The 113,120-nt window shown below is 65.1% G+C and carries 101 protein-coding genes and 1 tRNA gene (1 of these 102 running past the window's edge); 42 read left to right on the forward strand and 60 right to left on the reverse strand.

Annotation, left to right across the window (positions count from 1 at the left end; all coding sequences use genetic code 11):
- Positions 1–544 (forward strand): class I SAM-dependent methyltransferase (locus tag EPK82_RS15135; RefSeq protein WP_134677084.1); only part of this gene is annotated, 544 nt, incomplete at its 5' end.
- Positions 545–557: 13 nt separating this feature from the next.
- On the opposite strand, the gene EPK82_RS15140 is transcribed toward EPK82_RS15135, so the two are convergent.
- Entirely contained in the window at positions 558–1,199 is a 642-nt protein-coding gene (locus EPK82_RS15140) for a TetR/AcrR family transcriptional regulator (RefSeq protein ID WP_037049334.1), read from the reverse strand.
- Between the two features lie 224 nt (positions 1,200–1,423).
- Between EPK82_RS15140 and EPK82_RS15145 the strand changes: the two genes are divergently transcribed.
- Complete coding sequence (locus EPK82_RS15145; RefSeq protein WP_037049332.1) at positions 1,424–2,527, forward strand: efflux RND transporter periplasmic adaptor subunit; 1,104 nt, start codon at positions 1,424–1,426, stop codon at positions 2,525–2,527.
- Between the two features lie 5 nt (positions 2,528–2,532).
- Complete coding sequence (locus EPK82_RS15150; protein ID WP_037049328.1) at positions 2,533–5,607, forward strand: efflux RND transporter permease subunit; 3,075 nt, start codon at positions 2,533–2,535, stop codon at positions 5,605–5,607.
- 104 nt (positions 5,608–5,711) lie between these two features.
- Here the strand turns inward: EPK82_RS15150 and bfr are convergent, their stop codons facing one another.
- The 3 genes from bfr to EPK82_RS15165 form a co-directional block, all read right to left on the reverse strand.
- Positions 5,712–6,182, reverse strand: coding sequence for a bacterioferritin (bfr, locus tag EPK82_RS15155; RefSeq protein WP_037049325.1), 471 nt, complete (start codon positions 6,180–6,182; stop codon positions 5,712–5,714).
- Positions 6,183–6,451: 269 nt separating this feature from the next.
- The gene (gene glpD, locus EPK82_RS15160) at positions 6,452–7,981 is read right to left on the reverse strand and encodes a glycerol-3-phosphate dehydrogenase (RefSeq protein WP_134677085.1); all 1,530 of its coding nucleotides are present in this window, start codon (positions 7,979–7,981) and stop codon (positions 6,452–6,454) included.
- A gap of 164 nt (positions 7,982–8,145) precedes the next feature.
- Entirely contained in the window at positions 8,146–8,904 is a 759-nt protein-coding gene (locus EPK82_RS15165) for a DeoR family transcriptional regulator (RefSeq protein ID WP_037049320.1), read from the reverse strand.
- A 99-nt stretch (positions 8,905–9,003) separates the two neighbouring features.
- Between EPK82_RS15165 and ybaK the strand changes: the two genes are divergently transcribed.
- The 3 genes from ybaK to EPK82_RS15180 all read left to right on the forward strand — a co-directional run bounded on the left by ybaK (position 9,004) and on the right by EPK82_RS15180 (position 12,003).
- Positions 9,004–9,474, forward strand: coding sequence for a Cys-tRNA(Pro) deacylase (gene ybaK / locus EPK82_RS15170; protein WP_134677086.1), 471 nt, complete (start codon positions 9,004–9,006; stop codon positions 9,472–9,474).
- Between the two features lie 65 nt (positions 9,475–9,539).
- Positions 9,540–11,027, forward strand: coding sequence for a glycerol kinase GlpK (glpK, locus tag EPK82_RS15175; protein WP_134677087.1), 1,488 nt, complete (start codon positions 9,540–9,542; stop codon positions 11,025–11,027).
- Between the two features lie 169 nt (positions 11,028–11,196).
- Entirely contained in the window at positions 11,197–12,003 is an 807-nt protein-coding gene (locus EPK82_RS15180; protein WP_134677088.1) for a PhzF family phenazine biosynthesis protein, read from the forward strand.
- Position 12,004: 1 nt separating this feature from the next.
- Here EPK82_RS15180 and EPK82_RS15185 read toward each other — a convergent pair whose 3' ends face one another.
- On the reverse strand, positions 12,005–13,111 hold the full coding sequence (locus EPK82_RS15185; protein ID WP_037049312.1) for an ABC transporter ATP-binding protein: 1,107 nt from the start codon (positions 13,109–13,111) through the stop codon (positions 12,005–12,007).
- On the reverse strand, positions 13,108–14,028 hold the full coding sequence (gene argF / locus EPK82_RS15190; protein WP_037049310.1) for an ornithine carbamoyltransferase: 921 nt from the start codon (positions 14,026–14,028) through the stop codon (positions 13,108–13,110). Before argF ends, EPK82_RS15185 begins: the two co-directional genes overlap by 4 nt.
- 336 nt (positions 14,029–14,364) lie before the next feature.
- Here argF and EPK82_RS15195 point away from each other — a divergent pair, with 336 nt between their 5' ends.
- The 3 genes from EPK82_RS15195 to grxD all read left to right on the forward strand — a co-directional run bounded on the left by EPK82_RS15195 (position 14,365) and on the right by grxD (position 17,523).
- Complete coding sequence (locus tag EPK82_RS15195) at positions 14,365–14,796, forward strand: hypothetical protein (RefSeq protein ID WP_037049308.1); 432 nt, start codon at positions 14,365–14,367, stop codon at positions 14,794–14,796.
- Between the two features lie 143 nt (positions 14,797–14,939).
- Positions 14,940–17,045, forward strand: coding sequence for a molybdopterin oxidoreductase family protein (locus EPK82_RS15200; protein ID WP_134677089.1), 2,106 nt, complete (start codon positions 14,940–14,942; stop codon positions 17,043–17,045).
- Positions 17,046–17,196: 151 nt separating this feature from the next.
- The gene (gene grxD, locus EPK82_RS15205) at positions 17,197–17,523 is read left to right on the forward strand and encodes a Grx4 family monothiol glutaredoxin (protein WP_037049304.1); all 327 of its coding nucleotides are present in this window, start codon (positions 17,197–17,199) and stop codon (positions 17,521–17,523) included.
- Between the two features lie 71 nt (positions 17,524–17,594).
- On the opposite strand, the gene EPK82_RS15210 is transcribed toward grxD, so the two are convergent.
- From EPK82_RS15210 to EPK82_RS15220, 3 genes are all read right to left on the reverse strand, one after another.
- On the reverse strand, positions 17,595–17,933 hold the full coding sequence (locus EPK82_RS15210) for a YdbL family protein (RefSeq protein WP_037049301.1): 339 nt from the start codon (positions 17,931–17,933) through the stop codon (positions 17,595–17,597).
- A gap of 81 nt (positions 17,934–18,014) precedes the next feature.
- Positions 18,015–18,206, reverse strand: coding sequence for a YnbE family lipoprotein (locus tag EPK82_RS15215; protein ID WP_037049298.1), 192 nt, complete (start codon positions 18,204–18,206; stop codon positions 18,015–18,017).
- A 4-nt stretch (positions 18,207–18,210) separates the two neighbouring features.
- The gene (locus EPK82_RS15220) at positions 18,211–20,772 is read right to left on the reverse strand and encodes a YdbH domain-containing protein (protein WP_134677090.1); all 2,562 of its coding nucleotides are present in this window, start codon (positions 20,770–20,772) and stop codon (positions 18,211–18,213) included.
- 134 nt (positions 20,773–20,906) lie between these two features.
- Between EPK82_RS15220 and EPK82_RS15225 the strand changes: the two genes are divergently transcribed.
- The 4 genes from EPK82_RS15225 (at position 20,907) to rmuC (ending at position 24,335) form a co-directional block, all read left to right on the forward strand.
- Positions 20,907–21,278, forward strand: coding sequence for an XRE family transcriptional regulator (locus EPK82_RS15225; RefSeq protein WP_037049292.1), 372 nt, complete (start codon positions 20,907–20,909; stop codon positions 21,276–21,278).
- 73 nt (positions 21,279–21,351) lie between these two features.
- Positions 21,352–22,104 carry an RES family NAD+ phosphorylase gene (locus tag EPK82_RS15230; protein ID WP_037049289.1) on the forward strand — a complete coding sequence of 251 codons (753 nt, stop codon included), beginning with the start codon at positions 21,352–21,354 and terminating at the stop codon, positions 22,102–22,104.
- Positions 22,105–22,541: 437 nt separating this feature from the next.
- A complete protein-coding gene (locus tag EPK82_RS15235; RefSeq protein WP_037049286.1) occupies positions 22,542–22,793 on the forward strand; it encodes an SEL1-like repeat protein in 252 nt (83 codons plus the stop codon).
- A gap of 66 nt (positions 22,794–22,859) precedes the next feature.
- Positions 22,860–24,335 (forward strand): DNA recombination protein RmuC, encoded by a 1,476-nt coding sequence (rmuC, locus tag EPK82_RS15240; protein WP_047586382.1) that lies wholly within the window; start codon positions 22,860–22,862, stop codon positions 24,333–24,335.
- A gap of 57 nt (positions 24,336–24,392) precedes the next feature.
- On the opposite strand, the gene EPK82_RS15245 is transcribed toward rmuC, so the two are convergent.
- Both EPK82_RS15245 and EPK82_RS15250 read right to left on the reverse strand, forming a co-directional pair.
- Positions 24,393–25,283: a metal-dependent hydrolase gene (locus EPK82_RS15245; RefSeq protein ID WP_134677091.1), complete on the reverse strand. Its 891-nt coding sequence runs from the start codon at positions 25,281–25,283 to the stop codon at positions 24,393–24,395.
- A complete protein-coding gene (locus EPK82_RS15250) occupies positions 25,280–26,197 on the reverse strand; it encodes an alpha/beta fold hydrolase (protein WP_134677092.1) in 918 nt (305 codons plus the stop codon). Before EPK82_RS15250 ends, EPK82_RS15245 begins: the two co-directional genes overlap by 4 nt.
- A 293-nt stretch (positions 26,198–26,490) precedes the next feature.
- Here EPK82_RS15250 and EPK82_RS15255 point away from each other — a divergent pair, with 293 nt between their 5' ends.
- Positions 26,491–27,303, forward strand: a complete 813-nt coding sequence (locus EPK82_RS15255; protein ID WP_134677093.1) for a MerR family transcriptional regulator — start codon at positions 26,491–26,493, stop codon at positions 27,301–27,303.
- A 19-nt stretch (positions 27,304–27,322) separates the two neighbouring features.
- On the opposite strand, the gene EPK82_RS15260 is transcribed toward EPK82_RS15255, so the two are convergent.
- Complete coding sequence (locus EPK82_RS15260; RefSeq protein ID WP_037049261.1) at positions 27,323–30,811, reverse strand: hybrid sensor histidine kinase/response regulator; 3,489 nt, start codon at positions 30,809–30,811, stop codon at positions 27,323–27,325.
- A gap of 205 nt (positions 30,812–31,016) precedes the next feature.
- Here EPK82_RS15260 and EPK82_RS15265 point away from each other — a divergent pair, with 205 nt between their 5' ends.
- Both EPK82_RS15265 and EPK82_RS15270 read left to right on the forward strand, forming a co-directional pair.
- Positions 31,017–31,586 (forward strand): GNAT family N-acetyltransferase, encoded by a 570-nt coding sequence (locus EPK82_RS15265; RefSeq protein ID WP_037049259.1) that lies wholly within the window; start codon positions 31,017–31,019, stop codon positions 31,584–31,586.
- A gap of 6 nt (positions 31,587–31,592) precedes the next feature.
- On the forward strand, positions 31,593–32,417 hold the full coding sequence (locus EPK82_RS15270) for a helix-turn-helix transcriptional regulator (RefSeq protein ID WP_037049257.1): 825 nt from the start codon (positions 31,593–31,595) through the stop codon (positions 32,415–32,417).
- Between the two features lie 109 nt (positions 32,418–32,526).
- Here the strand turns inward: EPK82_RS15270 and EPK82_RS15275 are convergent, their stop codons facing one another.
- A complete protein-coding gene (locus EPK82_RS15275; protein WP_037049254.1) occupies positions 32,527–33,864 on the reverse strand; it encodes an imelysin family protein in 1,338 nt (445 codons plus the stop codon).
- A gap of 190 nt (positions 33,865–34,054) precedes the next feature.
- Between EPK82_RS15275 and EPK82_RS15280 the strand changes: the two genes are divergently transcribed.
- Positions 34,055–34,627 carry a LemA family protein gene (locus EPK82_RS15280; protein WP_134677094.1) on the forward strand — a complete coding sequence of 191 codons (573 nt, stop codon included), beginning with the start codon at positions 34,055–34,057 and terminating at the stop codon, positions 34,625–34,627.
- 10 nt (positions 34,628–34,637) lie between these two features.
- Entirely contained in the window at positions 34,638–35,543 is a 906-nt protein-coding gene (locus EPK82_RS15285; protein WP_037049248.1) for a GIDE domain-containing protein, read from the forward strand.
- A gap of 84 nt (positions 35,544–35,627) precedes the next feature.
- On the opposite strand, the gene EPK82_RS15290 is transcribed toward EPK82_RS15285, so the two are convergent.
- Positions 35,628–37,682 (reverse strand): putative bifunctional diguanylate cyclase/phosphodiesterase, encoded by a 2,055-nt coding sequence (locus tag EPK82_RS15290; RefSeq protein ID WP_037049246.1) that lies wholly within the window; start codon positions 37,680–37,682, stop codon positions 35,628–35,630.
- Between the two features lie 303 nt (positions 37,683–37,985).
- Between EPK82_RS15290 and EPK82_RS15295 the strand changes: the two genes are divergently transcribed.
- A complete protein-coding gene (locus EPK82_RS15295) occupies positions 37,986–39,281 on the forward strand; it encodes an ammonium transporter (RefSeq protein WP_134677095.1) in 1,296 nt (431 codons plus the stop codon).
- A 2-nt stretch (positions 39,282–39,283) separates the two neighbouring features.
- Positions 39,284–39,928, forward strand: a complete 645-nt coding sequence (locus EPK82_RS15300; protein ID WP_037049242.1) for a hypothetical protein — start codon at positions 39,284–39,286, stop codon at positions 39,926–39,928.
- 66 nt (positions 39,929–39,994) lie between these two features.
- On the opposite strand, the gene sodB is transcribed toward EPK82_RS15300, so the two are convergent.
- The 8 genes from sodB to EPK82_RS15340 form a co-directional block, all read right to left on the reverse strand.
- The gene (sodB, locus tag EPK82_RS15305; RefSeq protein ID WP_037049239.1) at positions 39,995–40,576 is read right to left on the reverse strand and encodes a superoxide dismutase [Fe]; all 582 of its coding nucleotides are present in this window, start codon (positions 40,574–40,576) and stop codon (positions 39,995–39,997) included.
- 196 nt (positions 40,577–40,772) lie between these two features.
- Positions 40,773–42,104, reverse strand: coding sequence for a DUF58 domain-containing protein (locus EPK82_RS15310; protein ID WP_134677096.1), 1,332 nt, complete (start codon positions 42,102–42,104; stop codon positions 40,773–40,775).
- Positions 42,101–43,150: an AAA family ATPase gene (locus EPK82_RS15315; protein WP_037049236.1), complete on the reverse strand. Its 1,050-nt coding sequence runs from the start codon at positions 43,148–43,150 to the stop codon at positions 42,101–42,103. The genes EPK82_RS15310 and EPK82_RS15315 overlap by 4 nt, the downstream gene beginning before the upstream one ends.
- Complete coding sequence (locus EPK82_RS15320; RefSeq protein WP_037049233.1) at positions 43,147–44,334, reverse strand: DUF4350 domain-containing protein; 1,188 nt, start codon at positions 44,332–44,334, stop codon at positions 43,147–43,149. The genes EPK82_RS15315 and EPK82_RS15320 overlap by 4 nt, the downstream gene beginning before the upstream one ends.
- Complete coding sequence (locus tag EPK82_RS15325) at positions 44,331–45,908, reverse strand: DUF4129 domain-containing protein (protein ID WP_134677097.1); 1,578 nt, start codon at positions 45,906–45,908, stop codon at positions 44,331–44,333. Before EPK82_RS15325 ends, EPK82_RS15320 begins: the two co-directional genes overlap by 4 nt.
- Positions 45,895–46,875 carry a stage II sporulation protein M gene (locus EPK82_RS15330; protein ID WP_134677098.1) on the reverse strand — a complete coding sequence of 327 codons (981 nt, stop codon included), beginning with the start codon at positions 46,873–46,875 and terminating at the stop codon, positions 45,895–45,897. Before EPK82_RS15330 ends, EPK82_RS15325 begins: the two co-directional genes overlap by 14 nt.
- A complete protein-coding gene (locus EPK82_RS15335; RefSeq protein ID WP_134677099.1) occupies positions 46,872–47,597 on the reverse strand; it encodes an RDD family protein in 726 nt (241 codons plus the stop codon). Before EPK82_RS15335 ends, EPK82_RS15330 begins: the two co-directional genes overlap by 4 nt.
- 88 nt (positions 47,598–47,685) lie before the next feature.
- Entirely contained in the window at positions 47,686–48,444 is a 759-nt protein-coding gene (locus EPK82_RS15340) for a hypothetical protein (RefSeq protein ID WP_134677100.1), read from the reverse strand.
- A gap of 182 nt (positions 48,445–48,626) precedes the next feature.
- Here EPK82_RS15340 and sbcB point away from each other — a divergent pair, with 182 nt between their 5' ends.
- Entirely contained in the window at positions 48,627–50,054 is a 1,428-nt protein-coding gene (gene sbcB / locus EPK82_RS15345) for an exodeoxyribonuclease I (protein WP_134677101.1), read from the forward strand.
- A gap of 227 nt (positions 50,055–50,281) precedes the next feature.
- On the opposite strand, the gene mvaT is transcribed toward sbcB, so the two are convergent.
- Entirely contained in the window at positions 50,282–50,656 is a 375-nt protein-coding gene (mvaT, locus tag EPK82_RS15350) for a histone-like nucleoid-structuring protein MvaT (RefSeq protein ID WP_037049221.1), read from the reverse strand.
- A gap of 301 nt (positions 50,657–50,957) precedes the next feature.
- Here mvaT and purU (EPK82_RS15355) point away from each other — a divergent pair, with 301 nt between their 5' ends.
- Genes purU (EPK82_RS15355) through EPK82_RS24795 form a run of 3 tightly spaced genes read left to right on the forward strand, consistent with a single transcriptional unit; the run spans position 50,958 to position 52,458 of the window.
- A complete protein-coding gene (gene purU / locus EPK82_RS15355) occupies positions 50,958–51,809 on the forward strand; it encodes a formyltetrahydrofolate deformylase (protein WP_134677102.1) in 852 nt (283 codons plus the stop codon).
- A 45-nt stretch (positions 51,810–51,854) separates the two neighbouring features.
- Positions 51,855–52,301: a CBS domain-containing protein gene (locus EPK82_RS15360; RefSeq protein ID WP_037049210.1), complete on the forward strand. Its 447-nt coding sequence runs from the start codon at positions 51,855–51,857 to the stop codon at positions 52,299–52,301.
- Positions 52,282–52,458, forward strand: a complete 177-nt coding sequence (locus tag EPK82_RS24795; protein WP_167494362.1) for a hypothetical protein — start codon at positions 52,282–52,284, stop codon at positions 52,456–52,458. Before EPK82_RS15360 ends, EPK82_RS24795 begins: the two co-directional genes overlap by 20 nt.
- 43 nt (positions 52,459–52,501) lie before the next feature.
- Here EPK82_RS24795 and EPK82_RS15365 read toward each other — a convergent pair whose 3' ends face one another.
- On the reverse strand, positions 52,502–54,379 hold the full coding sequence (locus EPK82_RS15365; protein ID WP_047585782.1) for a methyl-accepting chemotaxis protein: 1,878 nt from the start codon (positions 54,377–54,379) through the stop codon (positions 52,502–52,504).
- Positions 54,380–54,535: 156 nt separating this feature from the next.
- Between EPK82_RS15365 and EPK82_RS15370 the strand changes: the two genes are divergently transcribed.
- Positions 54,536–56,011, forward strand: a complete 1,476-nt coding sequence (locus EPK82_RS15370) for a helicase HerA-like domain-containing protein (protein WP_037049206.1) — start codon at positions 54,536–54,538, stop codon at positions 56,009–56,011.
- A gap of 11 nt (positions 56,012–56,022) precedes the next feature.
- Here the strand turns inward: EPK82_RS15370 and EPK82_RS15375 are convergent, their stop codons facing one another.
- Both EPK82_RS15375 and EPK82_RS15380 read right to left on the reverse strand, forming a co-directional pair.
- Positions 56,023–56,244 carry a hypothetical protein gene (locus tag EPK82_RS15375; RefSeq protein ID WP_037049204.1) on the reverse strand — a complete coding sequence of 74 codons (222 nt, stop codon included), beginning with the start codon at positions 56,242–56,244 and terminating at the stop codon, positions 56,023–56,025.
- Between the two features lie 240 nt (positions 56,245–56,484).
- On the reverse strand, positions 56,485–57,360 hold the full coding sequence (locus tag EPK82_RS15380; protein ID WP_134677103.1) for an aldose 1-epimerase: 876 nt from the start codon (positions 57,358–57,360) through the stop codon (positions 56,485–56,487).
- A gap of 100 nt (positions 57,361–57,460) precedes the next feature.
- Between EPK82_RS15380 and EPK82_RS15385 the strand changes: the two genes are divergently transcribed.
- The gene (locus EPK82_RS15385; protein WP_037049198.1) at positions 57,461–58,216 is read left to right on the forward strand and encodes a FadR/GntR family transcriptional regulator; all 756 of its coding nucleotides are present in this window, start codon (positions 57,461–57,463) and stop codon (positions 58,214–58,216) included.
- A 36-nt stretch (positions 58,217–58,252) separates the two neighbouring features.
- Here EPK82_RS15385 and EPK82_RS15390 read toward each other — a convergent pair whose 3' ends face one another.
- The 6 genes from EPK82_RS15390 to EPK82_RS15415 form a co-directional block, all read right to left on the reverse strand.
- Positions 58,253–59,155, reverse strand: coding sequence for an EamA family transporter (locus EPK82_RS15390; protein ID WP_037049197.1), 903 nt, complete (start codon positions 59,153–59,155; stop codon positions 58,253–58,255).
- 80 nt (positions 59,156–59,235) lie between these two features.
- On the reverse strand, positions 59,236–60,516 hold the full coding sequence (locus EPK82_RS15395) for a TRAP transporter large permease (RefSeq protein WP_037049195.1): 1,281 nt from the start codon (positions 60,514–60,516) through the stop codon (positions 59,236–59,238).
- Positions 60,516–61,043: a TRAP transporter small permease gene (locus tag EPK82_RS15400; protein ID WP_134677104.1), complete on the reverse strand. Its 528-nt coding sequence runs from the start codon at positions 61,041–61,043 to the stop codon at positions 60,516–60,518. The genes EPK82_RS15395 and EPK82_RS15400 overlap by 1 nt, the downstream gene beginning before the upstream one ends.
- A gap of 56 nt (positions 61,044–61,099) precedes the next feature.
- Entirely contained in the window at positions 61,100–62,074 is a 975-nt protein-coding gene (locus EPK82_RS15405) for a TRAP transporter substrate-binding protein (protein WP_037049191.1), read from the reverse strand.
- A gap of 78 nt (positions 62,075–62,152) precedes the next feature.
- Positions 62,153–63,028 (reverse strand): SMP-30/gluconolactonase/LRE family protein, encoded by an 876-nt coding sequence (locus EPK82_RS15410; RefSeq protein ID WP_134677105.1) that lies wholly within the window; start codon positions 63,026–63,028, stop codon positions 62,153–62,155.
- Positions 63,029–63,079: 51 nt separating this feature from the next.
- Positions 63,080–63,907, reverse strand: coding sequence for an NAD-dependent epimerase/dehydratase family protein (locus tag EPK82_RS15415; protein ID WP_037049186.1), 828 nt, complete (start codon positions 63,905–63,907; stop codon positions 63,080–63,082).
- Between the two features lie 160 nt (positions 63,908–64,067).
- On the opposite strand from EPK82_RS15415, the gene EPK82_RS25125 reads away from it, so the two are divergent.
- A complete protein-coding gene (locus EPK82_RS25125) occupies positions 64,068–64,190 on the forward strand; it encodes a hypothetical protein (protein WP_279634996.1) in 123 nt (40 codons plus the stop codon).
- A 72-nt stretch (positions 64,191–64,262) separates the two neighbouring features.
- Positions 64,263–65,288 (forward strand): LacI family DNA-binding transcriptional regulator, encoded by a 1,026-nt coding sequence (locus EPK82_RS15420; RefSeq protein ID WP_134677106.1) that lies wholly within the window; start codon positions 64,263–64,265, stop codon positions 65,286–65,288.
- A gap of 35 nt (positions 65,289–65,323) precedes the next feature.
- Here EPK82_RS15420 and EPK82_RS15425 read toward each other — a convergent pair whose 3' ends face one another.
- The 12 genes from EPK82_RS15425 to EPK82_RS24800 form a co-directional block, all read right to left on the reverse strand.
- On the reverse strand, positions 65,324–66,427 hold the full coding sequence (locus EPK82_RS15425; protein ID WP_134677107.1) for a DUF1513 domain-containing protein: 1,104 nt from the start codon (positions 66,425–66,427) through the stop codon (positions 65,324–65,326).
- A gap of 2 nt (positions 66,428–66,429) precedes the next feature.
- Complete coding sequence (locus tag EPK82_RS15430; RefSeq protein WP_037049179.1) at positions 66,430–67,491, reverse strand: imelysin family protein; 1,062 nt, start codon at positions 67,489–67,491, stop codon at positions 66,430–66,432.
- A 148-nt stretch (positions 67,492–67,639) separates the two neighbouring features.
- The gene (locus EPK82_RS15435) at positions 67,640–69,052 is read right to left on the reverse strand and encodes a di-heme oxidoreductase family protein (RefSeq protein WP_134677108.1); all 1,413 of its coding nucleotides are present in this window, start codon (positions 69,050–69,052) and stop codon (positions 67,640–67,642) included.
- 180 nt (positions 69,053–69,232) lie between these two features.
- Positions 69,233–71,194: a HAMP domain-containing methyl-accepting chemotaxis protein gene (locus EPK82_RS15440; protein ID WP_134677109.1), complete on the reverse strand. Its 1,962-nt coding sequence runs from the start codon at positions 71,192–71,194 to the stop codon at positions 69,233–69,235.
- Between the two features lie 264 nt (positions 71,195–71,458).
- Positions 71,459–72,238: an IclR family transcriptional regulator gene (locus tag EPK82_RS15445; RefSeq protein ID WP_037049171.1), complete on the reverse strand. Its 780-nt coding sequence runs from the start codon at positions 72,236–72,238 to the stop codon at positions 71,459–71,461.
- Between the two features lie 76 nt (positions 72,239–72,314).
- A complete protein-coding gene (locus EPK82_RS15450) occupies positions 72,315–72,992 on the reverse strand; it encodes a sarcosine oxidase subunit gamma (protein WP_134677110.1) in 678 nt (225 codons plus the stop codon).
- A 2-nt stretch (positions 72,993–72,994) separates the two neighbouring features.
- The gene (locus EPK82_RS15455) at positions 72,995–75,907 is read right to left on the reverse strand and encodes a 2Fe-2S iron-sulfur cluster-binding protein (RefSeq protein ID WP_134677111.1); all 2,913 of its coding nucleotides are present in this window, start codon (positions 75,905–75,907) and stop codon (positions 72,995–72,997) included.
- A complete protein-coding gene (locus tag EPK82_RS15460) occupies positions 75,904–76,215 on the reverse strand; it encodes a sarcosine oxidase subunit delta (protein WP_037049167.1) in 312 nt (103 codons plus the stop codon). The genes EPK82_RS15455 and EPK82_RS15460 overlap by 4 nt, the downstream gene beginning before the upstream one ends.
- 139 nt (positions 76,216–76,354) lie before the next feature.
- Positions 76,355–77,596: an FAD-dependent oxidoreductase gene (locus EPK82_RS15465; protein ID WP_134677112.1), complete on the reverse strand. Its 1,242-nt coding sequence runs from the start codon at positions 77,594–77,596 to the stop codon at positions 76,355–76,357.
- Between the two features lie 5 nt (positions 77,597–77,601).
- A complete protein-coding gene (gene folD / locus EPK82_RS15470; protein WP_134677113.1) occupies positions 77,602–78,477 on the reverse strand; it encodes a bifunctional methylenetetrahydrofolate dehydrogenase/methenyltetrahydrofolate cyclohydrolase FolD in 876 nt (291 codons plus the stop codon).
- Entirely contained in the window at positions 78,474–79,340 is an 867-nt protein-coding gene (purU, locus tag EPK82_RS15475) for a formyltetrahydrofolate deformylase (protein WP_134677114.1), read from the reverse strand. Before purU (EPK82_RS15475) ends, folD begins: the two co-directional genes overlap by 4 nt.
- 277 nt (positions 79,341–79,617) lie before the next feature.
- On the reverse strand, positions 79,618–79,833 hold the full coding sequence (locus EPK82_RS24800; protein WP_167494363.1) for a helix-turn-helix domain-containing protein: 216 nt from the start codon (positions 79,831–79,833) through the stop codon (positions 79,618–79,620).
- A 121-nt stretch (positions 79,834–79,954) separates the two neighbouring features.
- Here EPK82_RS24800 and EPK82_RS15485 point away from each other — a divergent pair, with 121 nt between their 5' ends.
- Both EPK82_RS15485 and EPK82_RS15490 read left to right on the forward strand, forming a co-directional pair.
- Entirely contained in the window at positions 79,955–81,145 is a 1,191-nt protein-coding gene (locus EPK82_RS15485) for an aromatic ring-hydroxylating oxygenase subunit alpha (protein ID WP_134677116.1), read from the forward strand.
- A gap of 281 nt (positions 81,146–81,426) precedes the next feature.
- Positions 81,427–83,097, forward strand: a complete 1,671-nt coding sequence (locus tag EPK82_RS15490) for an alkaline phosphatase D family protein (RefSeq protein WP_167494364.1) — start codon at positions 81,427–81,429, stop codon at positions 83,095–83,097.
- 365 nt (positions 83,098–83,462) lie between these two features.
- Here EPK82_RS15490 and EPK82_RS15495 read toward each other — a convergent pair whose 3' ends face one another.
- The 11 genes from EPK82_RS15495 to EPK82_RS15545 all read right to left on the reverse strand — a co-directional run bounded on the left by EPK82_RS15495 (position 83,463) and on the right by EPK82_RS15545 (position 94,782).
- A complete protein-coding gene (locus EPK82_RS15495) occupies positions 83,463–83,960 on the reverse strand; it encodes a hypothetical protein (protein ID WP_134677118.1) in 498 nt (165 codons plus the stop codon).
- Entirely contained in the window at positions 83,957–84,277 is a 321-nt protein-coding gene (locus EPK82_RS15500; RefSeq protein WP_134677119.1) for an STAS-like domain-containing protein, read from the reverse strand. Before EPK82_RS15500 ends, EPK82_RS15495 begins: the two co-directional genes overlap by 4 nt.
- Positions 84,274–84,804, reverse strand: coding sequence for a sensor histidine kinase (locus EPK82_RS15505; RefSeq protein WP_134677120.1), 531 nt, complete (start codon positions 84,802–84,804; stop codon positions 84,274–84,276). The genes EPK82_RS15500 and EPK82_RS15505 overlap by 4 nt, the downstream gene beginning before the upstream one ends.
- Before the next feature lie 359 nt (positions 84,805–85,163).
- On the reverse strand, positions 85,164–88,232 hold the full coding sequence (locus EPK82_RS15510) for an error-prone DNA polymerase (protein WP_134677121.1): 3,069 nt from the start codon (positions 88,230–88,232) through the stop codon (positions 85,164–85,166).
- Positions 88,229–89,638 carry a Y-family DNA polymerase gene (locus EPK82_RS15515; protein WP_134677122.1) on the reverse strand — a complete coding sequence of 470 codons (1,410 nt, stop codon included), beginning with the start codon at positions 89,636–89,638 and terminating at the stop codon, positions 88,229–88,231. Before EPK82_RS15515 ends, EPK82_RS15510 begins: the two co-directional genes overlap by 4 nt.
- A 7-nt stretch (positions 89,639–89,645) precedes the next feature.
- Positions 89,646–90,263, reverse strand: coding sequence for a translesion DNA synthesis-associated protein ImuA (gene imuA, locus EPK82_RS15520; RefSeq protein ID WP_134677123.1), 618 nt, complete (start codon positions 90,261–90,263; stop codon positions 89,646–89,648).
- Between the two features lie 116 nt (positions 90,264–90,379).
- Positions 90,380–91,408 carry a GGDEF domain-containing protein gene (locus EPK82_RS15525; RefSeq protein ID WP_134677124.1) on the reverse strand — a complete coding sequence of 343 codons (1,029 nt, stop codon included), beginning with the start codon at positions 91,406–91,408 and terminating at the stop codon, positions 90,380–90,382.
- Positions 91,409–91,551: 143 nt separating this feature from the next.
- Complete coding sequence (gene phnE, locus EPK82_RS15530) at positions 91,552–92,316, reverse strand: phosphonate ABC transporter, permease protein PhnE (protein ID WP_134677125.1); 765 nt, start codon at positions 92,314–92,316, stop codon at positions 91,552–91,554.
- Positions 92,313–93,140, reverse strand: coding sequence for a PhnE/PtxC family ABC transporter permease (locus EPK82_RS15535; RefSeq protein ID WP_134677126.1), 828 nt, complete (start codon positions 93,138–93,140; stop codon positions 92,313–92,315). Before EPK82_RS15535 ends, phnE begins: the two co-directional genes overlap by 4 nt.
- Complete coding sequence (locus EPK82_RS15540) at positions 93,134–93,934, reverse strand: phosphonate ABC transporter ATP-binding protein (protein WP_037056115.1); 801 nt, start codon at positions 93,932–93,934, stop codon at positions 93,134–93,136. Before EPK82_RS15540 ends, EPK82_RS15535 begins: the two co-directional genes overlap by 7 nt.
- Positions 93,931–94,782 (reverse strand): putative selenate ABC transporter substrate-binding protein, encoded by an 852-nt coding sequence (locus EPK82_RS15545; RefSeq protein ID WP_134677127.1) that lies wholly within the window; start codon positions 94,780–94,782, stop codon positions 93,931–93,933. The genes EPK82_RS15540 and EPK82_RS15545 overlap by 4 nt, the downstream gene beginning before the upstream one ends.
- Positions 94,783–94,911: 129 nt before the next feature.
- Here EPK82_RS15545 and EPK82_RS15550 point away from each other — a divergent pair, with 129 nt between their 5' ends.
- Positions 94,912–95,802 (forward strand): NAD(P)-dependent oxidoreductase, encoded by an 891-nt coding sequence (locus EPK82_RS15550; protein ID WP_047586187.1) that lies wholly within the window; start codon positions 94,912–94,914, stop codon positions 95,800–95,802.
- Positions 95,799–96,578, forward strand: a complete 780-nt coding sequence (locus EPK82_RS15555) for a hydroxypyruvate isomerase family protein (RefSeq protein WP_134677128.1) — start codon at positions 95,799–95,801, stop codon at positions 96,576–96,578. Before EPK82_RS15550 ends, EPK82_RS15555 begins: the two co-directional genes overlap by 4 nt.
- A gap of 245 nt (positions 96,579–96,823) precedes the next feature.
- On the opposite strand, the gene EPK82_RS15560 is transcribed toward EPK82_RS15555, so the two are convergent.
- Together EPK82_RS15560 and EPK82_RS15565 are read right to left on the reverse strand one after the other, a co-directional pair.
- Positions 96,824–99,004, reverse strand: a complete 2,181-nt coding sequence (locus EPK82_RS15560) for a putative bifunctional diguanylate cyclase/phosphodiesterase (RefSeq protein WP_134677129.1) — start codon at positions 99,002–99,004, stop codon at positions 96,824–96,826.
- A gap of 65 nt (positions 99,005–99,069) precedes the next feature.
- Positions 99,070–101,241, reverse strand: coding sequence for a hypothetical protein (locus EPK82_RS15565; protein WP_134677130.1), 2,172 nt, complete (start codon positions 101,239–101,241; stop codon positions 99,070–99,072).
- A 276-nt stretch (positions 101,242–101,517) separates the two neighbouring features.
- On the opposite strand from EPK82_RS15565, the gene EPK82_RS15570 reads away from it, so the two are divergent.
- Positions 101,518–102,846, forward strand: coding sequence for a spinster family MFS transporter (locus tag EPK82_RS15570; RefSeq protein ID WP_134677131.1), 1,329 nt, complete (start codon positions 101,518–101,520; stop codon positions 102,844–102,846).
- A 76-nt stretch (positions 102,847–102,922) separates the two neighbouring features.
- Here EPK82_RS15570 and EPK82_RS15575 read toward each other — a convergent pair whose 3' ends face one another.
- On the reverse strand, positions 102,923–103,900 hold the full coding sequence (locus tag EPK82_RS15575; RefSeq protein ID WP_134677132.1) for a zinc-dependent alcohol dehydrogenase family protein: 978 nt from the start codon (positions 103,898–103,900) through the stop codon (positions 102,923–102,925).
- Positions 103,901–104,047: 147 nt separating this feature from the next.
- Between EPK82_RS15575 and EPK82_RS15580 the strand changes: the two genes are divergently transcribed.
- Together EPK82_RS15580 and EPK82_RS15585 are read left to right on the forward strand one after the other, a co-directional pair.
- A complete protein-coding gene (locus tag EPK82_RS15580; protein WP_134677133.1) occupies positions 104,048–104,773 on the forward strand; it encodes a substrate-binding periplasmic protein in 726 nt (241 codons plus the stop codon).
- A gap of 87 nt (positions 104,774–104,860) precedes the next feature.
- Positions 104,861–106,003, forward strand: a complete 1,143-nt coding sequence (locus EPK82_RS15585; protein WP_134677135.1) for a PQQ-dependent sugar dehydrogenase — start codon at positions 104,861–104,863, stop codon at positions 106,001–106,003.
- Between the two features lie 44 nt (positions 106,004–106,047).
- Here EPK82_RS15585 and EPK82_RS15590 read toward each other — a convergent pair whose 3' ends face one another.
- Positions 106,048–106,239: a hypothetical protein gene (locus EPK82_RS15590; protein WP_013716575.1), complete on the reverse strand. Its 192-nt coding sequence runs from the start codon at positions 106,237–106,239 to the stop codon at positions 106,048–106,050.
- A gap of 241 nt (positions 106,240–106,480) precedes the next feature.
- Here EPK82_RS15590 and EPK82_RS15595 point away from each other — a divergent pair, with 241 nt between their 5' ends.
- The 3 genes from EPK82_RS15595 (at position 106,481) to EPK82_RS15605 (ending at position 108,422) form a co-directional block, all read left to right on the forward strand.
- Positions 106,481–107,323: a CvfB family protein gene (locus EPK82_RS15595; RefSeq protein ID WP_134677137.1), complete on the forward strand. Its 843-nt coding sequence runs from the start codon at positions 106,481–106,483 to the stop codon at positions 107,321–107,323.
- Positions 107,324–107,378: 55 nt separating this feature from the next.
- A tRNA-Thr gene (locus EPK82_RS15600) sits at positions 107,379–107,454 on the forward strand.
- A gap of 143 nt (positions 107,455–107,597) precedes the next feature.
- Positions 107,598–108,422, forward strand: coding sequence for a hypothetical protein (locus EPK82_RS15605; protein WP_134677139.1), 825 nt, complete (start codon positions 107,598–107,600; stop codon positions 108,420–108,422).
- Here the strand turns inward: EPK82_RS15605 and EPK82_RS15610 are convergent.
- Positions 108,419–109,033, reverse strand: a complete 615-nt coding sequence (locus EPK82_RS15610) for a recombinase family protein (RefSeq protein WP_134677140.1) — start codon at positions 109,031–109,033, stop codon at positions 108,419–108,421. The two genes, EPK82_RS15605 and EPK82_RS15610, sit on opposite strands and share 4 nt — an antisense overlap.
- Before the next feature lie 448 nt (positions 109,034–109,481).
- Between EPK82_RS15610 and EPK82_RS15615 the strand changes: the two genes are divergently transcribed.
- The 4 genes from EPK82_RS15615 to EPK82_RS15630 form a co-directional block, all read left to right on the forward strand.
- A complete protein-coding gene (locus EPK82_RS15615; protein ID WP_167494365.1) occupies positions 109,482–110,483 on the forward strand; it encodes a PP2C family protein-serine/threonine phosphatase in 1,002 nt (333 codons plus the stop codon).
- 13 nt (positions 110,484–110,496) lie between these two features.
- Complete coding sequence (locus tag EPK82_RS15620) at positions 110,497–111,549, forward strand: serine/threonine-protein kinase (RefSeq protein ID WP_134677144.1); 1,053 nt, start codon at positions 110,497–110,499, stop codon at positions 111,547–111,549.
- A 5-nt stretch (positions 111,550–111,554) separates the two neighbouring features.
- Complete coding sequence (locus EPK82_RS15625) at positions 111,555–112,613, forward strand: serine/threonine-protein kinase (RefSeq protein ID WP_134677233.1); 1,059 nt, start codon at positions 111,555–111,557, stop codon at positions 112,611–112,613.
- 199 nt (positions 112,614–112,812) lie between these two features.
- On the forward strand, positions 112,813–113,120 hold the 5' portion of the coding sequence (locus EPK82_RS15630; RefSeq protein ID WP_134677146.1) for a hypothetical protein. Its footprint extends 19 nt past the window's final position; 308 of the gene's 327 nt are visible here — the first part of the coding sequence; it begins with the start codon at positions 112,813–112,815; its stop codon lies beyond the right edge, outside the window.

Below are 113,120 nucleotides of genomic sequence, written 5' to 3' on the forward strand. Positions count from 1 at the left end.
GGGCAGCGGGCAGATGATCGCCAAGGCGGTGGGCGTGCAGTCGGGAATTCGCCCGCGAATCCTCGATGCAACCGCTGGCCTGGGGCGCGACGCCTTCGTGCTGGCCAGCCTGGGCTGCGAGATGACGCTGATCGAGCGCCAGCCGCTGGTCGCCGCGTTGCTGGAAGACGGTCTGCAGCGCGCCGCGCTGAATCTGGAGGTCGCCCCCATCGCCGCGCGGATGCGCCTGCTCAACGGCAATGCCATCGAGCTGATGCAGCACTGGCAGGACGAGGCCCCGCAGGTGATCTACCTCGATCCGATGTTCCCGCATCGCGACAAGAGCGCGCTGGTGAAGAAGGAGATGCGGCTGTTCCGCCCCTTCGTCGGCGACGACCTGGATGCACCGGCGTTGCTGCAGGCGGCGCTGGCGCTGGCCAGTCACCGGGTGGTGGTCAAGCGACCGCGCAAGGCGCCGGCGATCGAGGGCAGCAAGCCCGGCTACGTGCTCGAGGGCAAGTCCAGCCGCTACGACATCTATCCGAAGAAGAAGCTGGAAACCTGAGCCCCGGGCCTGTCTAGCGGTCGGCGCGATAGGCGCGCAGGAACAGCTGAACCGAGTCCTGCACGTGGTGCTCTGCCGCTGCCCCCTGCAGCGGGTCGCCACAGCCGATCAGCAGACGGAAGTGCGCGCCGCCCTTGAGCAGGCTGAAGAAGTGGTCGGCGGCCCGGTGCGGGTCGTCCAGCTGCAGCAGGCCGCGCTCGGAGGCCTTGCGCAGCAGCAGCTCCATCTCCTCCTGGACCCGCTGCGGTCCGGCCTCGTAGAACATCCGCGACAGCTTCGAGCCCTGGCTGGCCAGGCTGACCATCATGCGGTGCATCTCCACGGACTCGCTGCTGTTGATCAGGGCCAGGAAGCCACGGGCGATGCCCAGCAACTGGCTTTCCAGCGGCACGTCATCCGGGAGTTCGAACAGCAGCTCGGGCAACTGCTCCTCGCACTTGGCCTTGATCGCGGCGGAGAACAGCGTCTCCTTGTCGGTGAAGTGGCTGTACACCGTGAGCTTGGACACGCCGGCCTCGGCGGCGATCGCGTCCATGCTGCTGCCATCGTAGCCGTTGCGCAGGAACAGGTTCTTCGCCGCGTCGAGAATGGCGCGGCGTTTGGCGGGGTCCTTGGGTCGACCGGGACCGGAAGGTTGTAACAACTTGTCAGGCATTGGCTGATTTTAATACTGGACTGGCGAGTTTGCTATTTTTACTATACCCGGCAGTACAAATATTCCAAAGGACTCTTCCTGGCGCGTCGACGAGGCGATCAGGGCGGGGCGAGGGCAGATGAAGCCGCGGCGCTGAACGCGCTTCCAGTCTGCCACCGCGTCGCACTGGCGCTGCCGGCCACTCCAGGGGGCAGCCCTCAAACCTTCTCCGAAAGGTCTTGCACATGTCCCGCCACGTCGTTCCTCTCGTTTCGTCTCTGGGTCTGGTCTTGCTGTTGTCTGCCTGTGGCAATGGTCAGCAGGTCGAACAGCCCATTCGTCCTGCCATGGTCGTTCAGCCGCAGCCAGCGACCGCCCTGGTCGACAGCTACCCGGGCGAGGTGCGGGCGCGCTACGAACCGGAACTGGCCTTCCGCATTGCCGGCAAGGTGGCCAAGCGCATGGTCGACGTCGGCGACCGGGTGAAGAAGGACCAGCCCCTGGCCGAGCTCGACCCGCAGGACGTCCGCCTGCAGCTGGAGGCCACGCGCGCCCAGGTGGCGGCGGCCGAGGCCAACCTGCAGACCGTGCGTGCCGAGCGCGAGCGCTACAAGGCGTTGCTCGAGCGCAACCTGGTCAGCCGTTCGCAGTTCGACAACGTCGAGAACCAGTACCGCGCCGGTGCCGCGCGGCTGAATCAGGTCAAGGCCGAATATGACGTGGCCCGCAACCAGACCGATTACGCCGTGCTGCGTGCCTCGCAGGACGGCGTGATCGCGCGTCGCTCGGTCGAGGTCGGGCAGGTGGTCGCAGCCGGTCAGACGGTCTTCACTCTGGCTGCCGACGGTGAACGCGAGGTGTCGATCAGCCTGCCGGAACAGAGCTTCGGCCGTTTCGCGATCGGCCAGGCGGTGGAAGTGGAGCTGTGGTCGCAGCCCGATCAGCGTTTCCCGGGACGTATCCGTGAGATGGCGCCGGCCGCCGATCCGCAGTCGCGGACCTTCGCCGCGCGCGTCGCCTTCGTCGAGGGCAAGGTGCCGGCCGAGCTGGGCCAGAGTGCGCGGGTGTTCATCGCCAGCAACGGCGTGGTGCCGCTGTCGGTGCCGCTATCGGCGCTCAGTGCCGAGCAGGACCAGCCCTTCGTCTGGGTCGTCGATCCCAAGGAGCACAAGCTGCAGCGTCGCCCGGTACGGATCGGCGCCTACGGCGACGAGCGCGTGCCGGTGCTGGAGGGGCTGAACGCTTCCGATTGGATCGTGGCCGCCGGTGTTCAGGTTCTGCGCGAGGGGCTCAGGGTGCGCCCGGTGGACCGTGACAATCGCAACGTCGAACTGGCCGCCAAGGAGTAAGCCGCATGAGCTTCAACCTGTCGGCCTGGGCGCTGCGTCATCGTCAGATCGTCCTCTACATCATGTTGCTGTTCGCCATCGTCGGGGCGATTTCCTACACCAAGCTGGGGCAGAGCGAGGACCCGCCGTTCACCTTCAAGGCCATGGTGATCCGCACCATCTGGCCGGGTGCCACGGCGGAAGAGGTTTCCCGTCAGGTCACCGAACGCATCGAAAAGAAGCTGATGGAGACCGGCGAGTACGAGCGCATCACCAGCTTCTCCCGCCCGGGGGAGTCCCAGGTCACCTTCATGGCGCGTGACTCCATGCACAGCGCGGAGATTCCGGACCTCTGGTACCAGGTGCGCAAGAAGGTCAGCGATATCCGCCACACGCTGCCGCCAGGCATCCAGGGGCCGTTCTTCAACGATGAGTTCGGTACCACCTTCGGCAATATCTACGCCCTGACCGGCAGCGGGTTCGACTACGCCGTGCTCAAGGACTATGCCGACCGCATCCAGCTGCAACTGCAGCGGGTCAAGGATGTCGGCAAGGTCGAGCTGGTCGGCCTGCAGGACGAGAAGATCTGGATCGAGCTGTCCAACACCAAGCTGGCGACGCTGGGCCTGCCGCTGTCCGCCGTGCAGCAGGCCCTCGAGGCGCAGAACGCGGTGACGGCCGCCGGTTTCTTCGAAACCGCCAGCGAGCGCATCCAGCTGCGCGTGACCGGGCGCTTCGAGTCGGTGCAGGAGATCCGCGACTTCCCCATTCGCGTCGCTGACCGTACCTTCCGCATCTCCGATGTGGCCGAGGTCAAGCGCGGTTTCAACGACCCACCCGCACCGCGCATGCGTTTCATGGGCGAGGACGCCATCGGCATCGCCGTGTCGATGAAGGACGGCGGCGACATCCTGGTCCTCGGCAAGGCGCTGGAAACCGAGTTCGCCCGCCTGCAGCAGACCCTGCCGCTGGGCATGGAACTGAGCAAGGTGTCGGACCAGCCGGCGGCGGTGAAGACCGGTGTGGGCGAGTTCGTCAAGGTGCTGGTGGAAGCGCTGGTGATCGTGCTGGCGGTCAGCTTCTTCTCGCTGGGCCTGCGCACCGGTCTGGTGGTGGCGCTGGTGATTCCGCTGGTGCTGGCGATGACCTTCGCCGCCATGTACTACCTGGGCATCGGCCTGCACAAGATTTCCCTGGGGGCGCTGGTGCTGGGCCTCGGCCTGCTGGTGGACGACGCGATCATCGCCGTGGAGATGATGGCGATCAAGATGGAGCAGGGTTTCGACCGGCTCAAGGCGGCCAGTTTCGCCTGGACCAGCACGGCGTTCCCGATGCTGACCGGCACCCTGATCACCGCTGCCGGCTTCCTGCCCATCGCCACTGCCCAGTCCGGCACCGGCGAGTACACCCGCTCGATCTTCCAGGTGGTGACCATCTCGCTGATCGCCTCGTGGATCGCCGCCGTGATGTTCGTGCCCTACCTGGGCGACAAGCTGCTGCCCGACCTGGCCAAGCTGCATGCGGCGAAGCATGGCGGCAGCGCTGCCGGCCACGATCCCTACGCGACGCCGTTCTATCGTCGCGTACGGGCCACGGTGCAGTGGTGCGTGCGTCACCGCATCACGGTGATCATGCTGACCATCGCTCTGTTCGTCGGCTCGGTGGTGATATTCCGCTTCGTGCCGCAGCAGTTCTTCCCGGCGTCCGGTCGCCTGGAGCTGATGGTCGACATCAAGCTGGAGGAGGGGGCGTCCCTCAGCGCCACCGAGGCCGAGGTGCACCGCCTGGAGAAGCTGCTCAAGGAACAGACCGGCATCGACAACTACGTCGCCTATGTCGGCACCGGTTCCCCGCGTTTCTACCTGCCGCTGGACCAGCAGTTGCCGGCCGCCAGCTTCGCCCAGTTCGTGGTGCTGGCATCGAGCATCGAGGAGCGCGAACGCCTGCGCACCTGGCTGATCCAGGTGATGAACGACGAGTTCCCGACCCTGCGCAGCCGGGTCAGCCGCCTGGAGAATGGCCCGCCGGTCGGCTATCCGATCCAGTTCCGAGTCAGTGGTGAGCACATCGACGAGGTGCGTGCCCTGGCCCGTCAGGTCGCGGACAAGGTGCGCGAGAACCCGCATGTGGTCAACGTGCACCTGGATTGGGAAGAGCCAAGCAAGGTGGTGATCCTCAACATCGACCAGGACCGCGCTCGGGCGCTGGGGGTCAACACCGCCGAGCTGTCGCGTTTCCTGCAGGGCTCGCTGTCGGGGACCAGCGTCAGCCAGTACCGCGAGGACAATGAGCTGATCGAGATTCTCCAGCGTGGCACGCCGCAGGAGCGCAAGGCCCTGAGCCTGCTGCCGAGCCTGGCGGTTCCCACCGACAGCGGCCGCAGCGTGGCCCTGTCGCAGGTCGCCACCCTGGAGTACGGCTTCGAGGAAGGCATCATCTGGCACCGCAACCGCCTGCCCAATGTCACCGTGCGCGCCGACATCTATGGCAAGCAGCAACCGGCGACCCTGACCCAGCAGATTCTGCCGACCCTGGAGCCGATCCGCGCCGAGCTGCCCGACGGCTACCTGCTGGAGGTCGGCGGAACGGTGGAGGATTCGCAGCGTGGGCAGAAGTCGGTGAACGCCGGCGTGCCGTTGTTCATCGTGGTGGTGCTGACCCTGCTGATGCTGCAGCTGAAGAGCTTCTCGCGCTCGGCGATGGTGTTCCTCACCGCGCCGCTGGGGCTGATCGGGGTGACCCTGTTCCTGCTGATCTTCCAGCAGCCGTTCGGCTTCGTCGCCATGCTCGGCACCATTGCCCTGGCCGGGATGATCATGCGCAACTCGGTGATTCTGGTGGATCAGATCGAGCAGGACGTCGAGCATGGCCTGGATCGCTGGCACGCCATCATCGAGGCGACGGTGAGGCGCTTCCGCCCCATCGTGCTGACGGCCCTGGCGGCGGTGCTGGCGATGATCCCGCTGTCGCGCAGCGTGTTCTTCGGGCCGATGGCCGTGGCCATCATGGGCGGTCTGGTGGTGGCCACCGCGCTGACCCTGCTGTTCCTGCCGGCACTTTACGCGGCCTGGTTCCGGGTCAAGGAAAGCGAAGCGCGCTGACCTTCGGGTGGCGCTGCCGCGCTCCCTGCGAGGCCGCTCCAGCACGGGCGAGCGGCCACAAAAAACGGGAGCCTTGGCTCCCGTTTCTGTCTTGCCGATGAGGCTTATTCGTCCATCTGCGATTGCAGGTAGTTCTGCAGGCCGACGGCGTCGATCAGGCTGAGCTGGGTTTCCAGCCAGTCGATGTGATCTTCCTCGGAGCAGAGAATCTCTTCCAGCAGTTCACGGCTGGCGTAGTCGCCGATGCTCTCGCAGTAGGCGATGGCGGCCTTGAGGTCACCGTGCGCCTTGTGCTCGATCTTCAGGTCGCATTCGAGCATTTCCTTGGTGTTCTCACCGATCAGGATCTTGCCCAGGTCCTGCAGGTTGGGAATGCCCTCGAGGAACAGGATGCGCTTGATCAGCTTGTCGGCGTGCTTCATCTCGTCGATGGACTCGTGATACTCGTGCTCGCCGAGCTTCTTCAAGCCCCAGTCCTCGTACATGCGGGCATGCAGGAAGTACTGGTTGATGGCGACCAGTTCGTTACCGAGAATCTTGTTCAGGTGTTGAATGACCTTCTTGTCGCCTTTCATGTTCGCTCCTGCTGTTTCAATGACCGTGACAGCCTTGAATTTTCTGCCGCGTTTCCATGTCTGTCAAACCTAAGTTCTTGAAACATAAGTAAAAATAAAACTGAATACGAATGTTTTCATTCCGCATCATGGCGCCAAGTTATTGAATTAACGCAATAAAAAAGTTGCGCCAAGTTGTCGCGTTGTTCGTACACCGGGTAACGAGCGCAAGATATTTTTTCTCGCCCAATAAAAAGCCCCGCAGAGCGGGGCATGAGGCACGCAGAATCTCAGGCGGCGTTGGCCGAATGCGGGTCGTGGCTGTGCAGGTAATCCTGCAGGCGGGTCTGTTGCGCCGGGGTCATGAACAGGCCGAGCTTGCTGCGGCGCCAGAGAATGTCGGCACTGCTGCGTGCCCATTCTTCGCGGCGCAGGTAATCCACTTCGCGGGTGTAGAGCCCGGCGCCGAGGTGGTCACCGAGATCGGTCAGGTTGTGCACGCCGTCGAGCAGGCGCCAGGTGCGGCTGCCGTAGCTGCAGGCCCAGCGTCGCGCCAGGCTGGTGGGGAGCCAGCCATAGCGGGCGCACAGCGCGTCGACCAGGGCCTCGAGGTTGTCCATGTCTTCACCACCGGGCAGTGGCGCGTTCGCGGTCCAGGCGCTGCCGAGGTTGTCGAAGAAGGGGGCCAGTTGCTGCATGGCGGACTCCGCCAGCTTGCGATAGGTGGTCAGCTTGCCGCCGAACACCGAGAGCAGCGGCGCCTCGCCTGGCGCGCCGGACAACGACAGGGTGTAGTCGCGGGTGATCGCCGACGGCTCGTCGGATTCGTCATCGCACAGCGGGCGCACGCCCGCGAAGCTGTGCAGCACGTCGCTGCGGCTCAGCGGCTGCTTGAAGTGATCGTTGACCACCTTGAGCAGGTAATCGGTTTCCTCGGCGCTGATCGCGACCTGGGCGGGGTCGCCCTGGTATTCGCGGTCGGTGGTGCCGATCAGGGTGAAACGCTCCAGATAGGGGATGGCGAAGACGATGCGGCGGTCTTCGTTCTGCAGGATGTAGGCCTGCTCGCCGTCATAGAGCCTTGGCACGACGATATGGCTGCCCTGGATCAGGCGGATGCCATAGGGCGACTGCTGCTTGAGGTCCTCGCGGATGAAGCGCGCGACCCAGGGGCCGGCGGCGTTGACCAGGCCACGGGCGCGAATCGAGAACAGGCTGCCATCGGCCCGTTCCAGGTGGATGTGCCACAGCCCCTTGCTGCGCCGGGCGCTGACGCAGCGGGTGCGCGGATGAACGTGCGCGCCGTTCTCCCGTGCGGCCATGGCGTTGAGCACCACCAGGCGGGCATCGTCCACCCAGCAGTCGGAGTATTCGAAACCGCGGGTGATTGCCTGTTTGAGCGGGCTGCCGGCGCCGAAGCGCAGGCCACGCGACGCCGGCAGGCGCTCGCGCTTGCCCAGGTGGTCATAGAGGAACAGGCCGGCGCGGATCATCCAGGCCGGGCGCAGGTGCGGGCGATGCGGCAGGACGAAGCGCATCGGCTTGACGATGTGCGGGGCCTTGGCCAGCAGCACTTCGCGCTCGGCCAGGGCTTCGCGCACCAGGCGAAATTCGTAGTGCTCCAGGTAGCGCAGGCCGCCGTGGATGAGCTTGCTGCTGGCCGAGGAGGTGTGGCTGGCCAGGTCGTCCTTTTCGCAAAGGAACACGGAAAGGCCTCGACCGGCGGCATCGGCGGCGATGCCTACACCATTGATACCACCGCCAACGATGGCGAGGTCATAGACTTCCGCTACGGGGCTGGCGAACTGGTCGTGGGGCATCTGGCACGCTCGGCTACTGGATTCGAATGTGTGAATGTTCACTTTCGAAAATATGCTAGACGAAGATGTGCAGTTCCGCTACCCCGGCGCGTGATCACGCGCCGAGTGGTCATGCAGGATCCACCAGGTGGCCGGGTGGGCAGGTCAACGCCGGGGTGTGGCCATCAGACCAGGTCGAGCTGGACCTTGTGGCTGTGCAGCAGGCGGGTGATGGCAGCCGAGGGCGCGCTGTCGGTGAAGACGCGGTCGACCAGGGCGATCGAGCCCAGGCGCACCACTGCGTTGCGCCCGAACTTGCTGGAGTCGACGGCGAGCAGGACCTGCCGTGCGTTGTCGATGATGGCCTGGGAGACGCGGACTTCCTGGTAATCGAAGTCGAGCAGGCTGCCGTCGTCGTCGATGCCGCTGATGCCAACGATGGCGTAATCGACCTTGAACTGCTGGATGAAATCCACCGCCGCCTGGCCGACGATGCCGCCGTCGCTGCGTACCGTGCCGCCGGTCACCAGCACCTCGAAGTCGGCCTTGGCACTGAGCAGGGTGGCGACATGCAGGTTGTTGGTGATGATCTTCAGGCCCTTGTGGTTCTGCAGTTCACGGGCGATGGCTTCGGTGGTGGTGCCGATGTTGATGAACAGCGAGGCGTGGTCCGGGATCTGTGCGGCCACGGCTTCGGCGATGCGTTGCTTCTCGTCGCGCATCTGTCCGGCGCGCATGCCGTAGGCGGTGTTCTGGATGCTCGAGGACTCGCAGGCCGCGCCGCCATGCGTGCGGCGCAGCAGGCCATGTTCGGCCAGCTGGTTGATGTCGCGGCGAATGGTCTGCGGGGTGACGGCGAACGCCTGGGCCAGTTCGTCGATGCTGACGTAGCCGCGTTCGCGGGCGAGGTTGAGGATGTCGTGCTGGCGGGGAGCGAGATTCATGAGCGCTTCCTTTGAGGGTCACTCATTATAGGCTGTAGCTATGGGGGTTTTGGGCCTGTTAATGTAGGGCATCTTCACATTGCGTTTTCACATTCGAACATGACTCCAGCAATCGACCTGTTGAAAAAAGCCAAGGCCGAGCACCAGGTGCACAGCTATCAGCATGATCCCAAAGCGCCGTCCTACGGCCTGGAGGCGGCAGAGAAGCTTGGCCTGGCCCCGGCGCGGGTGTTCAAGACGCTGCTCGCCGCCACCGAGAAGGGCGAGTTGCTGGTCGCCGTGGTGCCAGTGGCTGGCAGCCTGGATCTCAAGGCGCTGGCCGCGGCGGCGGGGGCGAAGAAGGCCGACATGGCCGACCCGGCTGCCGCGCAGCGCGCCACGGGCTACCTGGTGGGCGGGATCAGCCCGCTGGGACAGAAGAAGCGCCTGCGTACCTTCATCGACGAGTCGGCCCGGCAGCACACCACCGTTCACGTCAGCGCCGGTCGGCGCGGGCTGGAGCTGGAGCTATCGGCTGATACCCTGGCACAGCACTCGCAAGGGCAGTTCGCGGCCATCGGCAAGGCTTGAGCGCGCCGGACGCCCCCGCTGTGGTCAACAGCGACACCATTCACGATAACAACAAGGAATCTTGCATGCCCCAGTACCTGCTAGCCATCGACCAGGGTACCACCAGCTCTCGCGCCATCATCTTCAGTGCCGAGGGGTTGCCGGTTGCGCGTGCCCAGCAGGAGTTCAGGCAGTACTTTCCGCAGGACGGCTGGGTCGAGCATGACGGCGAGGAAATCTGGTCGTCCACCCTCGAGGTCTGCCGCAAGGCCATCGCCGAAAGTGGTCTGGACAGTGCGGAGATCGCCGCCATCGGCATCACCAACCAGCGCGAGACCACGCTGGTGTGGGACGCCGAGACCGGCAAGCCGATCCATCCGGCCATCGTCTGGCAGGACCGGCGCACCGCCGACTACTGTGCGGGGCTGAAGGGCGAGGGGCATGAGGCGATGGTCGCGGCCAAGACCGGCCTGTTGATCGATCCGTATTTCTCGGCCACCAAGTTGCGCTGGATTCTGCACAACGTGCCCGGCGCCCGTGAGCGGGCACAGCGCGGCGAACTGCGCTTCGGCACCGTCGACAGCTACCTGCTGTGGCACCTGACTGGCGGCAAGGTGCACCGTACCGACGCCAGCAACGCCTCGCGCACGCTGATGTTCAACATTCACCAGCAGTGCTGGGACGAGGAACTGCTCGCGCTGTTCGATATCCCCGCCAGCCTGCTGCCGGAAGTGCTCGACTGCGCCGCCGACTTTGGCCACACCGACAGCCAGCTGCTCGGTGCCAGCATTCCGGTACTGGGCATGGCCGGCGACCAGCAGGCGGCGTTGATCGGCCAGGCCTGCTTCGAGCCCGGTATGGTCAAGAGCACCTATGGCACCGGCTGCTTCATGATCCAGAACACCGGCGAGCAGCCGGTCAGCTCGAAGAATCGCCTGCTCACCACGGTGGGCTACCGCCTCGATGGCAAGGTGACTTACGCGGTGGAGGGCAGCATCTTCGTCGCGGGGGCCGCCGTGCAGTGGCTGCGCGATGGCATCAAGCTGATCAGCCATGCGCGCGACAGCGAGGCCCTCGCCGAGGCCACCGGCGATGCCTGTGGTGTCTATCTGGTGCCGGCGTTCACCGGCCTGGGCGCGCCTTACTGGGACCCGAAGGCGCGTGGCGCCATCTTCGGCCTGACCCGCGATACCGGGATCAAGGAGATCGTCACCGCCGGCCTGCAGTCGGTGTGCTATCAGACCTGCGACCTGCTCGAAGCCATGCGCCAGGACGGTGCTGCGGCGCCCAGTGCGCTGCGCGTCGACGGGGGCATGGTGGAGAACAACTGGGTCATGCAGTTCCTCGCCGACATCCTCGGGGTCAGCGTCGAGCGCCCCGAAGTGACCGAGACCACGGCGTTGGGGGTGGCCTACCTGGCCGGCCTGAAACTGGGCATCTACAGCGACCTGCAGGCCATCGCCAGTCACTGGCACCGTCAGCAGCGCTTCGAGCCGCGCATGAGCGAGGAGCAGCGCGCACGCCTCTATGCCGGCTGGCTGGATGCGGTGAAGCGGGTACGCAGCGAGGGCTGAACGTCGAGCCAGATTGGTAGGGGCGACTTCAGCCGCAACTCACTCAGGCTTCGCGGCTGAAGCCGCTCCTGCCGGCAGGCAATGAGCATCTGGAAAACGCCAACTGTACCTGTTGCGCGGCGTGGCATGCAGGCATGCTGGCCGCTCCCGTTCGGTCAGGAAGATCCTCATGCCCCTCGCGTTTCATCAGGTCGACGCCTTTACCGACCAACCCTTCGCCGGCAATCCGGCCATGGTCTATCGCCTCGATGCCTGGCTCGACGACGGCCTGATGCAGCGCATCGCCGCTGAGCACAACCTGGCGGAAACCGCCTTCATGGTGCGGCAGGGGAGTGCCTGGCACATCCGCTGGTTCACGCCCGCCAGCGAGGTGCCGCTCTGTGGCCACGCCACGCTGGCCGCCGCCAAGGTGCTGTTCGATATCTACCAGGATCCCGCCGAGGTGCTGCACTTCACCTGCCTGTCCGGCGACCTGCAGGTGGCGAGACGGGGCGAGCGCCTGGAGCTGGACTTCCCGGTGCGTCGTGCCGAGCCCGTCAAGCCGCTGCTGCGCGACGAGGCTGCGCAGGCCCTGGGGTTCGAGGTGGAGCAGGTGCTGGCCTTGTTCAACGCCGACGGCAGCGTGCAGGAGCTGATGGTGGTGCTGGCCGCGGAGGCCGATGTGCGTGCGCTGCGGCCGGATCTGCGCGCCCTGGCCACACTGCCGGGGCTTGGCGTGCTGGTCACTGCCGGTGGGCAGCAGCATGATTTCGTCTCGCGCTACTTCGCACCGAGCATCGGCATCGACGAGGACCCGGTGACCGGTTCGACGCACTGCATCCTCATGCCCTACTGGGTCGAACGCCTGGGGCGCACGACGCTGAACGCTTTCCAGTGCTCGGCGCGGGGCGGAGAGCTGCTCTGTCGCCTGGACGGTGAGCGGGTGAAGATCGCCGGCCACGCCCGCCACATCGCCAGCGGTCAGCTGCTGCTCTGACTCAGTCGCTGCTGACCCGGCGCACGCCCGGCGAGTCGCTCAGCTGCAACTGCGCCGCGACACTGCCCAGAGCGGGGAAGGCCACCAGGTGGTCGGCGGCGATGCGGATACCCACCTCGTCGCCCTGCTGGTGATCGGCGTGGCTGGGGAATATCGACTCCAGCTGGCTGCCGGTCGGCAGTTGCAGGCGATACAGGGTGGCGGCGCCGAGGAAGGTCTTGCCGACGATGCGCGCCTTCAGCTCGCTGCCCTCGTCCGGCACGATGTCGTCGGGGCGCAGCAGCACATCCACCGCGCTGCCCTTGGCCCAGGTATAGGCGCGGTTGCCACGGATCAGGCCCAGTTCGGTCTGCACCGCCTCGGGGCTGAGCAACTGGCCACGGATGAAGTAACCCTGACCGATGAAGCTGGCCACGAAGGGGGTCAGCGGCTCGTGGTAGAGGTTGAAGGGCGTATCCCACTGTTCCAGGCGGCCATCCTTGAACACGCCGACGTGGTCGCTGACGGCGAAGGCTTCCTCCTGGTCGTGGGTGACCAGAATCGCGCTGGTACCACGGGCCTTGAGAATCTCGCGGACCTCATGGCTGAGGCGCCGGCGCAGTTCACCGTCGAGGTTGGAGAAGGGTTCGTCGAGCAGCAGCAGCTGCGGCTCCGGCGCCAGGGCGCGGGCCAGGGCGACGCGTTGCTGCTGGCCGCCGGACAGCTCGTGCGGGTAGCGCCTGGCCAGGTGGCCGAGCTTGACCAGTTCCAGCAGCTCGTGCGTCACGCGCTCGGCGTCGGGTTGCTTGCGGATGCCGAAGGCGATGTTCTCCGCGACGCTCAGGTGCGGGAACAAGGCGTAGTCCTGGAACACCATGCCGATGCGGCGTTTTTCCGGTGCCAGGGTAAAGCCGGCGCGCGAGATCACGGTGCCGGCCAGCTCGATCTCACCTTCGAGCACCGGTTCGAATCCGGCGATGGCGCGCAGGGTGGTGGTCTTGCCGCAGCCGGAGGGGCCGAGCAGGCAGCCGATGTCACCGGCATTGAGGTGCAGGTCGAGGTCCTGCACCACCTTGTGGGCGTGGTAGCCGCAGTTCAGCCCGCGCAGCTGCAGCAGAGGCTGGCTCATGCGTGGTGATAGGCCGGTTCGACCAGCATTTCCAGCAGCGCCTTCTGCGCATGCAGGCGGTTCTCGGCCTGGTCCCAGGCGACCGAACGCTTGTCGTCGAGCATGTCGATGCTGATTTCCTCGCCGCGGTGCGCCGGCAGGCAGTGCATGAACAGCACGTTGTCGGCCGCGCCGTCGAGCAGGGCAGGGGTGACCTGGAAGGGGCGGAACAGCGCCATGCGCTGCTCGGCCTCGTCTTCCTGGCCCATCGAGGCCCACACGTCGGTGCTGACCAGGTGAGCGCCGGCCACGGCTTCACGCGGGTCACGCACGACCTGCACGCGGTCGCCGGCCAGGGCGAGGAAGCGGGCGTCCGGTTCGTAGCCCTGCGGGCAGGCGACCCGCAACTGGAAGTCGAACTGGATCGCCGCCTCGATATAGGAGTTGCACATGTTGTTGCCGTCGCCGATCCAGGCCACCGTCTTGCCGGCGATGCTGCCGCGATGTTCGAGGTAGGTCTGCATGTCGGCGAGCAACTGGCAGGGGTGCAGGTCATCGGACAGGCCGTTGATCACCGGCACCTTCGACTTGGCGGCGAATTCGATCAGGTTGCTGTGGGCGAAGGTGCGGATCATCACCGCGTCGAGCATGCTCGACATGACGATGGCGGCATCGCCGATCGGCTCGCCACGGCCCAGCTGGGTGTCGCGCGGGGAGAGGAAGATGGCCTGGCCGCCGAGCTGGATCATGCCGGCTTCGAACGAGAGGCGGGTACGGGTCGAAGCCTTCTCGAAGATCATGCCCAGTACGCGATTCTTCAGCGGCTCGAAGAGTACGCCGCGATTGCGCAGGTCCTTCAGCTCGATGCCTCGGCGGACCAGCCCCACCAGTTCGTCCGGTGTGTAATCCATCATCGAGATAAAGTGTCTGACGCTCATCGTTAACTACCTTTTCACTACAGTTCGCAAGCCCGCTGCCGGTACTGATTCCGGCAAAAACAGCAGTGCTTGCGGCAGGAGGCCGCAGGGTGCGACGAAACAGGGGGAAGGCGCGATCTTATAAGGAAATGACGAGCAGGCGCAAATTACGCCCGAGTAACTGACAAATTCATGTTTTGTAAGCCTTTTCCCAAAGCTACGTGCGAGATGTCACAAAACTGACATCGGCGCTTGCGCCGCTCTAGATCGGGGCCATAGGATGCCGCCGCCTTTCCAAGGCAATGCATTGCCCCCGTAATTGGGGTACCCATGGAAAATTGTGCAAAGGAGTTTTGCATGAAACACGTAGCCTACGCCGCAGCCTTCTCCGCTCTCGCCCTGCTGACTGGTTGTGCCAGCCAGAACGTTAGCCAACCGACTCTGCCACTGGGTGGTGATGTCGAGACTAACCTGAAGGCAGACGTCAAGGTCGGCGAGTCCATCTCGGGTCAATCTTCGGTGAACATCCTGTTCGGTGTTCTGAAGCTGGGTGGTGACACTCAGTTCGCCGACGGCGTGACCTACGGTGGTGGCGAAGGTGGTTTCGCACTGGGTCTGGACCCGGTCGCTTCCGCCAAGTCCGCAGCTGCTTACAAGGCAGTCAAGGCCTCGGGTGCTGACGTGATCGTCGCCCCGCGTTACGAAGTGAACGTTCAGGATTACTTCGTATTCAAGACCGTTAACGTCAGCGTTACCGGCAAGAAAGGCACCGTTACCTCCATCCGTTAATCGGATCGGTACGCGCCTGAATCGGCAGGCTTGATGCCTGCCGATTCATGAGACGAACGCTGCTGGTGTCGTCTTCCCTCCCGGCCCATAGTTCCCTCCTGCGACCTGACCGGTCGTCTCGGATCAGAACAAGAGGCCAGGCCATGACCAAGTCCCTCCATTACCGTGCATGCCACCTGTGCGAAGCCATCTGTGGTCTCGCCATCGAAACCGAAACCCAGCCTGACGGCAGCACGCAGATTCGCTCGATCAAGGGCGACGCCCAGGACAGCTTCAGCCGTGGCCATATCTGCCCCAAGGCCGTGGCGCTGCAGGACATCCAGAACGACCCCGACCGCATTCGTCAGCCCATGCGCCGTATCGGCGAGCAGTGGCAGGCCATTGCCTGGGACGAAGCGTTCGAACTGGTGGCCGAACGCCTGAGCGCGATCCAGGCTGCCCACGGGCAGAATGCCGTGGCCGTGTACCAGGGCAATCCCAGCGTGCACAACTACGGGTTGATGACGCACAGCAATTACTTCCTCGGTCTGCTGAAGACCCGCAACCGCTTCTCCGCCACCTCGGTCGACCAGTTGCCGCATCACCTGACCAGCCACCTGATGTACGGCCATGGTCTGCTGATCCCGATTCCCGATATCGATCACACCGACTTCATGCTGATCCTCGGCGGCAACCCGCTGGCGTCCAACGGCAGCATCATGACCGTGCCGGATGTGGAGAAGCGCCTCAAGGCCATCCAGGCCCGTGGCGGCAAGCTGGTGGTGGTCGACCCACGGCGCAGTGAAACCGCGGCGATTGCCGACCAGCACCTGTTCGTGCGTCCGGGCAGTGACGCGGCGCTGCTGCTGGCACTGCTCAACACCCTGTTCGAGGAGGGCCTGACCCGCACCAGCCACCTGGCGGTCGAGGGGCTGGAGCAGGTGCGTGCCGCCATTGCCGGTTTCGATGCCGAGCGCATGAGCGCCCGCTGCGGCGTGCCGGCGCTGACCATTCGCCAGCTGGCGCGGGACTTCGCCGCGGCCGACACGGCGGTGTGCTACGGCCGCATGGGCGTGTCCACCCAGGCATTCGGCACCCTGTGTCAGTGGCTGGTGCAGCTGATCAATCTGGTTACCGGCAATCTCGATCGCAGCGGTGGCGTACTCTGCACCACGCCTGCGGTGGACCTGGTGGCGAGCACCTCGGGCGGCCATTTCGACCGCTGGCAGAGTCGGGTGTCCGGGCTGCCGGAGTACGGCGGCGAGCTGCCGGTCTCGGCCCTGGCCGAGGAGATGCTCACCCCGGGCGAAGGCCAGGTGCGTGCGCTGGTGACCGTGGCCGGCAACCCGGTGTTGTCCACGCCCAATGGCCGGCAGCTGGAGCAGGCGCTGGAAGGCCTGGACTTCATGCTCGCGGTGGATTTCTACATCAACGAGACCACCCGTTACGCCGACCTCATCCTGCCGCCCACGGCGCCGCTGGAGCACGATCACTACGACACCACCTTCAACGTCTTCGCCGTGCGCAACGTCACGCGCTTCAACGAGGCGATCCTGGCCAAGCCGGAAGGCGCGCTGCACGACTGGGAAATCTTCGTCGGTCTGGCCAAGGCGTTCGCGGCGCGCAACGGCCTGGAGCTGAAGCCGAGCATGGCGCCGGAGCAGATGATCGACATGGGCCTGCGCTTCGGCCCCTACGGTGATCGCAGCGAGCGCAAGCTCAGCCTGGCGGCGTTGCGCGACCAGCCGCACGGTGTCGACCTGGGGCCGCTGCAGCCGAACCTGGCGGCGCGCCTGAAGACCCCGAACAAGACAGTGCAGGCCGCACCCGCGCAACTGCTGGCGGACCTGACGCGCTTCGCCGAGCAGGCGCAACCGGCGGACCAGTTGCTGTTGATTGGCCGGCGCCATGTGCGCAGCAACAATTCCTGGATGCACAACTACCACCGCCTGGTGAAGGGCAAGCCGCGTCACCAACTGCTGATGAACCCGCAGGACCTGGCCAGTCGTGGCCTGGCCGACGGTCAGCGGGTGCAGGTGCGCTCGCGCGTCGGCAGCATCGAAGTGGAGGTGGCGGCCAGCGACGAGGTCATGGCCGGCGTGGTCAGCCTGCCGCATGGCTGGGGGCATGCCCGCCCCGGTGTGCAGATGGACATTGCCCGTGCCCAGCCCGGGGCCAGTGCCAACGACCTGACCGACGAGCGCCAGCTCGATGCGCTGTCAGGCAATGCCGTGCTCAATGGCGTGCCGGTGGAGGTGGTGGCCGCGTAGCGCGGATGCGACGCGGGGTCGTACCGAATACGCCGCCGAATGGCCTGCTGGCCAGGCGGCGATGGCAAGGCCGAGCATTGTGCTCGGCTTTTCGCTACAATCGCGCCACCGTGGCGACCGTCGGGTCGCGAAGTCTATGCTGAGGTGCCCCATGGATATCATCGAAACCATCAAAGAGCAGATCGCCAACAACACCGTTCTGCTGTACATGAAAGGCTCGCCCAACGCCCCGCAGTGTGGCTTCTCCGCCCGTGCTGCCCAGGTCGTGATGGGCTGCGGCGAGAAGTTCGCCTACGTCGACATCCTGCAGAATCCGGAAATCCGCGCGAACCTGCCGAAGTACGCCAACTGGCCGACGTTCCCGCAGCTGTGGGTCGGTGGCGAGCTGGTCGGCGGCAGCGACATCCTCACCGAGATGTTCGAGAAGGGCGAGCTGCAGACCCTGATCAAGGATGCCGTGGGCAAAGCCGACGCCTGATCGCTGCTCCGGCAGACAAAAAAGAACCCGCCTCGGCGGGTTCTTTGCTTTTCGGCGTGCGGCAGGCGCCTCTACTTCTTCACCCACTGCCCGCCAAGCTGGATGAACTGGCCTGCGGGCGTGCGGTCGATGGCCTTCTTGCCGGCGATCGCTTCCACGTCGCTCAGGCTGATGCCGTTGTCCTGCGCCACCTTCTGGTATTCGGCGCGGCGCGCCTGGTTGATCAGGCGGGCGATCTCGTCGGCCTGGCCGCCGGGTTGGACCACGCCCAGGTAGCCGTTGGGTTGCTCGCCCAGCTGGCCGCTGGCCTTGGCGTCACCCAGGGCGCTCATCGCCTGGTTCAGAGTCAGGGCATAGGCCGGCAGGCTCAGAGTCAACGCCAGCAGCAGGGTCGAAAGGTATCGGATCATCATGTTTCTCCTTGAGGAAACGCTGCGCTATCGGGTTTCCGTCAGCGGCTATCCCGGTGTCTCGGGTACGCGTGGACTGCCTCAGAACAGGCCGCTGTCTTCGTTGAAGACGTTGTCCAGTGCTTTGTCCACCTTGATATAGATTTCGTGTTCGACCTTGACGTTCAGGTTGATGTTGATCGGCTCGTTGGGCATGGCCAGTTGCACCGTCGGCGTGCAGGCCTGGCACAACAGCCCCAGGCTAAGGACTGCGAGGAGGCGGTATAGGGGCATGGCGCTACTCCTTGGGCTCTTGAGGGACACGCTGGCGCATCCATCGTTGAATTCGTTGCTGGATGATGTCGTTGACCTTGTCGGTCAGCTGCAAGCTGGCCAGCAGGCTGGGAACGTCTTCCTGCAGGTTGATGTTGAAATTGATCGGCCGGCCCTGCTCGATGGCCGGGTTCTGCCCGTGCAGACGCAGACCCAGCTGCAGTGTGCCGGAGGTCGAGTAGTCGACGCTACCGTCCAGCAGATCGTAGTGGAAGTCTTCCAGCGCGTCGGTGACCAGCTTCATGCCCGGGTTGGCCTGGCCCATGGCGCGGATGCGCGGCGAGTGAAAGCGTAGCTGCCCGCCCGGCGCGCGCGCCTCGATCCTGCCTTGCTCCACGCTGATGCCCTGGCCAATGCGCAGCGGCAGGCTGCCGTCGATCAGGCCGTTGCCCTCCAGACCCTCCGCCGGGTACACGCGAAACAGCGCCTGCAGGTCCAGGCCTTCGAGGCGCAGCGGCAGCAGCTGGCTTGGCTTGTCCAGCGCCCAGCTTGCCGGCGCCAGACTCAGGCTGCCGCCAAGAATGCCCAGTTCGGCGCGGCGATGTTCCAGGGTGCCGGCCAGCGGCTGGCGGAGGCTGGCCTGGTAGCTGGCTTGCAGGTGCAGCGGGCCGAGAGGGATGCCGGGGTCGATCTGTTCGGCGCTGAGGTTGGCCAGCTCCAGCGTCAGGCGGTCGCCGTTCACGCGCAGCTGCGCCTGTGCATCGACGCCGCCGAACGTGCTGCGATCATAGATCCCGGCCAGGTTGCGGCCGTTCACATTGGCCAGCAGCGCCAGCGGCTTGCCCTTGGCCAGGCGCAGTGTGGCGTCGCCCTGGATACGACCGTTGTCGAGCGTCAGCAGGCCCGGCCAGTTGGCCAGGGTCTGGGCCAGCGGATTGCCGGCGCGCAGGAAGAGTTCATCGAGTCTGGCCGCGAGGCTCAGTCCATCGGCCTGGTTGCGCAGGTTCAGCGCCATGCTCAGGCCCGAGTCCGCCAGCAGCGCACCGTCGAGCGCCTGGCTCGCCTCGCTGGCGTCGAGGCGGCCTTGCCACTGCCAACCCTGCGCCTGCAGTGGCGGGTATTGCAGGCGTCGTGTGCGTAGCGCCAGCGGCCCGGACAGGCGCGTGGAGCCTGGTGTGCCACTCAGGTCGATGCCGTCGAGCGTGGCCTGGACGTGCTGCAGGTCGAGTTCATCCACGCGCAGGCGCTGGATAGCCAGGCCTGTGCTTCTGCCGAGGGTGAACTGCCATTGCTGCGCCGTGGCATGGCCGCTCAGGTTGAGGTTCAGGTGCAGGTCATCGAGGCGGCTGCCGGCCAGCGTCAGGCGCTTGCTGCGCGCATCGAGCTGCAGCTGGCCGACGTCGAGCGCCCAGTCCTCTGCGGCCTGGCGCAGGCCGAGCGTGGCGTCGGCCTGCAGTTCGAGTGGCCCCTGGGCGGCGAGCGTCAGACGCAGGGCCAGCTCATCGTCCGTGGCGCTGTCCATGGGCGCTATCCCCAGCTGCAGCTGCTCGGGGCGCAGGCCGACCGGGACGTTCTGCAGCCAGGCCGCGTCGCGGCTGTCCAGCTGCAGCTCGCCGTGCGCCTGATACGCCTGCCAGCGGCCGCCGGTATTGCGCAGGTCGAGCGCCAGCGCACCGCTGATCGGGCCCACGCCGGGGAGCGGCCAGGGCTGCGGCAGGCGCGCATCGATCCGCAGCCAGCCGGGGGCTGTCAGCAGTGCGTCGAGCTGCCGGGCCTCGTCAGGCAACTGCAGTTGCCATTGCGCGCTGACGCCCGCCTGCTGTGGCGTGCTCGGCAGCTGCGGGCTGGCGGCTGGCAGCCACTCGCTGAGCCAGGTGCTGACCCAGGCCAGGTCGGGCAGGGGCGCGACCTCCAGGTCGCCGCTCCAGCGCATGGCGGCATCGGCCTGGGGCCTGAGGTCGCTGCGCAGATCCAGTTGCGGCTGATCGTCCAGGCGCATGCTCATCTGCAGCTGGTGGCTGCTGTCCGGCGCGCTGCGCAGCCCCTGCAACTGTGCCTGCAGCGTGGCACTGTGGCCTGCCCGCAGCAGTTGCAGTTGCACCTGTAGCGCATCGTCCAGCCGTTGCAGGGTGAGATGCCCGTTCAGGGTGCAGCGACCGCTTGCGCAGGGCAGCTGCGCCGCCATCTCGCGCACGCTGATCTGGCGCGGTAGCCAGGGCAGGGCGTCGAGCAGATCGCGCAGGGGACGGGCGGGGTCGTCAGTGTCCGGGCTGTCCTGCTGCGCCTGTGGCGCCTGCCAGTCGGCCCGCAGCCCCTGCACCAGCAGGCGGTAGCGCGGCGCCTCGCTGGCCAGCCAGTCGAGCTGCACCTGGTCGGCCTGCAGCTGGAGTTCGCTGTCCAGGCGCCGGGTCAGGCTGGCGTCGCTGAAGCGTACCCCGCGCCAGGACAGGCTCAGGCGCTGCCAGTCGAGCTCGATATGCTGCTCCGCGAGCAGTTGCTGCACGCGGTAGCCGGCGTAGCAGGCCAGTAGCGACAGCAGCGCCAGTATCGCTGCGCAGGTGCTCGCCCAGAAACGCCGGCGGCTCATGAGTTCTCCTTGCTCGATGCACTGGCGCCGACGTTAACCGATGCTCCCCTGGGTGCCAAGCCGCTTTCCGTGCTATGGTGTGTTCATGGCTTTTCATATGTGTTTTGTTGAAAAAAAGCTGAAGGGAGGATGTGATGAGTGCATTGATTCGCAGCCAGCCTGATGCCGATGCGGTGCTGGCCAAGGCGTTGCTCAATACCCGTGAGCAGCTGGGCCTGACCCAGCAGGAGCTGGCCGATATCGTCGGTGTGCACCGCAGCGCCATCAGTCGCTGGGGGGAGCAGGGCGGCTTGCGTCCGCAGAGCAAGACCGGTGAGCTGGCGTTGTTGCTGATCCGCGCCTACCGGGCGTTGTTCGCCCTGTTTGGCGGCAACCTGCAGGACATGCGGCACTTCCTGCGTACCGAGAACCGTCACCTGGCTGGCGTGCCACTGCAGCAGATGGGGCAGGTACAGGGCCTGGTGCGTGTCGTCGAGTACCTGGACGCCATTCGCGGCAAGGTCTGAGCCGCCACTCGCAGCCTGCTGCGCGCCGACCGTGCCGCGTCGAGTACAGGCTCTACTCTCGGGAGTGATCGCCATGGACATCTGGCAACAATGCGCGGGCGAACGGCAGGTTCGCCCGCTACGCGGCAAGCTGCTGCGCATGGTGGAAAGCCAGGCGCAGGTGGCCACCTCGCAACTGGTGGACAACCTGGCGGAGCAGGCGCTGCTCGAAGACCTGCTGGAGAACAGCAAGCCGCCGCTGCCCGAGGCTGCCGAGCCGCTGCACTATCTGCTCAAGACGCCGTTCCGTTATCCACCGCTGCGCTGGGGCTCGCGCTTCGGCACGGTGCACGAGCCGAGTCTGTTCTACGCCGCGCAGCACCTGCAGACGGCGATGGCCGAGGCGGCGTACTACCGTTTCGTGCTGTGGAACGGCATGCTCAGCCCGCCGCCCAGTGGGCGCATCCTCTCCGAGCACTCGACCTTCGAGGCGCGTTATCGCGTCGAGCGCGGTATCCAGTTGCAGTTGCCGCCCTTCGATGCGCATGCCGCGCTGCTCGCGCATCCCAGCGACTACAGCGTCGCCCAGCGGCTGGGCGCGGCGATGCGCGCGGCGGATATCCAGGCGTTCGAGTACCGCTCGGCGCGTTGCCCCGCAGGTGGTAGCAATGTCGCGCTCTATGTGCCGCAGGCGTTCGCCGAGAAACGGCCACGCAACCTCACGGCCTGGTTGTGCGAAACCACGGGTGATTACGTGGCGTTCAAGCCCGCTCAGGTTCCCGGACAGCCGCGACTGTTTCGCTGGGAGCAGTTTCTGGTGCAAGGGCAGTTGCCACACCCCGCATGAATGCTGCCGCAGCGCTGGCGATGCCCCGAAACAGAGCGCTGCGCGGATATGTCGCACGGAGTTGTGCACAATGCTGAGGCAGCCTGTCATCTCACTGTCAGAACCGCCGCTAAACGTTTGATTTTTCGTGGTTGATTTTTAAGTCAATGAAAAATATGCATTTTTTTCATTGGTGAAAAAATCGTCAGTTTGACCGGAGCGCCCATGGCATCGGGCCTGACGGCGCTTTCGCCCAAGTTGTGCACGGAGTTATCCACAGGTTCTGTGGATTGTGTGGCGGGGCTGGCGGAGTCGCCCGAAACAATCGCCTGGCGGGACTTTACCTTGGCAAAAAAAGGAGTAGAGTGGCGCGCCCCGGCAGTTACCCCTGTTTTCTTATGCCTCGCGCTTTACCGTCGTCATCCTCCGCAGCCCGTCCAAGCTCTTCTCGTCTGCCCATGCGCGTCGCGCTGTGGCTGCTCGACAATCCGCGTCTGGGCAAGACGCCCAGCGTCAAGCGCATCGCCGGCAACCTGCTCAAGCAGCCTGCACGCAAAGGCTGCGTGCAGGCGCAGAGTCGCCTGGGTCAGCTGCTCTGCCGCGACTGCGGCAACACCCGTGACCGCCGCATCGGCTACGAGCTGCTGCGCCAGGCCGCCCGCGCGGGTGATCGCGGTGCCCAGCAGGAACTGCAGCGTCTGTCGCGCTGACCGCGTACTGGCCCCGTGTGAATCGTCCGCTGGGTATACTGCTCGGCGGTCAAACATGGAGCGTCTATGCCAATCGATCCCCTCTCTCTTGCCATCGGTGCCGTCGCGGCGCTGGTGCCGCTCCTGGCCGGCATCTGGTCACTGCAACGCCGGCTGGCCCGCGAACAGAGCGAACAGGCGCTGTTGCAGGAGCGCCTGGAACACGCACAACTCGGCCAGGCCGGTGTGCTCGCGCAGCTCGATGCCTGCCGGGCCGAGTTGGCCGAGGTCAGTGAGATCAAGGTCGACCAGCAGACCGAACTGGCCGGCCTGCGTCGCGAGAACGAGTTGCTGCAGCAGGAGCGGCAGATCTCGCGCGAGGCCGCACAATCCTGGAACCAGCAACGTGAGCGCAACGAAGCCGAACTGCGCCGGCTGACCGCCGAGTGCGCGGCGCTGGCCGCCGAGCTGCAGGAGAATCGCGACAACCAGCAGCAACGCCTCGATGACCTGCAGGGGGCACGCAACGAGCTGCGCGCGCAGTTCGCCGAGCTGGCCACGGCGATCTTCGACGAGCGCGAGCAGCGCTTTGCCGAGACCAGCCAGCAACGCCTCGGGCAGTTGCTCGATCCGCTCAAGGAGCGCATCCAGGCGTTCGAGAAGCGTGTCGACGAGAGCTATCAGCAGGAGGCGCGCGAGCGCTTCTCCCTGGGCAAGGAGCTGGAGCGCCTGCAGCAGCTCAACCAGCGCCTGGGCGACGAGGCGACCAACCTGACGCGGGCGCTGAAAGGGCAGAAGACCCAGGGCAACTGGGGCGAGCTGGTGCTCGAGCGTGTGCTGGAGCATGCCGGCCTGGAGAAGGGCCGCGAGTACCAGACCCAGGTCAGCCTCAAGGGCGCCGGTGGCGAGCGTTTCCAGCCCGATGTGCTGATTCGTCTGCCGGGCGACAGGCAGGTGGTGGTCGATGCCAAGGTCAGCCTCAGCGCCTACCAGCACTATGTCGCAGCCGCTGACGAGGCGGTACGCCAGCAGGCGCTCAAGCAGCATCTCGTCTCCTTGCGCAGTCACCTGAAGGGCCTTTCCGGCAAGGACTACCAGCGTCTCGAAGGCCTGCACAGCTTGGACTTCGTCCTGCTCTTCGTACCGATCGAGGCGGCCTTCGCGGCCGCCTTGCAGGCCGAGCCGGACCTGTTCCAGGAGGCGTTCGAGCAACAGGTGGTGATCGTCAGCCCGACCACCCTGCTGGCCACCCTGCGGGTCATCGACAGCCTCTGGCGCCAGGAGCGCCAGGGCCAGAACGCCCGCGAGATCGCCGAGCGCGCCGGCCAGCTATACGACAAGTTCGTGGCCTTCGTCGCCGACCTGGACGAGATGGGCAGCCGCCTGCAGCAGCTGGACAAGGCCTACGCCAGCGCCCGCAACAAGCTGGTCGAAGGGCGTGGCAACCTGGTTGGCCGGGTGGAGAACCTCAAGCTGCTGGGCGCACGCGCCAGCAAGAGCCTGCCGGGCGAACTGCTCGAGCGTTCCGCCGATCTGCCGGCGCTGGATGAGCTGGGCGAGTGAGCGGCGTTCGGCGCTGATCCAGGCCGCCGCGCCGTTGCACCCGCGTTGCCCAGGCGTTCACGCGGCGCCTTTCTCTGCGGCTGCGCGCAGGGCCGCCGGCGAGCTGGCCAGATAGTCCAGCGCGGCCTGCAGGTCGCCCTCGATGCGCGGGTGAAAGCGCGGATCGAAGTAGCGCAGCACGGAACGTCCGACGCTGGCGGTGCTCGGCAGCAGGCCGCGCTTGCCCAGGTCATGCCACATGCGCAGGAACCCCGGGCGATAACGCGTGGCCGGGTCCTGGCGCATCATCACCTTCATCGCATCGCTGAACAGGTAGAGCAGCGCCGGAGAGGCGATCAGCATGAACAGCCAGCGCATCGCCAGGCTGCCGCCCAGGTGGACGTGCAGGTCGTGGGCGACGCAGCGGTGTTCCACTTCCTCGGCGCCGTGCCAGCGCAACAGGTCGAGCATCACCGGGTCGGCGTGATCGAGCCCACGGCTGTTGACCACCCAATCTCCCAGCACGCAGGTGAAGTGTTCCACCGCCGCGATCAGGCCGACGCGCTGGCGTAACCACCAGGTTTGCAGACGCCGGCTCAGGCGATTTTCTCCCAGGGGGTAGTCGCACAGCAGCTTGTCGAACAGCCAGTCGACCTTGCGTGTGAAGGGGCGCGGATCGATGCCGTGGCGGCGCAGGTAAGGGGTCAGCGCGCTGCCGTGGGCCCGGGCGTGCTGTGCCTCCTGCAGCACGAACCCGCGCACGTCCTCGCGCAGCCCGGGGTCGCTGACCTGCGGCAGGGCCTTGTTGTACACCTTGCAGAACCAGAACTCGCCGGCCGGCAGCAACAGGTGCAGGCCGTTCATGATGTGCGAGGCCTCCGGCTCGTTCGGCACCCAGTGCAGAGGCGTGTCGCTGAAATCGAAGCGCACCTTGCGCTGTTGCAGGGCGGGTTGCTTGCCTGGATTCATGGTTGCGCTCGTTCCAGTTCGTTGACGTAATCGCGCAGCCAGCCGGCCAGCCTGGCCGGTTTGGCCAGCAGCTGCCAGTGGCCGGCGCGCACTTCGCGGCGGGTCAGCAACGGCGCCCAGTGCTGCAGGTCGTCGAACAGCTGCGGGCGCACGAAGCGGTCGTTCAGCGCCACGATCAGCTGCAGGGGCACACGGGTACTGCGCGTACGCGGATGCAGCAGGCTGCGGATGAAGTTGGCGCGATACAGCTGCACGCCGCGCATGCCGTCGGCGCGTTGCGTGCTGCTGGGGGGTAGCTCGCTGACGCCCTCCAGGCGGCTCAGCAACCAGGGCCAGGCGCGATCCAGACCCAGGCGCCAGCACAGCTCCGGCAGCAGCGGGGTGTGGAAGAAGGCGATGTACCAGGAGCTGAGCAACTGACCCAGCGCCTGCAGCAGCGCCCTGGGGCGGCGCAGGCTCAGGCGTTCGCGCAGCCAGTGGCCGACATGGTCGAGGCACGGTCCGGAGAGGCTGGTGTAGGACGCCAGCAGCGGCTGGATGCGCGGTTCGGTCACCGCTTCCCAGCTCTGGATCGAGCCCCAGTCATGGGCGACCAGGTGCACCCGGCGACCTGCGCTGGTGGCGTGGATGACCGCTTCGAGGTCGCGCGCCAGCTGTGGCAGGCGGTAGTCCTGCACGCGTCGCGGCACCTGCGACGCGCCGCAGCCACGCACGTCGTAGGCGACGATGCGGTAGTCGTTGGCCAGCTCGCGGATCAGCGGCAGCCAGACCTCGTGATTATCCGGATAGCCATGCACCAGCAGCAGGGTCGGGGCATCGGCCTTGTCCCAGATGTAACTGCGCAGGCGCAGGCCGTCGCTGTGAACGTCCAGTTGCTGCGGCGGCAGGTCGTGGCGTTGCAGGGGCGCGTTCATCGGCTAGGACCGACGAGCAGGATGAGCGGGAACATGGCAGGCTCCGGGCAATGACGATTACATTGTTTGATGTAACTGTCATTGTTGAGCGCCAGGTGGCCTTTGCCTAGTCGTTGCGCCAGCGTTCGAGCGCAAGCGTTACGGCGTTACCGGCGTGTGTCGAAGCGCTCTGCAACGGGGGACAGCGCCAGCAACGGCGGTTTTCGGCCGGGGCAATGGTGAGCAAGTCCAGCCCTTGGTTGGGGCGCCGGCAACGGTTGGCGACGGCCTCGGCGCCAGACTATGATCGGCGCATGACTGAGGTTTCCCTGTTCTTTCAGCGCCTGCTCGGCAGCGCCGCACCGGCGTCGGCGGCGGCCGTCGCCGAATACACGGTCGACGAGCTGGCCCAGGCCGCGCAGACCACCGTGCGCAACGTGCGCGCCTATCAGGATCGCGGGCTGCTGTCGCCGCCGGAGCGGCGTGGGCGTGTCGGCATCTACAGTGGCGAGCACCTGGCGCGGCTGCGCCTGATCGGCCAGTTGCTGGAGCGCGGCTACAGCATCGCCAGCATTCGCGAGCTGTTCGACGCCTGGTCCCAGGGGCGCGATCTGGCTCACGTGCTGGGGCTCGAGCAGGCCATCCGTGGCCCGGGGGAACCGGAGCAGCCGGGGCGCCTGGAGTTCGCCGAGTTGCAGGCGATCTTCGCTGACGATCTGGATGACGCGCTGATCGAGCGGGCACAGGCCATGGGCCTGCTGCAGTTCGCCGGCGATCACCTCAGCGTGCCTAGCCCGCGGTTGTTCTCGGCCGGGGTGCAGCTGTATCGCGCCGGCATTCCCCTGCCGGCGCTGCTCGATGAGCTTGAGTCGATCCGGCGGCATGTCGAGCAGGTCTCCACCGGCATCGTGCAGATGATCGCCGGTCACCTGGTCAACCCGCTGTTGCAGACCTCGCTGCCACATGCCGATCAGCTCGAGGGCCTCAGCGCCCAGCTGCTGCAGCTGCGTCCGCTCGTCGAGCAGGTGGTCGAGGCCGAGCTGGCGCGTGGTCTGCCGGTGGCCGCCAACCGCGAACTCAGCGAGCGCGTGCATCAGCTGCTGCAGGGCTTCCTGCAGCGCAGCTAGTCGTCCGCCACCCGTCCGATCAGCCGCGCAGGACCAGATGGCGGCTGAGCAGGGCGCGCAGGGCGGCGGGCTTGACCGGTTTGGGCAGGTAGTCGAGGCCCGCGGCATGCACGGCGGCGACCAGCTCGGGGCGGCCGTCGGCACTGATCACCACGCCGGGCACCGGTTCGCCCAGGCGGGTGCGCAGCCAGGCCATCAGTTCGGTGCCGGTCTCTCCCTCGTCCAGGTGGTAGTCGACCAGGGCCAGCTGCGGATGCACTTCCTCGCTGAGCAGGTGCTCGCACTCCAGGCGGTTGCGCGCCGTCCACACCTGGCAGCCCCAGCGCGACAGCAGGCTGTACATGCCGGTGAGGATGCTGTCCTCGTTGTCGATGCAGATCACCTGGATGCCCTGCAGCGGCTGGCCGTCTGTCGCGGACAGGGCTGGGGCCTGGGGCTTCGCTGCGGGCTTTCTGGCCAGTGGCACGCTGACGCTGAACACGCTGCCCTTGCCCGGCCAGGAGCGCACCTCGAGGCGGTGGGACAGTACCCGGCAGAGCCCGTCGGCAATCGCCAGGCCCAGGCCCAGGCCTTTCTCGGCGCGCGTCTGGTGGCTGTCCAGGCGCTTGAACTCCTCGAAGATCACCTTGCGCTTGTCCTCGGGAATTCCCGCGCCCCGGTCCCAGACCTCCAGGCGCAGCTGCCCGCCCTCGCGGCGCACGCCGAGCACGACACGGCCCTTGGCGTAGCGGAAGGCGTTGGTGAGGAAGTTCTGCAGCACCCGGCGCAGCAGCTTGATGTCGCTGTCGACCCATTCGCGACTGCCGTGCACGCGCAGGTCGATGCCCTGTTCCACGGCCAGCACGCCGAACTCGGCGGCGAGGGTATCGAACAGGTTGGAGAGGGCGAACGGATGGCGATCCGGGGCGATGCGGCCGTTCTCCAGGCGCGAGATGTCCAGCAGGTCGGTGATCAGGTCCTCGGCCGAGCGCAGCGAGCTGTCCAGGTGCCTGACCAGCTCCTGCGCTTCGCCGGGCAGAGCTTCGTCCTGGTGGGCCAGCGCCGCGGAGAACAGGCGCGCGGCATTCAGCGGTTGCATCAGGTCATGGCTGACCGCCGCGAGGAAGCGCGTCTTCGACTGGTTGGCGGCCTCGGCGTGCGCCTTGGCCTCGGTCAGCGCCTGGTTCAGTTTCGACAGCTCGTGGGTACGTTCGGCCACACGCCGCTCCAGGCTCTCGTTGGCATCCTTGAGGGCGCGCTCGGCTTCGCGGAATTCGGTGATGTCGGTGAAGCTCATGACGAAGCCGCCGCCGGGCATGGGGTTGCCGATCAGCTCGATCACCCGGCCGTTGGGGAACACCCGTTCGTAGCTGTGCGCGGTGCCCTGGCGCATCCAGTACAGGCGCTTGGCCACGTTCTCCTCGACATCGCCGCCGCCGAGCATGCCGCGCTGGGCGTTGAAGCGGATGATCTCGGCAATCGGTCGGCCGACGTAGATCAGCCCTTCGGGGTACTCGAACAGCTCCAGGTAGCGATGGTTCCAGGCCACCAGGCGCAGGTTCTGGTCGACCACGCTGATGCCCTGGGTGATGTTCTCGATCGCCCCTTGCAGCAGGGCGCGGTTGAACTGCAGCACCTCGCTGGCCTCGTCGACGATGCGCACCACATCCTCGACCTGCATTTCCCGGCCTTCGATCGCGGCCCTGACCACGGCGCGGGTCGAGGAGGCACCCAGGACCCCGGCGAGCAGGCGCTCGGTATGCGCGATCCATTCGCTGTTGGCCGGCTGGTTGGGGTCGAAGTCCTTGCCTTTGCCCTGGCGCAGGGCGAAGCGGGTGAAGCTCTGCCGCGCCCGTTCCTCGCCGACGAAGCGGCTGGACAGCATCAGCAGGTCCGCTACCTGCACGGCCAGCAGGCTGCGCCCGCTCGGCTTGGTGCCCAGGTCATGGCCGATGAAGCGACCGGCTTGCCAGTGCTCGGAAACGCGCGTGCGGGAGAACCAGGAGACCCAGGCGAACAGCAGCATGTTGCCGGCCAGCGACAGCACCACGCCACGGGTCAGCGGGTCGACGTGCAGGCCGATGGGGGCGTACAGCAGAGTGGTCAGCCCGGGGAAACCGTGCAGCGACCAGCCCATGCCACGGGCGGCCAACGGCAGCACCAGGGTGTAGAACCACAGCAGCGCGCCGACGATCAGGCCGGCGAAGACGCCGCGACGGTTGGCCTGTTTCCACACCAGGGCGCCGAACATGGCCGGGGCCAGCTGGCCGATGGCGGCGAAGGACACCTGGCCGATGGTGGCCAGGCTGGTGCCTTCACCGAGCAGGCGATAGCAGACGTAGGCCAGCAGCAGGATCAGCACGATGCTGACCCGGCGGGCAGTGAGCATCCAGTGGCGGAAGGCCTCGAACGGGCGCTCGGTGCTCTGCCGGCGCAGCAGCCAGGGCAGCAGCATGTCGTTGGAGATCATGGTCGACAGCGCCACCGAGGCGACGATCACCATGCCGGTGGCGGCCGAGGCCCCACCAATGAAGGCCAGCACCGCCAGGCCCGGATGCGCTTCGGCCAGGGGCAGGCTGATGACGAAGGAGTCGGGGGTGACGCCGGCCGGCAGCAGCATCTGCCCGGCCAGGGCGATGGGCACGACGAACAGCACGGCCAGCACCAGGTAGGCCGGAAACACCCAGCGTGCCAGGCGCAGGTCCTTGGGCTCGATGTTCTCGACCACGGTGACATGGAACTGCCGTGGCAGGCAGACGATGGCGATCATCGCCATGCCGGTCTGCACCAGCATGGCCGGCCAGTTCACCGCCTCGTTCCAGAAGCTGTCCAGCTCGGGGGTGCTGTGGGCCTGGGCGAGCAGGTCGTTGAAGCCGTTGTACAGGCCGAAGGTGACGAAGGCGCCCACGGCGAGGAAGGCCAGCAGCTTGACCAGCGACTCGAAGGCAATCGCCAGCACCATGCCCCGGTGGTGTTCGGTGACGTCGAGGTTGCGCGTGCCGAACAGGATGGTGAACAGGGCCAGTACCAGGGACACGATCAGCGCGGTGTCCTGCGCGCTGGTGCCGGTGTCCAGCGCATGCTCGCCGATCAGCAGGTTGACCCCGAGCACGATGCCCTTGAGCTGCAGGGCGATGTAGGGCAGCACGCCGACCAGGCAGATCAGCGCCACGACGATGGCCAGCGACTGCGACTTGCCGTAGCGCGCGGCGATGAAGTCGGCGATGGAGGTGATGTTCTCCTGCTTGCTGATCATCACCATCTTCTGCAGCACCCAGGGCATGCTCAGCATGAGGATGATCGGCCCGAGGTAGATGGGCAGGAACGACCACAGCTGCTCGGCGGCCTGGCCCACGGCGCCGAAGAAGGTCCAGCTGGTGCAGTACACGGCCAGCGACAGCGAGTAGACCCAGGCGCGAATCTTCGGCGGCATGGGCGTGCTGCGGCGGTCTCCATAGAAGGCGATGGAGAACAGGATGGCCATGTAGAGGAGGGCGACCGCGGCGATCAGCCCGGGGGACAGCGACATGCAGGCTCCGGAACGCAGGGTGGAATGAGGTGAGCCTGGCACCCGAGGCGAGGCTGATGATGATCAGTGTTGCACAAAGCGGCAGTTCGTCGGCTGCGACCAAGGTCGCAGGCTGCCCGGCGCACTTTGCGACAGGACTTGATTGTGCCGCAGGCACTGGCCTGATAGCGTGCCGGGTTTGCGACTCTGTCCGAGGAAGGACCCTATGTTCAAGCCGCAACTGGTGACGTTGCAACGGGGCGCCCTGCGCCTGGAACCGCTGTCCGATGCCGACATCCCGGCGCTGGTGGCGCTGGCCGAAAGCAATCGCGACGAACTGCTGTACATGAGCGGCACTCAGCGCCTGGACTGGTACCGCAGTGCGCTGGCCGATCTGCGTGAGCAGCGCGCGTTGCCGTTCGTCGTGCGTCTCGGTGACGAACTGGTCGGCACCACGCGTTTCGCCGAATTCATGAACACCCTGCCGGCCTGCGAGATCGGCTGGACCTGGCTCGACCGCAGCCAGCACGGCACCGGCCTGAACGGCACGATCAAGTACCTGATGCTCAGGCATGCCTTCGACAACTGGGGCATGGTGCGCGTGCAGTTGAAGACCGCCGGCAGCAACCTGCGCTCGCAACGCGCCATCGAGAAGCTCGGCGCCGTGCGTGAAGGGCTGCTGCGCAACCACCGCCGGCTGGCCGATGGCCGCCTCGACGATACCGTTCTCTACAGCATGACCGACCTGGAGTGGCCGGCCGTGCGGGATGCCCTGGAGGCACGCTTCGGCGCCTGAGCCCTGATGGAGAGTCGCGAGCAGACCCGTTTCTGGCAGGCCTCGGCGCTGTGTGGCGTCGAGCTGCTGCAGGCGCGCTATCTCCAGCAACGCTTCGCCCCGCACGTGCACGAGGGGTTCGTCTTCACCGTGATCGAGCACGGCGCCCAGCGTTTCCGCCACCGTGGCAGCGATCACCTGGCGCCGCAGGGCAGCATGGTGCTGATCAACCCGGACGAGGTGCACACCGGCTCCAAGGCGCACGACGACGGTTGGCGCTACCGCGGCTTCTATCCCGACAACGCCCAGGTTCTGGGGGCGTTGCAGGAACTCGGGCTGGCCAGGTCCGGCATGCCCTCGTTCGCCGTCAGCGTGCTGGATGACCCGTGTCTGCACACGGCCTTCCTGCAGCTGCATCGCCTGCTGGAGGACGGCGCCGAGGCGCTGCAGCAGCAACTGGCCTGGCGCGAGGCGATTCTGCTGCTGTTCCAGCACCACGGGCGGGTCGGCGAGGCGGCCGCGCCGGGGCGCGAACCCTGGGCGGTATCCTGCGCCAAGCAGATGCTCGCCGAGCAGTTGCTCGAGCCGCCATCGCTGGAAGAGCTCGCCGCCGCGGTCAATCTGTCCCCCTTCCATTTCGCCCGGGTGTTCCGCCGCGCGACGGGCTTGCCCCCCCATGCCTGGCTCAAGCAGCGGCGTCTCGAACAGGCGCGGGCGCTGCTCAGGAGCGGTTGCTCCGCGATCGGCGTGGCCACGCAGCTGGGCTTCGCCGACCAGAGCCATCTGTCGCGGCAGTTCAAGCAGGTCTATGGCGTCAGCCCCGGTGAGTACCGCAAGGCCTGTCTGAGCTGATTCCTGCTCAGGCCAGGTCGGGCTCGCAGAGCCGTTGTGTTCCCGGCATCCAGGCATAAAAAAACCGGCGCCCCTCACGGGTACGCCGGTTCTTCACGGGCAGGGTCGATCAGAATTCGTGATCGGCGGTGTCCGGGTTCAGGTCGCTGATGCCCAGCTTGCCGGCTGCCTGCTCGATGGCACCGGTCTGCTTGACCAGGGCGGCGATGGCGTCGCGTACCAGTTGCTGGCCTTCGGCGTTGTCGGCGGCGATCAGCTGATCGAAGTGCACGTTGTTCTTCTCGGCGCTGTCGACCAGGGCCTGCAGCTTGGCTTCGGTGTCCTGCAGGTCGGCCTTGAGCGTGGTGTCGGCCTGGGCGTCGGCCTTGGCCACCAGGTCGGCCAGGCTCGGGCCGGTCAGGGTGCTGCCGTCGACCTTCTTGTACTCGCCCAGGTAGACGTTGCGAATGCCCTTGCCGTTGTAGAAGTGCGAGTTGTGCGTGTTGTCGCTGAAGCAGTCGTGCTCGTCTTCGGTGGAGTTGGCTTCCAGCGCGACCTTCATGCGCTCGCCGGCCAGCTCGCCCAGCGACAGGCTGCCCATGCCGAACAGCATCTTGCGCAGGCCGTTCTCGCCCGAGTCGGCGACCAGCTCGCTGCGGTAGTTGCCTTCGACGCCGTCCTTCCACTGCTCGACCATGTCATTCAGGTCGCTGACCAGCAGATCGGTCGCGGCCTTGAGGAAGGCACGGCGACGCTCGTTGTGGCCACCGGTGGCACCATCGCCAACCAGGTAGTCGGTGTACGGACGCTCGCCGGCACCCGGGTTGGTGCCGTTCAGGTCCTGGCCCCAGAGCAGGAATTCGATGGCGTGGTAACCGGTGGCGACGTTGGCCTCGGAACCGCCCAGCTCGTTCAGGCTGGCCAGCAGCTCACCGTTGATCTCGGTGACGTCGAGCTTGTCTTCGCCGACCTGGATCTCGGTGTTGGCGATGATGTTGGCTTGCGCGCCCGGGTTGCCCAGTGCGTGCTGGTAGTCGTCGGCCACGTAGTCGATCAGGCCTTCGTCCAGCGGCCAGGCGTTGAGCTGACCTTCCCACTCGTCCACCACCGGGTTGCCGAAGCGGAACACTTCGCTCTGCATGTAAGGCACACGGGCCGCCAGCCAGGCTTCACGCGCGGCTTTCAGGTTGGCTTCGCTGGGCTCGGCGAGCAGGGCGTCGACCGCGCTCTGCAGCGCCTTGCCGGTGCTGGCGGCGTCGCTGAAGACCGCGAAGGCCAGGTCGGCGTAATGATTGACCACCGCCTTCGCAGCAGCCTCGTCGACCTTCGCGGCAGGCGCAGGGGCCGCGCTCTCGGTGGCGGCGGCAGGTGCGGCGGCCTGGGGAGCGGGGGCTTTGTCTTCGCCGCAGCCAGCGAGGGAAATGGCGATGGCCAGCAGGCTGGCGGAGGCCAGGGGCATACGAATCATGGCGGGGTCCTTTGCGTTAACGAAATGGGCCTGATACTCGGTGGTACCTGAAAAACTGCGACATAATGCAAATGTTTCGCATTATGTGTAAAGGCCATTATGCGTCGCTGTGCAGGATATCGCTGTCGAGAGCCGCGGCTGCCGCTAGAATGCCAGCACCTGATTCGCAGTTCTGCATGGAGAAAACTGCATGAGCCTGACCACCGTGATCGTGATCGTTGTCCTCGTCCTGCTGGGTGCCTACGCGGTGTCGTTGTACAACGGCCTGGTGCGCCTCAAGCATGGCGTCAGCAAGGCCTGGTCGAACATCGACGTGCTGCTCAAGCAGCGTCATGACGAGCTGCCCAAGCTGGTCGAGACCTGCAAGCAGTACATGCAGTACGAAAGCGCCACGCTGGAGCGCGTCATCGCTGCGCGCAGTGCCGTGGCCAGTGCGTGCGAGCAGCACGATGTCAGCGCCCTGGGCAAGGCCGAGAGCGGCTTGCGCGCCGGCCTCGGGCAGTTGTTCGCCCTGGCCGAGAACTACCCCGAGCTCAAGGCCAACGACAGCTTCCAGCACCTGCAGCAGCGCATCAGCGGCCTGGAGAACGGTATCGCCGACCGCCGCGAGCTGTACAACGAAGCGGTCAACCTCAACAACGTGCGCATCGAGCAGTTCCCGGACGTGATCGTCGCGCGCATGTTCAACTTCCGCGAGGCCGAGCTGCTGGTGTTCAGCGATGCCGAGAAGGCCGACGTCGACATGAAATCGCTGTTCGGTTGAGCATCCGCCGGTGATGCAGGGTGATCCTTTCGGTTTCTTCCTAACGCTGGCCTTCGCCCTCGGTGCTTTTCTGGGTGGGGCCTGGTGGTGCCTGCGGCGCTGGTCGCAGGCGCGTCATCTGCTCGATACGCCGACCTCGAAGATTCGTTCGGCGGCGCAGGGTTACGTCGAACTCTACGGTGTGCTCGAGGCGCTGCCGGACATGCAGCTGAGCGGGCCGCTGACCGGCAAACCGTGCCTGTGGTGGCGCTTTCGTATCGAGGAATACCGCTCCAGCGGCAGCAAGCGCAGCTGGCGGGTCGTCGAGAGCGGAGCCAGCGATGCCTGGCTGCGCCTGGTCGATGGCACCGGCGAGTGCCTGATCGACCCGCGCGGTGCGGAGATCCGCGCGGCGGTGCGCGAGGTCTGGGAGGGCAACCTGCGCCATCCGCTGGGGCCGGCCAAGACCGGCCTGCTCGGCTTCCTCAGCAGCGGCCAGCGCTACCGCTACAGCGAGGAGCGCTTCCACGTCGGCCAGCCGCTGTACGCCATCGGCGACTTCAGCACGCATGGCGCCGCGCAGCAGGGCTTCGACATGCAGTCGGCGCAGGGCGAGGTGATCCGCGAGTGGAAGGGCGACTACGTCGGCCTGCTGCGGCGTTTCGACAGCGACGGCAATGGCCAGCTCGATGAGCAGGAGTGGAACCGCGTGCGCCTGGCCGCGCAGCTGGAGGCCGAGGACCGCCATCGACTCAAGGCGGCGGAGCCGGCGCAGAACCAGATGGCCAAGCCTGGAGAGCGCCAGCCCTTCATCCTTTCCAACAGCGGCGAGGACGAGCTGGCCCGTGGCTTCTACTGGCAGGCAGCGGCTGGCGCCGTGCTGTGCCTGGTCGGCGCGTTGGCGACGGCCTGGCTGTTCGGCGTGCAGAGCTGGTAGCGCCTGGCATACCGACTGGCGCACATGAAAACGCCGCGTCCCTGAAGAGGGGCGCGGCGTTTTCGTTTGCGGGTCTGTATGCGCTCAGAGCGTGGCGGCGGAGCTCAGGCGTCTGGCCTGCTTGAGGAAGAGGGTCAGGTCGCGTGCCGGCAGTGGCTTGCTGTACAGGTAGCCCTGACCTTCGTGGCAGCCCTGGGCGATGATGTAGGCCTCCTGCTCGGCGGTTTCCACGCCCTCGGCGATGACCTGCATGCCCAGGCTCTTGCCGAGCTGGATGATGGCGCGAACGATGGTGGCGTCATCCTCGTCTTCCAGCAGGTCCTGCACGAAGCTCTTGTCGATCTTGATCTTGTCCAGCGGCAGGCTCTTCAGGTAGCTCAGCGAGGAGTAGCCGGTACCGAAGTCGTCGATGGCGATCAGCGCGCCGGAGCGGCGCAGGCTCAGCAGGTGCTGGGCAGCGGTGCTGATGTCTTCCATCAGGCCGGTCTCGGTCACCTCCAGCTCCAGGCTCTTCGGCGGCAGGCGATAGACCTGCATCAGGTTGTTCACCACCCGGGGCAGCTCGGCGTGGTGCAGCTGCACCGTGGACAGGTTGACCGCCATGCGCAGGTCGCTGAAACCCTGGTCGTGCCATTCACGCAGCTGGCGGCAGGTCTGATCGAGGATCCACTCGCCGATGGGGATGATGGTGCCGTTCTGCTCCGCCAGCGGGATGAACAGGTCGGGCGGGACGAACCCGTGCTGCGGATGCTGCCAGCGCAGCAGGGCCTCGACGCCGACGACGCGATGGTCGCGGTAGTCCACCTGCGGCTGGTAGACCAGGTGCAGCTGGTTCTGTGCCAGTGCGTCGCGCAGGTCCTTCTCCAGCTCGCGACGGCGACGCATCTCGCTGTCCACGCTGGCGATGTAGAACTGGTAACGGTTGCGCGAGCGGCTCTTGGCCAGAGTCATGGTCTGTTCGGCTTTCTGCAGCAGCTTCTCGGTGCTGTCGCCGTCTTCGGGGAACAGGGTGATGCCGATGGTGGCGCGCAGGCGCACTTCGTGCTGGTCGAGCAGGAAGGGCAGCTCCAGGTCGTCGAGCACGCTCTGCGCCAGCTCGGCGGCCTCGTAGGGTTGTTCGATGTCGGCCTGAACCAGGGCGAACTGGTCACCGCCCAGGCGCGCCAGGGCGCCGAGGCGCCCGCTGTGGCTGCGCAGGCGGTCGGAGAGGGCGAGCAGCAGCTGGTCACCGCTCTGGTAGCTGAATTGCTCGTTGATGCCCTTGAAGTCGTCCAGGCCAACGCAGAGCACGGCGACGCGGCGTTGCAGACGGCCGGCGTCTTCGAGGATCTGGTCGAGTTGCTGCTGCAGTTGCTGGCGATTGGGCAGGCCGGTGAGGAAGTCGTACTGGGCCATGCGCAACAGGCTGTTCTCGGCCTCGCGGCGCAGATGGGTATTGCGCTCGATGGAGGCCAGCAACTGGTTGGCGGTATTGATCCACAGCCCCAGTTCGTTCTGCTCGTTGCCCTTGAGCATGGGCAGCTTGTGTTCGCTGGGGCGGTCGGGGTTGATGTTGGTCAGGTGCTCGATGATCTTCGACAGCGGCTTGGTCAGCAGCCAGTGATAGACCAGATAGAGCACCAGGCCCATGGCCATGGCCCGCAACACGCCGGAGACGAAGATGATCACCGAGTTGGTGACGAAGCTCTCGCCATAGGCGGCGGTGTCGAGGGTGATGTTGAGGTCGCCGTAGTACTCGCTATAGGGACCGCGCCCCACCAGCTTGGTGGAGAACTGCTGTTCCTGGCCGAGGATCGGGTCGGTCAGCCAGCGTGTCGGTATCTGCGCCAGATCCCGGCTGCGCTCGGCGAGCATGGGTTCGTTGGGATGGCCGATGGCGGCGTAGCGCACCGACTCGTGCTGGAACAGCCCCTCGATGACCTGCATGCCCATTTCCCGGTCCAGGCTGTACACCGCCTGGGTCGAGGGGTCCCGGAACATGCCGAGGATGCGCTGGGCGTCGTTGGATACTGCCTGGCGCGTCTTGTAGGCATCGAACACGATCTGCGCGCAGCTCAATACCACCCCGACCACCAGTGCCGAAAGCAGCACTACGCGGAGCAACTTGAGCGACAAGCTGTTTTTCAATTCCAGCTTCAAAGGCAATTCCTTATGTCGATGCTTACAGCGTCAGTCAGACGAGAGTATTGGCAATCTCGTTCTAGCCGTCAAAGGGCCATCATGCCTGGTGGCACTTTTTATTCCATAAGGAACGGTCCTGGTGCGAATCGATGCCATCGGCATCACTCCCTGCTTTATGTCGGTGCGATTCTGCCGGACTTGAGGCCCTTGGTCGCCTTGGCCGTTCGTCGGCCCCATGCCGGCTGAGGCGCGACATCCCTTGGCACTGGATGCTGGCACAAGAGTTGCGAAGTCCGGGCATCGATCGGAAGGGGGTTCGTGATGAAAACACTCGTGCTGTTGCTCGTCGCCGTCGGCTTCGCCCCTCAGGCCCATGCCGCCTCGGAGGAGGCGACCAATACGGCCTGGCTGGTGCTGGCCAGCGTGCTGGTGTTCTTCATGCAGGCGGGCTTCGCGTTGCTGGAGAGCGGCATGTCGCGGGCCAAGAACGCGGTCAACGTGATGATGAAGAACTACATGGACTGCTGCGTCGGCGGCATCGTGTTCTGGCTGCTGGGCTTCGGCCTGATGTTCGGCGCCAACCTCAGCGGCTGGTTCGGCATGAGTCACTTCGCGCTGAACCAGGCCGAACCCTGGGATTACACCTTCCTGCTGTTCCAGATGATGTTCGCCGCGACCGCCGCCACCATCGCCAGCGGTGCGATGGCCGAGCGTACGCGCTATGGCGCCTACCTGGTTGGTGCGTTGCTGATCAGTGGCGTCATCTACCCGATATTCGGCAGCTGGGTATGGGGCGGGATGTACGGTGGTCAGGGCTGGCTGGCCAAGCTGGGTTTCGTCGACTTCGCCGGGTCCACCGTGGTGCACAGCATTGGCGCCTGGTGCGCGCTGGCCGGAATCCTGGTGCTCGGACCGCGCCTGGGGCGTTTCGCCGCCGATGGCACGCCGCGCATGATTCCCGGGCATAACCTCGGCCTGGTGGCGCTGGGCGGCTTCATTCTCTGGGTGGGCTGGTTCGGCTTCAATGCCGGCAGCAACCTGGCGGTCAGCAGCAGTCTGGGGCTGATCGCCCTGAACACCCATCTCGCCGCCGCCGCCGGGGCGCTCGGTGCGTTGCTGGCACAACGCAGCACCGCCAGCCCGATACTGCTGACCACGACGGTCAACGGCTCCATCGGGGGGCTGGTCGGCATCACCGCAGGTTGTGCCAGCATGGCTCCGGGGTTCGCGCTGCTCAGTGGCCTGGTCGCCGGCTTCGTGGTGGTCTACGGCATGCGCCTGCTCGACCGCCTGCAACTCGACGATGTGGTCGGCGCGGTGCCGGTGCACGGCTTTGCCGGTATCTGGGGCACGCTGGCCGCCGGGTTGTTCTACCAGGGCGACCTGTTCAACTGGGCGCGGGTCGGGGTGCAGGCCCTGGGGGTCGTGGCGGCCTTTCTCTGGGCGTTTCCGCTGTCCCTGCTGGTCTACCTGCTGTTGGCCAAGACCATCGGCCTGCGTGTCTCCACGCAGCACGAACAACGTGGGCTGGATTTCGCCGAGCATGCCGAGGTTGGCTACCCGGAATTCAACCAGACGCAGACCTTCGATAGCGAGCAGTGGTCGAGGAGGGGCTGAGGATGAGACTGAGTCTGCGGCGTCGGGCGATCTACACCGGGCTGGTCGGGCACTTCTCGGAGGAGGAGGTGTGGCCGTTGCTGGCGCTCTGGGAAAACAAGTACGCGGAGCAGCCACCTTTCGCCCTGAACGAGTTCCTCGCTGAGGTGGTGCTGCGCACCGAGCGCAAGCTGGAGCGCGCCCGCCTGTACCGGGAGCTGGTGGGGGCGTTGACCGGCCCACCTTCGCAGCTGCTGCCGGACCCGGAGGAGCAGCTGGCCGCATGGCGCCAGGGGCGCAACGAGGCGGTGAGGCGGGTGGCGACACCCGATGCGGCGGCGCAGGCGACCTTCCTGGCCCTGGGCCAGGCCTTGCTGGAGCAGCTCGATGCGGCGCAGCAGGCGGCCTTGCGCGGGTTCGCCGCCGGCAACCTGGCCGGCATGGAAGTGGGGCCGGAACTGACCACGCAGCTGCGCACCTGGTTCGAGCAGGGCAGTGCCGATGGCATCGCCGCACTGGGCCTGGAGCAACTGCGCAAGCTGCTCAATCTGCTCTACATCGGCTTGTGCGAGTTTCTCGGGCCGGTGCGCGCCGACCGTGTGCTGAGCCAGGCGGTCAGTCGCGTGGAGGAGCGCGGGGCGGCGTTCTCGCCGAGGCGCCTGCTGTGAATGCAGGCGGCAGATACGAAAAACCCGGCCATCGAGGCCGGGTTCTTCGGATTACGGGGCTTGAACTCAGGCCGCGTAGTTCTGGGCGACGAAGTCCCAGTTGACCAGGTTCCAGAACGCCTCGACGTACTTCGGACGCAGGTTGCGGTAGTCGATGTAGTAGGCGTGTTCCCATACGTCGCAGGTCAGCAGCGGGGTGTCGCCGCTGGTCAGCGGGCAGCCGGCGCCGATGGTGCTGGCCAGGGCCAGGGAGCCGTCGGCCTTCTTCACCAGCCAGCCCCAGCCGGAGCCGAAGGTGCCGATGGAGACCTTGCTGAACTCTTCCTTGAACTTGTCGAAGGAACCGAAGGCGGCGTTGATGGCATCAGCCAGGGCGCCGGTCGGCTGACCACCGCCGTTCGGCGACAGGCAGTTCCAGTAGAAGGTGTGGTTCCAGATCTGCGCGGCGTTGTTGAAGATGCCGCCCGAGGAGGTCTTGACGATTTCTTCCAGGCTCTTGCCTTCGAACTCGGTGCCCGGCACCAGGTTGTTCAGGTTTACCACGTAGGTGTTGTGGTGCTTGCCGTGGTGGAATTCCAGGGTCTCGGCGGAAATGTGCGGCTCGAGAGCATTCTTTTCGTAAGGCAGCGGCGGCAATTCAAAAGCCATGGTCTATCTCCTACTCAGGTCGTGTGCGGTATGCGCAAGGCCGATCACGGGCGGCCCGTAAGCGGCGTGGAGTCTGTACTCCTTGCGCCGCAGACTCGCGATGATAGCACCCGGTCTCGGCCATAACCACGCAACATCTGTGTGGGAAAGCCGATGCCAGGGCCTTTGCGTCAGCGCGTTGGACCGTCCCGGGCGACTAAAGTGCGCCGGCTTTCTTCCAGGCCAGGTAGCTGCTGACCAGTTCCGGCCCCAGTTCTCCCGGACGGGCGTCGAGCACCGGCACGTCGTGCGCGGCGAGGCGTTCGTGCAGGTCGGCGCGGGCGTTGAGATAGTCCAGCGTGCCGCAGTAGGCGATGGCCTGGTCGAACTGCTCCACCGGCGTCTGGCGCAGGCGGTCCAGCGCTTCCTCGCGCAGGCTGGCGATCAGTACCCGGTGCTGGCGCGACAGGCGACGCACGGCGGCGAGCAGTTCGTGGTCGTCTTCGTCGCGCAGGTTGGTCACCACCACCACCAGCGAGCGACGACGCTGGCGGGCCAGCAGCAGGTCCGCCGCCGCGCTGAAGTCGGCCGGCAACTGGCTGGTTTCCAGGTCGTAGACGGCGTTGAGCAGCACGTTCAGCTGCGCCGGTCCCTTGACCGGGGCCAGGTAGCGCGGCTGCTGACTGGCGAAGGTCGCCAGGCCGACGGCGTCACCCTGGCGCAGGGCCACGTAGCTCAGCAGCAGGCAGGCATTGAGGGCGTGGTCGAAGTGCGACAGCTCGTCGTCCTGGCTGCGCATGCGGCGGCCGCAGTCGAGCAGGAAGACGATCTGCTGATCACGTTCGTCCTGATACTCGCGGGCGATGGGGGTGCGCTTGCGTGCGGTGGCCTTCCAGTCGATCTGGCGCAGGGTGTCGCCGTCGCGAAACTCGCGCAGCTGATGGAACTCCAGGCCCAGGCCGCGACGGGGACGCTGGCGCACGCCGAGCTGGCTGAGCCAGTCGTCCACTGCCTTGAGTTGCGCGCCGTAGAGGCGGGCGAAGTCGGGGTAGACGCGGCTTTCACCCTCGAGCTGCAGCACGCGCCTGGCCTGCCACAGGCGCAGCGGGCTGGGCAGCAGCAGCTCGCAGCGGGCGAAGTGGAAGTGACCGCGTACCAGCGGCTTGAGACGGTAGCTGACGCGCGTCTGCTGGCCGGGATGCAGGCTGATGAGCTGCGGCAGGTGCTCGAATGCCATGCCCTCGGGGACATGATCGAACACCTCGATCTCCAGCGCCTGGGTGAAGTCGTGGTGGGCGGTCAGCTGCACCTCGCTCCAGCGGCCGAGCGGCAGGTTGCCCGGCAGTTCGCGCTGCAGTCGCGGCGAGGGGCGCTGACGCAGCCAGAAGCCGTCGATGATCGCGATCGCCGACAGCGCCAGCGCCAGGCCCCAGGCCATGGGGAGCAGGCTCTGCGCGAGGTCGACGCCGAGCAGGGGCAAGGCGCCGAGGAGCACCGCGGCGGCGAACAGGCCGGCGAGTAGCCCGAGGAGCAGGCGCGAGGGTTTCATAGGCGAGGAGCCGGCACCTGATCGAGCAGTTGTTGCAGCACCTGGTCCACCGACAGCCCCTCGATGTCCAGCTCCGGGGCCAGGCGCACGCGATGGCGCAGCACGGCCAGCGCGCAGCCCTTGATGTCATCGGGCAGGACGAAGTCGCCGCCACGCAGCAGGGCACGGGCGCGGGCGCCGCGTACCAGGGCGATGGAGGCGCGTGGCCCGGCGCCCATGGCCAGGCCAGGCCAGCTGCGGGTGGCCCGCGCCAGGCGCACGGCGTAGTCGAGGACCTGATCGTCGAGCGGCAGGTCGCTGGCGATCTTCTGCAGGGCCTGCACGTCCTTGGCCTGCAGCAGCGTACGCAGCGGGCTGACCTCGAGCATGTCGGCCTTGGCCGAGCGGGTCACCTGGCGCACCATGTTCAGCTCTTCGTCCTGCTCCGGATAGTCCATGCGCAGTTTGAGCATGAAGCGGTCGAGCTCGGCTTCCGGCAGCGGGTAGGTGCCTTCCTGCTCGATCGGGTTCATGGTCGCCAGCACCATGAACGGCAGCTGCACGGGCAGGGCGCGCCCTTCGAGGGTCACCTGGCGCTCCTGCATCACTTCGAGCAGGGCGGCCTGGGTCTTGGCCGGTGCCCGGTTGATCTCGTCGGCGAGCAGCAGGTTGGTGAACACCGGGCCCTTGCGCAGCTTGAACTGCTCGCTCTGCATGTCATACACGGCGTGGCCGGTGACGTCACTGGGCATCAGGTCCGGGGTGAACTGGATGCGCGCGAACTCGCCGCCGAAGCAGCGGGCCAGGGCCCGCACCAGCAGGGTCTTGCCCAGGCCGGGGACGCCTTCGACCAGCACGTGACCGCCCGCGATCAGCGCCGTGAGCACGTCGTCGATCACCGCGCTCTGGCCGATCACCGCCTTGCGCAATTCGGCGCGCAGGGCCTGGGCCAGCTGGCTGGCACGCTGGCGCTGCTGCACCTGCGGGTTGCCTGGGGCGGCGGCCGGCGCGGCGGGAGCGGCGGCCTGCGGCGGAAGGTTGTCGGTATCGGGCGTCTGTTCACTCATAGGGCATTCCTGAGGGTTTGCAGGTGGGCGACCTGGCGGGTGAAGTCGCTGGCGGAAAGGCGTTGTGGTGGCAGCGGGCGCATGGCCTGGCTGATTTCCCTGGCGGGCAGCCGGGTCAGGCGACCGAGCACCTGCCACTGTTCGGCGACGGCGAGTTTCTCGAAGCCGGGGTAGCGGCGTCGGGCTCGGCGATTGATGTCCTGTTGCAGGTGCTTGAGCAGGCTCTGCTGGCCGCCGTGGCGCAGGAGGAAGTCGGCGCTGCCGCGCAGGTGCTCTTCGAGCTGGCGCCGCGCGCGGCTGGCAGGTGCCTGCAGCGGCCCGTGGCGCATGCCCACGTGCCAGAGCCCGGCTGCGATCAGCAGGGCGAGCAGGACCAGGGCCAGGGGGAAGTGGCGCAGCAGGAGCCTGGCCAGGCCATCGCTGTCGGCGTGGTAGACCAGGGTTACCGCGCTGTCCTGGCTGAGGTACCAGAGCAGCCAGGCGTGATCGTATTCGTCGATGTTGCGGTTCTGCCAGATCCACGGATCACTGAGCACGGTGATCAGGCCGTCGCCGTGATACAGCTGCAGCAGGTGCGTGGCCGCGTCGCTGTTGGCCCAGGCGTGGGCGCGGTTCTGTGCGTCGTACAGGTGGTAGTCGGTGTCGAAGGCGATGTAGGCCGGCGCCTCTTCATTCTCCAGGTAGAGCTTGGTCAGCTCGGGATAGGCATCGCTGTCGTCGTGTTCCTCGTCCGCATCGGCGGCTTCTTCCTCTTCCTCGTCCAGCTCGTCGCTCATGTATTGCTGGATGCCGAGCAGGTCGAGCAGCAGATCGCCGCTCTTGCCTTCCTCTTCGTCCCACAGGCGTTCGGCGATGAACAGCAGGTGACCGCCGTTGGCCGTCCACTGCAGCAGATGCTCGACCTGGCGTGGCGTCATGTCGTTGCGGTCGGTCAGCAGCATCAGGGTCTGGCCTTCGCTGGGCAGTCCGTTGAGCACGTCCAGGCCGTCGGCGCGCACGACCGCGATGCCCCGTCGGCGCAGGAAGTGCTCGGCCGCGAGGTAGGGGCTGCTGGCCACTTCCGGCGCTGGCCCGTGCTCGACCACTTCCTCGTAGGATTCCAGCTTGCCCAGCAGGTAGATGGCCAGCAGGCCGACCACCAGCAGCAGGCTCGCGCCAAGGGCGAAACCGACGCGCCGGCTCATGCGGGTTGCTCCGTGCCGAACAGGTCGCGCCAGCCCTGGCAGAGGTTTGGCCGCAGCGCCTCGGCAGGCGTTCGATGCCCGTAGGCCAGCGCCTGCCAGTGCAGGGTCAGCAGGCGGCTGTAGGCTTCCAGTTCCTGCTGCTGGAGCGCGACGACCAGTTGCAGTACTTCGCCTTCGGTATGCGACTGCTTCAAGGGCAGGCGGTGTTGATGCAGCAGGCGGCTGAGCAGGGCGCGGTAGAGCAGGCCGAGGGCAGCACGTGGCTGCTCGGCCCAGAGGCGTTCGGCCTCGCTGGCGACATCGTCGGGCAGGCTTTCCGGGGCCAGTTCCAGGCCGAACAGCTGCCTCGGCACCTCCACCTTGCGGCGGCTGGGCAGGCCCAGGCGTTCACCGAAGGCCTGCAGCCATTCGCGGTAGCGCCACAGGATGTAGGCCAGCAGGCCCGCCAGGGCAGCCCACAGCAGCACTTCGAATACCTGCGCGACGATATCCAGGCTCTTCCACCATTCGCTCAGCTTGAACAGGTTCTCGATCATCTGCAGCAGGGCTTTCGCGTCTTCCGGGTCGGCCTCCTCGGCGGATTTCTCCTCACCCAGGCGCCAGCGGGTGACGGTCTCGCGATGCTGGAACGGCGGTTCGTCGAGCAGCGCTTCGATGTCGTCGCGAGCCGCCTGGCTGGTCAGCGGTTGGTGCAGCAGGCGTGGCGCGTCGGGGCCCTGGGCATCGACCGTTTCGCTGGCGGCGGGCGGCGTGTCGGCCCAGGCGTTGCCCGGCAGTTGCGTCAGCAGCAGCGCGCAACCCAGCAGCACGGCATAGGTGCTGCCGGTCAGGCGCTGGCGCAGGCGGCGGAAGGTCAGTTCGATGTCCCAGGCTTCCAGTGCCGTGCGGCGATTGAGGTAGAGGGTGAAACCACAGGCCACGTACACCGGCTCCCAGACGATCAGCAGCAGGACATAGAGCAGGTTAGAGAGGTGTTCGAGCCACAGCCACTCACCGCTGCTGGCGGCGATGACGCTTTCCCAGCTCCAGTTCAGCTCCACCTGCTGCGGCAGCATCATGTAGAACAGCACGATCAGCCCCATCCACAGGGCAAGCTCCAGGTGCATGCCGACCAGGGTCAGCCAGGTGGCCGCGGCGCTGTCGCGCTGGCCAAGAACCACCAGACGCTGGCCGCGCGCCTTGCCGGACAGCCCTTCGAGTTGCAGCACCGGCAGGTCGAAGCTGCGCGTCGGGCTCAGTCGGCGCCAGGTCAGGCTGGCCAGCAGTTGCGGGCGCAGCAGTCCGGGCAGGGCGCGCAGGGCCTGTTTCAGCGAGGGGGTATTGCCGAACAGGGCGTGCGAGAGGATGTACAGCGGCAGGCGCTCGTAGGCGGGCTTGAGCCACCAGAACAGGAATACCGCCCAGCCCGGGTACTGCCACAGCACGGCGCAGAGCAGGGCGAACAGGGGCAGGGTGACCAGCGCCCAGCTGGCCATCAGCAGGCCGGCGTGGCGGCGCGCGAGCAGCACGCCGAGGTCCATGGCCTCCCAGGCGCTGCGCGGGCGAATGGCGACGCTGGCTTCAGTCAGGCGCATGCTGTCTCCGTCCGCCCAGCAGCAGGTAACTCAGCACCAGCAGCCACAGGCCGCTGCCGACGGCGTACTTGATGTCGGGGCTGGCGAAGGTGGTGGACGACCAGAAGGCCTCGATGAAGGCGGCCACCAGGAGAAACAGGATCACCCCGCAGACCAGCTGTATCGCCTTGCCGGCCGCCAGGCGAAGTGCCTCGCCACGGGGCAGGCGCCCGGGGGCCAGCAGGGCCCAGCCGAGCTTGAGGCCGGCGGCTCCGGCCAGGGCGATGGCGGTCAGCTCGAACGCGCCATGACCGATGACGAACGACCAGAACGGCTCGCCGTAGCCGATACGGGTCAGGTGGCCGGCCACGCCGCCGATCATCAGGCCGTTGAAGAGCAGGAAGAACAGGCTGCCCAGGCCAAGCAGCAGGCCGCTGGCGAAGGTCTGAAAGGCGATGCCGATGTTGTTCATGATGTAGAAGCCGAACATCATCCAGTCATCGCCGGAGCCACGCTCGCTGAAGCGGCCGAGGCGACGGGCATCGGGGTCGTACATGTGTTCCATGTTGCTGACCTGATCGGGGCTGACCAGGCTGTAGATCAGCTCCGGGTAGAGGTAGGTCAGCAGCCCCATCAGCCCCAGGCTGCCGAAGAACAGCAGGCTGGCCACGCACACGCTGCGCCATTCGCTGCGTACCAGGCGCGGAAAGCCGCCGAACAGGAAGCGGATGATCTGCGCGCCCAGCTGGCTGCGGTGGCGATAGAACTGCTGGTGGCCGCGCATGGCCAGTTGCTGCAACTGATCGATCAGGTGGCTGCTGTAGCCACGCGCCTGGGCCAGGGCCAGGTGCTGGCAGAGCTGCCGGTAGTCGGCGGCGAAGCGGGTGCAGGCCTGAGCCTCGGCTTTGCCACGCTCGAGCGCGTCGAGCTGGCCGGCGAAAGCCTCCCAGTCGCTCTGGTGGCGGTTCTCGAACAGACTCTGTTTCATGGCGTGCTCCCCAGCAAGCCACGGGCGATGCCATTCAATTGCGGCTCCGCCTGCTCGGCGGGCACCTGCAACGGTTCGGCCAGCAGCGTCGCGAGTTCGGCCCGGCGCGCCGCGGACAACTGCTCGCCACGCTCGGCAAAGCCGAGCAGTGCACGTTGCTCGTTGAGCGTCAGCGGGAACGGTGCCGGCAGCGGCTCCACATCGGGCAGCTGCGGCTTGCTCAGCGGCGCGTCACGGTAGACCACCAGGGTGCCGGCGGCGATGTCGCCGAGACGCTTGAAGGCCGGGTGATTCAGGCAGCTGAGAATGCCCAGGGTGTAGCCGAACGGCAGCAGGTCGACGAAGCGCAGCAGGTTGCGGGTCAGCGAGGCGGCCCAGCCGATCGGCGTGCCGTCATCGTGTACCACGCGCAGACCGAACATCTGCTTGCCGGGCGAGCGGCCCTGGTTGAGCACCTCGAACAGCACCATGTACCACCAGGTGACCAGGAACAGCAGGATGGTGCCCAGGCCCATGCCGAACTGGCCGAGCAGCCCCAGCACGATGAAGGTCACGCCCAGGATCAGGCCGCGGATGGCCAGGTCGATGGCGAATGCCAGGGCGCGAGGCACCAGCCCGGCCGGACGCAGATGCAGATCGATGCCTTCCGGCGTTTCGACCTGATAGCGGGTGTCCAGGGGAGGCTGGTCAGACGGAAGGCTTGCGCTTGAGCGTAAGGGCATCGGCGGAGGGTATCAGGGAAAGCCCGATGCTAGCGAGCGGCGGGCCACGAACGCAACCGGACCCGCGTGGCGGGTCCGGGGCATCGATTTACTGGGCGGCAGGCAGCACGCCGAAAATGGTGCGGTACAGCACGCCCATGGCGACCACCATCAGCGGGATGCTCCAGATCAGGCCGATGCCCAGCGGGATGGCGCTGACCATGACGATCAGGCCGAGCACGATGAACAGGCCGAAGACCTTGAACCAGTGCTGCGTGATGGCCTTGCGCGAGGTTTCCAGTGCTTGCCACGGGGACAGGCCACGCTCGACCACCAGCGGGATCGCCAGCAGGTAGGCCACCGCCAGGTAGATGCCCGGGATCAGCAGCAGGAACATGCCGAGGTAGATCATCAGCATCATCACCACGGCGGTGATGATCAGCGGCACGGTGCGGCCGAAGTGGCTGAAGATTTCGTTGAAGCTCAGCGGCTGGTCGGCGGCGCGGCGGATGCCGACCATGTTGATGCCGGCCATGAACGGATAGGCCAGCGCCGAGGCCAGCAGCGAGATGAGGATTTCGCCGACGATCATCACCAGCATGTTCTCGCTCAGGGCGGTGAAGATGCCGACCACGCCACCGAGGATGAAGGTCGCTGCCAGCAGGACCACGTAGAACACCACGAAGCCGCCGATGATGATGCCCTTGGTGCCTTTGACCCGGTTCCAGGATTCGCTCAGCAGGTCGCCGATGCTGAAGTCGTAACCGCGCGCCAGCGCCTCTTCGATGCTTGGCGTACCACCCTGGGTGGATGGCTGCAGGTCACTGGCCGGAGCGGCATAGGGATTGGGGGTGGTTGCTTCACTCATGTCAGCATCCTTGTCGTTGAGTGGGAAGGGGGCGGTAATCCTAGTGGCAAGGGCGCGCGCCTTACAAGAGGTAGGCGCACGCGGATGCGATGGCTGTGCGCTGGTTCATGCTTCGCCCGGCTCGGTGCGCCCGGACGCGAATGGTAGACTCCCGGCACATTTGCCTCGGAGGGAAGCCGCCCATGACTGCCAGCATCTTCTGGTACGACTACGAAACCACCGGGATCAATCCGCGTTGCGACCGCCCGTTGCAGGTGGCGGGCATTCGTACCGATGAAGCACTCAACGAGATCGGCGAACCGCTGAACATCTACTGTCGGCCCAGCGATGACATCCTGCCGCATCCGGCGGCCTGCCTGGTCACCGGCATCGATCCGCAACGCCTGCAGCAGCTGGGGCTCGACGAAGGCGAGTTCATGACGCGGGTGCATGCCGCGCTCGCGGCGCCGGGCACCTGTGGCGCCGGCTACAACAGCCTGCGCTTCGACGACGAGGTGACGCGCTACAGCCTCTACCGCAACTTCTTCGACCCCTATGCGCGGGAGTGGCAGAGTGGCAACAGCCGCTGGGACCTGATCGATCTGGTGCGCACCGCCTATGCGCTGCGCCCCGAGGGGATCGAGTGGCCGGAGGAGGCCGGGCGCGTATCGCTCAAGCTGGAGAGGCTGACCCAGGCCAACGGCATCGACCATGGCCAGGCCCACGACGCGCTCTCCGACGTGCGCGCGACCATCGGCCTGGCGCGCCTGCTGCGCGAGCGCCAGCCACGGCTGTATGACTTCCTGTACCAGTTGCGCAGCAAGCAGCGGGTGCTGGATCAGGTGCGCCTGTTGCAGCCGCTGGTGCATGTCTCCGGGCGTTTTTCCGCCGCGCGTCACTACCTGGCGCCGGTGCTGCCGCTGGCCTGGCACCCGCGCAACCGCAACGCGCTGATCGTCTGCGACCTGCAGGCCGACCCTGCACCCTTGCTCGAGCTGGACGCCGATACGCTGCGCGAGCGCCTGTACACGCGCCGTGAGGACCTGGCAGAGGGTGAGGCGCCGGTGCCCTTGAAGTTGTTGCACATCAACCGCTGTCCGGTGGTGGCGCCGCTGTCGGTACTGCGTGAGTCGGACCGGCAGCGGCTGCAGCTGGACTGGCCCGCCTGCGAGCGTAACGTGCAGACATTGAAGGACACACAGGCGTCCTGGCAGGCGAAACTTGCCGATGTCTATCGCGAAGAAGCCTTTGCCGGCAGTTCCGATCCTGAACAACAGCTGTACGATGGCTTCATTGGCGACCGTGATCGTCGTTTGTGCGAACAGGTGCGTAATGCATCGCCCGAGGCACTGGCCAGCGATAAATGGCCATTCGACGATATACGCCTGCCGGAACTGCTGTTCCGTTATCGCGCGCGCAACTTCCCCGGTAGCCTGAGTTCCGCCGAACAGCAGCGTTGGCTGGAGTTCTGCAGGCAGCGTCTGACCGATCCACAATTCGGTGCCCCCAATACCCTGGCGCAGTTTCACGCCGCGCTCGAACAGCTGAGTCAAGATTGCAATGCGCAGCAACTGCAACTTCTGCAGCAGTGGCAGGCTCATGCGCAGGCGGTGCAGGCGCGCCTGGCGTGAGGCCATGCAAGTGCCTGGGAGCTGTTGAACCGGGGCGCCAGTTGTCGGCTGGCAGCGGGGCGGTTTATTGCGCGGAGGTATACGCGGTGGCTGTGCCGGCGCTCATGTTGCGGGAACTTTTCGCCGGTCGGCGATAATTGCCTAAAGCTGTTTGCCCGGTCAGTTTCTACAAACGGACGGCAATAAAAAACGCCAGCATGGCTGGCGTTTTGCGCTGCGGGAAAGCATCAACCCAGCAGGGTGGCCCAACCTTCCACGACGTCAGCGCCCCACTTGGCTTTCCACTCTTTCAGGGTCTTGTGGTTGCCGCCTTTGGTTTCGATCACTTCGCCGCTGTGCGGGTTCTTGTACTGCTTGACCTTGCGCGCACGCTTGGTGGCTACAGGTTTGGCCGCACGCGTGCTCTTGCCAACTTTGGCTTCCGGGTCGAGCAGGGCAATGATGTCGCGCAGCGACTTCTGGTATTCGCCCATCAGGGTGCGCAGCTTGCCTTCGAACTCCAGCTCTTTCTTCAGCTTGTCGTCTTGCGACATGTTCTTCAGGCGTTCTTGCAGCTCTTTGATGTTTTCTTCGATGTTGCGGTATTCGTTGATCAGCGACATGGGCATTACCTTGGCGTGAATTATCTGTAAGGGTCAACAGTGAGTGAATAATAGGCGTGCACTTATAGCAAGTAAACAGCGGGGGGTGAAATAACCGAGTTGTGCTGAAACTTCCCGTGTCGTCGCGCTTAGTTCAGTTTGCCTATTTCCGGAGTTTTCCAAGTTTCCCGCTTGGCAGTGCGCCGATTCTTGCGCGCTTGCAGCGCCTGTATTCAATGCGCCGTCAGCCGCGCTGCTACTGCAGTTTTTCAGGCTTGCCGTTAGAATGGCCGCCTTTTGCGCCGTCCTTGGGGTTTTAGTTATGCGTACCTTCAGATTGATCATTTCCTGCCCTGACCGCGTCGGCATCGTTGCCAAAGTCAGTAATTTCCTCGCGACCTACAACGGCTGGATTACCGAAGCGAGCCATCACTCCGATACGCAGAGTGGCTGGTTCTTCATGCGCCACGAGATTCGTGCCGACTCCCTGCCGTTCGACCTGGAGGGTTTCAAGCAGGCCTTCGCGCCCATCGCACGCGAGTTCTCCATGGAGTGGCGTGTCACCGATTCGGCGCAGAAGAAGCGCGTGGTGCTGATGGCCAGCCGCGAATCGCATTGCCTGGCCGACCTGCTGCACCGTTGGCACAGCAACGAGCTGGATTGCGACATCCCCTGCGTGATCGCCAACCATGACGACCTGCGCAGCATGGTCGAGTGGCACGGCATTCCCTATTTCCATGTGCCGGTCGATGCCAGGGACAAGGCGCCGGCCTTCGCCGAGGTGGAGCGTCTGGTCAAGGAGCATCAGGCCGACGTCATCGTTCTGGCGCGCTACATGCAGATCCTGCCGCCGGCACTGTGCACCGAATACGCGCAGCGCGTGATCAATATCCACCACAGCTTCCTGCCGTCCTTCGTCGGCGCCAAGCCCTACCACCAGGCCTCGCTGCGTGGCGTGAAGCTGATCGGCGCGACGTCCCACTACGTGACCGAAGAACTGGATGCCGGGCCGATCATCGAGCAGGACGTCGTGCGCGTCAGCCACCGCGACGATATCGAGGAAATGGTGCGTCTGGGCAAGGACGTGGAGAAGATGGTGCTGTCGCGTGGGCTACGCTATCACTTGGAAGACCGAGTGCTGGTTCACGACAACAAGACGGTGGTTTTCGACTGATCTTGTCGCATGGGCCGGCCCGGTGCATGTCAGAGGAGAACGGCCATGCTCAAGTCCATCAAGGTTCGTGACTATATGACTCGGCGGCTGGTGACCTTCAGGTCGGATACCGATCTGTTCACCGCCATCAACCGGCTGCTGGAGCACCGTATTTCCGGGGCGCCGGTGGTCGATTCGCAAGGGCACCTGATCGGGCTGTTGTCGGAGAGCGACTGCCTGCGTGGCATCCTCTCCGGCGCCTATTACGAAGCCATCGGCGGCACCGTCAGCTCGTACATGACCACCCAGGTCGAGACGGTGACCCCCGAGGCGGACATCATCGAGTTGTCGGAGCGTTTCCTGCGCGGGCGGCGTCGGCGCATGCCGGTGATCGAGGACGGTCGCCTGGTCGGACAGATCAGCCGGCACGACGTGCTCAGGGCGGTCAAGGAATTCGCCCAGCATGAACGCGGTGCCGGCGAGGGGAGTGGCAATGAGCGATCCGTTGGATAAGGCCACGTCCAAGGCGCCGCCGACGCTCGGTGAAGGCTGCGTGCGGCGCTACGACCCGGATGCACTCGGCGACGAGGATGGCACCGATTTCCCCGACGCTGCGGAGCTCTGGCGGCAGCTGCAGGAGCAGCAGGAACGAACCCCCGGGCAGGAATGAAGAAAGGGCGCCACGGCGCCCTTTCTCATGAGCCGGATGTGCCTCAGATGCGGAAGCTGTCGACCAGGTGCTTGAGGCGCACAGCCTGCTGCTCCAGGTCGCCGCAGGCACGCAGGGTGGCCTGGAGGTTCTCCACGCCCTCCTGGTTGAGGGTGTTGATTTCGATGATGTCCATGTTCAGCGACTCGATCACCGAGGTCTGTTCTTCCGTGGCGGTGGCCACCGACTGGTTCATGCCATCGATCTCGCCGATGCGCGCGGTGACCGTGCCCAGCCGTTCGCCGGCCTGGTTGGCGATTTCCACGCTGTCTTCGCTGTAGCGCTGGCTCTCGGTCATGGTGGTGACCGACTCGCGTGAGCCGACCTGTAGCTCTTCGATCATCTTTTCGATTTCCTGCGCCGACTCCTGGGTGCGGTGCGCCAGGTTGCGCACCTCGTCCGCCACCACCGCGAAGCCGCGACCGGCCTCGCCTGCGCGAGCGGCCTCGATCGCCGCGTTGAGGGCGAGCAGGTTGGTCTGCTGGGAAATGCTCTTGATCACCTCGAGAATCTGGCCGATGTCCACGGTCTTGCTGTTGAGCATCTCGATCTTGGCGCAGGCGTCGCTGATCTTGTCCGACAGCTCGCTCATCGAGCGGATCGCCTGTTGCACCACCTTGCCGCCGTCCTCGGCCTGGTGACGGGCATCGGACGCCTGGTTGGAGGCGTCCGCGGCGTTGCGCGCGATCTCCTGGGCGGCGGCGCCGAGCTGGTTGATCGCCGCCGCGACGCTGTTGGTGCGGCTGGCCTGTTCATCGGAGTTGGCCATCGACGAGTTGGAGGCATTGACCACCAGCTTGGCCACTTCGTTGACCTGCACGGTGGCCGACGACACCTCGCGGATCGACGAGTGGATACGTTCGACGAAGCGGTTGAAGGAGCTGGCCAGGGCACCGAATTCATCACCGGATTCGATGTCGAGGCGTTTGGTCAGGTCACCCTCGCCCTGGGCGATGTCCTCCATGGCCTTGCCCATGGTGATCAGCGGTCGCATCAGCACGCGAATGAGCAGGCCCAGCAGGCCGATGATCAGCACCACGGCGATGACCGTGACGATGATCGCCGAGGCACGGAACTCGGTGAGCATCGAGTAGGCCTTGGCCTTGTCCACGGACAGGCCGATGTGCCAGCTGACCGAGGGCAGCCCCTTGACCGGCGTGAAGGTCAGGATACGCTCGCTGCCGTCCAGCGTGGCTTCGCTGAAGGCGTTGCTGATCACGGGGGTGTTCTGTGGATAGACGTCCTTGAGGTTCTTCATCACCAGGCTCTTGTCCGGGTGCACGAGAATCTCGCCGTCGGAGCTGACCAGGAAGGCATAGCCGATGCCGTCGAAGTCCAGCGCGTTGATGATGTCGACCAGGGTCTGCAGGCTCAGGTCGCCGCCCACCACGCCTGCCGACTGCGCTGGCGTGGCGATGGTGATGATCAGCTCGCCGGTCGCGGCATCGACGTAGGGCTCGGTCAGGGTGGTGCCACCAGCGGCCTTGGCGTCCTTGTACCAGGGGCGCACGCGAGGGTCGTAGTCGGCGGGCATTTCCTCGTCGGGGCGCATGGTGAACTCGCCGTTCTCGGTGCCGAGGTAGGTGAAGGCGAAGGATGAGGTCAGGGCCTTCTGCTCCAGCAGCTTGGTCACTCGCTCGGGCGAGCTGTCGTTGCTGATCGACTGCGCGGCACTTTCCACCAGCAGGATGCGCCCGGACAGCCAGTTCTGGATGTTGCTGGCCGTGACGTCGCCCATCTCATGCAGGTAGTTTTCCAGGTCGTCGCGAATGGCGTTGCGCTGCAGGTAGTCGTTGTAGAGGGTGAACAGGGAAAAGGCGACGATCACCACCAACGACGCGGCGAGCAGGATCTTGTGGCTGAACTGCAGGTTTTTAGTCATATCGTCTTGCTTCCGGAGGCCTCTGGAACCAGTCTTGTATTCCACCGCTGCACAATGCGCTGCGCCGCGTAGCTGCCGTGGCACGAGCGCGCCGCTGTTGCTTTCAAGCCTGTATCGTCATAGTTGCAGTAAAGCTTTAACCCAGGGGATGGCAAGATGCCTTTGAATTCGCAGTTCGTATTGGGGGCGGGTAGCGACGGTCAGGCCGTCGGCCAGCCGTTGCGTCTGGCCAACCGTCACGGCCTGATCGCCGGGGCGACCGGTACCGGCAAGACCGTGACCTTGCAACGCCTGATCGAGACCTTCAGTGATGCCGGGGTGGCGGTGTTCGCCGCGGACGTCAAGGGTGACCTCTGCGGTCTCGGCGCCGCTGGCACGCCGCAGGGCAAGGTCGCCGAACGCATCGCCAGCATGCCCTGGCTGAATCACCAGCCGCAGGCGTACCCCGTGACCCTGTGGGATGTGCATGGTCGCAGCGGTCACCCGTTGCGCACCACGCTCAGCGAGATGGGCCCGCTGTTGCTGGGCGCCCTGCTGGAGCTGACCGACAGTCAGCAGGCGGCCCTGTATGCGGCGTTCAAGGTGGCGGATCGCGAAGGCCTGCTGCTGCTCGACATGAAGGACCTGAAGGCGCTGCTCGGCCATCTCAAGGACAACCCGGCGGTGCTCGGCGAGGATGCCGCGCTGTTCACCAGCACCTCGGCGCAGGCGCTGTTGCGCCGCCTGGCGGGCCTGGAACAGCAGGGCGCCGAAGCCCTGTTCGGCGAGCCGGCGCTGCAACTGGAGGATCTCCTGCATCCGGATCGTGACGGCCGTGGCCGCATTCATCTGCTCGATGCCAGCCGCCTGGTGCACGAGGCGCCGAAGGTCTACGCGACCTTCCTGCTCTGGCTGCTGGCCGAGCTGTTCGAGCAGTTGCCGGAACGGGGCGACGCCGACAAGCCGGTACTGGCGCTGTTCTTCGACGAAGCGCATCTGCTCTTCGAGGGCACGCCGAAGGCGCTGCAGGAGCGTCTGGAGCAGGTGGTGCGACTGATCCGCTCGAAAGGCGTCGGGGTGTATTTCGTCACCCAGTCGCCCAGCGACCTGCCCGATGACGTGCTGGCTCAGCTCGGCCTGCGTATCCAGCATGGCCTGCGGGCGTTCACCACCAAGGAACAGAAGGCGCTGCGCGCGGTTGCCGACGGCTTTCGCCCCAATCCGGCATTCGACAGCCTGAGCGTGCTCACCGAACTGGGGATCGGCGAGGCGCTGGTCGGCACGCTGGAGGACAAGGGCACGCCGGCCATGGTGCAGCGCGTGGCCATCGCGCCGCCGCAGTCACGCATCGGGCCGCTGAGCGAGGCCGAGCGCGCGGCGCTGGTGCGCCAGTCGCCGTTGGCAGGTCGCTACGACAAGCCCATCGACCGCGAGTCGGCCTACGAGCTGCTGACCGCCCGTGCCGAAGCGCGCCAGGAGGCGCCGGCCAAGACCGCGCAGAAGCCGCAGAAGGCCGAGCCCGGGCTGGGCGACATGGCCGGCGAGCTGATTGGCAGTGCGATGAAGAGCGCGCTGCGCCAGGCCGCCAACCAGATTGGCCGGCAGCTGGTGCGTGGGCTCATGGGGTCGCTGCTCGGCAGCAAGAAGCGCTGAGCGGAAGGGCGCTAGCCGGCGGCTTCGTCGGCGGCGTCCTGTTTGTCCTGGCGTTCCTTCTCGATCTTCTCGATTTCTTTGTCGAAGGCCTGGTCGAGCAGGCTGGGCTTCTTGCGCCAGGGTTTGCGGTCGGGGTCCGGTTGAGCGGCATAGGTGATGACTTCACCGCCGTATACATCCTTGTAACGCTGCGCCTGGCGCTCTAGTTCTGCGCGCAGTTCGTCTTTCGTCACGGGGTTTACCTGTAGGTTCCTGATCGATCCAGATGACACGCGCAATACCAGATCGATCAGTTTCGGCCTGGCGTGCATGGAAAGTTCGCGTCGACTGGCGGGGGAGCGTGCAATGCGGCATGACATGCCAGCATCGTTCTCCTGTCTCGGTTGTTACGAGTATCTGTAACTATTCGTCGAGAAAAGTTGCGTGGTGCAACGGACAGGCATTATCGCCGACGTCTGATGAATGTCCAGTGATCAGTTGGTCAGCGCCTGGTAGTGCAGGGTGACAGTCAACTGGCAAGTTTGCCCGGGTTGCAGCAAGTGCAGCCCCGGACGCCCCTGCAGATGGTGGGCGTTGACCGGGTGGCTGACCGGCTCGAAACAGAAGAAGGGCTGGTCCTGCGGGCAGAACAATAGAAATACTTCCGTGCCCTGTGCTTCGCAGAGAAGTTGGTAGTCGCCATCGTGCTGAATGATTCGCGCATGACCGGGCCACCCGCTGAAGGCATGGTCGACAACTTGCGCCGGTAATGCAGCGGGGGTGTCGAAGTTCCAGACTTCGGGCAACTCGATCCAGCGACTGGACAACTTGTTTTCATCACTTAACCAGACACCGCTGGCATGCACCTGCAACTGTGTGTGGGCGTTGCGTGGCAGGTAGGGATGCAGGCCGAGACCATACCAGGTGGGCTGGCTCCCCGCATGGGTGGCTTGCAGGCTCAGCTGCAGGCGCCCCGCATCGAGCCGCACCTGCAGGTCCGCGTGGTAGGGGAAGGGGTGCTGGCTGTGCAGCTGCAGCCGGGCGCTGTCCGATGTCACGTTGACCACCTGCCAGGGCTGCTGCCAGGCACTGCCGTGTATGGGCAGTGCCTCATGCTCGGTATTGGCCTCGAGCGCCTGCCAGCCAGCCGGGGTGTCGAAGCCGCCGCCGCCGATGCGGTTGGACCATGGTAGCAACGGGTAGCAGGCCAGGCGTCTGGGATTGCCGGCGGCCAGCGCGAGGTCGTCGCTGTGGCGCAGCAGCGGGCGGCCATCGCTGCGCCGCGTCCAGTTGACCAGGCTGGCGCCCAGCTCCGGGGCCAGGGTCAACTGGGTGAGATCGTCGCCTAACGTCAGCAAGGTCGTCGCCATGTGCCGCCCCTGAGCCTGGATTTGTCGGGAATTCATAGTGTCATCGTACAACCGCTGGGCTATCATTGCCGCACAGTATCAAGTCGAGAGCTCATCCATCATGGAAATGCAGAACGCTCAACCTCGTGCTCGTCGCAAGCACCGCAGCCTGGCCCAGGAGCTGGTGGCGGAGCTGTCGCAGCGCATTCGTGACGGCCAGATCAAGCGTGGTGAGAAGTTGCCCACCGAGTCGGCCATCATGGAAGAACAGGGTGTCAGCCGTACCGTGGTACGCGAGGCCCTGTCGCGTCTGCAGGCCGCCGGGCTGGTGGAGACGCGCCACGGGATCGGCACCTTCGTGCTCGATACCCCCAGCGCCAGTGGTTTTCGTATCGACCCGGCGACCATCGTCACGCTGCGTGACGTGCTGGCCATTCTCGAGCTGCGCATCAGCCTCGAAGTGGAGTCCGCCGGGATGGCGGCGCAGCGGCGCAGCGATGCCCAGCTGAAAGCCATTCGCGAGGCGCTGGATGCCATCAACGAGAGCGTGGCGCATGCCAGTGACGCGGTCTCCTCGGATTTCCAGTTCCACCTGAGCATCGCCGAGGCCACGGGCAACCGTTACTTCACCGATATCCTCAGCCACCTGGGGACCAGCATCATCCCGCGTACCCGGGTCAATTCCGCCAGCCTGGCGCGTGACGATCAGACCCACTACATGGCGCGCCTGGAGCGGGAGCACGAGCAGATCTTCGAGGCCATCGCCCGCCAGGATGCCGAGGCCGCGCGGGCGGCGATGCGCCTGCACCTGACCAACAGCCGTGAGCGCCTGCGGCAGGCGCACGAGGCGGCCGAGGCCGAAGCGCTGCACGGCTGATTCGGCGGCGGTGCGCGTGCTGTCCATGCGCATCGCCTAGCGGCGGTAGGCCAGGGCGATGATGCCGCCGACCACGATCAGACCGCCGAGCACCTGCAGGGCGCCGAGCAGCTGGCCGAGGATTAGCCAGCCGAACAGCATGCCGGCGACCGGCTCCATGTTCATCACCGGTGCATTGCGCGCGATATCCAGGCGCGGCATGAGGATGAACAGCAGCGAGAACGCCGTTCCGTAGAGCGTCACCAGCACGCCCAGGGCGATCCAGCCGGCGAGCGCGTTGGGCAGGCCCACGCCACCGGGCAGCGCGCCGCTGGCGCCGACCATGGCCGAGAGGCTGAACACCACCGCCATGGTCAGCATGCTGCGGACCCTACCGGGCATGGCCGAAAGGCGGTGCTCGGTGACCCACAGCGCCACGGCGAAGACGCCGGCGGCGGTCAGGCTGAACAGCACACCCTCGACCCAGCGCTCGTCGATGGCCCCCTGGCTGGCCAGGCGCGCCGGTACATCCAGCACCAGCATCAGGCCGATCAGGATCACGCCCATGATCACCGCGGCCCGGCGGGTTGGTGCCGGGCCGCCGAGTATCCAGGTCAGCAGGGCGAGCAGGATCGGCGACAGGTTGACCACCAGCAGGGCCAGGCCGACCGGAATGCGCGCCACCGCCGAATAGATGCAGAAGCTCTGCACCGCGATCAGCGTGCCCAGCAGCAGTTGCCAGCCCCAGGTCTCGCGCTTCAGGCGCAGCGAGTCGCGCTGCCAGAGCACCAGCGCACTGAGCACCAGCAGGGTCACCCCGGAGCGGCAGAGGATCGCCAGCAGCAGGCCGGCTTCATGGTCGAAGGCGATGCGTGCGGCGATGTGGTTGCCGGCGAACGAGCAGGCCAGCGTCGCGAGAATCAGGGCGGCGATGTGCCGGGGGAAGAGGGCGGCAGACATGGCGGAGCGAAATGTCCTCATACAGCAAGGAGCCGCCCGGAAGGCGGCTCGGGATGGATCGACGACCTGCAGCCGATGACTTACAGCACCACGCTGGGCAGCCAGAGGGAGATGGCAGGGATGTAGGTCACGGCCATCAGTACCGCGAACAGCGCGATGTAGAACGGCAGCAGAGCCTTCACGGTGTTCTCGATGCTGACCTTGCCGATGGCGGCACCGACGAAGAGTACCGCACCTACCGGTGGTGTGATCAGACCGATGCCCAGATTGACCAGCATGATCATGCCGAAGTGCACCGGGTCGACGCCGAACGAGGTGACCACGGGCAGCAGGATCGGGGTGAGGATCAGGATCAGCGGGGCCATGTCCATCAGGGTGCCGAGCACCAGCAGCATGAAGTTCACGCACATCAGGATCACGTAGCGGTTGTCCGACAGGGTCAGGAACGCGGTGGTGATCTTCGACGGAATCTGCATCAGCGTCATGATGTAGCCGAAGCTGGCGGCGAAGGCGATGAGGATCATCACGATCGACAGGGTGCGCACCGTGCGGTGCAGCATCTTCGGCAGCTCGCTCCACTTGTAGTCGCGGTAGATGAACATGGTCACGAAGAAGGCCCAGACCACTGCCACGGCTGCCGACTCGGTGGCGGTGAACACGCCGCTGAGAATGCCGCCGAGGATGATCACCATGGTCATCAGGCCCCACAGCGCTTCCACGCAGATCTGCAGCGCCTGGCGCAGTGGGATCACTTCGCCCTTGGGGTAGTTGCGCTTTCTGGCGAACAGCAGGCAGAGCGTGGCCATGGTGGCGCTGAGCAGCAGGCCGGGGCCGATGCCGGCGACGAACAGCGCGGCGATCGACACCGTGCCACCGGCGGCCAGCGAGTAGATCACCGAGTTGTGGCTGGGCGGGGTCAGCAGCGCCTGCACCGAGCCGGAGACGGTGACGGCGGTGGAGAACTCGCGCGGGTAGCCTTTCTTCTCCATTTCCGGGATCAGCACCGAGCCGACCGAGGCGGTATCGGCCAGCGACGAGCCGGAGATGGCGCCGAAGAAGGTCGAGGCGGTGATGTTGACCAGCGACAGGCCGCCGCGGACGAAGCCCACCAGCACCCCGGCGAACGCCACCAGGCGCCGTGCCATGCCGCCTTCGGCCATGATCGCGCCGGCCAGGACGAAGAAGGGGATGGCCAGCAGGGAGAATTTGTTCACGCCGCCGGCGATCTGGATCATCACGGCGTGCAGCGGAATCTCGATCCACCAGGCGCCGATCAGGGTCGCCAGGCCAAGGGCGTAGGCGACCGGGACGCGCAGCAGGATCAGGGCGATGAAGCTGCCCAGCAGGATGGCGGCATCCATTACACGGACTCCTTGGAATCTTCGCAGTTCTCGTAGTCGACGACACGGCGCTTGTGCTGGTCGCCGTAGAGCAGTTGTTCGATGACGAACAGCAGGGTGACGAAACCGCCCAGCGGAATCGGCGCGTAGCTGATGCCGACGCGCATCCAGGTCAGCGTGCTGAGGTACTGATTCCAGGTGGCGACGCACAGCTTGTAGCCCCAGACCAGCATGAACAGACTGATCGCACCCATGGCCAGGCGCACGAACAGGGTGAGAAAGGGTTGCGCCATGTCCGGCAGGCGATCGCTCAGCACCTGTACCGCCATGTGTGCGCCGGCACGGTAGCTGGCGGCGGCGCCGATGAAGGTGAACAGCACCATCAGCAGGATGGCGACAGGCTCGGGCCAGCCGAGGCCCTGGCCGAGTGCGTAGCGGCTGAACACGCCCCAGGGGATGATCAGGGCCATGATCACGATCGCCAGTCCGGCGGTCGCGATACAGGCGCGGTAGATGGCGTCGTTGACGCCCAGAACCAGGTTTTTCATGAGACTTCACCGGTGACGCGACGTGGCCGGGGCGCACGCCGCGTGCTGCGCGTGGATTACTGAACGGCTTCGATGCGCTTGATCAGGTCGGCGAACTGCGCGCCGTACTTCTCACGAACCGGGGCGGTGGCGTCGTAGAACGGCTTGGTGTCGACCTCGATGTACTCGACGCCCTCGGCCTTGAGCTTCTCGTCGCTGGCCTTTTCCTTGGCGACCCACAGCTCGCGCTCTTCCAGCTGCGCTTCCTTGGCCAGCTTCTTGACCAGTGCCTGCTGCTCCGGTGTCAGCTTGTTCCAGGTGGTCTTGGACATCAGCAGCGGCTCGGGGAGGATCAGGTGGTGGGTCTGGGTGTAGTACTTGGCCGCGCGGAAGTGGTTGTGTTCGAGCAGAGTCGGCGAGTTGTTCTCGGCACCGTCGATCACGCCGCTCTGCAGGGCGCTGAAGATTTCCCCGGTGTCCATGGCGATGCCGTTGGCGCCCATGGCGTTGAGGGTGTCGATGAACAGCGGGTTGCCGATCACGCGGATCTTCATGCCCTTGAGGTCTTCCAGCTTGCGCACCGGCTTCTTGGTGTAGAGGCTGCGGCTGCCGGCTTCCATCCACGCCAGGCCGACCATGTTGAAGTCGGAGTTGGTGATGGCATCGAGGATTTCCTGGCCGATTTCGCCGTCGATCACCTTGCGCATGTGCGCGATGTCGCGGAACACGAAGGGCATGTTGAAGACGTTGGTGGCGGGGACGACCGGGCCGACCGAGCCGAGGCTGACGCGGGTCAGCTGCACGGCGCCGATCTGGGTCTGCTCGATCACTTCCTTCTCCGAACCGAGTACGCCGCCAGCGAACATGCGCGACTTGATCTCGCCTGCGGTCGCTGCGTCCAGCTTCTTGCCGAGGTTGTCCATGGCCACCACGGTCGGGTAACCGGCCGGGTGGATTTCAGCGATCTTCAGGGTCATCTCGGCCTGGGCGAAGGTGGACAGGCCGAGAGCCAGAGGAAGTGTGGCGAGTAGCAACTTGCGTTTGAGGTTCATGCGGAAAGCTCCGTCTTGTTGTTGTTGGTGAACAGCAGCGCGAGACCGGTACCACGAGGTGGCCCGGGGTGAATCGGGTCAGGGGCGCAAGGCCGGTTCGGCCATGCCGCGCACGCCAGGGCTCAGGGCGAACACACCGCCGGCCAGCGGCTGCTCGGAAACGTCGCCGGCGGGGCGGATCGAGGTGACGAACAGGGTGTCCAGCTGCGGCCCACCGAAGGCGCACATGGCGGGTTTCTGCACCGGAACCGCGAGCGAGCGGTCCAGGCGGCCGTCGGGGGTGAAGCGATGGACCAGCCCGGCGTCGTTGCCGCAGATCCAGTAGCAACCGTCGACGTCCACCGCCGCGCCGTCCGGGCGGCCGGGGTGGCGCGTCATGTCGATGAACAGGCGGCGGTTGTGCGGCGTGCCGCTGTCCGTGTCGTAGTCGAAGGCCCAGACCGCCTGCACCGTCGGGTGCGAGTCGGACAGGTACATGATCCGGCCATCGGGGCTGAAGGCCAGGCCATTGGGCACGATGAGGTCGTCGAGCCGCTCCTGCAGCTGGCCGTCGTAGCGATACAGCGCGCCGACGCGGGCACCGGCGGCCATGTCCAGCAGCATCGTGCCGGCCCAGAAACGTCCCTGGCGGTCGCAGCGACCGTCGTTGAAGCGCATCTGCGGGCGAGGGTGTTCGACGCGTGCCAGGCATTCGCTGCGGATGCCGCCATCGTCCTGCGGGCGCAGGTGGAAGAGGCCGCTCTGCATGCCGGCGAGCCAGCCACCGGACGGGTGCATGGCCAGGCAGGCGAGCATTTCATCGGCCTGCCAGCTCTGCGTCTGGCCATCGGCCACGGACCAGCGATGCAGCCGGCCTGCGGGAATGTCGACCCAGTACAGTGCCTGTTCCGCGGCGTTCCATACCGGGCTTTCTCCGGTCGCGTTGCGTGCGTCGACAATCAGTTCTGCTGACATGGCCGTGGTGTGCTCTGGTTGTTGTCGGGGCAGGAGCGGGGCGTGCGGGCGTCAGTCGTCGCCGAACGGGCCGGCGGCCACGAAGGCGCCTCCCTGGTAGATGCGCGCGGGGTCGTCGGCGGCTGGCAGCGGTTGCGCCTCGACCTTGTCGCGGAACACTTCGGAGCTGTCCCTGGCCTGGAAACCGAGGTGGGCGGCGAGGTGGTTGTCCCACCAGACGTCGCGATTGTCCGACATGCCGTAGACCACGGTATGGCCGACGTTGGCCGTGTACAGGCAGCGTTCGATCAGCTGGGTGAGGTCGTCATAGCTCAGCCAGGTGCTCATCATGCGGCGATTGGCCGGCTCGGGAAACGACGAGCCGATGCGGATGCTGACGGTCTCGATGCCGTAGCGGTCGAAGTAGAAGCTGGCCATGTCCTCGCCATAGGACTTGGAGAGGCCGTAGTAGCCGTCCGGGCGCCGCGCCGAGCGGGCGTCGAGCCGTTCGTCCTGCTGGTAGAAACCGATGACGTGGTTGGAGCTGGCGAACACCACGCGCTTCACGCCATGGCGGCGCGCCGCTTCGTAGATGTGGAACACGCCGCAGATATTGGCGCCGAGGATTTCCTCGAAGGGGCGTTCGACCGAGACACCGCCGAAATGCAGGATGGCATCCACGCCTTCGACCAGGCGATGGACCTCGGCCTTGTCGGCCAGGTCGCAGTGCACCACTTCTTCGTGCGGGCCGGCGGCGGGGGCCATCTCGCCGATGTCGGACAGGCGCAGGATGTTGGCGTAGGGGCGCAGGCGTTCACGCAGTACCTTGCCCAGTCCGCCAGCGGCGCCGGTCAGGAGAATGCGGTCGAAGGGGCGTAGCTCTGGGGACGTGCTGCTCATGCTGGGGCCTGGACTCTTGTTGTTGTTTTGGTGTCATACGTTGTCGTATGACATGGATCGATTATCAGCAGCACCCGATGCGCTGTCAACGTGATAATCGAGGCTTCTCCTCAGGCTTTGCTCTGCGCACGGGTATGCCTCTATAGTCGGCCTGGAACGGATGAAGCCGCATGCCATCTGCATCGCTGCCGTGTTCTGCGCATTCCAGGCGATGGCGCGAGGCCTGTTCCAGGTGTCGCACGATGGTGTGGCGGATATCGGCCAGCGCTTGCCGTTCGACTAAAGTTGTATGATGACTGCGGCTCGGGGGAATGACGCGAGCCGGGGGTGAAACCGTGCATGATGGAGCCGTGAGATGAGCCGGAGACCTGCCGGGATACGCAGCAGCACAGCGCCCACGCTGATCGACGTGGCCAGGGTCGCAGGGGTATCGCCGATCACCGTGTCGCGCGCCCTGGGGCGGCCGGAGGTGGTTACCGATGCCACGCGCAAGCGGGTGCTCGAGGCGGTGCGGGCTACCGGCTACGTGCCCAACCTGGCGGCGGGCTCGCTGGCCTCCAGTCGCAGCCGGCTGGTGGCGATCTTCCTGCCGACCATCGCCAACTCGATCTTCGCCGACACCGTGCAGGCACTGACCGACCACCTGGCGGCGGCGGGCTACCAGACCCTGCTGGGGCTGACCGGCTACCGCCCGGAGCAGGAGGAGGCGCTGCTCGAGGCGGTGCTGGGACGGCGCCCCGACGGCATCGTCCTGACCGGCACCGAGCACACCCAGGCCAGCCGCGAGCGCCTGGCGCGGGTCGGCATTCCGCTGGTCGAGGCATGGGACCTGTGCGAGCGGCCGCTGGACATGCTGGTCGGCTTCTCTCACGAGGCGGTTGGCCAGGCAGTGGCGACCTACCTGCTCGGCAAGGGCTACCGGCGTGTGTCGGTGGTGGGCATCGACGACCCGCGCGGCCTGCGCCGTTATCGCAGCCTGGTGGCGGCCCTGGAGGGACGCCTGGAGGCACCCGTCAGCGCGCAGCTGTTACCGGCGCCGGCGACCCTGGCGGTCGGTCGCGAGGGGCTGGCGCGACTGCTGCAGGCCGGCGCGGCCGGGGAGGTGGTGGTGTGCAGTTCCGACACCCTGGCGCAGGGGGTGATGGCCGAGGCGGCCAGCCGTGGCTTGCGCGTACCCGAGGACCTGGCGGTGATGGGCTTTGGCGACCTGTCCAGTGCGGCGCACACCCATCCGCCCCTGTCCACGGTACGGGTGGACGGGGCGCGCATCGGCCGTGCCATCGCCGAGGCCCTGCTGGCGCGCATTGCCGAGCCGGCCAGCGGACGCCAGCCGCTGCGCCTGGACGTGGGCTTCGAACTCATCGAGCGCAGCAGTGCCTGAGCCTGCTGCGCATTGCCGATTGCTTGCTGCGATGCCTAGCCCAGGCGCAGGTGGTTGTCCCAGAGCCCGGCCGGCAGGTCCAGGGCCTTGGCCACGATGCGCTCGCCGCGGCAGTCGTACAGGCGGCAGCGGCCCTGGCCCGAGGTCACGACGAAACCGTCGGCGACGGCGCCCACCCCGGCACAGTCCGGCAGCGGCACGTCCAGGCGCACCTCGGCGCTGTCCAGGTCCCAGACGAAGAAGCGATTGCCGCGCGGTGCGGTCATCGCCAGCAGGCGCAGGTCGTCATGGATCGCCAGGCTGGCGGTGTACTGGCTCATCATCGCCCGTTGCGCCTCGCCCAGCGGGAACGCCTGGAAGGCCTGACCGGGACGCTTGATGGCGAGCAGCGGCACGGCGTCATGCAGGTCGCCCATGTACTGCTGGCCGCTGACCACGGTGCCGTCGCGGGCCACGGCGAGGTGACGGACGCTGTTCTGCTGGTCGGCCAGCTTCTCCTGGCTGACCAGGCTGCCATCGCGGCGCATCAGCACCAGGCTGGAGTCCATGGCGTCGAGGTTCATCTCCACGCGGCTTTCCGCCTCGGTGCGGATGCCGCCGTTGGCGACCACCAGGGTCTCGCCGTCGGGCATCCACAGCAGCTGGTGAGGGCCCACGCCGTGGGTGCTGTGTTCGCCGCTGCGCTCGAGTCGTTCGCCGTTCAGGCGATAGACGCCCAGCACGCCGCGCCCTGGCTCCGTGGTGTCGTTCTCGGTGGCGTAGAGCCAGTCGCCGCCCCGGTGAAACACCGCGTGGCCGTTGTAGTGGCGGCCTTCGGCAGCGACCAGGGTCTGCAGCAGACGACCGTCGCGGGTGTCGATCAGGTAGCTCTCGGTGCTCGGCCGGCGGCCGACGAACAGCGCCAGCGGCAGGCTCGGGTGCGGCACCACGTCGTGGCAGCGCTCGGTCACGGCGGTGGCGAAGGCCTGCTGCCCATCGAGGTGATAGCCCACGGCATAGTGTTTGCCGTCGGCATCGTCGCGGGCCGACAGCAGCAGAGGCTGGCCGGACGGGCCGAACAGGGTCCAGCTGCCGAAGGCGCCGGCGGCGGCCAGGCTCGCCGCCACGGCGCCCAGGCCGAGGAAGGTTCTGCGCTGCATGCTCAGTCTCCGTCGTGGGCGTTGAAGCCGATCTGCACGCCCAGGGCCTTGGCCAGGTCGCTTTCCTGCAGGCGGTGCAGGCGGTTGAGACTGTCGTACAGCTCGTTCAGGCTGGCGCGGCCGGCCTCGTCGGCGAGCAGTTCACCCAGCGGGCGCTCCAGCGCGGCGAGGCGCTGACGGGTCTCCTGGTAGGCCGCGTCGATACGTTGGGCCAGCTCGGCCTGGTCATCGCCGAGCAGCGCCTGGATGCCGTCGCGATTGCCGCCATGCCACAGCAGTTCGGCGCTGGCCAGCGCCGCGCCGAGGTTGGCCAGGCTGGCGGTGCTGCGCCAGGCCTCGGCCTGGTACGGCTGGGGGATGCCCTTGGTCTGGCGGCCGAGCGGGGCGCCGAGCTTCTTCTTCAGGCCATCGATGCCGCTGATCTGCACGCGCAGGAGTTCGGCGATGGCCTCGTTGGCGTCGGCGTAGCGGTCGTTGGGGAAGGTCTTCAGCTGTTCGGCCATGCCCGACTTGCCCTGCCACTCGCCGACGATGTTGCCGGCCAGCTCCTGCTGGTGTACGCCGATCGCTTGCAGCAGCGCGCAGTAGCGGGTTTTCTGCTCGGGCTGGGACAGGTCCAGCTCGGGGTCGAAGAGGATGTACTCGTAGGCGGTCAGGCCCTGTACTACCACGCTGGCGTTCGCCAGGTCGTCCGGAGTCAGCTGCGGCTTGTTCTTCAGCAGGGCTTCGACCTGCCGCTGCACCAGGTTCTTCTTGTCCGGCCAGAACTGGATCTGCCAGGCGCGGTTGCCTTCGGCCAGCGGGCCGATCAGCAGCGGCTGCAGGCCGGCCCAGGCGCTCTGCGCGCCGAGAAAGGCCTGACGGGCGGCCGTCAGGTCGGCGCTGCCGGCGCAGAACGCGGCGGAGCTGGTGGCCAGCTGGCGATCGGCTTCCTGCCAGCTGGTGTAGGCCGGCAGCAGTACGCCGTCGGCCAGCGCGGCGCTGACCTTGGCTTTGGGGTCCTGCTGGCCGCAGCCGACCAGGGCCAGGCCGAGCAGGGAGGCGATCAGGGTTTTGGGCAACATCGCAGGCTCCTTAGAGGGTGTTCACACGATCGATGAGCGAAGACGGGACGAAGCGGTTCGAGGATGCGCAGTTTACTGCGCCGAACACGCAGTCCGGGGGCAATTTCAAGGCCGTGTGGTCGAATGCAGGCATGTTGGCGGCGTCCTCCTAGAGGGAGTTGAGGAAGGCGAGCAGCGCGGCCCGCTCATCGCTGTCGAACTGCAGCACGCGCTGCCGGGCCGACTCGGCCTCGCCGCCATGCCAGAGAATCGCCTCCAGCAGGTTGCGCGCGCGTCCATCATGCAGGAACTGGGTATGGCCGTTGACCGCCTCGGTCAGGCCGATGCCCCACAGCGGCGGGGTACGCCACTCGCGACCGCTGGCGAGAAATTCCTCGCGGCCATCGGCCAGGCCTTCGCCCATGTCGTGCAGCAGCAGGTCGGTATAGGGGCGGATCACCTGGTTGGCCAGCTCCGGCTCGGCGGCTTCGGCTGAGGTGGTGAAGCTCGGGGTATGGCATTTCTGGCAGCCGGCCTGGTGGAACAGGCTCTTGCCCTTGAGCACCTCGGGGGCATCGACATCGCGCCGCGCCGGCACGCCGAGGTTGCGGCTGTAGAACAGGACGCTGGCGAGGATGGTGTTGCTGACCTCCGGCTCACCGCCGTGCGCTGCGGCGAGGCAGTCGGCTTGCGCGGCGGTGCAGTTGTCGTGGGGGATCAGCGAACTGGTCAGGCCCATGTCGTTGGCGAAGGCATCCGCGTTCTGCTGGTTGAGGCTGGGCTGGCCGGCCTTCCAGCCGAAACGGCCCAGTGCGCTGCGCTGCTGCTGGCGATCCCAGACGCGGTTGGCGCGTCCGGAGATGCCATCGCCATCGGCGTCGTCCGGGTCGGCGGCGGCGAGGATGTCGGCTTCGGCGATGGCTTCGAGCAGGCCCAGGCCGATCATCGGCGGGGCGATGCGCACCGAGAACAGGGTATCCGGGTGCATTGCGCCGTAGCCCAGCTGGCTGATTTCCAGGCGCGGCTTGCGCAGTTCTACCTCGGTGCCGTCGGCGAAACTCACCGGCACGCTGCTGTAGCTGACGCGCACCTTGCCCTCGGGCGCCACCCCGGGGTTGGCCATGTCCTGCAGCTGGGTGCCGTAGGTCGGCTCGGCGACCACCCCCTGTTGCAGCAGGCGCTCGGCATCCTCCGGGCGCGCCGGCAGGGACAGGCGCACCAGCATCGACGCGGCGCTCAGCGCATCCGCCGCCGGGGGATGGCCGCGGCCGTCCTTGATGTGGCAGTTCTGGCAGGCGTTGGTGTTGAACAGCGGGCCCAGGCCGTCACGCGCGGTGGTGGTGGCGGGGGCCGTGACCCAGGGGTTGCGGAAGAAGCTGTTGCCTACCGAGAAGTCCAGACGCCGGCTCGGCGCCAGGTTCGCCGATGGCAGGGAGAAGGCGTTGTGGTCGAACTTGCGCACGGTGGCCGCACCGGCGGACAGCGCTTCACCGGGCTCCGCTGCGGTGAAGTTCACTTGCTGTTCGCAAGCGATCAGGGGCAGGACCAGAAGAGGCAGCAAACAGCGCTGGAGCGGCGACATCGGGAGAGCTATCCGGGCGGGCAGGGGAACGGGGCGCCAAGATTAGCAGGCTAACGGAATTTAAATAAGATCAATTAGCGTTATCTGCCGGGGCAAAAGGTCGCGCGTCAGCGGCATGTGCCCGTCGCGGCGCGAGTGGCGCGCAAATGGGCAGGACGCCAACGCCGTGCCCACGCGGGCTCAGCTGACCCGGAAGCGATTGATCTGTTGCTGCAGGTCGCTGCCCAGGCGCGCCAGGTCGACGCTGGCGGTGGAGGTCTCCTCGGTCGCGGCGGCCGATTGCTCGGCGATATCGCGGATATTGGCGATGCTCCGGTTGATCTCCTCGGCGACCGAACTCTGCTCCTCGGAGGCCGTGGCGATCTGCTGGTTCATCTGCTGGATGCGCGACACCGCTTCGTCGATCCGTGTCAGGGCGGTACCGGCGTGGCGCGCCGCCTCCACGGTCTCGCCTGCCATGCTGCGGCTCTGCGCCATGACGCTCACTGCGCTCTCGGCGCCGTTCTGCAGCGCGGCGACCAGCTGTTCGATCTGCTGGGTGGACTCCTGCGTGCGGCGCGCCAGGGCGCGTACCTCGTCGGCGACCACGGCGAAGCCACGGCCCGCTTCGCCAGCGCGCGCGGCCTCGATGGCGGCGTTGAGTGCCAGCAGGTTGGTCTGCTCGGCGATGCTCTTGATCACGTCCAGCACCGTGCCGATGTTGGCGCTGTCGCCCTTGAGCCGGCCGATGGCCTCGGCGGAGGCTTCCACGGTGCTGGCCAGCTGTTCGATGCGGGTGATGGCCTGCTGCACCACCTTGTCGCCCTCGCGGGTCTGGTCTTCCGCGTCGCTGGCCGAGCTGGCGGCGTTCTCGGCGTTGTGCGCGACATCATGCACGGTGGCCGCCATCTGGTTCATGGCGGTGGCGACCTGGTCGGTCTCCATGCGTTGCTGGGTGACGCCGGCGCTGGTCTGCTCGGTCACCGCCGAAAGCTCTTCCGCCGCCGTGGCGAGCTGGGTGATGCCCGCGCCGAGCTGGCCGATCAGGTCCCGCAGGCTCAGGGTCATGGCCTGCATGGCCTGCATCAGCTGGCCCAGTTCGTCGCGGCGGTCGCTCTCGATATTGGTGGTCAGGTCGCCGTCGGCGACCTGCCGGGCGATGCCGACCACGCGCTGCAGCGGGGTGACGATGGCCTGGGTGATGAACAGTGCGCAGAGCACGCCGAGCACGAAGGCGATCGCGGCGGCGATCAGCAGGGTCTGTTTGGCGTGGCTGGAGTCGCTCGCCAGCAGCTCGCGCTGCAGCTTGAGCGACTGGCTCGACGCGGCCGTGACCTCGCGCGCGCGGGAGGTCATGTCTTCTTCGCTCTGGTCCAGCTCGCCCAGGTTGTTCTTCAACTGGGCGAAGTGGCTGCGGTAGGCAGCCAGTTGCTGCAACGCGGCTTCCATCTCGGCGCGCGCGGCGTCGTCCTGCAGCGTATTGAGCAGTTGCCGGCTCTTGTCGTCGAGCGACTGGAAGTGGCCATCGAGGAGCTGCGCGTACTGGTCGTCGCGGCGCAGCAGGAAGTCCTTCTCGCGACGCCGCGCTTCCAGCAGCTCGCGTGCCAGTTGGCTGGCCTGGTTGGCGCGGTCCAGGGTGTCGATGCTGCTCTGCGCGCCGCTCAGGCGGATCTGTTCGACGGCCAGCTGGCGCAGCTTGGCCTCCAGCTCGGTGAAGCGTTTGAGCGCTGCACGGGCGGACTCTTCCATGGCTTGCTGCGCCTCGCTGCTGGCCTTGCCGGCGGCCTGCAGTTGCGCCAGCTCGTCGCGGTAGCCGCTGGCGTCTTCCTGGATCTGGCGCATCAGCGCCTTGTTCTCCGGGCGCGCCAGCTCCGCTTCCTTCGCGGCGGCCTGCTCCTGTATCTGCTGCGACAGGCTCAGGGCCTGCTGCATGGCGGTTTGATCGTCGCGCAGCAGGTAGTTCTTTTCCTGCTGGCGCGCGCGCATCAGGTTGGCGTCGATCTCGCTGACGCCCAGCAGGCTGTCGATGCGATCGAGGGTGCTGTCCAGGCTGGTGTTGCCGATCCAGGCCGTGGCCAGGGTGATGAACAGGATCAGGCCGAAGCCACCGAGCAGTTTTTTACGAACACTAAGGTCAAGAAGCATGCGAGTGACAGTTTTCATGACGATTCCCTGTGCTGTGTGGCGGCTGACAACCTCGAACTGGCCTGATGGATCGGCTGTGGCGAACGGGTCGTTGCCGCCGAGGGACGCCGGCAGGGTATGGCGTGCCCCGGCGTCCATGCGGCTTGCTGCGTGTTCCTGCCAGGAAAGCAGCGCTGCCCTGTTCACAAGGCAGAATAGCAGGCGAAAGGGTGATGACAATTTGATGTCAGTTGCGCGAGACGGGGCCGCGCGGCGTTGCAGGCGGCTGCCTGAACGCCGGGGTCAGCGCCGGGGCGAGGCCCCCAGTTCGGCGGCGATCTCGTCGGCGCACTGCTGCAGGCTCTCGCGGTAGCGTTCGCGCGCCACCGGGCTGTCCATCACCGCCTCAGGGCCGGACAGGTTGATCGCCGCGACCACCTCGCCCCGGTGATTGCGCACGGCGCAGGCGATGGCGGTGGAGTAGTCGGAGCGGTGCATGACCCAGCCACGCTCGCGGTCACGCTCGATCAGTTGTTGCAGCTCGGGCAGGGTCTTCGGCGCGGGCGGCGGGTAGTCGTCGAGGCGCACGTGCTGGTAGAGCTTGTCCAGCTCCATGGGCGTCAGCGCACACAGCAGCATGCGCCCCATGGCCGTGCAGTGGCAGGGGATGCGGGTGCCGATGGGGATGTTCACCGACAGCCGCTGGGCGGCGAAGGCGCGGCCGACGTAGAGGCTGTCGGTGTGCTCGCGGATGGACAGGTGGCAGGACAGCGAGGTGCGATCGCGCAGCGCATTGAGGTGCGGCATGGCGATGTCCACCAGGTCGCGGCTGGCCAGGTAGGCGAAGCCGTCGCAGAGCACCTGCGGGCCCAGCTCGTAGCTGTTCTTGCCGAGCTTGCGCAGGTAGCCCATGTCGGTGAGCGTGATGAGGATGCGGTAGATGGCCGAGACGCTGACGCCCAGGCGCTCGGCGATGGCGTTGCTGCTCAGGCTGCGCACTTCGGCGTTGAACATCTGCAGGATGCTCAGGCCGCGTTGCAGCGCCGGCACGCGGTAGTCCAGCTCGTCTTCGTGGATGCCCATGGCGTTGGCCTCCTGGAGGATGAAGCGCCATCCACCCTGCGCTCGGTCGTGGCCGCGCAGGGTGGATCACGTGGTGTCAGGGCAGGGCGTCGATGCCCACCGGATGTCCAGCGAATTCCTGCACGGCATCGAGCAGCGCGCCCCAGAAGTAATGCGCCGAGGCGCGGTCGCAGAGGAGGTGCAGGCCAGGCAGTTCGCCCTGGGGCAGGTTGGCGACGATGACGTTGACCCGTGCCGCCGAGGTCTGCGCCACGCTGCCGGGCGGGAAGGCCTCGGCGCGCAGGTCGACGCCGCACAGCTTGGCCATCACGTCGCTGCCGTGGCGCCCGCTCAGCAGCAACCAGGCATGGCTGTCCTGGCGCGGCAGCAGGTAGTTGGGGCTGCCGTCGAACTGCCAGTCCAGCTCCTGCTGACGTACGCGCGCGCCGGCGTCGAGCAGGCTGCCCAGCAGAAGGTATTCGTTCTGCGACAGGCGCAGCACGGCACTCCCGTCGGCCTGGGTGAGCGCCTGGTTGGGCGCGCCCGGCAGGACGAAGCCCTGCGCCTGCAGGCAGGCCGCGCTGGCGACGCCGCGAAACCCGACCCGTGGCAGATTGCTCAGGTCCAGCAGTGCGCAGCGGGCGGCAATGACGCGCTCGTCCTGGTCGCCGTGCGCAGTGGCGATGCAGCTGTCGCCGATCCGGCCCAGGCGGGCCTCGGCGTGCAACCGGTAGAGCGGGCTGCGTTCGCTGAAGTGTTCGGCTTCGATGCTCATGCTCACAGCTCCTGGCGTTGGTTTTCGGGGTCGTAGAAGGGCAGCTGCACCACCGTGGCCTGGACCATCTCGCCGCCTTCGACACGGATCGGCAACAGCTGGCCGGGTGTGGCCTGCTCGGGTGCGCAGTAGGCCAGGCCGATGATCTGGCCGAGGGTCTGCGAGTATTCGCAGGAGGTGACGTTGCCGCTGATGTCCGCGCCCTTGAGCACCAGATGGCCTTCCAGCGGCTGGCTGCTGCCCTGGGGCAGGGTGAAACCGACCAGTTTGCGGATCGGCGCCTGCGCCTCGAGGATCTCCACGGCGCGCTTGCCGACGAAGAACGGCTTGCTGCGGGCGATGGCCCAGTGCATGTCGATCTCGGCCGGGCTGGTCATGCCGTCGGTGTCCTGGCCGATGATCACGTGGCCCTTTTCCAGGCGCAGCAGGCGCTGGGTCTCGACCCCGAACGGACGAATGTCATGCGCCTTGCCGGCCTCCATCAGTGCGTCCCACAACGCCTCGCCGTAGCGCGCCGGTGCGTGGATCTCGTACCCCAGCTCGCCGACGAAACCCACCCGCAGCAGGCGCACCGGAATACGTGTGCCGCAGAGGGTGAGCAGGCTGCCCTGGCGCACTGCCAGGTAGGGAAAACCCTCGGCGGACAGGTCGACGTCGTGGCACAGCCGGGCCAGCACCTGGCGTGAGTCCGGCCCGGCCAGGTTGACGGCGGCCAGGGCGGCGCTGACGTTGGTGATGTCGACGTTCAGGCGCCACTGTGCATTCCACTTGAGCATCTGCTGGTAGACACGGTCGACGCCGCTGGTGGTGGCGCTGATGTAGAAGTGCTGCTCTTTGAGGCGCGCGCAGACGCCATCGTCGATCACCACGCCCTGTTCGTTGGTCATCAGCGCGTAGCGCGAACGGCCCACCGGCTGTTTGGCGAAGGCGAAGGTGTAGAGGCGGTTGAGCAGTTCGGCGGCGTCCGGGCCACGCACGTCCAGGCCGCCGAGGGTGGACACATCGATCAGCCCGACCTTCTCGCGCACGTGGCGCGCCTCGGCCTGCATGCAGGCCTCGCGTTGCTCGGGCGCGCCGTAGTAGGCCGGGCGCTGCCAGATGCCGGCGGGCATCATCTTCGCCCCCAGCTCCAGGTGGCGGGCGTGCATGGCGGTCTGCCGATACGGGTCGAAGCCACGCCCGGCGACCTGCGCCAGGGTTTCCGGGCAGAACGGCGGGCGCGCCGTGGTCACCCCGGTTTCACTGACGCTGCGCCCGGTGGCCTGGGCCACCAGGCGTGCGGTGGGCAGCGCCGAGTGGCGCCCCTGCGAAGGGCCCATGCCGACGGTGGAGAAGCGCTTGACCAGTTGCACGTCGCGGTAGCCGTGGCGGGTGGCGTTGACGATATCGCGTACCTGCAGGTCTTCGTCGAAGTCGACGAACTCCTTGCCCTTGGGGTGGGGGAAGATCGGCCAGGGGAAGTTGACCCGCGCCTCGCCCGCCAGCTCGCGCAGGGGCTGGCCGCTTTCCAGGCCCAGCGCCTGCAGGGCACGCAGGGCGCCATTGCTGGCGTCGGCCAGCAGCGTGTCGAGGGCGTTGCGCCCGTTCACCGAGCCGACCACCTGCAGCCCGGCAGGCAGGCCGGACAGACTGAAGGCGGCGCTGGCGTCGTCGTAGGCCAGCTTGCCGCCGGCCTGGCACGGCAACTGGTATGCCGGCATGTAACCGGCGGACATGCACAACAGGTCGCAGTCGATGCGCAGGCCGCTGCTCGTGACCTCGCCCTGGGCGGTGATGCGGCGCACGTCGACGGCGCTCAGGTGGTTGTCGCCGAGCGCCTCGTACACGGTGCTGCCGACATGGCAGGCAACGCCCCGGGTCTGCAGGGCGGTGACCAGGCTGCCGTCGCTGGCGCGCTCGCGCAGGTCCACCAGGGCGGCGACCTCGACCCCGGCATCGAGCAGGTCGAGGGCGGCCAGGTAGCCGTCGTCGTTGCCGGTCAGCAGCACGGCACGGGTGCCCGGCTTGACCGCATAGAGGCGGATCAGGCGCTGGGCGGCGCTGGTCAGCATCACCCCGGGCAGGTCGTTGTTGCGGAACACCACCGGCTGCTCGAAGGCGCCGGCGGCGACGATGCACTGGCGCGCGCGTACCTTGTACAGGCGGTTGCCCTGGAGCACCGGCAGGTAGTGGTCGGTGAACCAGGCGTTGCAGGTGGCCTGCCTGAGCACGCGGATATTGGCGTGGCCCTCGACGGCGGCCAGCAGTTCGCTGCGCAGCTCGCCCGCGCGCTTGCCCTCGACGTCGAAACGGGCCCAGGCCAGTGCGCCGCCGAGGTAGCTGTGCTGCTCGATCAGCAGCACCTTGGCGCCGGCATTGGCAGCGGTCAGCGCGGCACTCAGGCCGGCAGGGCCGGCACCGATCACCGCGAGGTCGGTGAACAGGAAGGCCTTGTCGTGGTACTGCGGCTGCAACGCCAGGTTCAGCACGCCGAGGCCGGCTTTCTTGCGCACCAGCGGCTCCCAGACCTTCCACATGCCTTTCGGCTTGTAGAAGGCGCGGTAGTAGAAACCCACCGGCATGAACCTGGAGAAATGCCCGAGCAGGGCGTCGCGGTCCCTGTCCAGGCTGCCGCTGTAGTTCTGCGCGCTGACCTGGAGGTCGGCGGCCAGCGGCTGCAGGTCGGCCAGCACATTGGGCTCGTCCGGCAGCTGCACCAGGGTATTGGCGTCCTGCCCGGCCATCGACAGCGGGCCGCGTGGGCGGTGGTACTTGAACGAACGCGACAGCAGCCAGCGCCGGTTGGCCAGCAGCGCGCTGGCGATGCTGTCGCCAGCCAGGCCCTGGTAGATGCGGCCCTCGAAGTCGAAGCTGAGCGGCTGGTTGCGGTCGATCAGCAGGCCCAGCGGGGCCGGCAGGCGGACGTCGGCGCTCATGCGCTCACCTCTTCAGGCTGCTTGGCGGGGAGGGTGAAGTCGACGCGCTGGTCGAACAGTTCCTTCGGGTCGAAGGTGCGCAGGATCTCGTCGCTGACGGTGTGGCGCTCGGCGAGGAACCAGTAGCTGGAGGCGTTGTGCAGCCACCATTCGGTGACGACCCCGGCGCGGTTGTCGCAGTTGAACACGTAGTCGGCCCATTCGGCGTCCGAGCAGGTGCCTGGATCGGGCATGCGCCTGAGTTCGCCTCCGTAGGTGAATTCGTTGATGTTGCGGGGCCCGTTGAGCGGGCAGGGCATGATCTTCATTGCGCGTGACTCCTTGGCGAGCCAGGTTGAGCTGATCGTTGTAAGAACCGCGGGGGCGCCTGGCCTTGCCGGCGATCATCGCGGTCTGCCGAATGGATCGCCCGCAAGCGGACTCCTGCGGCACATGTCGTGCGTGTCTTCAGTGGCTCGCCGCCGTGGCGCCCATCTCGTTGACCTGGCGGAAGCTGGCGAAGCGCTCCAGGGCGAAGGGCTGGATCAGCGCGGGCGTCCTGCCGCCGCTGGCGACCAGCTCGGCCATGGTCCAGCCGCAGATCGGCGTGGCCTTGAAGCCCCAGGTGCCCCAGCCGGCGTCCAGGTAGTAGTTGTCCAGCGGCGAGCGACCCATGATCGGGCTGTAGTCCGGGGTCATGTCGGTGCTGCCGGTCCACTGGCGCATCAGCTTGGCGCCGGCCATGAACGGGAACATCTCGATGGCATGGGCCAGCAGGCTTTCCTTCAGGTCCAGGGTCGAGCGCGTGTTGTACAGCGGGTACGGGTCGGAGCCGCCGCCGAAGACGATCTCGCCACGGCTGGTCTGCTGCACGTAGCAGTGCAGCGCGCTGGAGCTCACCAGCGGGTCGAGGAACGGCTTGAACGGCTGGGTGACCATGGCCTGCAGCGGGTAGGTGTGGATCGGCGCCCTGATCCCCAGCTTGTTCATCAGCAGCGAGCTGGCCCCGGCCACCGCCTGTACCACGCAGCCGCAGCGCACGTCGCCGCGATTGGTGCGCAGGGTGGTGACCTTGCCGTTCTCGACGATGAAATCCTGCACCTCGGTGAGCTGGTGGATCTCCACGCCGCGCTTGGCCGCCTGCTTGGCGTAGCCCCAGGCCACGGCGTCGTGGCGCGCCGTGGCACCGTCGATGTGCCAGAGCCCGGCGAGCACGGGGAGGTGGCCGGGGTCGAGGTTGAGCATCGGCACCAGCTCGCGGATCTGCTGACGGTCGATCATCTCGGTGCGGCCACCGAAGTGCTTGTTCACTTCGGCGCGCTGGCGGAAGGCGCGTACCGTGGCGTCGGTGTGGGCCAGGGTGAGCTGGCCGCGCTCGGAATACATGATGTTGAAGTCGAACTCGTTGGACAGCGCCTTGAACATCCGCACCGACTCGGCGTAGAAGCGTACGCCCTCGCTGGTCAGGTAGTTGGAGCGGATCACCGCCGTGTTGCGCGCGGTGTTGCCGCTCCCCAGGTAGGACTTCTCCAGCACCGCGACGTTGGTCACGCCGTGGTACTTGGCCAGGTAGTAGGCGGTGGCCAGTCCATGGCCGCCACCGCCGATGATGACCACGTCATAGGCCGGCTTGAGGTCCTTTGGCGCAGGCAGGTCGACCTCCACGGGGTACTCCGAGGACAGGCCGTACTTGAGCAGGGCAAGGGGCATGGCGGTTACTCCTGGGCGCTCGGCGCATGTTGCTGGCGGGCAGCGGTGACGGTGTTGTGCATCAGCATGGCGATGGTCATCGGGCCGACCCCGCCGGGCACCGGGGTGATGGCCGAGGCCACCGGCTGCACGGCGTCGAAGTCGACGTCGCCGACCAGACGCGAGCGGCCGTCGTCCTCGATGCGGTTGATGCCGACGTCGATCACCACCGCGCCCGGCTTGATCCAGTCGGCGTCGATCATGCGCGGGCGGCCGACGGCGGCGACCACGATGTCGGCCTGACCGCAGAGGCGTTGCGGCTTGACGCTGCGCGAGTGCAGCACGGTGACGCTGCAGTCGGCGGCCAGCAGCAGCGCCGCCATCGGCTTGCCGACGATGTTCGAGCGCCCGACCACCACGGCGTGCTTGCCGGCCAGGTCGCCCAGGGTGTCGCGCAGCAGGCGCATGCAGCCCGCTGGTGTGCAGGGCGTGAGCACCGGGCGCCCCTGGCTGAGGCCGCCGACGTTCTCGCTGTGAAAGCCATCGACATCCTTGGCCGGGTCGATGGCCTGCAGCACCTGTGTCTCGCTGATGTGCGCCGGCAGCGGCAGCTGCACCAGGATGCCGTGCACAGAGGCATCGGCATTGAGCCCTTCGACCACCTCCAGCACCTCCGCCGCGCTGGCTTCGGCGCCCAGGCAGTATTCCAGCGAGCGGATGCCCACCTCACCGGCGCGCAGCACCTTGTTGCGCACGTAGACCTGGCTGGCCGGATCACTGCCGACCAGCACCACCGCCAGCGCCGGCTCGATGCCGCGCGCCTTGAGCGCGGCCACGTCGCCGGCGACTTCGGCGAGCACGCGGGCGGCGGTCGCCTTGCCGTCGATCAGTCGTGCGCTCATCGGAAGATCACCGTCTTGTCGTGGTTGAGGAACACGCGGTGTTCGAGGTGGTACTTGACCGCCTTGGACAGCGCCACCGTCTCGGTATCGCGGCCCACCGCCACCAGGGCATCGGGGGTGTAGTTGTGGTCCACGCGCTGCACTTCCTGCTCGATGATCGGGCCCTCGTCGAGGTCCGAGGTGACGTAGTGCGCGGTGGCGCCGATCAGCTTCACGCCACGGTCGAAGGCCTGGTGGTAGGGCTTGGCCCCCTTGAAACCGGGCAGGAACGAGTGGTGGATGTTGATGGCGCGGCCGGACAGCTGCTGGCACAGGTCATCGGAGAGGATCTGCATGTAGCGCGCCAGTACCACCAGTTCGGTCTGGGTCTCCTCGACGATCCTCAGCAGCTCGGCCTCCTGCTGGGCCTTGGTCTCGCGGGTCACCGGCAGGTAGATGAAGCGGATGCCCTCGCGCTCGGCCATCGGCCGCAGGTCGAGGTGGTTGGAGACGATGGCGGTGATCTGCATCTGCAGCTCGCCCTTCTGGTGGCGATAGAGCAGGTCGGCCAGGCAGTGGTCGTACTTGCTGACCATCAGCAGCACGCGCATCGGCTCGGTGCTGTCGTGCAGCTCCCAGGTCATCTCGAAGCGTTCGGCGACATCGACGAAACCGTCATGGATCTGCCGGATATCGCCGGCGAAATCACTGTTGAAACGAAACACCGCACGCATGAAGAACGCGCCGCTGATCTCGTCGTCGAACTGCGCCATCTCGCTGATGTAGCAACCATGGTCGGCGAGGTAGGAGGTCACGGCGGCGACGATGCCGGACGTGGCCGGGCAACTGATCTTGATCACGTACGGGTGCTTGGCGGGCTGCATGGCGAATCCTCTGCTGGGGGCTGCGGCAGGAAAATCTTCATGAGTGAAAGCGCTGTTCGTCTACGAATAAAATTTACTGTGACGAATCTATTTTTCGTGCTGGTGATTTTTATAAGTGAATGAACGTGCGCTGTCCATGCCTCTTGGGAATTTTTTTATCCCCAGGGGAAACATTGCGACAGAAGGCATCCGGGCGTGATGGGGCTGCATCGGGGGGCAGGGGAGCAGGCCGACACGGCCCGTCGTGAGGCACCTGCGCGCGTCAGCCTGACGGGCCTCACTGGCGGGTGGTGGGCAGTGATTGCCGGTAGGCGCGTGGCGTTTGCGCGAAGGCGCGCTTGAAGCAACGGCCGAACACGGTGGCCGAGGCGAAGCCCGCCTGCTCGGCGACCTGCTGTATCTGCAGGTCGGTGGACTGCAGCAGGCGTCGGGCGATCTTGTGTCGCTCTCGGCGGTGCTGCGCGCGAAGTGGCCCGCGCGAAGGGTTGTCCATTTGCGTCGAGAATACGTCCGCAGAGGTCGAATTTGGTCGATTTTGCCTTGCTAGAGTGAACGCCACCGGCCCGACCCGGTGCCGCGAGTCATCCACAACGGCCGCCCAGAGAGGACCGAGCATGGACAGAGCCACCGAGATTCGCCTGATCGCGCAACTGCTGGAACTCCACGCACGCGGCGAAACCCAGTACCACGAGACGACCCGGAGCCACGCCACCGAGCGCTACACCCGTGCGCAGTGGTTTGCCCGCGAGAAAGAGCGGATCTTTCGCAACCAGCCGCTGGCCATCGGTGCCGCCAACGAGGTGCCCAACCCGGGCGACTACCTGGCTCTGGACTGGCTCGACGGCGTGTCGCTGCTGATGGTGCGTGGCGAGGACGGTCAGGTGCGCGTGTTCGCCAATACCTGCCGGCACCGCAATGCACGGCTGGTGGCCAATGGCGAAAGCGGCTGCAGGAACAGGTTCGTCTGCCCCTACCACGCCTGGACCTACGACAGCCAAGGCCAACTGGCCGGCGCGCCGGATTTCGAGCGTGGTTTCGTCGGGCTGGACAAGGGCCGGCTGGGCCTGATCGAGTTCCCCAGCCGGGTCATCGGCGGCATCGTCTTCGTCCATCCGGACCGCAACCGGCAGGTACCTGCAGACCTGCTCGGCGCAGAGATGCTGTCCGGCATGCGCTACCTGGATATCGAGAACCAGCAGGTCTACAAGCGCCGCAGCTATGTGATCAAGGCCAACTGGAAGGTCCTGCTCGAGGGAGGGATCGAGGCCTATCACTTCAACGTGGCGCACAAGCACACCCTGGCGCCGTTCTTCCTGGGCAACCTGTCCACCTGGGAGAGCTGGGGCGGCCTGTACATGCGCATGATCCTGCCGAAGAAGCCGCTGCTCGAAGCGCCCGACCTGCCCGAGACGCAATGGGACATGCGCCGGATGGCCAACATCATCTACACCCTGTCGCCCACCGTGCTGTTGCTCGCCCAGCCGGACAACATCTCGCTGATCCGCATGGTGCCGCTGGCAGTCGGGGAAACCCGCATCGAAGAAGTGCTGCTGGTCGATCGCCCGCAAGACGGCGGCAGCGAGTGGTCGGCTGACGAACTGCGCAGGCACGAGACCAACCACAATCTGGTGAACAAGATCCTCATGGAGGACTGGGTACTTGGCGAAACCATCCAGGCCAACATGCAGAGCGGAGTGGTCGATGAAGTCCACTTCGGCCGCTTCGAATCGGCCCTGACCTGGCTGCACGACGAATACGAACGCGCGATGGATGTCGAGCAGATGGTCGTCGCCAGGCAGGTATGAGCGGCGAGCGATACAGTACGGAATGAGCGGTGTTCCCTGGACTTGTGTGCCCGGACGGTCGCTGAGCTACGCTCAGTACCGGAGCGCTCGCTTCTTGGGGCCAGGCATTTATCTGCAGTCATCTGGCCTCCTACGGTGTTGTAAAAGTGCGCAATACGATTCGCTATTGGCCTGGACCAGCCTTTTATAGCCGGTCGTTTGCAGCGAGAAGTGCGCAGTCATCCCGATAAATGAACCTGTCTCCCTGTTCGCTCAGCTACCCAAAAACCAGGAGGGTTTTCATGAGCAATGATCATCTCAAGTTCTATGACAAGGAAGATCGCGCTTCTGCGCTGCCGAGATTGTTTGCTGGGGCCATTGTTGGCCACACCACGACCAACACCGCTCGTATCTGGGTGCGCGCCCATACACCGGGAGATTACTACCTGATTGTCTCCGCTGATCCATTGCCAGAAAGCGGCCAACCCTACGACATACATGGCCAGCAATTACGCGTGGAGGACAGTACAGGTTTGACGACTGTGATTGGTGAGTTGCATGAAATCTCACTGAAATACAGTACCGATGTAACCGGTGTGATAGACCTCGACAACTTGAAGGCCGGGACACGCTATTACTACGGGCTTTTCAGTCTGCTCAAAAAGCGCTCTGAGCGTTGGGAGGTTGGCCGGGACGCACAACTATCCTTCTGCACGCAGCCTGCCGACGTCGAGCGCTGTGTTTTTGGCTTCTACAGTTGTCACATGCCCTTTAAGGGTGGCAATGCTTACAACATGGACATGTGGTCCATGTTTGCGGATGTCCTAGAGGACAACGACTCGGACTTTCTGATTGGCGGCGGAGACCAAGTCTATACCGATGGAGACAAGAGCATTGACATCTGGCGCTGGCTCGTCAAGCACCTCAAAGAGGTAGCTCAACTGAGTGACAGCAAACAGCGAGATGTCATGCTCTCCTGGTACCGTGACATCTATCGCTCATATTGGGGCGCTAACTCGACCAAGCAGGTGTATCGCTCCTACCCCAACTACATGATTTGGGATGATCACGAAATCATGGATGGATGGGGCTCTTACACTGATGCTGAATTAGCAGACAAGCTGGACACGATATTTCAGTGGCAGAACACAGCCACCAATCTGACCCTGGCCCGTAACATGTTTTATTGCGCGCGGCAGGTCTATTACGAGTACCAGCATTCCCACAATCCACACACGCCATTCGGTCCCAAGGCAGAAGACTGCCAGTGGGACTACACGTTTCGTTGGGGACCGCTGTCTTTCTTTGTCATGGACATGCGCGGGCATCGTCGATACGACCCGGCACAGAAAGCCAATCCTGCCTATAACCCTGTCCTTGGTGATGACCAGTGGGCACGTCTCACGAGTTGGTTAAGCGCACCTGACAATAACGAGGATGCCTTCTTCCTGGTATCACCGGTACCTGTCATTCATGCCAACGACTATATCGTCAACGTCGCTGATATCAACGCCTTGGGTCTGGCTGACGACCTTCGGGACGAGTGGGATCACTACAGCAACCAGCATGAGCGGAACCGCTTGCTGAAAGAGTGCTTCACATTGTCACAGAACACCGGAAAACCAGTGGTCTTTCTCAGTGGTGATGTCCATGTCGGCGCATCGTTCTCGCTGTTCTGTCGACAGTATCCGGGCGCACGTCTCTATCAAATCACATCGAGTGCCATAACTTATGCCAAGACACCAGGGGGGTTACTGAAGCTTATCGTCAAGAATCGCGGAAAACTTTCCAATTCGGATCTGGATATTGACTATGAGCGGCTCGGCGACGTTTTTCCGGGGCGGAATTTCAGTTTGATGAAATATCAAAAGGTCAACGGAAAATCGCAGCTATTCTGGGACCTCTATGGTAAATCTGGTGAAATTGATAATGCGGTGATCAAGCTGAAGCGAGTGCACATCCTGTATCCGTGAGAGACGGTGGCCGCCGGACCGGAAAAGGGGGCAAATTTATTTACTGTGTGGCTGTCCGCTTGTGGCCGCTTTGAGCCTGTCGCATCAGGCTGGAATCGGCCAAAAGCGGACAGTGCACCTGATAAATTAATTGCGATCAACTCTCTGTTGTCTATAACGATTCGACCATCACACAGCAGGACTGCATGATGAAAACCATCTAAGCGCTTGGTAATCGAACTTATAAATAGCTCCCGACCTGCGATCCCTCTCTCCTCAGCTTCGTCACAAGCTTCGTTGCCTGAGATTCCGCAATCGCTATAAACCGGTAAGAGCCGGTAATGTCGCTTTCGATAGGTTTCTTCAGGCCCTGAGTAGGCCTTACATCATTGTTCAACTGAAGCTTTCGGTCTTCTCACAGCGTCGCGCCATCCATAGTTATTTTTACGCGCGCGCAAAATTTCACATTTCAGTTTTTCCGCCGTGTTAAGTATTTCCGCAAGAGGCGCGGTATGGCCCTGAGTCATCTCTCTACTTGGAAAATTGTGCCCCGTACACGCTACATTAAATTTACTAAGTGCATCGAGAATCTGTTTGCCATTGAAACCTTTATAATCTCTATTCAGAGCATCAATTGCTACAGTCAGGCTAGACTTCAGTCCGAGAACATAATCAGCCTCGATCTTGAGCCGGTCGGATGCATCTTTTATCCAATATCGGCAAGCGCAATCGCTAAACTTGTCAACCAAGGCGACAAGTTGTTCCATCCGCTTTGAAAAGTCAGCTGAATAAACCGTGTATTTGGTTCTGGATATGGTAATCCATACGCCAAGCGCGGCACCAATGACACCGGTTATGAGTGGGATAAAATTAAGCTCACTCATGGGAGCTTTGTATAAGACTTAATGCTGTTGACGATTAACGATCGTTCGGTGTCTGTATCTGCAATAACGTTTAATCGTGCCATTAGTTCCTGCTCCGAGTGGCCGTGTATCCTCACCAGCCCCCCAAATACCTCCTCAAGAAAAGACTCACCCATCCCATATATGCCTGAGAAGTCCAGGGTTACTAGCCTCTCGTTTTCTAAGGCCGGCTGGAGCACATCATCACGAAACTCTTCGCCACTTCCCGAGCCATGTTGTCTGTATCGCCCACCTGGGTAGGGGCAGGTATTTTTCACCTCAATTATTTTCCCTTTCATACCGATCTAACCCATAGCGGAACGGTAAATACGACACGTGTACCCTGGGCTATCGAAAGAGGAATGGAATTAAGATTTGGTGACCCGAGTTTGACCGTACCTGCGGGACTCTGGAACATAGCGCTCGACACTCTACCCTTATCAAAGTCGCGAAATAGAGCTGAAAGTCCCATTCCACGATGTGCCAACCTTTTGATAGGAGGTTGTAGTAACTTTTCGAGCGGCAATTTGGAACCGTGACTGATCTTCAATGACTCGAATATACCAACACCGTCATCCTCGATAGCCACCTGGAAGTCATTTCCAATGACCCGGCAGTCAAAAAACCACTCCACGATATCTCCTTCACTACGTGGAGCATGCTGATAGACATTTGAAATGACTTCAGATGCGTGCGCGTAAATTTCCTTCAGTACCGATTCACCGCCATTAGCACAGACATGCCGGCAGAAGACCTGCATATCGATAGGTTCGCCAGTACTTCGTACTCTGAAATCGTATTGCTCGCGCAACATTGGAAGCGCCATTTTTTACTCCCTAAAGTGGGCGGTGCCGAAAGCTGCCGCCTATTTCGCGTGCCGTTCATGACGATAGTAGCTTTTGCTCAAGATCCGAGTGGCATCATATCAGCGGCGCTAAAAGGTGAAAAACTCAGCACCTACGCTCATTAGGCGCAGGTTGGAGAGGCTAACCTCCTCTAACCCCGACCTCTAAACAGGCGTGATTGCCAAGGGTGCCAGATCGACGACATCAACTTGGACTTTAGTGCCGTTTACACGCCATTGACAAATCCTAGTCTCGCTAAAGCAAGTGGCTCACGGATTGGGCGACTGCATACCAAGCGGCTGCTTCTGGCCGAAAGCAGCCAACCTCCTAACCACTGCAGCTACCTGAAATCCCGGCTCCGTATATCCAGCCCGGTCAGCAGCTGGGTCAGGTCGATCAGGCGGCCGGCGATGAGGTGGCGTACGCCGTCCACCGTTTCCAGGTGGCCGTCGATGCGCAGCAGTTGTGACTGCACGAGTACGCGGCGTTGGCGTTCGGCGAGGTCGTGCCAGACGACCACGTTGATCATGCCGAACTCGTCTTCGAGGGTGACGAAGATGACGCCGCTGGCGGTTTGCGGTCGTTGCCGGCCGATCACCAGGCCGGCGACGCTGACGGCGCGGCCGTGTTCGACCGCCTGCAGGTCGTGCGAGCTTTTGCAGCGCTCGGCGCGCAGCGTTTCGCGCAGCAGGGCCAGGGGATGGGGGCCGAGGGTGGTGCCGAGGGTGTCGTAGTCGGTGAGCAGGTTCTCGCCCACCGTGGGTTCGGGCAGGCTCAGCGCGCTTTCCTGAGAGGCGGCGATGCCGGCGAACAGCGGTAGTTGTTCCTCGACGCCGGCGACGGCCCAGCGGGCCTGGTAGCGGTGCCCGACCAGGCCGCTCAGGGCGCCGGCATCGGCCAGGCGTTCGCTGGCGCTGGCATCCAGGCGGGCGCGGCGGCAGAGGTCTTCCACGCCACTGAACGCGGCGGCCTGGCGGGCCGTTTCGATCCGTCGGGCTTCCTCTTCACGCATGCCGCGAATCATCCGCAGCCCCAGGCGGATGGCCGGCTGCATGCCGTCGCTGGCTTCGAGGCTGCAGTCCCAGTCGCTGTGGCGGACGTCGACCGGGCGTACCTGAATGCCGTGGCGTCGAGCATCCTGCAGTATCTGGTCGGGGCTGTAGAAGCCCATGGGCCAGCTGTTGACTAGGGCGCAGGCGTAGGCGGCGGGTTCGTGGCATTTCAGCCAGCAGCTGGCGTAGGCGAGGAGGGCGAAGCTGGCGGCGTGGGATTCGGGAAAACCATAGCTGCCGAAGCCTTCGATCTGCCTGAAGATGCGTTCGGTGAACTCCACCGTGTAGCCCTTTTCCAGCATGCGCGAGGTCAGGCGCTGGCGGTGTGGTTCGAGCCCGCCATGGCGCTTCCAGGCGGCCATGCTGCGGCGCAGTTCGTCGGCCTCGCCGGGCGTGTAGTCGGCGGCGACGATGGCCAGTTCCATCACCTGTTCCTGAAACAGCGGCACGCCCAGGGTGCGCTCGAACACCGGCTTCAATTCCGCCGAAGGGAAGTCGACGGGTTCCTCGCCATTCCGGCGGCGCAGGTAGGGATGCACCATGTCGCCCTGGATCGGCCCGGGGCGGACGATGGCGACCTGGATCACCAGGTCGTAGAAGGTCTGCGGGCGCAGGCGCGGGAGCATGGCCATCTGCGCGCGGGATTCGATCTGGAAGGCGCCGATGGTGTCCGCACGGCTGATCATGGCGTAGGTGGCCGGGTCGTTGGCGGGCAGGGTGGCCAGGGTCCAGTGCGTGCCACGGTAGCGCTCGATCAGGGCGAAGCAGCGGCGCAGGGCGCTGAGCATGCCGAGGGCGAGCACGTCGACCTTGAGCAGACCGACCAGGTCCAGGTCGTCCTTGTCCCACTGGATGACGGTGCGCTCGGCCATGCTGGCGTTCTCCACCGGCACCAGGGTGTCGAGGGCGTGTTCGGAGACCACGAAACCGCCGGGGTGCTGCGACAGGTGGCGAGGAAAGCCGATCAGCTCACCGGTCAGCACCAGCACCCGGCGCAGCAACGGGTTGTGCGGGTCGAATCCGGCCTCCTGCAGGCGCTCGGCCGAGGGTGGTTCGTTGCTCCAGCGACCGCAGCAGTCGACCAGCGCGTTGACTTGGTCGGGCGGCAGGCCTAGCGCCTTGGCGACGTCGCGCACCGCGCCGGCTCCGTGGTAGGTGTTGACCACGGCGGTCAGCGCCGCGCGGGTGCGGCCGTAGCGGCGGAACACGTACTGGATGACTTCCTCGCGGCGCTCGTGCTCGAAGTCCACGTCGATGTCCGGCGGCTCGTTGCGCTCGCGCGAGAGAAAGCGCTCGAACAGTAGCCGGTTGCAGGTGGGGTCGAGTTCGGTGATGCCGAGCACGAAGCACACTGCCGAGTTGGCCGCCGAGCCGCGCCCCTGGCAGAGGATGCTCTGCTCGCGGGCGAACTGGACGATGTCGTGGACGGTGAGGAAGTAGCTCTCGTACTGCAGCTCGGCGATCAGGCTCAGTTCGTGTTCCAGCTGGGCGCGCGCCCGTTCGGGCACGGCCTTGGGCCAGCGCCAGCAGGCACCGCGCTCGACCAGGTGGCGCAGCCAGGAGGTGGCGTCGTGGCCCGCAGGCACCAGTTCGCGGGGGTAGCGATACTGCAGTTGGCCGAGGTCGAAGCGGCAGCGTTCGGCGATGCGCAGGGTCTCGTCGAGCAGGGCGCCCGGGTACAGCTCGGCCAGTTCCTCATGCCGGCGCAGGTGGCGTTCTCCGTTGGCGAACAGGTAGGCGCCCGCGTCGGCCACGGGCAGGTGCTGGCGGATGGCGCTCATGCAGTCCTGCAGGGCGCGGCGGCCACGGGCGTGCATGTGTACGTCGCCGCAGGCCACGGCGGGCAGGGCGCAGGTACGGGCCAGGTCGAGCAGTCGCTGCAGGCGAGCGTTGTCGTCCGCGCCCCGGTGCAGTTCGACGCCGAGCCACAGGCGCTCGCGGAAGCGGCTGCGCAGCCAGGGCAGGGGCTGGGCATCCTGGGCTTCCAGCCAGATCGCCAGCAGCCCATCGAGCGGGGCCTCGAAGTCTTCGCGCAACAGGCGGTAGGTGCCTTTTGCGGCCCGCCGTCGGGCGCGGGTGATCAAGCCGCAGAGGGCCTGGTAGCCCGCCAGGTTCTCGGCCAGCAGCACCAGCTTGGGGCCGCCCTCGATCAGCACTTCACTGCCGACGATCAAGGCCACGTCCTGTTTTTTGGCCGCCTGCCAGGCGCGCACGATGCCGGCCAGGGTGCATTCGTCGGTGATCGCCAGGGCTCGGTAGCCGAGGCGGGCAGCACGCTCGAACAGCTCCTGGGCGCTGGAGGCGCCGCGCTGGAAACTGAAGTTCGACAGGCAATGCAGTTCGGCGTAGCCGTTCATGCGAACCAGCCGTGCAACTGCAGGGGGCCACTGCTGCCGACCGGGCGGAAGGCCCAGCCGCGCTGGCCGCTGCGGGTCTCCACGACGTAGTAGTCGCGGCGTATGTCGTCGCCGTCCCACCAGCCGGATTCGATGCGCTCCGGGCCGCAGAGGATGCGCAGCGATGCCTCCTGCAGCGCCTGTGGCTCGGCGAGCAGCCAGCCGGGGCGCGGCGCACTGGCGGGCAGCGCTGCGGCGATTGGTTCCTGCGTCCAGGCGCGTTCGGGGCGGTGATCGGCACGCGCGCCAAGGCCATGTACGGCCTCGTCACCGAGGCGGGCACGCAGGCGTTCGCGCAGCTGTTCCCAGGGTTGGTTCTGCTGCGGGCGTTCAGTGAACAGCTGATGATGCTGCGGGGCGAAGGCGGGCAGTTCGCGTGCGACCAGGCGCACCGCCAGGACCGGCGCGGGCAGTTGCTGGTGTTCCAGCCGGCCACGGGTCAGTTCGAAGAGCATGCCGGCGTCGCGCTCGGCGCTGAGCAGGCCGATCTGCACCCGGGTTTCGTTGCCGGTGCGGTGTTCCAGGTGCAGGGCGAAGCGTTGCACGCCACTGTCGCGGCCCGCCAGGTAGGCGGCGAGGTCAGCGGTCAGGCGGCGTAACGGGAAGAGCAGGGCCTGGTGCGACGCCACTTCGAAGTTCAGTTCGATGCGGGTGTCGAAGACATCCGGCGGTGTGTAGAACTCCAGGGCCAGGGGGCGCTGCCCGAGCAGGGTGTCGAGCTGCGCCAGCACCTCGGCCGGGAAGCGCCTGGCCACGCTGGCGCGCGGCAGTTCCCAGAGTTGCCGCAGCTGTCTCAGGCCCATGCGGTTGAAGGCGCTGCTCGCGGTGGCGCTCAGGCCGAGGCGATCCACCGGCAGCGGGGCAAGCAGCTGCTGCAGGCCCTGCGCATCACTGGCCAGCAGGCCGTCGCCGACGTTGACCAGCACGCGTGCCGCCGCCGGGTTGGGAGCGGCGGCGATGCGGTGCTGAAAACCCAGGGCGGCGAGTTCCGTGCGCAGGCGCGCCTCGAAGGATGGCCAGGGGCCGAACAGACCCAGGCTGGATTGCACCTCCAGCAGCAGGCAGCGCGGGTAGTGCAGGCTGACCTGGGCGCTGAAACCATAGGCCCAGGCCGCCAGGAATCGATGCCAGCGTTCGATCTGCCCGACGTCGTATTCGCAGGTGGCGAAGTCGTGCGTCAGAGCCTGCGCGGCGGTCAGCGACAGGCCCGGTTTCAGGCCGAGCGCACGTGCGGCCGGGTTGACGGCCTGCAGCACGCGGCGCTGAGGCGAACCGCTGAGCAGCGCCAGTGGCGTCTCGCTGTCGCTGCGCTGGCGCAGCACGCCGTCCATGGCCAGTTGCGGCAGCAGGATGCAGGCCCAGAGCATGTGCGCCTCAGTGCCAGGGGGCGGCGATGGGGCGTGCAGGGGCGAGGCCGCCACGGCACTTGAGCACGCGAATGCGCGCCGGCTGGCTCTCCACGGCCAGGCGCAGCGCCGCTGGCGAAGGGTTTGCGGCTTCCTCGAGCGGGCGATAGGCAAAGGCCAGGGTCTGCCCGGTCGCGGCGGCCACCTGCAGGCGGCGCAGCGCGCGGTCGTCGGCCTGGCGCAGCCAGCACAGCACGGCGCCGCAACTGCCCGAGCGCAGGCACTGCTCGGCGGCCCAGAGGGCATCGCGTGCCTGGGCGCGGATGATGCTCAGGTGACGCAGGTCGATGCCGGCATCCTGCCAGGCCTGGGGATAGGGCAGGTGGGGCGGAGCCACCAGCACCACGCGCTCATTCGCCTGGGTGAGGCGCGCCAGGGTCGGCCACAGCAGGCGCAGTTCGCCGATGCCGGTGGCGGCCGTCAGCACTTCGCTGAGCGCCGCAGCCGGCCAGCCGCCACCCGGGAGTGCGGCATCCAGCACGGCATGACCCGTCGACGGATTGGACGGTGAAGGGGCGGAGACGACCTGCCCACGCCAGACACGGCGGGCATCGAGCAGGCGATCGAGAGCGACCACGGATGACATGCGGGTAATGCACCAAGAATACTGTATGTATGAACAGTATTTGCTGCCGACTGGCCAGGGTCAAGTCGCGGGCGATGAAGCGTGCAGCTCGTTGCCCGGGGGCGTTACTCGCGGACTCAGGAGGGCGCCCGCTCGACCCGGTTGCGTCCGGCCGATTTGCCTTCGTAGAGCGCGGCATCCGCGCGGGCGATGCTGTGGCTGAGCGATTGCCCGGCGTGGTGCTGGCTGATGCCGATCGACAGGGTCACGCCGATGTGGCTGCCGTTGCCGTCGATCCACAGCGCCTGGACGGCCTCGCGAATGCGCTCGGCGCTGGCCGCTGCCTGCTCCAGGTCGGTGTGCGGCAGCAGCGCGAGAAATTCCTCGCCTCCCCAGCGACCGATGAAGTCCTGCTCGCGCATCGAGTCCTTGAGCACGCGGCTCACGGCCTTGAGCACCTGGTCGCCCATGTCGTGCCCGTAGGCGTCGTTGATCGCCTTGAAGTGGTCGATGTCCATCAGCATCAGGGTCATCTCGGCCGGCTGCTGCACCTTCTCGGCCAGGCTGATCAGGTGGCGGCGGTTGAACAGTCCGGTCAGCGGGTCGGTGGTGGCCATGCGTGCCAGCTTCTTGTGCGCGCGGGTCACGGTGACCACGTAGAACAGCGCCAGGTAGCTGAACATGCAGAACACCACCGTCAGGTTGAAGACATGCACGGCCAGCAGGGCGTTCGACGAGATCGGCTGCAGCGGTGGCAGGTACCACATCAGGACGTCCAGCCCCACGTAGTAGGCCCACAGGCAGATGGCGAGTATCCAGGCGCTGCGTGCCCGCATGCTGACGAACAGCGCCGGGATGAACATCAGCAGGTAGTAGTGAAAGCCACTCTCCCAGCCGACCATCAGCGTGCCCAGCCCCGCATGCACCAGCACTTCGATGCGGATCAGCATCACCGCCAGGCGGTTGCGCCGCTGCTTGAAGGCGCGATAGGCGTAGACGTACATGGCCACGCTGATCACGTTTACCCAGCCGAGGATCGGGGAGCCGAGGCCGAGGAAGATGAACAGGAAGGCGACGTCCACGCAGGCGGCCAACTGGCAGCAGCGCATGGACAGTTGCCAGAACTCGGGGCGGGCCTCGCGTTTATGAGGGTTGTCTGAGGGCATCGCTGAAGGCTTCCTGGCCGTTGCTGGAGCGCCCGGCGCACAGGCGTCGGGTCAGCGCGGCGACGCCGTCGCCGTGCCGGGCCACATTACGAGGCCGCTCGTCGTACGTCCAGTGGCATTCGGCCATGTGCGCGATGTGGCGTTCAGGCACTGACCCAGCGCTGGCGTGCCCAGCCGCTCAGCGCATCGACCGCCAGCACCAGCAGCAGCATGGCGAGAATCACCGTGGCCGCCTGGGCCTCCTGGAACAGGCTGAGGGACATGTAGAGCATCTGCCCCAGGCCGCCGGCGCCGACGAAGCCGAGCACGCTGGCCATGCGGATGTTGTTCTCCCAGCGGTACAGGCTGTAGGCCACCAGTTGCGGCCAGACCCCCGGCAGGGTGCCGTAGCAGAAGGCGAGCAGGCGGCCGCCGCCGTTCTCGCGGATGGCATCGGCGGGTTCGCGCGGGGTGTTTTCCAGCGCTTCGGCGAACAGCCGGCCAAGCACGCCGGCGGTGTGCAGGGCCAGGGCCAGGGTGCCGGCATTGGGGCCGAGGCCGGCGGCCAGCACCATCAGCGCCGCCCACACCAGCTCGGGAATGGCACGCAGGGCATTGAGCAGCAGGCGCGTGGCGTGCAGGGCAAGGCCGCCGAAGCGGCCGGCAGCCGGCAGGGCCAGGGCCAGGCCGAGCAGGGCGGCGAGCAGGGTGCCGATGGCGGACATGGCCAGGGTTTCCAGCGCGCCACGGCCAATGGCCTGCAGGTGCGCGGCGGAGAAGTCCGGATGCAGGAAGCCACTGGCGTACTGGCCCATCTGCGCCAGGCTGTCGCCGGCCACCAGCGCGCCGAGGTCGATGCCCAGGTAGACGAATGAGGCAACCACCGCGCCGAGAAGGGCGAGGAGCAGGATCAGGTTGCCGCTTCTCATGTCAGCCTCGCGCGCAGCAGGCGGCTGAGCTGGTCGGCGAGCAGCACCAGCAGCAGGAAGGTGAGCAGCATGCTGGCCACTTCGCCGCCCGCGAACATGCGCAGCGACAGGTCGATCTGCTGGCCCAGGCCGCCGGCGCCGACGAAGCCCATCACCACCGAGGCGCGAATCGCGCACTCCCAGCGGTACACGGTGTAGGAGAGCATCTCGCCAGCGGCATTGGGCAGCACGCCATAGGCGAAGGCCGCCAGGCGGCTGCTGCCGGCGCCGAGCAGGGCGCGGGCGGGGCGGGTATCGACCGACTCGAAAATTTCCGCGTAGACCTTGCCGAGCATGCCGGCGTAGGTGATGGCGATGGCCAGCACCCCGGCGGTGGGGCCGAGGCCGACGGCACGCACGAACAGCAGCGCCCAGACGATCTCCGGCACGCTGCGCAGGAAGATCAGCAAACCGCGCACCGGCCAGCGCGCCAGGCGGGCCCACCAGGCCGGGCGGCCGCCACGGTGCAGCGCCGACAGCGACAGCGCGCGGCTGGCCAGCAGCGAGGCGGGAATGGCGATCAGCAGTGCCAGGCTCATGCCGGCGGTGGCGATGGCCAGGGTTTCCAGGGTGGCGCGGCCGAGCAGGGCGAGGAACTCGGCATCATGCGCGGGCGGCCAGAACCCGGCGAGGAAGTTGCCCATGGCGCGGGTGTTGTCGCCCTCCACCAGCACGGCCAGGTTCAGTTCGCTGAGGTCGATGCCCGGCCACAGCAGGAGCAGCGCCAGTAGCGTGATCAGCAGCCGTGGCAGGGCGGCGGGGTCGCGTGGGGCGGTTGTCAGCATCGCGGGATGTGCACCGGCTGCGCCTGCACAGGCAGGCTGGGCGAGGCCTGCAGCTGCTCGTTGGCGTACAGCGCCTGCAACTGTGCGGGCTGCACGTCGGCGGCCGGCAGGTCGAAGGCGATGCGCCCGTCGCGAATGCCGATCACCCGTGGGAAGTGCGCCAGGGCCAGGTCGACGGCATGCAGGCTGGCGAGCAGGGTCATGCCGCGCTCGGCGGCCTCGCGGTTGAGCACGGCCAGGGTGTGCCCGGCCAGCACCGGGTCCATGGCCGAGACAGGCTCGTCGGCGAGGATCAGCTCCGGCGCCTGGTACAGCACGCGGGCGATGCCTACGCGCTGCAGCTGGCCACCGGAGAGCTGGTCGCAGCGCTGGTAGAGCTTGTCGGCGATGTCCAGGCGCGCCAGGGCCGCCTGGGCGCCGGAGGCATCCAGCGGGTAGAGCAGGTTGAGCAGGCCCTTGGCCAGGGGCCACTGGCCGAGCTTGCCAGCCAGCACGGCGGTGACCACGCGCTGGCGCGGTGGCAGCGGCGGCGCCTGGTGGATCAGGCCGATGCGCGCGCGCAGGCGCTGGCGCTGGCCGGCAGCCAGGCGCCAGGGGTCGTGTTGCAGCAGGTCGAGCGTGCCGCGCGTGGGTTGCAGGCTGGTGGCCAGCAGGCGCAGCAGGGTGGTCTTGCCGGCCCCGGAGGGACCGATGATGGCCACCCGCTCGCCGGGGGCGATGTGCAGATCGATGGCCTCGAGCGCGACCTTGCCGTTGGCGTGGGCCAGGCCCACGCCACGCAGCGTGACACTCACTTCAACAGGCCGGCGGCGCGAGCGGCCTCTTCGATGCCTTCGTAGTTGGCGGGCTGGGTCTCGATGAAGCGGCTGGCGGCCTGCAGGTCGAGAATCGCCTTCTGCTCCGGCTTGGCCGGGTCGAGGGCGAGGAAGGCAGCCTTGATCTTCGCCTGCAGGTCGGCGTCGAGGTTGCCGCGCACGGTCCAGTTGTAGTCGTAGTAGGTCGGGGTGGTGGCGAAGACCTTGACCTTGTCGGTGTCGACCTTGCCGGCGTCGACCAGCTTCTGCCACACCGAGGCGTTGAGCACGCCCGCGTCGGCCTTGCCGGCCTGGACCCAGGCAGCGGTGGCGTCGTGGGCGCCGGAGTAGGCCACGCGGCTGAAGAAGTCTTCCGGCTTGATGCCGTCCTGCAGCATGAAGTAGCGCGGCATCAGGCTGCCGGAGGTGGAGGACACGGAACCGAAGGCGAAGGTCTTGCCCTTGAGGTCCTGCAGCGATTTCACCGCCGGGTCGGAGGTGATGAACTTGCTGGTGAACTCGGCATCCTGTTCACGCTGTACCAGCGGCACGGCGTTCCCTGTTTTCAGGCGCGCCTGGACGAAGGTGAAGCCACCCAGCCAGGCCATGTCGATGCGGTCGGCCGCCAGCGCTTCGACCACGGCGGCGTAGTCGGCCACCGGCACGAACTCTACCTTCATGCCCAGCTCCTGCTCCAGGTAGGCACCCAGCGGCTTGAACTTGCGCAGCAGCTCGGTGGGGGCTTCGTCGGGGATGGCCGAGACCTTGAGGGCGTCGGCGGCGTGCGCGAATACTGCAGATACGGACAGGGCGATGCCGGCGGCGAGCGCCAGGGTTTGCTTGAACATGACGGATTCTCCGGTTCAATAGCGGGGAAGGCGTGCGCAGTATAGTGGCCGAACGACGCGCTTGCAGCACGCGCGCGCTGACTGCGGGGTTAAGATGCGCGCTGGATACGAACTGCCTGGAGTTGATCGATGACTGCAACGCTGCCCGCTCTGGCTTTTGCCGGCATTGGCCTGATGGGCCTGCCGATGACCCGCCGCCTGCTCGCTGCCGGCTACCCGCTGACCCTGTGGAACCGCTCGCCGGACAAATGCGCGCCGCTGCTGGAGCTGGGGGCGCATCGCGTGGAGAACCCGGCGGAGCTGTGCCGCGATGCCAGCGTGGTGATGCTCTGCCTGGCCAATACCGAGGTGGTGCGCGAGGTGGTGTTCGGCCCCGGCGGGATAGTCGAGGGCGCGCGCCCGGGCCAGTTGCTGGTGGACTTCTCCAGCCTGGACCCGGCCGCCACGCGGGAGATGGCCGCCGAGTTGGAGGCGCGCAGCGGCATGCGCTGGGTCGACGCGCCGGTGTCCGGCGGCACGCCTGGCGCCGAGGCCGGTAGCCTGGCGATCATGGCCGGCGGTCGCGACGAGGACGTGGAGCGGGTGCGGCCGATCCTGGCGCACCTGGGCCAGCGCCTGACGCGCATGGGCGACGTCGGTGCCGGGCAGGTGACCAAGGTGTGCAACCAGATGATCGTGGCCTGCAACGCGCTGGTGATCGCCGAGGTGGTGGCGCTGGCCGAACGCTCCGGGGTCGATGCCAGCCAGATCGCGCCGGCCCTGGCGGGCGGTTTCGCCGATTCCAAGCCGCTGCAGATCCTGGCGCCGCAGATGGCGGCCAGCCAGTTCGAACCGATCAAGTGGCACGTGCGCACGCTGCTCAAGGATCTCGACACGGCGGTGAAGCTGTCGCGCGAGCAGGGCGGCGCCACGCCCATGAGCGGCCTGGCGGCGCAGCTGATGCGCCTGCACGGCAGCCAGGGCTTTCTCGAGCGCGACCCGGCCACGCTGGTGGAGCTGCTGCGGGAGCAATGCCCATGAAGATCGCCGCCAACCTGTCCATGTTGTTCACCGAGTTGCCGCTGCGCGAGCGTGTGCTGGCGGCGATGCGTGAAGGGTTCGACGGCGTGGAAATCCAGTTTCCCTACGAACTGCCTGCCATCGCCCTGAAAGAGGTGCTGGCGCTCAGCGGCTTGCCGCTGCTGCTGATCAACGTTCCGGCAGGCGACCTGATGAGCGGTGGCCCGGGCCTGGCCGGCGTGCCTGCGCGCCAGGCCGAGTTCGATACCGCCCTGCAGGAGGCGCTGAGCTACGCGGCCATGGTCCGCCCGGCGTGCGTCAACGTGCTGCCGGGGCGCCTGGCCGAGGGCGTGAGCCGCGAGCAGGCGCTGGACTGCCTGGCCGCCAACCTGCGCAAGAGTGCCGAGGCATTCGCCGTGCTGGGCATCCGGGTGCTGGTGGAGGCGATCAACCCCATCGACATGCCGGGCTTCCTGATCAATACGCCGGAGCACCTGGATGAGCTGCTGCGCGCGGTGGATCACCCCAATCTGGCGGCGCAGTACGACCTCTACCACATGGCCCGGCAGGGGCTGGACGTCGCCGCCGGTGTGCGCCTGTTGGCCGGGCGTGTCGGCCATGTGCAGTTCGCCGATGTGCCGGGGCGGGGTGCGCCGGGTAGCGGGGAACTGGCCTTCCCGCCGCTGCTGAGCGCGCTGCGTGACAGCGGCTATGACGGCTGGCTGGGCGCCGAGTACAAGCCGGGAGAAGCGGGTACGCAGGCCAGCCTGGGCTGGTTGCCGGCGTTCAGGGCTTGAGGGTGAGGTGGCTGGATCGCGGCTGAAGCCGCTCCTACGACCCGCCCCGTAGCCCAGATGAAATCCGGGAGTGTAGGGTGGACGTCGCTTTTCACGTCCACCGCAACGGTGGATCGGTGAAGCGTGATCCACCCTACGTTCGCTGGCGTGAGGTGTACGTTTCGCGGCTGAAGCCGCTCCTACGGGTTGCACAGCCGCTTGTGGGAGGCGCTTCAGCGGCGAGCGTCTGCCCAGGGCGTGAGGGTTCAGGAGCCGCTCGCTACCCGCTCCAGCGGCCGATAGTGCGGCGGGAACAGCGAGATGATCTCGGCCAGCGGCACCGGTTTGCTGAACAGGTAGCCCTGCACCTGATCGCAGCCGCGTTCCTGCAGGAAGGCCAGTTGTTCGACGGTCTCCACGCCTTCGGCGACCACCTTCAGGTGCAAGGCGTGGGCCATGGCGATGATGGCATGGACTATCTCGCGGTCCGGGCTGGAGTTGACCACGTCCTGGATGAACGATCGATCGATCTTCAGCGTGTCCAGCGGCAGGCGGCGCAGGTAGGCAAGGGATGAATAGCCGGTGCCGAAGTCGTCGATGGACAGGCTCAAGCCCAGCGCCCGGATGCTTTCCAGCAGGCCGATGGCCCGGTTGATGTTGCTCAGCAGCGCGCTCTCGGTGACCTCCAGTTCCAGGCAATGGGCCGGGCAGTGAGTCGAACGCAGCAGCTGTTCGATGCGGCCAGGCAACTGGTCGGTGCCCAGGTTGAGTGCCGAGCAGTTGACCGCGATCTTCAGGCCGGAATACCCCATGTGCTCGAGGTTGTTGAGGTCCAGGCAGGCGCTGCGCAGCACCCAGTGGTCGAGCAGGTCGATGAAGCCATTGGCTTCGGCGATGGCGATGAAGCGGTCCGGCGTGAGCAGGCCGTGCTGCGGGTGGTGCCAGCGCACCAGCGCTTCCAGCTTGCTCAGCGCGCCACTGCGCAGGTCGATGATCGGCTGGTAGTAGAGCAGCAGGCCGCTGTCCTGCTGCAGGGCCAGGCGCAGGTCTTCCTCCAGTTGCAGCTCGAAGGAGGCCTTCTGCTTGAGGTGCGGGTTGAAGAAGTGCACCACGTTGCGACCGCTGCCCTTGGACTGGTACAGCGCCAGGTCGGCATGCTTGAGCAGCTCGTCGGCATTGCTGCCGTCCTGCGGGAACAGGCTGATGCCGACGCTGGTGGTCATCACGATCTTGCGCCCGGCCAGGCTGATCGGCTCTTTCATCTGCTCCAGCATGCGATTGGCCAGGGCACGCGGGTCGGCATTGCTGTCGAGGCTGGCGACCACGCAGAACTCGTCGCCGCCGAAGCGGGCGATGATGTCACGCTCGCGCAGCGCCAGGCGGATGCGCTGCGCGACCATGCGCAGCAGCTCGTCACCGGCGTCGTGGCCGAGGCTGTCGTTGATGCGCTTGAAGTGATCGACGTCGAGGAACATCACCGCCAGGCTGCGGTTGGTCACCGCATGCTCCTCAAGGGCGGCGGCGAAGACCCGGTTGAAGCCTCGGCGGTTGAGCAGCTCGGTCAGGGGGTCATAGTGCGCCACCTGTTCCAGCGAGGCCTTGGCCTGGTCGAGCTGCACCAGCAGGCTGTTCACCCGTTGCAGGTCACGGTCCTTGTCATCCAGCTTGTGCCCGATCCACGCGGCCGCCAGGCTCAGGCCCAGGATCAGCAGGGTGATCGAGGCGACGATCAGCCCCAGCTGCAGGCTGTTGTCGGCACTGCGCAACTGCAGGGGCGTGCCATCCGGCACCACGAGGTTGAGCGCCGCCATGCCGGTGTAGTGCATGGCGGCGATGGCCGCGCCCATCACCAGGGCTGCACAGCAGCGCATCCAGCGCTGTTGTCTGGGCGAGCCGACGCGCACGTAGCGGTCGATCAGCAGCGCCGCGAAGCTGGCGCTGATGGCGATGAGTATGGACAGGCTGAACAGGCCGCCATGGTAGTAGGCGTGCGCCGGCGAGCGGATGGCGGCCATGCCGCTGTAGTGCATGGCAGTGATACCCAGGCCGATGATCAGGGCCGCCAGCAACTGCCGGCCCAGGCCGGCCTGCGCCATGCTCATGCAGTAGAGCGCGAGCAGGGCGGCGGCCAGCGCCACCAGCAGCGACAGTGCGGTGGTGGCCAGGTGGTAGTGAATGACCACCGGGGCCTGGAACGCCAGCATGCCGATGAAGTGCATGGACCAGATGCCGCCCGCCAGGCACAGCCCGCCGACCAGGCCCCAGATCAGGCGCATGCTGCGCCTGTGAACCTGCTCCAGGTGCTTGGTGATGGTCAGCGTGCTGAGGCTGCCGATGGTGGCGATGACGTACGACAGCAGCATCAGCCAGGGGTCATGGCTGCAGTCCAGCAGGAGCTGCCCCTGAACGGGCAGGTCACTGAGGAACCTGATCGAGAGTCCTTCCATTACCACCCCCGCTTGCCTGCGGTATGCGTGCCCGGTTCAGTGAAGCACAGGCTCGCCGTTACGGCCTACTTGCCGTAGTCGTTGAGCGAGATCACCCGGGTCTTGCCGATGCGATGGCGGTAGATCTCGCGCAGGTACTTGATCGCCTGCTTGACGCTTTCGCGCGACAGGCGGATGTCGTTGATCGAGACGAACTTCTCGGCATCGTGGATCAGCTCGCGGTACTTCTTCTCGTACATCGGCTTGATCGCGTACCAGTTGGTGTCGAGGATCTTCGCCGGGTCCTCGTGTTCGTTGAGCATGGCGTCGAGCTGCGCCTCGTTGAAGCGCTCGGCGACGATGAAGTCGAGCATGGCGTCGTCCAGGCTGTCGTCGAAGCGGTACTGGTCGCGGGCGAAGCAGCGCTTGATGTAGGCGACGATCAGGGTCAGGAAATCGTCCGACAGGCAGGGGCTCTTGACGATCAGGGTGGTCAGAGAGAGGTTGGCCGAGGCGCCGATCACCAGCGCATAGCGCTTGAGCGTGGTGTTGGGGAAGAGGTTGTTGAGGTGGGTCTTGAGCCGGTTCAGGTCCATGTAGGACAGCTTGTAGTCCTTGGGCAGGGAGACGATGGACACCACCGACGAGCAGTTCTTGAAGAAGTGCAGGTCGCTCAGCTGCGCCGCGTCGTAGCCGCTGGCCTTGTACTGCTCGAGGGCCTGGCGGTAGCGCTTGGATTCGATCGGCAGCAGGCTGATGCCCTCGATGGCCTGGGTGACCTTGTTGAAATGCGGCAGGTCGATGGAGCGGAAGAACAGGTCGTCGATGTTCAGCCGGGGCGGGTGCTGTTCCTTGTCCAGCACGCGGAATTTCTCCGATAGCTGGGCGTGCTGCTCGGGCACCACGGATTCTGCGTAGGCCACGGCCACCGGGCCTGCCAGGCTCATGAACAGGTCGTTGGCATCGAGGCGGATGGTCTCGCCGATGTCGATGCCGGCGCGGCGGAAGTAGTTCTGGTCGTAGTCGCTGGTCACCGCCTGGGCGGTGAGGATGTTGAAGATCTGCTGCGAGATGTACTGGTTGGCGTGGCGCTCCATGGCGGTCACGTCGATGTTGTGGATGCTGCCGTCACCGCTTTCCTCGGCGTAGCGCATGATGTCGTTGGAGATCAGCATCATGGCGTTCCACGGACGGATGCGGCGCATCACGCTCTCGGCGCTGTTCTGCTCGTTGTCGAAGTTGTAGGAGAAGTCCCATTCCTCGGCCAGGTACTTGCAGAGCAGGCGCCCGGCGTTGATGTGCAGGGCCTCGGACATCTCGCTGCGCTGGTCGGAGATGTTCGGCAGGATGCAGATGCCGCTGGTGAAGATCGGCTCGAAGACGAAGCCACGATCGCGCTCCGTCTCGGCGTCCTCCGGTGCCTTGCTGTCGAAGGTCTTGCTCATGTAGGCGAACTGCTGCGCCAGGCCGAACTCCGAGGCCATGCCGGAGCCGGTGCCGCCGCCGGCGCTGAAGATATAGAAGTACAGCCGCGACTGGTTGGCCTTGATGCCGCAGGAGTCGATCAGGTAGCTGTGGATGAACTTCCAGTCTTCGTTGGAGAAGCGCTGGGTGTCCTTGTTGAGGATGATCTTGGCCAGGTACTGGCCGAGGATCGGCGCGTTGCCGGCCCCACCGGCATGCACCTCGGACAGGTCCATGATCTTCATCTTGCTGTAGTCGTCGAGAAAGCCGCTCATCTCGCCCTTGCGCGAGAAACGGATGCGCCCGGCGATGTCCTTGTCCAGGTCGCCGAGCATCACCAGCGGCTCGATCAGGAACACCGGCTTGCTGCTCTTGCTCGGCGCACGCAGCAGGTTGCTGCGAATCCAGCGGCTGGGACGGGAGGCCTGCTCGATGGCCGCCGTGGCTTCGCTGTGAAACTCCTCCAGGTAGAACTGGCGGGCGTTGTAGACCAGCGAGGCGACGTCCAGGGCGATGTTCGAGCCGCAGCGCCCCAGGCCGATCAGGCACACCGAGGGGAACTGCTGGATGCGACTCGACTCGCTGTCGTCCAGTGGCTCGCCCAGGGGGAACACCATGTTGCGCAGGCCATCGAGGTTGTCGAGGATGCGCTCGATGTCGCGTTCGGTGAAGTACAGGTACTGCTCGCCAGTGTCGCTTTGCACCGCCAGCGCGGATGGCGCCAGCAGGGTGTCGGCGAGATCGGCCAGGGTGGCTTCCTTGGCGGGGGCTACGGCGTCTTTTTTAGTTTTCATCAGCGACAGTCCGGCGAGTCAGTGGGATGTTGGCCATTGGCCATGAAATGACCAGTCCCATTGGTTCTAGCACGGAAAAAAACACTTTGCGTTGTTCGGCCGGATATTGGCGCTGGTTGGCCGTCGCTCCCATCGATCTGCATAAATCAAGCGAATGGTCGCAGACAAAGCCAGGCAAAGCCTCTAGATTGCGCATCACTCAGCGTTCGGTCGGTGCTGCCAAGGTAGGCGCCACCGCAGTAGGCCGCACGCGGACAACAACATGGAGACCTTGCCGTGCCGCCCAATCAGCAAGCCGCGAATGCCTGGCGCATTCTGTTCCTGCTCTTCCTGGCCAACCTGTTCAACTTCTTCGATCGCACCATTCCCGCCATCATCATCGAGCCGATCCGCCTGGAGTGGGGCCTGAGCGACCTGCAGCTGGGCCTGATCGGTACCGCCTTCACCATTGTCTACGCGCTGGCCGGCGTCCCGCTCGGACGCATGGCCGACACCGGCGCCCGGCGCAAGATCATGGGCTGGGGCCTGGCGGCCTGGAGCGGCCTGACGGCGCTCAACGGCATGGCCTGGAACTTCTGGAGCTTCCTGCTGATTCGCATGGGCGTCGGCATCGGCGAGGCCAGCTACGCCCCGGCGGCCAACTCGCTGATCGGCGATCTGTTCCCCGCGCACAAACGCGCACGGGCCATGGGCATCTTCATGCTCGGCCTGCCACTGGGCCTGCTGCTGGCGTTCTTCAGCATCGGCGCCATGGTGCAGGCGTTCGGCAGCTGGCGGGCGCCGTTTCTCATCGCGGCGCTGCCGGGGCTGATTCTCGCGCTGTTCCTGTTCTTCATCCGCGAGCCGGCGCGGGGCGCGGCGGAAAGCATGCCGGTCAGCAGCGCCGCGGTGCAGCAACCGCTGCGCAAGGTGCTGGCGATCCGCACCTTCTGGTGGCTGGTGCTGGCGGGGCTGGCGTTCAATTTCGCCGCCTATGCCTGCAATGCCTTCATGGTGCCGATGCTGCAGCGCTATTTCGGCCTGGGTCTGCAGCAGGCGGCGATGGCCACCGGGGTGATCGTCGGGCTGACCGGGCTGGTCGGCCTGACACTGGGCGGCTGGGTGGCGGACAAGGTGCACCAGCGCTGGGCCAATGGCCGTCTGCTGTTCGCCGCGCTGAGCATGCTGGTGGCCTGCCTCTGCAGCGCGTGGGCGCTGACTGCGGGACGCATCGATACGGCGCTGTTCGTCGCGGTGTTCAGCCTCGGCTGGCTGTTCTCCTACAACTTCTACACCTGCGTCTACACGGCGATCCAGGATGTGATCGAGCCGCGTCTGCGTGCCACGGCCATGGCGCTGTTCTTCGCCGGCCTGTACCTGCTGGGCGGGGGGCTGGGGCCACTGGCGGTGGGCTGGCTGTCGGATCACTACGCGCAGGCGGCGATGCAGGCCGCTGGCGCCAGCGAGATGACCGAGGCCTTCAAGGCCGTCGGCCTGCATGATGCGATGTTGCTGATCCCGGTGGCGCTGCTGCTGACGCTGCTGGCATTGCTGCAGGCTGCGCGCTGCTTCCAGACGGACGCCGTGCGCATGCGCGAGGGCCTGGACGGGGCGGTGCCGGCCTGAGGCAGACGCTGCGCGCAGCGCACCCGGCAGACTGGCGCATCCGAGGATGCGCCATGCAGGGCTGTCGCCGGATGCCTCAGGGCACCAGGAGGATCTTGCCGTCCCGCTCGCCGCTGGCGGCAGCGGCCACGGCATCCTTGATGTGTTCCAGGTCGTAGGTCGCCGCGACACGGGTCTTCAGCTTGCCGCTGGCGATCAGTTGCACCAGTTCGCCGAACACCTTCATCTGCTGCGCCGGGCTGGCCTGCTGGAACCACTTGGCCAGCCAGAAGCCGCGCAGCGTCACGTCACGGAACACGAACGAGGCCGGCGACACCTGGCAGGCCTGGCCGCTCATCATGCCGTAGTTCACCAGCACGCCACCGTTGGCCAGGACGGCAGCCAGGTTGTCGGTGCTGACGCCGCCGACCGCATCGATACCCAGACGCACTTCGGCACCACCGGTGGCCGCACGCACGCGCTTGGCCAGGTCCGGCCCGTCCACCAGCACCAGATCGGCGCCTTCGGCCTCCACGCCGGCGACCGCCGACTCGCGGCGTACCACGTTGATGGTCTTGAAGCCGCGCAGCTTGGCCAGCTGGATCAGGTAGCTGCCAACGCCGGAGTTGGCGGCGTTCTGGATGACCCAGTCACCCGGCTTGAGGTCGACGAACTCGCTGAGCAGCAGCGAGGCGGTCGGCGGGTTGACGGTGAGCATGGCCAACTGCAGCGGATCGGCGTCCGGCAGGGGGATCAGCTTGTCCGCCGGGGCATTCATGGCGCTGACCCAGGTGCCGCTGCCGACCGGCAGGAGCACGGTCTGGCCAACCTTGAACTGGCTGACGCCGGCACCGAGCGCCTCGACCTTGCCGACCCCTTCGTTGCCGCCGATAGCAGGCAGCGGCGGCAGCATGCCGTAGGCGCCGGTCAGCGTGAGCACGTCGGAGGGGTTGATCGGCGCCGCCAGCACCTTGACGCGCACCTGCCCGGCGGCAGGCTCCGGCAGTTGCAGGGCAACCGCGCTGATGACGTCTTGCGGCACCGGGCCGCGCTGTTGGTATTCGGCTTTGAGCATGGTCAGGGTCTCCAGAAGGCAGGCGCAGAAATGCGTGGAGCCAGTCTAGTCGCGATAGTGCACAACGGAGTGAATCGACCTGCATCCACTTTGGTGATGACTCCCGCGAGCCGTCTATGCTCAGCTGGACCGACAATGGGGACCGTGATGTTCAGATGGTGGGTAGCAGCGGCACTGGCATGCCTGAGCCTGACGGCGCCGGCAGATGTGCTGAACGTTGGCTTCGGCACGCACAAACCGCCTTACATCTACGAGGGCGAGCGGCGTGGACTGGAGTACGAGTTGATCGAGCGCGCCGCGCAGAACGCCGGCTTCGAGGTCACCGTCTACTATGCGCCGATGGAGCGCCTGCACCTGATGCTGCGCCGTGGCGAGATCGACGCGATCGCCACCTCCCACCAGCGCAGTGGCGTGAAGGCCTACTACTCGCAGACCTACATCTATTACCACAACGTGGCGGTGGCCCTGGCCAGCCGCGGCTATCGCATCGAGCACATCGCCGACCTCGGCAACTACTCGGTCAGCGCCTTCCAGCGTGCGCGGCTGCTGTTGGGCCCCGAGTTCGAGCGCATGGCCCTGAGCAACCCGCGCTACCGCGAGGAGGCCCTGCAGATCAACCGCAACCGCCTGCTCTACAGCGGCCGTGTGGACGTAGTGGTGGGCGACAAGCGCATCCTCCGCTACTTCAATCGCGAGGTGGCCGACCAGGTCGACGTGACGCAGGCGCTGTCCTGGTTCGAGATATTCCCACCCACGCCGTACCGGGTCGGCTTCCGCCTGGATCGACAGCGCCAGCGCTTCGACGAGGGCCTGCGCAAACTGCGCGAGTCGGGCGAATACCAGCGCATCGAGCAGCGCTACCTGGCGGACTGAAATCTGAGGAAACTGTTGCGCGGCTGCCGGCGGACAGGGCCTGTTGCACTATGACGCCTCGCTCGCCACCTGCATGGAGACGCCAGGATGCCGCTCAAGTCGCTCGCCACCTTCGCCTTGCTCGCCCTGTTCGGCAGCCAGCCCGGCCTTGCCGAGGAGCGCCAGCTGCCCTCCGAACTGGGGCCCGTGAATGTCGTTACCGTCGCCGAGGGCCTGCGCAATCCCTGGGCCGTCGCCGTGCTCCCGGATGGCCAGGGTTTCCTGGTCAGCGAGCGGCCGGGGATGCTGCGGCGAGTCAGCGCCACGGGGGAGTTGTCGCCGCCGCTGCGTGGGGTGCCCGGCGTGTTCGCCGTGGGCCAGGGCGGGCTGCTCGATGTGGTGCTGTCACCCGACTTCGTCGAGGATCGCCTCGTCTACCTGTCTTACGCCGAAGCCGGTGACGGTGCGGCGGGCACCGCGGTCGGGCGCGGACGGCTGTCCGCCGACAGCCGCGCGCTGGAGAACTTCACGGTGATCTTCCGCCAGCAGCCCAAGCTGTCCACTGGCACGCACTTCGGCTCGCGTCTGGTGTTCGACCAGCAGGGCCACCTGTTCATCGCCCTGGGCGACAACAACGACCGTCCCACCGCGCAGGCGCTGGACAAGCTGCAGGGCAAGCTGGTGCGCATCTACCCGGACGGACGCATCCCCGAGGACAACCCCTTCGTCGAGCGTGCCGGCGCCCGCGGCGAGATCTGGTCCTATGGCCATCGCAACCAGCAGGGGGCGGCGCTCAACCCCTGGAGTGGCCGCGTGTGGACCCACGAGCACGGCCCGCGCGGCGGCGACGAGATCAACATCCCCGAGGCCGGCAAGAACTATGGCTGGCCACTGGCGACGCATGGCATCAACTACTCGATGCTGCCGATTCCCGAGGCCCGGGGCAAAACCCTGGAAGGCACCGAACCGCCCCTGCATGTCTGGGAGAAGTCGCCGGCCATCAGTGGCATGGCGTTCTATTCGGGCGAGCGCTTCGCGGCCTGGCAACACAGCCTGTTCATTGGCGCGCTGTCCGGCCAGGCGCTGATTCGCCTGCATCTCGATGGCAACAGGGTCGTGCGCGAGGAGCGCTTGCTGGAATCACTCAACGCACGGATACGCGACGTGCGGCAAGGGCCGGACGGCTATCTCTACGTGCTGACGGATGCGCCGCAGGGGCGCTTGCTGCGCCTGGGGCTGGCGAGCGAATAAGGCGGGGGAGGGGTGTCGGGTGCGCGAGGCGCACCCGCGAACGATCACTTCTTGCTGATGGTGATCTGGCGAGTGCCGCCGTAGGTCTGACCGCTTACACCCTTGGCGATCTGCTGGATCTCGCCACCGCCCTGCAGGAAAGCGGCAATCTGCGCCTCGATGGACTCGCGGGTTTCCACTGCTGGAGCCGGCTTGCTGACTTTGCTGGCGGACGACTTGACGCGAAGGGTGGCCATGACCTTGATCTCTTTTCGATGGGCGGCCGGCCATTATGCCTCAATCAGCCCCATTCTGCTGGGTTAATCGCCAATCAGTCACCTGTGCAAGGCCCTGGCAGGCCCCTGTTCACCGCCTTTAATGGCTTGTTTTCCAGCGACTTAGGCCTCACGGTGACCGGCTGTCGAATGACTGCACGGCAGGCCCGGAGAGCCGCGAACTCGGGTAGAATGGCCGGCTGTTTTAGCGAGGTGGAACACGATGGCCGTAATCGGGCGGATGAATTCTCTACAGGTGGTCAAGCACACCGACTTCGGGCTGTACCTGGACGGTGGTGCGGATGGTGAAATCCTCCTGCCCAAGCGCTACATCCCCAAGGACACGCCGAGCGAAGTCGAGGACTGGCTCAACGTGTTCATCTACCTCGACAGCGAAGACAAGCTGATCGCCACCACCCTGAAGCCGAAGATCCAGCTCGGCCAGTTCGCCAGCCTCAAGGTGGTGGACATCAACCGGGTCGGCCTGTTCTTCGACTGGGGCCTGCCCAAGGACCTGCTGCTGCCGCACTCGGAAGAGAAGCGCCCGCTGCAGATCGGCGACTACTGCGTGATCTACCTCTATCTGGACAAGCGCACCCGCCGTCTCACCGCGACGGCGCGGCTGGACCGCCATCTGGACCAGGTGCCCGCCGACTATCAGGTGGGCCAGGAGGTCGACCTGCTGGTGGTCGAGCGCACCGACCTGGGCTTCAAGGCCATCATCGACGGCAAGCACTGGGGCCTGATCCACAAGAACGAACTGTTCAAGTTCATCCGCAGCGGCATGCGCGAGAAGGGCTACATCAAGGAACTGCGCGCCGACGGCAAGATCAGCCTGAGCCTGCAACCGATCGGCCGTGAGGCCGCCAGTGGCCTCGCCGAGCAGATCGTCGAGCGCCTGCGCGAGCAGGGCGGTGTGCTGGCGCTGGGCGACAAGAGCCCGCCCGAGCTGATCGCCGAGCAGTTTCGCGTCAGCAAGGGCAACTTCAAGAAGGCCATCGGCGGGCTCTACAAGCAGGGCCTGATCCGCATCCACGACGACCGTATCGAATTGCTCGACAATTGAGCGCGTGGCGACTTGAGCGCGGGCGCGGCAACTCGCATAATGCCGGCGTCTTGTAGCCGGTGTAGCTCAGTCGGTAGAGCAGCGCACTCGTAACGCGAAGGTCGCAGGTTCGATTCCTGTCTCCGGCACCAGTAAAATCAAGGCTTCCAGCACTTTCTGTCATGACTTCGCCTGATCTGTGACAGCAGGGTGACAGCAGGAGCTAATAGAATTTAGCCCCACTCAGGTCAGCCTGTTGGGGCTTTTTCATATTCACACCTTACGGAAGGTTCTGATGGACGCTCTACTAGAACTGGCATGGGGCACATTTAAGTCTGCAGTGCCCCCTGCCACGTTGGTTCTGGTGGTCGCCTGGCTGTGTCGAGCGTGGATTGGCGAAAGGCTGAAAGCAAGCGTAAGGCATGAATACGATCAGAGATTAGAGCTGCTAAAAGCTCAAGGGGATGCCAATCTCGCGATCCTCAAGTCGGAAATGGATCGTCAGGCAGAAAAAATGCGGATTGCCGCTGCCTCATTTTCTGAGGTTCAGAAGGCCACTATCGCTAGGAAAATTGAGGCGGTAGATGCCTTGTGGCGTGGTGTCATTGAGTTGCGGGATGCTTTTCCGTCTGATGTTTTCCTTACTGATATTTTTACAGATGAAGAGATGCAGGGCTTTTACACTGATGCGCAAATGCTCAAGTATTCAGCGGGTATGGAGCGCATCGATGAACTTGCTTTCTTTAAGGTGGGTTTCGAGGCCGTGCAACTAGTGCGACCGCATTTAGGGGAGTATACGTGGGCTCTCTATTCGACTTACAAAGCTCTGTTGGGTCGGTCGATATTCTTGATCAAGAAGGGTAAGAGTGCGCCGGATAAGCTTGCCTGGCACAACGACGCGAATATAAAGCAAATGATTGAATCAGCATTCGGCGCTGAGCGTTTTGCAGAGTTTGAGAACCTTAAAGGTGGGCGATACCGGTGGCTTAGCTACCAGTTTGATATTCTGCTTTTCCAGGCCATAGACAAGCTTCTTACTGGGAAAAGCTTCGGGGATGCTGCTCTTGAGCAGGCTCTAGAAATGGAGAAGCAGATTATGGATGGCAAACTCCAGCCTTAGTGCAGCGCTTGCTTGATTCGAAGGACGGTAGTGGTTGAGCATTCGGCGAGCCTAGCTGTTGCCCTGATGCCAAGGCCTGCCCCCAGTAGCTCCCGGATTCGACGGTGTAACGCCTCATCTACGGGGCGTCCTTTGTATTTGCCGGCATCCTTGGCCTTTTGAATGCCTTGGGCCTGGCGCTCCCTGCGTTGCTCGTAATCCTTTCTGGCAATCGCAGCCATCATCTCTACCAACATCGAATTGATGGCGCCAAGCATCCGGTCAGTGAACTCATCCCCTTTGGTGTCGCGCATCCCCTCATGGCTGGTAGGAAGATCAAGTGCAACGATGCGTAACCCTTTTGCATCGATAGCTGCCTTTAACTTGCTCCAGTCATCCATTGGGAGACGAGAGAGGCGATCAATCGACTCTACCAACAATGCATCACCTCTACGTGCATCCTTTAGCAGGCGCAGCAACTCGGGCCGTTCTGAGGTTGCACCGCTAGCATTCTCCAAGTACGTACTGGCGATGGCCCTGCCGTGTGCTGCGGCGAACTGCTCCAGGGCGGTGTGGGTGCGGCTTGCATCCTGTTCGTTTGTTGAGGCTCTGAGGTATGCGCGGATAAACATGAGGGCTGTATCAGTTAGGGTGTTCTATTAGTAGTGTTGCACTATAAGTGTCATTTATCAATAGATCCCACGGAAAAGTGGGGAGGGCGTGCGTATCAGTTGAGGTATACATATAAGGGGACTAGGTGTGACACCTTCTCCGCGACCGTAGCAATCGAATTTGGTTGGGTTTCTTCTACAAGCTACTAGTCACTTGCTTGTGTGGGGTGAGCTAAATATGTCATTTTGCCGACTGGTGCCGACCTGTGACTGCTTCGGATTTTGGCTGCACAATCTGATTTATGTAGAGCTCCAGCGGTCGCATCCTAGTAACCATGGATTCGCGCCACCAACCTGAAAGGATGATATGGAAAACGGTATGACACTCCTAGAAGCTCAGCTCGCTAACTGGCTTTCTCGTCAGACTGCACGAACTGGAGTGCGGCGAGTTGCGCACCTAGGTGCAGCTGTGGGCACCGACGTAGGATTAGTTCGCACTGAAAATCAAGATAGGGCGGTCATAGTTCAAGGTTGGGAGGCTAACGGGACTCGATTCTCTGTCGCATTAGTTGCCGATGGCATTGGGGGGATGAGAGGTGGTGGTACTTGCGCTTCACTAGCTGTAAGTGGATTCATATCCTCTATATGTGAGTCTGCAGCTTCTCACGGCTCTTCAATAGACTGGTTGAAGAATGCAGCAATTAGAGCAAACAGCGCAGTTTATGAAAAATTTTATGGAGACGGCGGGTCGACGTTAGTTGCCGCTCTAATACGCCATGGCCAGATTCCATGCTGGATGAGTGTTGGAGACAGTCGAATTTATCTTGAAGGTGAACTGAAACTAAAAAGACTCACTATTGACGATACCATTGCTGGCCAGTTAGGGAAAAATGCCGCAGAAAGCCCTGATCAAGCAAGATTGCTTCAATATGTAGGTATGGGGAGCGATTTTCAGCCTCATGTTCATGAGTTGGATGCAGTGACAGGTAGTAGGATGCTGCTAGTTACAGATGGTGTTCATTACCTCAGTAAGTTTTCTTCATGCATGGAGAAGGTTGTATCTATAGCCTCAGAGCCAGGAGTTTGCGTCAAGCGCTTAGTTGAACTGGCCAACTGGTGTGGTGGGCACGATAACGCTACTGTCGCAGTGCTACCAGTATCGATTGAAGAGGAATGTGTCAAAACAGATTCTACTGGAGTAATTGAAGTATGGGATTCCTTTGGTGAGTGCCAGTTCTTTCTCGGTAGTACGTTGTCTAATCTAAATCGTAATAATGGCAAGGGGCGTGTGCCGTCTAATAGGTCGAGAGAGGAGTCTGTTGCCTCAAAAACAGCAGTGAAGCAGCGATCCGCTGGATCTACAAAAAAAACACGACCTCAGAAAGTGGTTGGCAGAAAAGAGAAGTCGGTAGAACTTACTAAGTCAAATGAGCCGCAACTAATAATGGAATTCCCGAACAAGAAGAAGTAACAGGAAGTTTAGTATGTTGATAGATAATCGCTATGAATTCAGTGATGACTATTATTCCGGCGGTATGGGGCAGGTTTTAAACTGCTATGACTTAGTTCTTGAACGCCAGGTAGCGATAAAGTTTATGCCGGGCAATGCTAATCGCCGAAGAATTAATGACGAAGTAAGTGCTCTCTTTAGGATGCGCTCCAAGAATGTAGTCCAAGTGTACGATATTTTGGAGTTTAAAGGTGAGCTCGGAATTGTTATGGAATATATTTCTGGCGATGATCTGCTGCATAACAGTACCCAGCCCGTGTCATTGCTGGAGTATTTAAAGCTGCTGTGGCAAATAGCTTCAGGTATTGCAGATATTCATCAGGCGGGGATCATCCATAGAGATATCAAACCAAACAATATGAAGATTGATCCTGAGGGATTGGTAAAAATCTTTGATTTTGGCTTAGCCCGAGATGCTGTGGATGGTGCTGCGACCTTAGGCTTTATAGGGACTCCGTGTTTTGCTGCTCCGGAACAATATGGGTACGCCGTTCGTTTTACATCGGCAATAGATACATATGCATTTGGTGCCACGGCTTTATATATTGCCGCGAGAGACCTACCAGGTGAGCTTAGAGCAGAGCCACCGTTACAGCTGCGACAAAATTACTTTCAGAATATCTATCGGGGCTTGAGTCAGGACGTAGTTGATATTTTGTTTAGTTGTCTAGACTTTGATCCTGCGTTACGCCCTCCGATGAGCATTGTGCGAGATGTCTTGGCTAAACACTTGCTACAAGGAAGACATCGGGCGTTGGTTGTTTATAATGGTAATCCTTCTTTCCTAGATGCTTCAAATCGTTCCGTATTGTTAAGCCTTCCAGGCTTTGGATCGGTTGAGATATCTTACAATGATTTCGACTTTGTTGTTACAGCCACTTCTGGGCAAGTATTTATAAATAATAGGGCTGTTTATGTAGGCTTTATATTGCCAGGGGCATGCGTAGTTGCTTTGGGTGGGCCTGAACATGGATCTAAACGCCGCTATATTACATTTGATCTCTCTCATCCGGAGATAGTACTGTGATTGAAATGTTGCAGCCAGGCGCTCTAATAGGTGGTAGATATGAAATACAGCGATATCTAGCAGAGGGAGGGATGCAATATGTTTTTATTGCGAATGATACAGAAACCGGCCGGGTGGTTGCTCTTAAAACACCCAAAAATAAGTCAGCTGAAAAGAGATTTCAACGTAGTGCAATTGTCGCTGCTAAGGTCAATCATCCAAACGTTGCGAAAACTTTAGACTATCTTGTCTTTGAGGAACGTCAATTTTTAGTGGAGGAATTGATACTAGGGCAAGACATGCGTGCCGCTTTGCTTAATGACTCTGCATTTATAGATCCTTATCTTGCTGCTAAGGTGTTTCATCACTTGGCGAAAGGGGTTGCAGCTGCTCATCATGTAGGTGTTGTGCATCGAGATCTGAAGCCGACTAATATAATGGTTGTAGGTGACTATTCGCTAACCGAATTAAAAGTTACGGACTTCGGTATTGCTAAAATGGCCGCTGAGGAGATAGTTGCTGCGGTAGAGGGGGGAGAGGAAAGCTTAACAACGTCCCAGACAGCAGTCGGTGCACTTCCGTACATGGCTCCAGAGGCAATTGAAACACCTAGAAGTGTAGGTACACCTGCAGACATTTGGTCGCTTGGGGCAATGATGTTTCACCTGCTAACAGGAGACTATCCTTTTGGGCAGGGGCTAAATGCGGTGCCAAAAATTATAAGTGCAATACAGCCACAGTCACCTGGGTTTTTATTCAGTAATCCGCAGTTTTCCCCGCTGGCACGAGAGTTAATTAAAATCGCTAGTGCGTGCATGAGCAAAGATCCAAATAGCAGGCCTACTGCAGATCAACTCGTCGAGAGTTTTAGTGGTTTATGTTATTCGGTAGCCATTCGGTCACGTGGCACTGTAGAGAGCTTTGTTTTTAACTCTTATGGATATATATCCTCGCAATCTGGACGGGTTTTCTTTCATCGAGAGTGTGTTTATGGAGCTCTCCCTAAGGTTGGAGAGAATGTGCTATTTTCAAGTTATGATGGTGGTGGGGCGCCACGAGCATTACCTGTAGTTAAACTTAAGTGATGTTAGGCAGGCGCCTTTGGTTTATTATAAGGGCAGGCTTGATGTCCGGTTTTGGGCACCATTTCCAGCAAAGGGTTGGCTTCGGCCAACCCTTTTTCGTTGTGGCGCTGCAAAATCCCTGGCGTTGCTGTCCAAGCAGCTGTAACGATGGCTTGCGGGTGCCGGCCTGGCGCCGGGCCTGCCCTGATGGGAGTTGCTCATGTTCGCACGTTCGCTCGTCCTGATCCTGGCTGCGGCCTGCGCTGGCGTTGTGCTGGCCGACGAGCCGCAGACCATTCGCGTCATCCCCAAGAGCTACATCAGCCCGGGCGCCAGCGGCAGCGTTTCCGGCTCGGTGCGCTATGAGCAGCACAATCTCTATGGCGGGCAGCGCCTGCCGCAGGGCAGTGTGAGGCAGGAGAGCCGCTACGGCAGCCAGTCCAGTGAGACGCGCGGCGGCATTCGGCAGAGCACCGAGTACCCCGGCGGGCTGATCATCGAGCGTCAGCCAGGCAGTGGCAGCTATCA

The organism is Ectopseudomonas khazarica (assembly GCF_004521985.1).
GTDB classification, from domain to species: domain Bacteria; phylum Pseudomonadota; class Gammaproteobacteria; order Pseudomonadales; family Pseudomonadaceae; genus Aquipseudomonas; species Aquipseudomonas khazarica.

Bases quoted from the DNA above. Each gene is read 5' to 3' on its own strand.
- EPK82_RS15195 (WP_037049308.1), top strand. From the start codon at position 14,365: ATGAAACACGTAGCCTACGCCGCAGCCTTCTCCGCTCTCGCCCTGCTG.
- purU (WP_134677114.1), bottom strand. From the start codon at position 79,340: ATGCAGCCCGCCAAGCACCCGTACGTGATCAAGATCAGTTGCCCGGCC.
- EPK82_RS15620 (WP_134677144.1), top strand. From the start codon at position 110,497: ATGTTGATAGATAATCGCTATGAATTCAGTGATGACTATTATTCCGGC.
- glpK (WP_134677087.1), top strand. From the start codon at position 9,540: ATGCCCCAGTACCTGCTAGCCATCGACCAGGGTACCACCAGCTCTCGC.
- EPK82_RS15575 (WP_134677132.1), bottom strand. From the start codon at position 103,900: ATGCTCAAAGCCGAATACCAACAGCGCGGCCCGGTGCCGCAAGACGTC.
- EPK82_RS15625 (WP_134677233.1), top strand. From the start codon at position 111,555: ATGTTGCAGCCAGGCGCTCTAATAGGTGGTAGATATGAAATACAGCGA.
- EPK82_RS15440 (WP_134677109.1), bottom strand. From the start codon at position 71,194: ATGAAAACTGTCACTCGCATGCTTCTTGACCTTAGTGTTCGTAAAAAA.
- EPK82_RS15245 (WP_134677091.1), bottom strand. From the start codon at position 25,283: ATGAATCCAGGCAAGCAACCCGCCCTGCAACAGCGCAAGGTGCGCTTC.
- EPK82_RS15430 (WP_037049179.1), bottom strand. From the start codon at position 67,491: ATGTTGCCCAAAACCCTGATCGCCTCCCTGCTCGGCCTGGCCCTGGTC.
- EPK82_RS15465 (WP_134677112.1), bottom strand. From the start codon at position 77,596: ATGCCCCTTGCCCTGCTCAAGTACGGCCTGTCCTCGGAGTACCCCGTG.
- EPK82_RS15400 (WP_134677104.1), bottom strand. From the start codon at position 61,043: ATGAAAAACCTGGTTCTGGGCGTCAACGACGCCATCTACCGCGCCTGT.
- EPK82_RS15550 (WP_047586187.1), top strand. From the start codon at position 94,912: ATGACTGCAACGCTGCCCGCTCTGGCTTTTGCCGGCATTGGCCTGATG.
- EPK82_RS15220 (WP_134677090.1), bottom strand. From the start codon at position 20,772: ATGAGCCGCCGGCGTTTCTGGGCGAGCACCTGCGCAGCGATACTGGCG.
- EPK82_RS15380 (WP_134677103.1), bottom strand. From the start codon at position 57,360: ATGGCGACGACCTTGCTGACGTTAGGCGACGATCTCACCCAGTTGACC.
- EPK82_RS15410 (WP_134677105.1), bottom strand. From the start codon at position 63,028: ATGTCAGCAGAACTGATTGTCGACGCACGCAACGCGACCGGAGAAAGC.
- bfr (WP_037049325.1), bottom strand. From the start codon at position 6,182: ATGAAAGGCGACAAGAAGGTCATTCAACACCTGAACAAGATTCTCGGT.
- EPK82_RS15495 (WP_134677118.1), bottom strand. From the start codon at position 83,960: ATGAGTGAGCTTAATTTTATCCCACTCATAACCGGTGTCATTGGTGCC.
- EPK82_RS15140 (WP_037049334.1), bottom strand. From the start codon at position 1,199: ATGCCTGACAAGTTGTTACAACCTTCCGGTCCCGGTCGACCCAAGGAC.
- EPK82_RS15510 (WP_134677121.1), bottom strand. From the start codon at position 88,232: ATGAACGGCTACGCCGAACTGCATTGCCTGTCGAACTTCAGTTTCCAG.
- EPK82_RS15535 (WP_134677126.1), bottom strand. From the start codon at position 93,140: ATGCTGACAACCGCCCCACGCGACCCCGCCGCCCTGCCACGGCTGCTG.
- grxD (WP_037049304.1), top strand. From the start codon at position 17,197: ATGGATATCATCGAAACCATCAAAGAGCAGATCGCCAACAACACCGTT.
- EPK82_RS15370 (WP_037049206.1), top strand. From the start codon at position 54,536: ATGCCTTTGAATTCGCAGTTCGTATTGGGGGCGGGTAGCGACGGTCAG.
- EPK82_RS15145 (WP_037049332.1), top strand. From the start codon at position 1,424: ATGTCCCGCCACGTCGTTCCTCTCGTTTCGTCTCTGGGTCTGGTCTTG.
- EPK82_RS15605 (WP_134677139.1), top strand. From the start codon at position 107,598: ATGGACGCTCTACTAGAACTGGCATGGGGCACATTTAAGTCTGCAGTG.
- EPK82_RS15365 (WP_047585782.1), bottom strand. From the start codon at position 54,379: ATGACTAAAAACCTGCAGTTCAGCCACAAGATCCTGCTCGCCGCGTCG.
- EPK82_RS15555 (WP_134677128.1), top strand. From the start codon at position 95,799: ATGAAGATCGCCGCCAACCTGTCCATGTTGTTCACCGAGTTGCCGCTG.
- EPK82_RS15595 (WP_134677137.1), top strand. From the start codon at position 106,481: ATGGCCGTAATCGGGCGGATGAATTCTCTACAGGTGGTCAAGCACACC.
- EPK82_RS15235 (WP_037049286.1), top strand. From the start codon at position 22,542: ATGCGCGTCGCGCTGTGGCTGCTCGACAATCCGCGTCTGGGCAAGACG.
- EPK82_RS15405 (WP_037049191.1), bottom strand. From the start codon at position 62,074: ATGAACCTCAAACGCAAGTTGCTACTCGCCACACTTCCTCTGGCTCTC.
- EPK82_RS15255 (WP_134677093.1), top strand. From the start codon at position 26,491: ATGACTGAGGTTTCCCTGTTCTTTCAGCGCCTGCTCGGCAGCGCCGCA.
- EPK82_RS15340 (WP_134677100.1), bottom strand. From the start codon at position 48,444: ATGAGTGAAGCAACCACCCCCAATCCCTATGCCGCTCCGGCCAGTGAC.
- EPK82_RS25125 (WP_279634996.1), top strand. From the start codon at position 64,068: ATGAAGCCGCATGCCATCTGCATCGCTGCCGTGTTCTGCGCATTCCAG.
- EPK82_RS15315 (WP_037049236.1), bottom strand. From the start codon at position 43,150: ATGAGTGAACAGACGCCCGATACCGACAACCTTCCGCCGCAGGCCGCC.
- EPK82_RS15425 (WP_134677107.1), bottom strand. From the start codon at position 66,427: ATGCAGCGCAGAACCTTCCTCGGCCTGGGCGCCGTGGCGGCGAGCCTG.
- EPK82_RS15275 (WP_037049254.1), bottom strand. From the start codon at position 33,864: ATGATTCGTATGCCCCTGGCCTCCGCCAGCCTGCTGGCCATCGCCATT.
- EPK82_RS15320 (WP_037049233.1), bottom strand. From the start codon at position 44,334: ATGAGCCGGCGCGTCGGTTTCGCCCTTGGCGCGAGCCTGCTGCTGGTG.
- EPK82_RS15395 (WP_037049195.1), bottom strand. From the start codon at position 60,516: ATGGATGCCGCCATCCTGCTGGGCAGCTTCATCGCCCTGATCCTGCTG.
- EPK82_RS15165 (WP_037049320.1), bottom strand. From the start codon at position 8,904: ATGAATCTCGCTCCCCGCCAGCACGACATCCTCAACCTCGCCCGCGAA.
- EPK82_RS15515 (WP_134677122.1), bottom strand. From the start codon at position 89,638: ATGCTCTGGGCCTGCATCCTGCTGCCGCAACTGGCCATGGACGGCGTG.
- EPK82_RS15325 (WP_134677097.1), bottom strand. From the start codon at position 45,908: ATGCGCCTGACTGAAGCCAGCGTCGCCATTCGCCCGCGCAGCGCCTGG.
- EPK82_RS15545 (WP_134677127.1), bottom strand. From the start codon at position 94,782: ATGTTCAAGCAAACCCTGGCGCTCGCCGCCGGCATCGCCCTGTCCGTA.
- EPK82_RS15310 (WP_134677096.1), bottom strand. From the start codon at position 42,104: ATGAAACCCTCGCGCCTGCTCCTCGGGCTACTCGCCGGCCTGTTCGCC.
- EPK82_RS15225 (WP_037049292.1), top strand. From the start codon at position 20,907: ATGAGTGCATTGATTCGCAGCCAGCCTGATGCCGATGCGGTGCTGGCC.
- EPK82_RS15460 (WP_037049167.1), bottom strand. From the start codon at position 76,215: ATGAAGATCATGCCCTGCCCGCTCAACGGGCCCCGCAACATCAACGAA.
- sodB (WP_037049239.1), bottom strand. From the start codon at position 40,576: ATGGCTTTTGAATTGCCGCCGCTGCCTTACGAAAAGAATGCTCTCGAG.
- EPK82_RS15210 (WP_037049301.1), bottom strand. From the start codon at position 17,933: ATGATCCGATACCTTTCGACCCTGCTGCTGGCGTTGACTCTGAGCCTG.
- EPK82_RS15435 (WP_134677108.1), bottom strand. From the start codon at position 69,052: ATGTCGCCGCTCCAGCGCTGTTTGCTGCCTCTTCTGGTCCTGCCCCTG.
- EPK82_RS15415 (WP_037049186.1), bottom strand. From the start codon at position 63,907: ATGAGCAGCACGTCCCCAGAGCTACGCCCCTTCGACCGCATTCTCCTG.
- folD (WP_134677113.1), bottom strand. From the start codon at position 78,477: ATGAGCGCACGACTGATCGACGGCAAGGCGACCGCCGCCCGCGTGCTC.
- EPK82_RS15150 (WP_037049328.1), top strand. From the start codon at position 2,533: ATGAGCTTCAACCTGTCGGCCTGGGCGCTGCGTCATCGTCAGATCGTC.
- EPK82_RS15215 (WP_037049298.1), bottom strand. From the start codon at position 18,206: ATGCCCCTATACCGCCTCCTCGCAGTCCTTAGCCTGGGGCTGTTGTGC.
- EPK82_RS15590 (WP_013716575.1), bottom strand. From the start codon at position 106,239: ATGGCCACCCTTCGCGTCAAGTCGTCCGCCAGCAAAGTCAGCAAGCCG.
- imuA (WP_134677123.1), bottom strand. From the start codon at position 90,263: ATGTCATCCGTGGTCGCTCTCGATCGCCTGCTCGATGCCCGCCGTGTC.
- EPK82_RS15560 (WP_134677129.1), bottom strand. From the start codon at position 99,004: ATGGAAGGACTCTCGATCAGGTTCCTCAGTGACCTGCCCGTTCAGGGG.
- phnE (WP_134677125.1), bottom strand. From the start codon at position 92,316: ATGAGAAGCGGCAACCTGATCCTGCTCCTCGCCCTTCTCGGCGCGGTG.
- rmuC (WP_047586382.1), top strand. From the start codon at position 22,860: ATGCCAATCGATCCCCTCTCTCTTGCCATCGGTGCCGTCGCGGCGCTG.
- argF (WP_037049310.1), bottom strand. From the start codon at position 14,028: ATGAGCGTCAGACACTTTATCTCGATGATGGATTACACACCGGACGAA.
- glpD (WP_134677085.1), bottom strand. From the start codon at position 7,981: ATGCCCCACGACCAGTTCGCCAGCCCCGTAGCGGAAGTCTATGACCTC.
- EPK82_RS15585 (WP_134677135.1), top strand. From the start codon at position 104,861: ATGCCGCTCAAGTCGCTCGCCACCTTCGCCTTGCTCGCCCTGTTCGGC.
- EPK82_RS15580 (WP_134677133.1), top strand. From the start codon at position 104,048: ATGTTCAGATGGTGGGTAGCAGCGGCACTGGCATGCCTGAGCCTGACG.
- EPK82_RS15505 (WP_134677120.1), bottom strand. From the start codon at position 84,804: ATGGCGCTTCCAATGTTGCGCGAGCAATACGATTTCAGAGTACGAAGT.
- EPK82_RS15455 (WP_134677111.1), bottom strand. From the start codon at position 75,907: ATGAGCGCCGACGTCCGCCTGCCGGCCCCGCTGGGCCTGCTGATCGAC.
- EPK82_RS15180 (WP_134677088.1), top strand. From the start codon at position 11,197: ATGCCCCTCGCGTTTCATCAGGTCGACGCCTTTACCGACCAACCCTTC.
- EPK82_RS24795 (WP_167494362.1), top strand. From the start codon at position 52,282: ATGAGCGATCCGTTGGATAAGGCCACGTCCAAGGCGCCGCCGACGCTC.
- purU (WP_134677102.1), top strand. From the start codon at position 50,958: ATGCGTACCTTCAGATTGATCATTTCCTGCCCTGACCGCGTCGGCATC.
- EPK82_RS24800 (WP_167494363.1), bottom strand. From the start codon at position 79,833: ATGGACAACCCTTCGCGCGGGCCACTTCGCGCGCAGCACCGCCGAGAG.
- EPK82_RS15335 (WP_134677099.1), bottom strand. From the start codon at position 47,597: ATGCCCTTACGCTCAAGCGCAAGCCTTCCGTCTGACCAGCCTCCCCTG.
- EPK82_RS15265 (WP_037049259.1), top strand. From the start codon at position 31,017: ATGTTCAAGCCGCAACTGGTGACGTTGCAACGGGGCGCCCTGCGCCTG.
- EPK82_RS15445 (WP_037049171.1), bottom strand. From the start codon at position 72,238: ATGGGCATCCACGAAGACGAGCTGGACTACCGCGTGCCGGCGCTGCAA.
- EPK82_RS15390 (WP_037049197.1), bottom strand. From the start codon at position 59,155: ATGTCTGCCGCCCTCTTCCCCCGGCACATCGCCGCCCTGATTCTCGCG.
- mvaT (WP_037049221.1), bottom strand. From the start codon at position 50,656: ATGTCGCTGATCAACGAATACCGCAACATCGAAGAAAACATCAAAGAG.
- EPK82_RS15450 (WP_134677110.1), bottom strand. From the start codon at position 72,992: ATGAGCATCGAAGCCGAACACTTCAGCGAACGCAGCCCGCTCTACCGG.
- EPK82_RS15610 (WP_134677140.1), bottom strand. From the start codon at position 109,033: ATGTTTATCCGCGCATACCTCAGAGCCTCAACAAACGAACAGGATGCA.
- EPK82_RS15185 (WP_037049312.1), bottom strand. From the start codon at position 13,111: ATGAGCCAGCCTCTGCTGCAGCTGCGCGGGCTGAACTGCGGCTACCAC.
- EPK82_RS15490 (WP_167494364.1), top strand. From the start codon at position 81,427: ATGAGCAATGATCATCTCAAGTTCTATGACAAGGAAGATCGCGCTTCT.
- ybaK (WP_134677086.1), top strand. From the start codon at position 9,004: ATGACTCCAGCAATCGACCTGTTGAAAAAAGCCAAGGCCGAGCACCAG.
- EPK82_RS15360 (WP_037049210.1), top strand. From the start codon at position 51,855: ATGCTCAAGTCCATCAAGGTTCGTGACTATATGACTCGGCGGCTGGTG.
- EPK82_RS15485 (WP_134677116.1), top strand. From the start codon at position 79,955: ATGGACAGAGCCACCGAGATTCGCCTGATCGCGCAACTGCTGGAACTC.
- EPK82_RS15525 (WP_134677124.1), bottom strand. From the start codon at position 91,408: ATGCCCTCAGACAACCCTCATAAACGCGAGGCCCGCCCCGAGTTCTGG.
- EPK82_RS15280 (WP_134677094.1), top strand. From the start codon at position 34,055: ATGAGCCTGACCACCGTGATCGTGATCGTTGTCCTCGTCCTGCTGGGT.
- EPK82_RS15500 (WP_134677119.1), bottom strand. From the start codon at position 84,277: ATGAAAGGGAAAATAATTGAGGTGAAAAATACCTGCCCCTACCCAGGT.
- EPK82_RS15250 (WP_134677092.1), bottom strand. From the start codon at position 26,197: ATGAACGCGCCCCTGCAACGCCACGACCTGCCGCCGCAGCAACTGGAC.
- EPK82_RS15200 (WP_134677089.1), top strand. From the start codon at position 14,940: ATGACCAAGTCCCTCCATTACCGTGCATGCCACCTGTGCGAAGCCATC.
- EPK82_RS15230 (WP_037049289.1), top strand. From the start codon at position 21,352: ATGGACATCTGGCAACAATGCGCGGGCGAACGGCAGGTTCGCCCGCTA.
- EPK82_RS15385 (WP_037049198.1), top strand. From the start codon at position 57,461: ATGGAAATGCAGAACGCTCAACCTCGTGCTCGTCGCAAGCACCGCAGC.
- EPK82_RS15420 (WP_134677106.1), top strand. From the start codon at position 64,263: ATGAGCCGGAGACCTGCCGGGATACGCAGCAGCACAGCGCCCACGCTG.
- EPK82_RS15295 (WP_134677095.1), top strand. From the start codon at position 37,986: ATGAAAACACTCGTGCTGTTGCTCGTCGCCGTCGGCTTCGCCCCTCAG.
- EPK82_RS15300 (WP_037049242.1), top strand. From the start codon at position 39,284: ATGAGACTGAGTCTGCGGCGTCGGGCGATCTACACCGGGCTGGTCGGG.
- EPK82_RS15565 (WP_134677130.1), bottom strand. From the start codon at position 101,241: ATGAAAACTAAAAAAGACGCCGTAGCCCCCGCCAAGGAAGCCACCCTG.
- sbcB (WP_134677101.1), top strand. From the start codon at position 48,627: ATGACTGCCAGCATCTTCTGGTACGACTACGAAACCACCGGGATCAAT.
- EPK82_RS15260 (WP_037049261.1), bottom strand. From the start codon at position 30,811: ATGTCGCTGTCCCCCGGGCTGATCGCCGCGGTCGCCCTCCTCTACATG.
- EPK82_RS15270 (WP_037049257.1), top strand. From the start codon at position 31,593: ATGGAGAGTCGCGAGCAGACCCGTTTCTGGCAGGCCTCGGCGCTGTGT.
- EPK82_RS15330 (WP_134677098.1), bottom strand. From the start codon at position 46,875: ATGAAACAGAGTCTGTTCGAGAACCGCCACCAGAGCGACTGGGAGGCT.